Below are 115,343 nucleotides of genomic sequence, written 5' to 3' on the forward strand. Positions count from 1 at the left end.
CTCGAAACCTACTATGGAATTACGATAATAAGAGCCGTATGATGGGAGACCATCACGTACGGTTCTGTGAGAATCTCAGGTTGARATACCTGGGTTTACTTGATAAAAACAAATGAACAATAAAAATCAATTTAAGGTCAGGTATTTTTACCTGGCCTTAGCCATCGGCTTGCTCGGGGCAACTGTACAATCATGCAGTATTTTAAGAAAAAAGAAGACACCCGTTCCGGTTGTTATTGCAACAAAGCCAAAGGCAGATTCACTTAAAAATCCTATAAAACCATATAGCGAGGTTATAACCGCAAAGGCCGTAAGCCAGAAAGGTTTATTTACCGTTCATAAAATTGCTGATAAATATTTTTTTGAAATTCCGAACAAACTGCTTAAAAAAGAGATTTTAGCCGTAAACCGATTAAGTAAATCAACGCCGGGAGCAGGAAACTATGCTGGCGAGCAGGTAGGGGCACGTATTGTTTATTGGGAATTAGGCCCTGGTAATAAACTGTTTTTAAAAGTTTCTGCCACAGTGAGTATTGCCGATTCTACCGATATGATTTCTAAAGCTGTAGCGAGTTCTAACCTCAATCCCATTATGGCCGCTTTTCCTATTAAAGCAAAAGGTAAAGATTCATCATCTGTCGTAATTGATGTAACCGATTTTCTGATCAGCGAAACCCCTTTGCTCTCTTTTGATGGCGAAAACAAAAAAGCTTATAACCTGGGTGCCCAAATGGCCGATCGCTCTTATATAGAAAGCGTTAAGAGTTTTCCGATCAATACCGAGGTTAAAAGTATCCGCACTTATATGGCTGTTGGCGGAAGATTGCCTGCTGCCAGTGAGGCTGGTGCGGTAACACTCGGAATGAATACCTCTTTCGTGATGCTTCCTGAAAATCCGATGAGAAAAAGAATGTATGATGCCCGTGTTGGTTTCTTTGCCAGCGTAAACATGCGGTATAAAGATGATCAGCAAAAAGTAGAGCAGGAAGCCTTTATTCACCGCTGGAGATTAGAGCCGAAAGATGAAGACTTGGAGCGATTTAAAAGGGGCGAATTGGTTGAGCCTAAAAAACAAATTGTTTATTATATCGATCCGGCAACGCCAAAAAAATGGAGACCTTTTTTGATTGCAGGTGTTAACGACTGGCAGAAAGCTTTTGAGCAGGCAGGCTTTAAAAATGCGATTGTAGGTAAGGAATGGCCGGAAGCCGATACAACCATGAGTTTGGATGATGCCCGTTTCTCAGTAATCCGCTACTTCGCTTCTCCACAGCAAAATGCTTACGGGCCAAATATCGCCGACCCACGCACGGGTGAAATCCTTGAAAGCCATATTGGTTGGTACCACAACGTAATGAATTTAGTACACCGTTGGTATATGATCCAGGCAGGTGCGGTTGATCCCAGGGCACGCAAAAATAAATTTGATGATGAACTTATGGGGCAGCTTATACGTTTCGTTTCCTCTCATGAGATAGGCCACACACTCGGATTACGCCATAACATGGGTGCCAGCAGTACGGTTCCGGTTGAAAAACTCAGGGATAAAAAATGGGTAGAGGCTCATGGTCATACCCCTTCAATTATGGATTACGCCCGCTTTAACTACGTTGCTCAACCTGAAGATCATGTAAGTGAATCAGGAATTTTTCCACGGATTAACGAATACGATAAATGGGCAATTCAATGGGGTTATAAACCAATTTTTGGAACTGCAAATGCCGATGAGGATAAGAAAATTTTAAATAAAATAACCATTGACAGCCTTGCCTCGAACAAAAGACTTTGGTTTGGCGGGGAAGGCAGAGATTTTGATCCCCGGTCGCAGGCAGAAGATCTGGGAGATGATGCTATAAAAGCAAGTCAATACGGTATTAAAAATTTAAAACGCATTGTACCCCAGCTCATTTATTGGACCAGGGAAGATGGTCAGGATTATTCTGCACTCAAAGAAATGTACAAAGAATCAGTAGAGCAACTTTCACGTTATACTTACCACGTAGTTAAAAGCCTTGGAGGAGTAACCGTAACTGAAAAAACCTATGATCAGCCGGGTTCTGTGTTTGCGCCAGTAAGCCTGGCCAAGCAAAAAGAGGCGATAAAATTCATCAATGATGAAATTTTTACCACACCGAAATGGTTGCTCAATGAACAGATTTTAAACAAAATAGATCCAAAATATGCTTTTGGTGAAGTAGAATCTCTGCAGCAGGGAGTTATAGCATCGGTTACTTCACAAAGCCGTCTTTACAGGTTAATGATTGCGCAGCGTGATTATGGCAATGGTAGCTACTCTCCTCAGCAATGGTTAAACGACCTAAAAAATGGGATTTTTGCTGAGCTTAAAACAGGCAAACCGATTGATTCTTACAGAAGAACTTTACAAAAAATGTATGTTGGCAGTATCATTACCATGTTTAACAAAAGGTTTGCGTTACAGGGTTCTGTAGATAACATCCTTGCCGGAGTTACGCCTACCGAAATTCTGCTTTATTCGAATGTTAAGCCCCTGGCACTTGCCCACTTGAAAGATCTTAAAAAAGATATTGTAGCCGCAATTGGCAAAACCGGAGATGCTGACAGCAAAATCCACCTGCTTTATTTAAAGCATATGATTGATAAAATTCTTACCGAATCTCCGATTCCCGGTTTAAATTATTAAAGCTAATGTTAAAAAAAACCAATAAAATATTACTCCTGCTGACATTGATGTTAGGATGTTCCGGTGTTTATGCGCAAGAATTTGCGCATATCACAGGGAATGTTTCAGGCCTTGGCAATGGCAAAGTGCATCTATCTTATGAAATGGATGATGTGGTTTATAAAGATTCCGTTCAGGGGAAAGCTGGTGTATTCGAAATTAAAATGCCTTTAAAAGAGACGGCCATATGTACACTATCCACCTCAGTTAATCAGCAGATTAAAATAGTTATACTCGAAAAAAAGCCGGTTTCTGTTTCAGGAGATATTAATAAGTTTTACGACCTCAACATCTTTGGTGCGAGTGAAAACGATATTTTTAATCAATATAAAAACAGTCTTTCAGCAGCTGCTTTCAAAAGGCCTGAAAAAACCGGCAATCATGACGAAGATGTAGCAGAACTTAAAAAGTATGCAGCCAAGTATCAGCTGGTAAAAGATACTGTGCTCAATCATTTCATAGCGGCTCATCCTGAACGTGTAAGTGCGGCAATCGCTATTTTAGATATGTATGTTACTTATCCCAACCGTACTAAGGCTGCTGCGGCTTATCAGAAATTAGCTGATAAAACGCAGCAAGGCTTTTATGGGAGAAAGATAAAAGAATTTATGGATGCTGTAGAGATCACCAGCGTTGGCAAAATGGCTCCTGAATTTGCTTTAAAAAGCAATGAAGGAAAATTATTTTCAATTTCGGATTTTAAAGGGAAATATGTGCTCATCGATTTCTGGGCTAGCTGGTGCGGGCCTTGCAGATTGGAAAATCCAAACCTCGTAAAAGCATTCGAAAAATTTGGTCCACATGGATTTACAATAGTTGGCCTATCAATGGATAGTTCAAAGGAAAGTTGGTTAACTGCGGTAAAAACAGATAATCTCAGCTGGATACAGTTAAACGATCCAAAATCAACCTCGGGTAAAACTGCGGGAATTTATGGTGTGAAAAGCTTACCAGCAAATTTCCTGCTAAACCCTGCCGGAAAAATTATTGCCAGAAATTTAAGAGGTGAGGCACTGGAAAAAAAGCTCAGCAGCATATTTAAACTATAGATGCTGATTAGTAGCAAATAAAAGAAAAACAACTGAGTAGAAGCAGTTGATTAGTTTGTGATAATAGATGACGATGCAGGATGATGGATGTCTCCTGCATTTTTTTATCCAATCGTATACCTAATTTAATTAAACAAATGATTACCAAAAAAACACTGATCTGTTCCATTCGGATATTTCTCATCTGGATGGTTGGATTATTAAATGCTTCAGCTCAATCTAACCCTATAGCTGTTTACTTAACATTGAAAAATGTAAATGTAGTAGATGTAGAAAAGGGAAGAGTGGATACAGGAATGACAGTTATCATAAAAAATGACCGCATTGAATCTATTTTTCCTGCAAAACGGAACCACTTAAAAGGTAAAGTGATTGATCTAGGGCACAAATTCCTGGTTCCGGGATTGATAGATTCACATGCGCACTTAACCAACGTTAGTGGCTCTCCAGTAGAGCGGGCATACGCGTATTCGAATTATCTGCTAAAACACGGCATCACCACAATTAGAGATCCGGCAGCAAACGGTGCTGTTTTAAAAGAGGTGCAACTACAGGTAAACAGTGATTTACGTGTTGGAGCTGATGTTTATTATGCCGCTTTTATGGCCGGAGACTGGTATTACAACAGGGGTATTGGTTTGAGAAAAGAGCCATATCATCCTTGGGAACAATTGGTAATGCCCGGAACCAATCTAGACAGTGCAATGAAAGTAGCCAAAAGTTTTGGTGCTACAGGGGTAAAACTTTATCATTCTTTTGATGCTGTATTTTTAAAGAAAGTAGTTTTTGCCGCAAAGCGAAACAAGCTGCTGGTTTGGGGGCATGCCATGTTGTACCCTGCAAAACCGCTTGAAGTGGTTCGTTCAGGAGTTGAGGTAATTTCTCATGCCAGCATGCTCGCTTACTTAATAGATGACCCTAAACTGGGTTACAGAAAAGTACCCCAAGCCTATAAAGACAGTGTTGGTGCAGCAATTGATGTGCATGAATTGGCCAAAGCAATGAAAAAAGGAAACGTAATTTTAGATGCCACACTTTCTGTTTCAGAAGTTAAAGAGCAGTGGATTTTCGACCTTGTTAAAAAACTTCATTTATTGGGTGTTAAAATCTCAGCCGGAACCGATAAAATTACCGTTTTGGAAAACCCATATCCGCACCTGATTGATGAGTTAAATTATTTTGTAAATGATTGTGATTTTACGCCAGCAGAAGCACTGGCCGCAGCCACAATGATTTCAGCTGAAACTATCGGTCAACAGAAAAACATTGGAAGTATTAAAAAAGGTAAAAAGGCAGATTTGTTAGTGTTGACTGAAAATCCTTTAAAAAATATTAATGCATTAAAAAAGCAAGAGATGATAATTAAGCACGGTAAAATAATTTTAATGTAAAGGACTTACGGAATTTAAAGTTGCATAAGCTTACGTGTTGGTATGGAGAATATTACCGGTGGAAAATAAAGATCTTTACTTCAAGAAAGAAAATTGATGAGCATTCCCCGGTAATTATACTTTGAGATAATATTGCCAGTAATAAAGCAGGCACTTTGGTATTTTTTACTGTAGATGGAGAGAATCTTATGATTTGGTTATATTGATGATTTCTGCAACAACTGATTGATAAAATCAATTTAGCTAAATGGGTAAAGTTTAAACTCAAACTCACCTCATAATGGCTCAATTAATTATTCCTGATGAAGGGTTGCGTAGGTATTACACTTTGATTGATAATTCTGATTACGTGCCAATGCAACTTTCCCATTAAATCAGCTTTGCCGAAAACCCTCACCTGAACCTGTATGCCTTTAAAGGTGGTGGAAATTTCGAGAAAATCATTTTCTATTTCAAGATTGGCCAAAGCGGTTTTAAATCGCTTCAGTATGGCTTTGTTAAAAAGCTCGGTGTCATTTGGCAAGTAGAGAGTTTTCATATCCAAATATAAGTTAAATTGTAGTTTTACGAATACAATGTGCCGTATATTTGACATTAGTCAAATAAAATTTTTCCAACTGTTTATTTTATGTCATAAATACAGGTTAAATCAGAATATTTTAAATTTATAAATCCTCAAATGCCTGATTACCCGATAATTGCACAGCCGTATGTTTTTTACCTTTTTAAAAATCGTTGTAAATGAAAAGGTTGCCTCTGCTATACGTTAGGCAACCCATTTTGTTATCTGTTTAGCATACTGTTTATTGCCCTAAGAAATGCTCTGGTTTTTTGAATTTTTGTTATGATCAGCTTTGCCCGGTATAATTATTACAACATTCGATTCGTATTCCGTTGCTGTCTAAATTGTAAAAAGGAACCAACTAAAAAGAAAATAAAGAGCACCAAAAGTGTTTGACCGATAATTGCATCTGATGCAGCTTTTGCTAAAGGATGACCAACAGGTACACGCGTAAAAGTTTCGTTAACAGTTGGAACGAGCGACAAGAAAAAACTAAACGAAAACAGAAAGTTTTCAAAAAAACGTGCCCTGATATTTCCCTTCTTCTTATAATAAAGATAATAGGCGATTAAGATTAACACCACAATAAACAGCGAAAAAATATGACCTGGATTAAAACCACCATGTTTTGATAGGCCCAGGGCGGTTAAAGATGTGATAAGTGTTAAATAAAAATAAATTTTGCCGCTAAGCTTGTCCAGGTCAATTTTACCATTTTTAATAAAGCCTGTAACTGCAGATCCAATCGCGATAACACCGATTACTGTGTGAAAAATTCCTAAATTTGATAGTGCCATTTTTTTAATGTTAAATTAATTGATGGCACAAAGTTGCTGTACTTAACAGGAATGTGTTTTGTTGGTTAGCCCAATTTTTTGGTATTTTGGTTCAGAGCCGCAATTATAGAAGCTTAACAGTTGTATTTTTCAACCGAAAGCCTGTTGGCGAAATTCCATATTTATCATGAAAACTTTTGGTGAAGTTAGACAGCTCATTAAAACCGCAATTAAAAGCGATATCAGTAATTCGTTCTTCAGAAACCAGAAGCAGTTCGGCCGCCTTTTCCAATCGCTTGTTCTTTATATAATTAGCGGGAGAGTCATTATATAGTTTTTTAAATTCCCTTTTAAAGGAAGAAACACTCAAATTGGTTTGCTCTGCCAGTTCCACAACACCAACCTGCGAAAATAAGTTAGCTTCTATAATTTGCTTAAATGTATAAGTTATAGGCGAAAAAAGTTGAGATAAAATGACCTGTATGGTTTCGGCTTCACGAGTTTGCGCCAACAATAAAATAATTTCCTTCAGCTTTAAGATTAAAATTTCCTCATTCGCTAAAGCAGGGTTATCAAAATAAAACAAAAGACCCTCAATATATTTCTGAATCAAAAAATCATTATTGATTATTCTGCTGGTTTGATTGGTGATTTTTTGACTCTGCTGAAATATTAAAGGAAGTTCCCTTTGGTAAATTTTTTTTAATATCTCCGGATGGAAAGTTACAATTACAATTTCGCCGTCACTTTTATTGGCCTCGCTTATCTGTTTACCAGAATTTATACAGTTAAGCAGCAGCGCATGGTTTGTAGGAATATTGAGATGGCTTTCATCAAACTGAAATCTTGTAGTACCTTTTAGTATATATAAGAAGCAGGCCCGGTCTGCAACGGGAAAAGAAAATTCAAAAGGCGGTTTCAGGTCAACTTTTTGAATGAATGTCTGGCCAAATAAATCAATTTTTCTATAGTCTGTAACCATTAAATATTTTCGAAGTAAATAGCTTTTAAGTGTATAGTAATTGTTGCTTACCGTATAGTCAAATGTAGCAAATTTTTGAGCGTGTTAAAGTTGTTCTCTTTATTAGTTAAGTCCTGGTAACGGGCAAATTTAATTTAACCACAGATAAAAAGGATGCACACAGATATAAAAATCCGTGTTTATCTGTGTACATCTGTGATAAAACTGTTTATCTGGTCTTCGAATTTCCTATGTAATTGATTTAAGTCCTGTTAACGGGGAAATATAATTTAACCACAGATAAAAAGGATGGACACCGATATAAAGATCCGTGTTTATTTGTGTCCATCTGTGGTAAAACTGTTTATCTGGTCTTCTGATTGTCTATGTAATAGTTAAGTCCTGTTAACGGGGAAATATAATTTAACCATAGATGAAAAGGATGCACACCGATATAAAAATCCGTGTTTATCTGTGGTAAAACTCCTTATCTGGTCTTCGGATTGTCTATGTAATATTTAAGTCCTGGTAACGGGCAAATATAATTTAACCACAGATAAAAAGGATGCACACAGATATAAAAATCCGTGTTTATCTGTGTCCATCTGTGGTAAAAAACGCTAAACTTAATAACCTTGTTCGCATCTTGATAATACGCTGCATTCTCCAGAAAAAAATAAGCGTTGATTAGCTATATTTACATAAAACCAAACATTAACTAAATTAATCCACCCACGCCTTAAGTTATGTGGTATAATATATGTCAAAGCCACTACGCCCAGCCTTAATCTGCGACCAAAAAATCTTCAATATGGTTAAAATGTTATGCTTTGGTTTTCTATTAATCTGCTGTCATTTTAGCGGCTTTGCACAATCATCGGGTCAAAATAGGGTTGCCATAAATACAATAAATACCGCCTTACAGAATGTGCAAAGCGATACTGCAAGGCTCCGTCTTCTGCATGCCAAGGGAAATTTTTATATGATTGCCTTTGGCCAAAACCGCATGGCAGTTAAAAACCTCGATAGTGCCTACATGGCTTATAATAAGGCGAAAAATTTAGGTGCAAAATTACGCATTGATTCCACCTTCGGTAGATACCCCAGTGTTTTAAAACTTGGAGAGGTGATGATGCGAAAAGGCGATACCACGCAAGGCATGCGCATGATCCATGAAGTAATTTCTTTTTACCACCACAATGGCAATCAAAACAGGGAAGCAGAGGCACTTCATTTATTGTATAAGTGTTTGGCACAAATCGACCGGGCAAGGGCTATTAAAGGATTTGAACAGGTATTAAATTTACGTAGAAAGCTTGGACAAAATGATTTGGCCATAAATGCAGGTTACAACATTGTGGTGCTGGTTTTTGGTACGGGCGACATTGTTAAGGCCGATAATATCTGTTCTGCATTAATTACCGAATTTAAATCAAAAAAGAACACCAAACTGGATATGCTCTATATCCATTCCGCAATGATATGCCGCTACAGAGGTAACCTCGATAAAGCATTGGAGCGCACACTGGATGGAATGCACTGGATTAATAAAACACAGGGAAAAATTGCTCCGGCGAAAGCTTCTGAGCTGTATGGCGAATTGGGTCAGATTTATCAGGAATTGGGACAGGTAGAACCCAGCGTAGCATGGTACCGTAAAACGATTGAAGTTAGGGAAAAGCTTTCCCTTGATCGCCGTTTAATTTTGAGAACAGCAGGTTTTATGATCCAGGGGCTTATCAAACTTGGCCGAACCAAGGAAGGTTTGCATTATTTTCATGGATTGATTAAAAGAAATCCTCCTGCAAATTCAGAACAAGAGGCAATTATTGCACAAATTAAAGCTTATTGTTATGATGCCCTTAAGCGTTACGACCTTGCAGAATATTATTTCAAAGAGATGTTAAGGCTCGCCCCGGCCGATATGGACGAAGAATTGTTAACCCTTTCAAAGCTTGATGTAGCCCAGTTTTACATCCGTCAAAAGAAATTCGCCCAGGCCCGCCTTTTAATCGCCGGTGAGGTTAATGCGCAAAAGACTTTATCCATAAATAAGGATGTTTATCTGGCAATATTCAAAATAGATTCTGCCCAGGGGCATATGAAAGAGGCTATAACAAATTATCAAAGGTATAAATCCATAAATGATTCAATTTTTAATGAAACAAAAAGCAGGCAGATAGAAGAGCTACAAATAAAGTATGCAACCGAACAACGTGAGAGCGACATCAGTTCGCTGAAAAAAGATAGTTTGTTGCAGAATGAGAAAATTAAACAGGCCAACAGTACACGTAACCTCACCCTTATAGCCATTGGTTTACTGTTAATTATCATTGTACTTTTATACAATTCCTACCGGATTAACCAGAAAAAGACCAAGGAAATTGACCTTAAAAATGCCTCTTTAAATACGCTTTTGGAAGAGAAAGACACACTTTTAGCAGAGAAAGAATGGCTGATTAAAGAGGTGCACCACCGCGTTAAAAATAACCTGCAGATTGTGATGGGTTTACTCCAGCGTCAATCATCCTTTATCAATAACAAAGAAGCATTGGATGCAATTCAGAATAGTGAACAACGCATGCATTCCATTGCACTGATCCACCAGAAGCTCTATCAGAGCGAAGATTTTAAATCGGTAAACATGGTTGATTATATTGCCGAGATGATAGGTTACTTACAGGAAAGTTTCGGTTTGGATAGCCAGATTTCTTTTGATAAACAGGTTGATGATATCGATTTCGACATTGCAACCGCAGTTCCATTAGGTTTAATTCTTAACGAAGCCATTACTAATGCCATTAAATATGCTTTTAAGGCAAAGCCAGGTGGCCGTATTGATATCCAACTCAAACAAACCGGAGAAGAAACATTTTGCCTGCAAATTTCGGATGATGGCAGGGGTTTGCCCGATGATCTTGAACCGGCTAAAATACATTCGATGGGTTTTAACCTGATAAGGGGTTTGAGCAAACAGTTAAATGGCAAACTTGAGGTAGAAAATCAGGATGGATTAACCCTGATCATAAATTTTAAGTGCCAGGCCCGTTTACATTGAGCCAACGATATTTCGTTGCGGCACAACGTTAATTCGTTGTTTTAAAACTAAGAGATTGTTGCCATACCAACCACTAATTCAGAAATCAAATTAATGAAGCTTTAATTTTAACGGAATAATTCTTGTCATTGCCCTTACAACCATAATGTGTATCTTCATATCATCAATAACGTTTAGCTCATGAGTAAAAAAATACTTATCGTAGAGGATGAATTTGTAATTGCCGATGTTTTAAGCAATTTCCTGCAATCTGCAGGCTACCAGGTTTGCGGATTGGCAGATAGTGTTCCGGAAGCCCTTGATATGATTGAGCAGCACCAGCCGGATTTAATTTTACTCGATATTTATTTAAAAGGCAAATTAACAGGAATCGACCTCGCCCATCGTTTAAGTGAAGATAGCTTACCATTCGTTTACATCTCTGCAAATTCAAACCAAAAAGTATTACAAGATGCAAAAATTACCAATCCATATGGGTTTGTAGTTAAGCCCTTTCGCGAAAAAGACGTATTGATTGCTATTGATATTGCTTTTTATCGCCATCAGCAGCAGCTCCAACAATCTGCAACACAACATGCATCGCTACAGAAAAAAGCAGCACAGATTTTGGTTTCTGAAGAAAGCTGCGTAAATAAACTGCTTGCAATTGCGAAGTATTTGCAGCCCTATATCCCTTTCGAATTTTTATCGATAGGCCTTCGGCAGGAAGATGCAGATGATTTTTACGAACTGAGTTTTTCCAGGATCGGTTTTGATGATTATCAGGTCATCACTGTACACGAACTGATGGTAATTACCAATTGCAAGCTACACGAACTTGCACAATTAAAAGCAAAAGACAGGGCCGACGTACTTGCCACCTGGTATGATGAAGATGAATTGCAACAGCAACTTTCAGTGCCATCATTAAAAAAGGTTTTGGTAAAAAAATATCATTTAAAATCCCATCTGTCACTGCCGATCATCCTGGCGAACAAAAAAACATGTTATTTTAATTTTTACAGCAGGCGGGCAGATGCCTACCAGGGCGAACATTTATTGGTCTGTAATCAGATTATGCATATTCTGTCGGGTTTTTTAAATGGCATGTTTTACCAGTCTGGTAGCCCGATAGTAGATCATACAGCGGGGTTTACACCTTACCAACCTGTCGAAATTAAAGATAAGGATAATTTATTCCAGGGAATTATAGGGCGCAGCCATTTGCTTCTGAGCGTATTCGATCAGGTAACTCAAGTAGCAGGTGCAGATTCTGCTGTTCTTATCCTTGGAGAAAGTGGAACAGGAAAGGAAAAAATTGCTGAACGGATCCACGCATTATCGAGCCGGAAAGACAAGCCTTTTATTCGCATTAATTGTGCGGTGCTGCCTGCAACCCTTATAGATTCAGAACTTTTTGGTCATGAAAAAGGTGCTTTTACCGGAGCGCATGAGCGTAAAATCGGAAAGTTTGAGCAAGCCCATACCGGAACCATATTTTTGGATGAAATTGGCGAATTACCGCTTGAGTCGCAGTCGAAGCTTTTGCGTGTGCTACAGGAAAAAGAAATTGAGCGCATTGGTGGGCGTGGCCCGATTAAAATAAATGTTAGGGTAATAGCCGCCACTAACCGTAAATTAGATATTGAAGTTGCCGAAGGCCGTTTCAGGCTGGATCTTTATTACAGGATTAATGTATTTCCTATCCTTATGCCAGCACTTCGTGAGCGTAAAGAAGATATTGCAGCCCTTGCTACCCACTTTCTTAAAATATATGCCAGAAAAACCGGTAAAACAGTTACAGCAATTGCTCCGGCTGTGATTAGCCAAATGGAGCAATACCAATGGCCCGGAAACATTCGCGAACTGGAGAATTTAATCGAAAGAAATGTGCTCTTAACCAGGGAAGAAATTATCAGTACAATGGTATTGCCCACCTCAACAGGATCGGGGGAACGTTTTGTACCCGCTAGCCCAGGCATCGGCACCATGCAGGATGGAGAACGTACGCATATTCTTTCTGCGCTAAAAAAATGCAATGGAAAAATATGGGGAGAAGATGGTGCTGCCCGGTTGCTTGACCTTCCGCCCACCACGCTGAATTCGAAAATGAAAAAACTTGGTATCCGAAAAGATTATGGATTTTAAACACTTGCTAAAATTTTAACGTTGCCGTACTGCCCGTCATCAGGATATTTTTTCCAGGCCCGGCTTCTTTAAGAAAATCACCTGCCATAAACCAGGTCAGTTCTTGCCGTAAAGAAAAGTATTTACTAACCGTAAAACTAAATTCGGCTCCCAGCTGACCACCAATTTTTTTAGAAGTTCCGGCAGAAGATGGATAAATAAGCCGCCCGTTTACCGCATAAAGCCCGTCTTCTCTACTCATGCGGTAAAAAAGATCGTAATCGATTGCGAAGGCCATTTTTTTATTTAACGATAACTCTAAATAGGGGTGTGCATCAATAAGATTATAAGGACCAATTAATGCCGCCAGCCCAAAGTACGCACCTTTTGGAAACAAAGGGTTAAAAGTATTGAGTTTTCCGTCACCTTTTTTCCTGTCTCCGCTTATCATTTCAGTTTTCAATCCCAGCTTTGGCTTTGCATAGGTGTTGTTAAATGAATAGGAGAGGTTGGCCGATAATGTCCATGCAGCAATTTTATTGCCATTAAATTTTCCAAATTGATATAAGCTTTCAATATCATACTGAAAGGGGGAGGAACTGCGCCAAAGCCTGCCACCTAGCGAATGACGCTGCTCTTTTCCTTTGCCCTCATTAAAGGTTGCCGCATTTTTATCGATGCCAAGATAATATACATCCAGATTTCCAAGGAGAGGAAGTTTGTTTATAACGGCGTAAGCTCCCCAAAGTTTGGTGCCCCTGTTAAAAACATCATCAAAAATCTCTGGTTTGGCGTTTACATAATAACCGTAAAATACATCAAGTTTAACATTTTTGGCAGAAAACATTCCCTTTACTGCATCAAAAGATTGCCTGTTATTAGGAGCTTCACGAACGGCAATCAATCTTTGAGAACCGTAAGATAATTCCTGGCGGCCAAATCTAAAAACCAATGCATCCTTATTTATGGTAGATGAGAAATCGATAAAACCCTGGTGCATTTCCAACGGATTTTGGTCAATAGGTGAAGGTGTTTCAACCTCGCCGCTGGCCAAACTGCTTTGTAATTGCACAAATGCCCGCCAGTGTTTGCCTGCATGGAAATGCAAATGACCTAACAGCCTGCTTAAAATAAATCCGTCTTTATCTATCGGTGCTTCGCCCCAATCCTGGTTTTTGAACCTAAAATATTGGTACCTCACCTCACCACCAAAACTTATGTAGATGGATTTATCTTTATTTAACGGACTAAACTTTAGCTTATCGTACCAGTTTTTAGCAGAATCCGAAACTCCGGTTGCATAGTTCTCATCAAACCTTGATGATTTGAAAGCATTTTCTTGTGCTTTTGCTGAGCAGCAAACACAAATAATAAACAGGGAGAGTATATATTTCACGATCTTATTTTATTTTCCTACCCAATAACCAAACTCATGCCCGATAAGCATAATCGCCCTGGAACCATTATTTTCAATTTCCAAGGTTAATTGAACCGCTACATTTCGATGTTCAGGAAAATATTTTACGAAATAGCGCTGTTTTGTACGTGCTGTATTCTATCAGGAGCTTATGGCCCTGTAGCTCAATAAAATTTAATTGAGATGAGCTTTTTGTGTCATTTTATCAGGCATTCCTTCCCAATGTTTTTAACTACGCTAAATCATTCAGGTAACGCTATATCGTTGCAGCAAGCTTAAAGTACAACGAAATAGCGCTAATAAATAGATTCATTTATTTTTTAAATAACTGTTAATCAATGTTTTAATAATTAGGCCAGGCTTTTGCCTTTCATCGGGCTGTAACCAAAAACCGTAACAAGATGAAGAATGCTCCCTCGAACACAATTGTATTTATCACAGGTGCTTTTGTAACCAATGATTGCTGGAAAGAATGGACGGAATATTTTCAGCAAATGGAATTTAAGGTGTTTGCCCCTGCATGGCCCCATAAAGATGCACCTGCATGCACATTGCGCCAGCGACAGCCTGACGCTCAAATAGCTAGTCAGCGTTTGGCAAGCCTTATCGAATACTTTTCGCAAATAATTGCTCAATTGGATGAAATCCCAATCCTTATCGGCCATTCAATGGGTGGCCTGATTGCCCAGCTATTACTTCAAAAGGGGCAGGCCAGTGCCGCAATTGCCATCCATTCGCTGCAACCCCAGGGTGTTTTTACATTTAAATATAGTTTTTATAAGGCCGGGTGGAAAGCACTTGGCTTTTTTACCAATCCCAATAAAAGTTACCTGATGTCATTTTCAGCCTGGCAATATGCCTTCACCAATGGTATGGATTATGACGCCCAAAAAGAGGCCTATTACAGCTATCTCGCTCCAGAATCCAAGCTGCTGATCAGGGATGCAACCACCACAGCTGCCAAAATTGATTTCGCCAACCCGCACCAGCCTTTGCTTTTTATTTCGGGCAGTGAAGATCGGTTTATTCCAGCCTCGCTCAATTATACCAACTACCAAAAGTACACGCACCAAAGTTCTATCACAGCATACAAAGAATTTCCAGGCAGAAACCATTTTGTACTCGGCCAGCCAGGGTGGAAAGAAATTGCAGATTATATTTCCAGTTGGCTACTAAATCTTAAATCTTAAAACGATGAAAACAATTAGTAAAATAAACCGCATATTTTTCTTCCTGCTCCTGTTATCTTATAGCTTAAAGAGCTATGGCCAGGAAAAAGCAGATCTGATTATTTACAATGCAAAAATTGCCACCATGGCCAAAACTGGTGAATTTAAGCAGGCAATAGCGGTAAAAAAAGGAATTATCCTGGCTACAGGCACTAATGCCAATATCCTTAAAGCTTATAAAACCAGTGGTTCTAAACTTTACAATGCTGCGGGTAAAACAATCATTCCGGGAATAAACGATTCACATATCCATGCCATCAGGGAAGGACTAAATTTTAACATGGAACTTCGCTGGGATGGGGTAAAAACACTTAAAAGAGCAATGGAAATGCTTAAAGAGCAGGCCGCAAGAGCCCCTGAAGGCGCGTGGATTAAAGTTGTAGGCGGCTGGAATGAGTTTCAGTTTGAAGAAAAGCGTCAGCCCAGCATCGACGAAATTAATACTGCTGTGCCTGATAAGCCTGTATTGATTACTTACCTGTATGGGAAGGCTTTTGTGAACAAGAAAGGGATAGAAGTACTCGATTATGACAAGAAAACCAGCTACCCCGGAAGCCTGGTTGAACTAGACCAAAGCGGAATACCTACAGGCATGCTCTATGCCAAAGAAACCCCAATGGCAATTTACAAAACACTCGCCCTTACCGGGAAACTAAATGACCAGGAGCGGATTAATAGCTCGGCACACTTTTACAGAGAATTAAACCGGTTCGGAATTACCAGTGTAATAGATGCGGCTGGTGGTGCCCAAAACTATGATGCCGATTACCAGGCCTCTCTCGCGCTTGCAAAGGCTGGACAACTCACGGTACGCACCGCATATTATTTATTTGCCCAACAAAAAGGGCAGGAATTTTCTGACTATGAAAAATGGATAGGCCAGACACATCCAAACAAAAACGACCACCTATTAATGGCCAATGGTTATGCAATGGAAGGTGCCGGGGAGAACCTGATTGCTTCCGGAGCAGATTTCGAAAATTTTTTGGAACCCCGAATCGAGCTATCCCCTGAAATGGAAAAAGACCTGGAACCGATTATCAGATTGCTTGTTAAAAACCGATGGCCCTTTCGCCTCCATGCAACCTATGGCGAATCTATTGCACGCATGTTAACGGTTTTTGAAAAAGTTAACCGCGATACGCCTTTTAATGGTTTGCGGTGGTTTTTTGATCATGCAGAAACCATAAGTGACGATGAACTTCTAAGGGTTAAAGCATTGGGAGGAGGTGTAGCAGTTCAGTTTAGAATGTATTACCAGGGAGAGTTGTATCAAAAAATGTATGGGCAGCCCAAAACGCAGCTGCCACCAATTAAAAAGATGCTGGCACTGGGTATCCCGGTAGGGATGGGTACCGATGCACCAAGAATTTCTACCTACAATCCATGGATGGCACTGCATTGGTTAATTACCGGTAAAACTATCGGCGGTATGCAGTTTTGGCCTAAAAATCAGGTACTGGATAAATTTACCGCACTAAAATTATATACCTCAGGAAGTGCCTGGTTTTCGGGCGAACAACACTTAAAAGGTACACTTGTTAAAGGCATGTATGCTGATATGGTAATGCTCTCAGATGATTATTTCTCTGCAAATCCAGATCAAATTAAAAATATCACCGCTTTGTTAACTGTGGTTAATGGCAAGGTTGTATATGCTTCAGGGCCATTTAAAAAAGACTGCCCACCTATTGATCCGGTTATTCCTGCCTGGTCGCCTGTAAAATATTTCGGTGGTTATCAAAAATAAATTAATTAAAAAATTGTAAATCAATTCAAAATGAAAAATATTTTTTTAGTATCTGCATGTACCTTTCTGTGGTTACTTGCATTAAGCTTTAGCGTATTTGCACAAATGCCTCAGCCCCCAACAGTACCTATATGGGATGCCAACAAGGTAACCCTTGGCCTCGAAAAATTGGGTAATGATATTTATGCCATAATCCCCACAACAGCAAAAACTGAAACCAGTAGAGGGATTCCCCATGCAACCACCGGTGGTTTTGTAATAGGCGATAAGGGCGTATTGTTAATTGAAGTGATGATGACCAGGGGGCTTTTTGAGCAGCAACTCAAACTTATACGCTCGGTAACCGATAAACCCATCATTTATGCGGTGAATACGAGTGATCATGGCGACCATTGTTTTAGCAATTACCTGCTTGATAAAAAAACAGTTATCATCCAAAACGATTTTGCCAAAGAAAACTTATCTAAAAACTATCCGGGGATCAAATCTTTTATGGTTGGCTTGTTTGGCGCTGGCAGGGGCATTGAAGACAGCGAATACCGTCCGGCAGACATTACCATTCCGAAAGGAGGGAAGCTTGAGGTGGATATGGGTGAAGGAAAAATTGTGCAATTGCTTAATATTTCGCCTGCCCAATCGATGGCTGATCTATTTGTCTGGATGCCCAATCAAAAAATTTTCTGGGCTGGTAATCCATTTATTGCAGAAAGCCCGGCAATTCCCTGGTTGTTTGATGGCGTTTTTCTTGAGCCCAGCGTCAATTTAAATAAGGTTTACGATTTTTTACCTGATGATGCCATCATTATTCCCGGGCATGGCCGCATCACCAATAAGGCTGGCATTAAATTCACCATTGATTATGTAAACGAGCTTCAAAAGGAAGTAACAGCCGCCGTAAAAAAAGGGCTCACACTTGAGCAAACCAAAAAAGAAGTAACAATGAAAGCGTACGATAAAGGCTATGTACTTTTTAACTGGCTGCATTACAATTTTAATTTGCCCAATGCCTATAAAGACATCAGTAAAAAATAATCAACCATAAATTCTAAACAAACATGAAAACTATTTTTAATTTAAACAGCGCAGTGCTCATGCTGCTTTTTACAGCACTTTCACTAAACTTGTATGCCGCAGTTGTGCCGGCAAATCCTCCTGCTAATTTCAAGCATCAATATGCCAGCGTAAATGGCGTAAAACTCCATTATGTTATTGGTGGAAAAGGTGAACCATTGCTGCTTATCCATGGTTTCGGTCAAAACTGGTTTATGTGGAACAGACTCTTGCCCGAACTTTCCAAACACTTTACCGTAATTGCTCCAGATATGCGCGGTGTGGGCGAATCAGGAAAAACGGCTGCAGGTTACGATAAAAAGAATATGGCTAAAGATATGCATGAGCTAATGAATAAACTTGGCTATAAAAACGTAAATGTTGTTGGGCATGATATTGGCCTGATGGTTGGATATGCTTATGCTGCCCAGTTTCCGAAAGAAGTAAAAAAACTGGCTCTCCTTGATGCATTGTTGCCGGGTATAGAGCCTGTTTGGTCGCAAGTGAAATCGCAGGCATGGTGGTTCGGTTTTTTTGCACAACCAAATTCTGGTAAACTCGTTTCTGGTAAAGTAAGTTTGTTTTTTACAGATTTTTGGCCAACAGTTGGTTTTAAAAAGAATGCATTTAGTGCAGCTGAAACTGCCGAGTTTATTCGGGCCTATTCAGTTAATGGCGCAACAACAGGTGCTTTCCATTGGTTTGGAGCCTTTACTCAGGATGCAAAAGACAATTTGGAATTAGCTAAAACCAAACTCTCCATGCCGGTACTGGCCATGGGGTCCGATCATTTTGCTGCACCTTTCTTAGCTACCCATGTTCGGCTTGTGGCAAACCAGGTTACCGAATCCATCATTAAAGATTCAGGGCATTGGATAGTACAGGAAAATACACCTCAGGTAAAAAAGGATTTGCTTTCATTTTTGCTGCATTAATTAGTTTATAAAAAAAAGTGTCCCAAATCAATTTTTGGGGCACTTATTATTAAATTATAAAACCTTTAAACCCTTTAAATTAAGGTTTTACAACCAAATCATTACTTACATTGTTTATGGAATTACAATTAAAAAATAAAAAAGCGTTAATTACCGGGTCTACAGCCGGAATTGGTTTTGCAACGGCACTTCAGTTGGCAAAAGAAGGCGCTGAAGTAATTGTTAACGGACGCACCGAAGAGCGGGTTGCCCAGGCTGTAGCCAAAATTAAAAACGAAAGCGGAAATGAGCTTGTGAGTGGTATCGCTACTGATTTCGGCGACATTAACGCTGTTAATAGTTTAATTGCGCGGTTACAGCATATCGACATCCTCATCAATAATGTAGCTATTTTTGAACCCAAAGCTTTTGCAGATATTACCGATGAAGATTGGCTGCGTTTTTATGAAATTAACGTAATGACCGGAATTCGTTTATCACGCGCATACTTTGATAAAATGCTAAAAAAAGGCTGGGGGAGGATCATTTTTATTTCCAGCGAGTCTGCAATACAGATTCCTGAAGAAATGATTCATTATGGAATGACAAAAACCGCACAACTTGCAATTAGCAGAGGCCTCGCAGAATTAACCAAAGGCACGGCGGTTACCGTAAATGCGGTGTTGCCTGGTCCAACCCTTTCAGAAGGTGTTGGTGGTTTCATTGAAAACCTGGCCAAAGCGCAAAATAAAACAACAAAACAAGTAGAAGCAGATTTTTTTATAACCACCAGGCCAACCTCCATTATCCAGCGTTTTCTAAGTGTTGAGGAAATTGCAAACATGGTTACCTATCTGGCAAGCCCATTATCATCGGCCACAAATGGCGCAACCATCCGTGCAGAGGGAGGATTATTAAAAGGAATAATTTAGCTAATTAATGTTTATTTTAAGGTATTTGATAATTACCGTTTAATCACTTGATTTTGAAGTGATTTAATTTAGTGTCTTTAATGTTTTAATAAAAAAAAGGAATGGTTTTCTATCCATTCCTTTTTATGTAGATTCGAAAAGAGTAAAGTCTGTCGGTTTATGTCATTGTAAAACAGTTTTTTATGTTGTTTCCCTGTTTTCTAGTACCAAATACTCAATTTTATTTTTTTGAGAACAATTCTTATTTAAAAATAGAGAAAATGATTAAACATCATATGTGAGTTTGATACCAAATAAACATAGGTTAACTCCATCAAACTGTTTTAAAAATTTATTGTATCCGTGGCTGGTGGTCTGCCATCACCCATTCGTTGTGATTACAGTTTTTGCAATCGGTTTCTTGGCCTTTACTAATCGTTTCTACTTTTCCACAAAAGCTACAGGCATATTTCCCATCCTGAGTTATTATAGTTGATGCCGTGTCGAATGCCTTAGGCAAAATAGGTAACCCCGGCTTAACCTCATTGTCGGGAAAAAAGAATATGCTTACACAGCCCGAAGTTTCTAATATTGCGGTTTTCACCTGCCCCAAATGGGATACGCCCTGCTGTCGGAGCTCTGAGAAAAATTCGTCCTGAGCGAGGGTTTCTTTACGAAATTCGTTGACTGAAAACATACCTTCTTCTATAAAATATGTAGCTTTTCCTTCAACCAGATCATCAAAGCCCTTGCTTTTTGCCATTAAATAAGTGGTTAGCCTATAGGCGCTAACAATAATTGCAAAAATAGCTACAGGTACCATCAGCCCGATTTCTTTGTAAAACATTGGATCACCTGCTGCGGAGCCAAGGCTAATGATCACCACCATTTCAAATACCGACAATTGTCTAACCCCTCGCTTACCCAGAAGCCTTAGCCCGATAAGGATGATAAAATACATCAGTATGGTTCGGATGGCTATCTCAACAAGAAATCCCCATTTTTCCTCGCCAACCATAATCTTGGTCCAATCTATATCCTGCATGATTTGAGTTTTGACTATAAATGTGGCTAAAGTAAACTAAAATATTTAATATGATTATGCCTCTAATGTTGTAAGATAAAAGATATGTAGAAAAGTTTTACTCGCAGCATAAATACTATGGTAAAAAATATCCTGCATACAGTTTTCTTTAATCCGTTGTTCATTTAGGCTTCTTCAAGTTCAAAAATGAATGTTGATCCCTTTCCGGGTTCGCTTTCAAGGGTAATTGAAGAACCGTGGAGTTCAATAATAGTAGATACCAGGTATAAGCCTATGCCAAATCCAGGAATGAGCCTGGTGTGTTCGCTTTCAATCCGATGGAATTTTTTGAACAAATTCTTTTGATCAGCTGGCGAAATTCCTATCCCCTGATCGCAAACACTTACACGGATTTTCTTATTTGCCGTTAGGCATGATATGGTGATGTCTCCTCCACTTGGGCTATACTTCTGTGCATTGCTAACCAAATTGGTCAATATCATCGAAATCTTCTCACGGTCAGCAAATGCCGTAAGCGTTGTTTCACCATGGTAGAAAAAATGATGTTTAGGGCTTGCTATGGCTGCGTCTTCAATTATATCGGAGATTAGCGCCGGTAGGTCGAACGGTGATTTTTCAATATGGATATGCCCGCCCTCTAACCTCGAAATGTGAAGGAAACTACTAATCATGCTTTCCATTTTTTTGCTTGCTCTGCTGCTTTATTCAGGGCTTTTCTAAGGAAATCAGGATTTTCTATTTTTGCCTGTGCAATCTGTATGTAAGATTTTAATGAGGTCAAAGGTGTTTTAAGCTCATGACTAACAAAACCCACGAACTCTTCTTTTTTCTTTTCTGCCAGTTTTTTGTCTGTGATATCTCTTGCAATTTTAGATACCCCTATCACTTCCCCAGCACTGTTTTTGATTGGTGATATTGTAAGCGACACACTAACAAGGGCGCCGTCTTTTTTCAACCGTTGGGTTTCAAAATGATCTACACGGATCCCTTTACGCAACTGCGCCAATATTTTAGGCTCTTCTTCCAGGCGTTCTGGAGGAATGATCTTTAGAATAGATTCGCCGATCATCTCGCCGGCATTGTATCCGAAAATACGTTCTGCAGAAGCGTTCCAGCTTGTAACCACACCATTTAGGTCCTTGCTTACAATTGCATCATCTGAGGATTCAATGATTGCGATAAGCCTGCGGGCGTCTACTTCGGCTTTCCTGTTAAAGGTTAAATCCCGCGCAATTTTCGATATCCCGATAACGATACCAGAAGCATCATATATAGGAGAAATCGTAAGCGAAACATCAATCAGGGATCCATCTTTGCCGAGCCTTTGGGTCTCAAAATGGTCAATCCGGATTCCATTTTTTAACTGTGTAAGGATCATCTGTTCCTCGTCCTGCCTTTCAGGTGGGATCAGCCTTAAAATCGGTGTTCCGATTATTTCTTTTGGACTATAGCCGAAAATCCGCTGTGCAGAATTGTTCCAGCTGGTAACAATTCCGTTAAGGTCCTTACTGATAATCGCATCATCCGATGATGCCACAATTGAACTCAGGACTGCACTTTTTTCATCTGCACGCTGAAGTAAGCTGATCAGTTTGCGGAGTTCTGCATGATCTAGTTTTAGCTCAGTTTCATGTTCTTGGTAGGCCCTGAATTTATCTATTACCTGTTTAGTTTCGTTCATCTACAGATCAATTTTACACAAGATAGGAATATAATTACCATTGTGGAAAAGGGTACGCGGCAATGGATTTTAAACAAAGTAAAATATAACTGAGCTGAACACTAACGCAGGGAAATATGTTAACTACTGAATAAGAAATAAAAGGCAAACCACTTATTTGGCAGATCAAAACAAAATGGAGATAACAGTGGGTGTTTCCTAGCTTAAATAACAGATAATCATTTGTTTGTATGTTGTGGGATAATTGAGCACAAAAAAATACCGTCTCAAAAAGTGGCCGAAGCATTCCAAATGGGGAAGTTATGGCTGAACCATTCTTGCTGCCTTAACCATGTATTGTGTGTTTTTTCGGGTAAAAACACGGTAAATTCTAATTTTTCAATTTGCCATACATTTTAGAATTAGCAATCTGAAGCTGTTCAAGATTTTAGATGTTGATTTCCGTTTTCCTTTTGGACGATTCAACCAATAATAGAAACCACGGTTGCTTAGCCGAAACACCCAAGATCATTCAACTAAAAATATTTTAAGATGCTTTTTTAGCAATTCGAATAACTCCCATCTCCGTTGGAAAAACGACGAAAGCAATTTTTAATTTTGATGATTCTATATTTTCGGTAAAAATCCATAAAACTTTCCTAACCTTGGTATGGTTATAGGATTATGCAAATTTCATCCCTATCCACCACAGTACGGCCAGTCAAAAAACTATACCATTATCAGGAAAATGATATTGAAACCCTCTTCGAAAAACTAAGCGGTAGTAATAAAAGTCGTTTGCTATATCAATTGGCCACTGGCGGTGGTAAAACGGTTATTTTCTCGCAGATAGCAGACAGGTATATTCAAAAGTACGGCAGAAAAGTTATTGTACTTACCCATAGACGTGAATTGTGCTGGCAGACATCGCAGGCGTTAAAAACTTCTGGAGTGCAAAACAAGGTGGTAAATAGTGCTGTTAAGAGGGTGGCTAAAAAAGACAGTTATGCCTGCTATGTAGGTATGGTTGAAACGCTAAAGAACCGTATACACGATGGATTAATTGATACGGAAAATGTGGGCCTTGTTATTGTGGATGAAGCACATCATAATTCATTTCATAAACTGCTTGGAAAATTCCCCAACGCATCCATTATCGGGGTAACAGCTACGCCTTTTTCGGCGGATGCGAATCTCCCTATGCATAGGTATTATGATGAACTCATTGTAGGTGAACCTATTGGTGCGCTTATTGAACAGGGCTTTTTGGCAAAACCAAAAACCTATGGTTATGATGTAGAGCTCAATACGTTAACAAGGGGCTTGCACGGAGATTTTACAGTGGCCAGTTCTGATGAACTTTATGCTTCTCCAGCTATGCTAGAGCTTTTGCTCCATGCTTACAGGGAACATGCTATAGGTAAAAAAACATTGATTTTTAACAACGGAATCTTTACCTCCCGTAAAGTGTTAGAAGTTTTTACTAACGCAGGTTATGCCATTAGGCACCTCGACAATAAAACTGATGTTTCTGAACGTGAAAAAATTTTAAAGTGGTTTAAAAAAACGAAAGGAGCCATTCTCACCTCAGTATCGATTTTAACAACTGGTTTTGATGAGCCAACGGTTCAGTCGGTGATTTTAAACCGGGCAACAACCTCCATTACGCTTTACCACCAGATGATAGGCAGAGGGGCGAGGCGCTTGCCGGGAAAAAAAACATTCAATATTATCGATCTGGGTAACAATACCGAGCGGTTCGGAGATTGGGATGCTCCTTTAGACTGGAAACATATTTTTGAAAATCCAGAAATTTATCACCAGGTTTTGAACAAAGCGGCAGAAGACATTCATCAGATGCCCGCGGAAATGAGGAGCAAATTTCCTAATAGTGCCGGTATCGCATTTGATGTGCTCGCCGCCTACCAGGCTGCTCTTGAAAAGGGTGAAAAAGCAAAAACTGTTCTTAGGGATTCAATACGCCAACATGCGATGATGTGTGCAGATAATTCAGATACGGTGAGCCAGGCACTTGAACTATCTTTGGAGCTGGATAAAGAGATTAGTTGGAGAATAAAACAATATGCCAAATGCCTGGGCACAGTAACAAAAAATTATGTGAAATGGCTGGGTGAGGATTATAGGAACCGGCTTACGGTATTGATCGAAAAAATCATGTCCAGACGGGCAATGATGCTTACTGCAGTATGACCTTTCTGATGAAAGAAAAACCTGTTAAATTTTCATTACAGTTATATGCAGCAGCTCAAAGTCATATCAGAAACAATCTTATCAGTCGCTACCCAACGTGGCGTTGAAAAAAGTACCTGTCCATCCGAAATCGCACGGATGCTTTTTCCTGATGACTGGCGTAAACATATGAAAGAAGTACTCAATATCGCTATCAATCTCCAAAACCAGGGAAAAATAATAATTACACAAAAGGGCATCCCTATTGATGTGGGGCATATTAAAGGTCCTGTTCGCATTAAGATCGATAGCACTTAGTTAAGTTCTGCTATCAACTAAAAGGCGCATCGGTTGTACCATTTTTCTAATTTATGGAGTTTATATTGATTGCATCACTTGGGCCAGGCCGTTTTTCATTGATGGAATGCTTATCTTCACACATGATTTTGCTTACTTTAGTTTTTTGGAGATAATTTAGTAATTCTGCCCCCATTTTGCCAAACCCTAGTTACCAATAATAAATGATTTGCCTACAATTGCTTTTCTAATTTCAAAATCTTTTCTTTAATTTCATTTCCCGTTAATTCTGTTTTTATGTTGGATTTTAACAGATTTTCAAGTGCTACAATTTGCGCTTTTATTAATGCTTTTTCAGAATTTACTTTTTCATCAACATTAATACCTGTATGCTCCCAATTCGTTTTTGTGACCTCATTTTTTTCAACTGATATTGGGATGAACAACTGATATTTTTTGCCAATGAAAAATACTTTTGCAGGATTTGCTGCTCCATAGGTTTTATCTCCAATTACCTTTGCAATTTTATTTTGCTGTAAATTATAAGCTAATGCTTCAGCGGCAGAAATTGTATTACTGTTTACAATGAGGTATACAGGTTTATCTAAATACTTTTTGCCATTTACTTTTTTAAATGTGTACTTCTCTTCGGTTTTATTATTATATCTGGTGTAAATCTCACTCAATTTAATTCTTTCATTAAAAAAATAACTTAAAAATAGCCTTACCATTTTGCCATCACCGCCTCGATTGTTCCTTAAATCTATAATCAAAGCATTTGTATTTGAAACAAAATTCATTGTAGCATCTAAAATTTGTTGAGCAGATTTATTTCCTTCGGGAAATCCGGTATATTCAATATAACCGATGTTTCCATCTAATCTCATCACTTTATCAAAACCATAATTCCATTGTTTGTTAATAGCATCGTATTTTTTTAGCAATTCCTTTTCATTTACTGCTTTTTCTTCTTCTTTACCCGGACGGTATAATAGATTGAAATGCAAATCATTACCGTTTTTTGTTAAATATTTTGAAAGAGATTTTGCAAATTCTGCATCAGAAAGATTGTCAAAAGTTTTAAGATCTATCTCTGATTTTAATTTTTTAGAAAGTTGATTTGCAACATCTTCAAAAATGTAATATTCATTAATTTTATCTGCTATTTCCAATATTTGTTTATTACGTTCTGTAAAATCCTGGGCGTTCGCTTTTAAGTTGAAGCAGATTGCAACGTAGATTAACAATAGATTAAATACTTTTTTCATTTCTTAGACTTTACAATTAGTAATTATTTTATTTAATGTGTTTTCGAGTGAATTAATCTCTTCCAACGACAAACCATTTAGTGCCGTTGCTCTATTTAGTTTCGCAATTGGGTTTATTAATTCGAGCGTTTTTTTTCCTTTTTCGGTTATTTCAAGATTAAATTTCCTTCTATCTTCTTGATGAATGGTTCTATTTAGATAATCTTTTTTGACCATTAATTCTATCATTCTAGTGATGGATGCATTATCCTTAAATACAAGATTTGCCAATTCATTTTGAGAAATTTTGTCATCCTTGTTAAGTATTATTAAGACTAGACATTGATCTATTGTAATATCTTTTACAATTTTTGAGATATTCCTTTGTGATATTTTTCGATACTCCTTAATTGCTTGTTCAATCAAATAAAGTACGGTTGCTGTTGGGTTTTTGTTTATCATATCAATTATGTTGATACAAATATAATTGATATATCAATAAAAACAAATAAACTGATTTTTTTTAAGAGTTTTTTGATTATGCACTGATGCTCATCTCGTCTTAGCGTCTTACTAATACGAAGGCTAACAAATTATAAATGGATCTAACAAAAAAAAGCCCATCTTTCGATAAGCTTTTAATGAGTAAAGTCAATCCGCATAAATTCGAACCTTTTTGAGCATTGTGAAGCGATATTAATTTTTGTAAAAGTGGTAAAGAATAAGATTGTGGGATAGTAGGAGAAAGAAACTATCATAAGTATCAATTTTATTGTTTCTTAAAAATCTTCTCTCTATGGTTCAGTCCCCAATCTTTCATAGCGTAAATAATAGGTGTTAAGGTATCGGCATAAGGTTCGAGATGATAAGAAATTTTAACGGGGTAATCTTCAACAATTACCCTTTTAATTAGCTTGTGCTGTTCAAGATCTTTGAGCTCCTTAGCCAATACCTTTGGGGTTAATCCAGGAATACTTTCCTGGATGTCGGTAAATCGGTTGTTACCAACGCCCACCGAAATGATGATTGGTAATTTCCATTTTCCATTAATAACTTCAAGCGTATCCCTTACCGGTTTCACCGTATTGAGACATTCGCAGTAAACTTTTTTCTTTGCCATAAACAATTTAAAATTGCTTTCCTTAGGGAAAGTACTATACAAAGGAAAGTAATATTTCATTAATTTTGTTGCACAATTCTAAAAAAATGTAATTATGAACATAGGAATTATCGGTACCGGTGCAATAGGCGGTACAATTGCAAAAAAAATGGCAGCAGCTGGCCACCGTGTGAAGGTAAATAATTCGGGTGATGCGGATAAATTAAATGCCCGTGCAGAAGAATTAGGTGTCGCAAGTGCAGCTTTAAATGATGTAGTAAAAGACGTAGATGTGATTATCCTATCAGTGCCAACGGTTGCAATTCCAACTTTGCCCAAAGATTTATTAAAAAATATTCCAGAGCATGTAATTGTGGTTGACACATCAAATTACTATCCTTTCCGTGATTCAGATATTGAAGAGATTAAAAATGGAAAAGTGGAAAGTGTTTGGGTATCTGAACAGTTGGGGAAGCCCGTAATCAAGGCTTTCAATAATTTACTGGCAGAAACATTGGCAAACGGAGGAAAAAGACCCGGTGCAAAAGATAGAATAGCAATGGCTATTGCGGGTGATGATACAGCGGACAAAAAAATAATTTCAGGCTTAATTAATGATGCAGGTTATGATACAGTTGACTCAGGGGTGCTTTCTGAATCCTGGAGACATCAGCCAGGAACACCAGCTTACTGTACCGAACTCAATGCAGAAGAATTAAAACAGGCGCTTTCTGATGGTGAAAAAGAAAAAGCACCTTCCTTAAGGGATAAGGCTATCGCTGATCTTTCTTCTTTACCATCATACCCAAATCATCCAGATGTAGTAAAATATAACAGGGAATTGTTTCAAAAAAATCCTAAGTCTGTTTAAGGCAAATCCATTATAGAAAAGATCTTCCAATTACGACCGGGGAAAGATTTGTTTTAGAAAACCTTTGGCAACTCAATTTAAAAGCGGTCAAAAACGAAATATCTAGGAACGATTTTAATATGTGTTCAGGTATTGGATATAAGGAGAGGGTAAATCGTAAAATGTTTCATTACTGCCTACTTTTGTATCAATAGCTGCTTTCTATCCAATATTGAATTTTTCCCGCAGAATTTCCGCCACTTTGCCATCAGGATTTATAGGGTGCACCAGTTTGGGTTTTACCTTTCGGTAGGTGATGGATACCCTTCTTTCCCTATGTTTGATCGCGCCGTTTACCTGGTCTTTTTTTCGGGGTGGTATGCCATGGCTCCACTTTTTGCGCGCATCGTCCTGCATAAGGTAAAGGGAGCGTCTGGGTATCTCCACATCGATAACCTCAAGGTTGTTCCCTCTGATAAACCGCATAATACATCCGCTTCCAAGGTTTACCCCGCAGATCTGGTTTTCGTAATAAGCCCTGTCTTTGTGATCTTTTATGCCCTCTCCCGGAACATATTCGTTTATGATAACCTGGTCTGGCTCTTCGATCAGTATCTTTTGCTGCACAATTTCTTTCGATAACTGATAAATCTGTGGTGGGATTTCGATTGGGAAAGGGATCAGGTTGTAAGGTTTCTCCAGTTCGTTGCGGTAGCCGTAATATTGCAACCTTCTTGTATAATCGATAGTCCAGGTCTGGCTGTCAATTTCTGCCATTAATTGATTTTCTCTTGCTTCGTCAATAAAGTCGTGGTATAAAAATAGGCCAGGTACATTCGTTTCCATCTTAGAACAACAACATTAATCATGTTTGTGTTCTAAGCATTTGTAATTCCCTTTATTAGCATTACTGATGCAGTTTAGTCTGGTTCGCAATGCTGACGAAGCTGTTTTGGCCCTTGTGGCCAAATATAGGCTGTTGTTTGTTTTTTCCATCCAAGTGATTTATAGAACCGATCGGCCCCTGGGGCAGCACTGAGATTTACAAAATGATAGTTTTTTAGTTGATCATTCAACGCATTTACTAAGTATTTTCCCAATCCCTGGCCCTGATAGTCTGGATCTACAATGATATCTGCCAGCATTGCATAATATCTCCCATCTCCAACAACACGTCCAAAAGCGATGAGCCGCTCCCGGTCATAAATGAAAATAGTGGTTGTGCTGATTATAAATGCATTTCTAATTTCCTCTGCGATCCGGTGCTTCCAGTTTACCTTTTGGAACAAACCAAGTACTTCTTGCCAGTTAACAGTATCCAGATTGGGATCCAGGAGGTAGGTATATGCTATTTTCTGTGTTGTTTCACCCATTATAAATCTGTATTGATGTGATATGAAATAATGGAAACCAGAGTGAGTTCAAAAAGGTTTTGGCAGGTGGAAAATATTGGGTACCTAAAAATTCCTTGGGCAATGCAGACATCTGTTTTTTGAACTACCATTGGATCATACTTGCCGGAGATCTTTTCAATGTCCCACAGATAATAGTGATTGCAAAAATGCCGCTGCATCGACAACCGGGATCAAAAGAATAGGCCCTGGTAACAGCGCCTATTCTTAAGGTAAAAATGGAAATATATTGTTCTTCTATTTTGATTTATTTGGTTAACCAAGTGTCTTTTAAAGGATCATCAGACCCGCCAAGCTGAGTATCAATCGCCTTTTTAAAGTTCTGTGTATTATAGGCTGATTCTGTGGCCATGTACATCCATCTGCGTGGCAGTACACCATTGGCTGTTCCAATTCCGGCACCTCCGCTTAGCAACGCCGGTATTCCTGTACGGCGATAGTTATAAAAAGCTTCCCAACCAGAGTTGTTAAACATGGCCATGTATTTTTGAGTTAAAATCTGATTTAAACCTATGTTATTATCTCCTGCATAATTTATTTTAGCTAAAAATTCAGAAATATTTACAGTGGCGGTTCCCCAGGCGGAACCTTGCTTTAAACCAGTTGGATTAATTTTTACATCTGTAGATCCAATTGGGAAATTGATGGTGATAACCTGTCCTTCTGTTAAACCGTAGTTGGCCAGTGATGCATTGATTCCCTTTAAATACCAGCTGCTTGCAGTTTGTCCTGTTACCCATCCTCTATTAACGGCTTCAGCAATGTTGAAACACATTTCTGGATAGCCGATGAAGATAAATGGTTCGGCATTTGCTCCAGTTTGAGAAACATAATAACGGTTGTAATTTGCAAATGAATACATCCCGTTGTTAGAGTTGTTCAGCAGTACAGATTGGGCAAGGTTAATATCAGAACCTACGTAGGCAGAAAAATCACTCACGGCCTTACCGCCTGTTACCTGTGCAGGGGCAGGGGTGGAAGTAACCAGGATACGCGGATCCTTCGTTTGGGATCCTATTGATAGATAAGTGCTACCAATATTGGAAAAGTTATTGTAAGAATTATATAGCAAAGTATAAATTGGATATCTGTTTACCGCATTGTACACATAAACCATGTTGTCGCCATTACCCGTCATGATCGGATACTGCGTTGGGTTATTTACGATAGCCGCAAACTTCTGTAGCACTTGTAGATCTCCATTATCCTGCGCCCTTTTGCTTAAGCTGATCAGGGTGCGCAAAGTATAAGTATTGATCAGTTTTTGCCACTGTAAGTAGGTGAGATTAAAAATATCCCCACCCGCATCAACCTTTTGCGCAGCCAGAGTGGGTGTTGCTGCAATCAGGTTTTTCATTACCGTTGAGGCGTTATCCAGCATAGCCAGCGCACTTTTGTAAACATCGTGCTGACTGTCGTAACCTGGCGTTAAATTGTTCAGGTTTCCTGCCTGTGAAAAAGGAATGTCGCCAACTCTTTGTGTTAACCAAATGCCGGAATATGCTTTGAAAAACTGTGAAAGAGCAAAATAAACATTATTGCTACTGCCGCCAGCTTGTTTAACAGATTGTTGCTCTAAAGTTATAGCATATTTTAGGATATCGTAACTATCACTGGTGTTACCGTAATTGTAGTTGTTGTTAAACCGATAGTATTGATAGTTGGAAACACTGTACTGTGCCCCTACAGACGATAATGCCCAGGGCTGTTCATCGGTACGGATCAAAGTAGAGGTTAAGTTGTTAAGCAAAAGCGATCTTGGAATAATGCCGTCAACACCCGCCACATTAGGATTTGTATCTAATTCTCCTTTTTGACAACCTATTGCCATTAAGCAACTAATGCTTAATAAGACGTGTGCTATATTTTTGAATTTCATAAATGGAAAGATTAAAAAGTTAAATTAATATTGAAGCCATAACGGCGAACTGTTGGGCTTGAAAGGTCACTGCCTGCTTTAGTTCCAACAAGGGTTCTGTCAGAAGCATTGTAACCTGAAGCAAACTGATCCAGATCAATGTCTTTACGCCCCGCAAAGTAAAGCAGGTTGCGGCCTACCAATGAGAAAGTTGCTTTTTTGATAAACGTACGGGCTAAAACTTTTGCGGGTAAACTATATCCCAAAGAGGCTTCACGTAGTTTGGCATAAGAGCGGCTGATGGTATAATTCTCATCGAAATTACCGCCAATACCACTGGAAATATAACTTTGGACAGATACAGGGAAATCGTTTGGCGCAAAAGTCAGATCTTTTAAATTGTCGATCTGCCCATTGGTGAAATGCGGTGTTCCAGATACGATTTTAACTCCTGGGCCTACATAAGATGGCGTTAATGCTTTTGTCCCGTTTGCGGTACTGGTCCATTCTGCCAAACGGGCAGCACCTAAATCACCGGTTGCGGTTTCTATTCCAGTACCACCGTTTAAAATGTTATAGTATACAAAATCGTAAATTTTACCTCCGATACGGCCATCAAACTGCACGCTTAGCGAGAAATTCTTATACCTGAAACTGTTTGTGATGCCGAAAGAGAAATCCGGATTTGCATAACCTAAAAACCCATTGTTGGCTATGCCTCCAGGCGATTGCAACGGTAAACCACCAGCAGAATTTACAATGTTCCCCTTGTCGTCTCTTACAAATTTAGTCCCATAGATAGCATCCAGTCTATCGCCTACCACATAATTGTGGCCATTCTGCTGCAAAAACTGTTCGTTGCCATAGATTTCTTTTAAGGTTTCCTTATAAGTAGAATAGTTTAGGTTGATATCCCAGTTTAAACCGTCGACACTTTTTAGCGCTGTGCCCATCAATTCTATTTCGAACCCCTTTTTCAGTGTAGTTACCCCATTAATAATACGGTTGGTAGATGTTGTAGCTGTAGAAACTGGTAACTGAAAAATATTCGGTCCGTTGGTGGTCGTGAAATAAGTAGCATTTAAACCTAATCTATTTGCCAAAAATTTTACATCAATACCTGCCTCTATAGATTCTACGTTGAAAGGCTTTAAATTGGGATTTGCAATTGTATTTGATAGGGTAATAGAAGGCGTACCATTATAGAAAGTGCCTGATGCAACCGGCGAATCATTGACGTAAGTGGGTCCATTGTACGGGGTGTAATTTTCTGTACCATAACCTAACAAGCCACCTGCAGCCGGCAATCCGGTAACAGGCCTGCTGTTCCATCCTGTTCCCAATGCGGTTGATGTTAACGCATTATATGATGAGCCGATTGTAGTAGAAGTTAATCCCCCCTTAACATCGGCATAAGATCCTCTCACCTTCAGAAACGAGATGAATTTCGGAAGTTTAGTGTAGTCCGAAATCACCGAACTCAAGGCTACAGAAGGATAGAAATAGGTATTGCTACCTTTGGGTAAAGTAGACAGGTTATCTACCCGGTTGGTAGTATTGATGTTAAAATAGTTTTTGTAACCAATATCGAACGAGTAAAAGCCGCTATACACCTGCATTTTTGAAGAAAAACTGTAGATATATGGTTTGGCAGATGAATTGTTCAGATTATAAACCCCAGGCAAAGAAAGCCCTTGTGTAGTTCCCCAAGACGAATCATAAGTGAAAGAACGTTGGTTTGCACCCACCAGGGCATTGATATCCCAATCACCAAACTTGTGGCTATAATTTAAAATCAGATCAGTATTGTTTTCCAATAACTTACGGCGGTCTTCTCTGTAATCTCCATACCAGCCAAAGCTATACCACGGCAAATAAAGGTTTAAGTTTGCAGAGGCAGGTACATCTTCGGTATTTATTTGATCGTAGGTGTTTAGCGACTGTCTTAAAGATAAATCTATATCGCTATTAAATTTGTAGGTTGCTTTTAACGACCCATAGATATCAGTTTTTTGTCTGCCCTTTAACCATTCGTTGGCCATAAACCAGGCATTGTTTAAGCGGCCATATTCTGGCGCATACTGGGTTAATCCAGGTACACCCTGCGGGCCTTTATAGTAATCTTTTAAATCATCGATATCATAATCTGAAGATCCGTATACTTTAAACATATATACATAACTATTTGGGCTATATTGTACATCCGGTACATTTGGCGAATATTGCTGGCTTAAGTTAACATCAGCATCCACTCTTAATTTTTTGGTTACCTGATAACCGGCATTGATTTTAAAATTATCGATATTCAACTTAGTATTTGGAAAAATACCTTGTTGAAAAGTATGTCCATAAGAAACGCGGATGTCATATTTATCGCCGCTGGCAGCCAATCCAACACTGTTTGTGCTGACATAGCCATTTTGAACGAACTTATCAAAGTTATCGGCACCCCGGGAAAGCCAGGGTGTTTTTCCCCTTACTCCAGTTACGGGATCGTACGGGCTATCGTATTGTTGTGTCAAAAATCCTGAATCAAATCTTGGTCCCCATTCTGGTAAACGCTGGCCGTTATCGTATAGTTGATTGCCGTATGAGTATTGATAATTACTGCCGCGGCCATATTCTGTTTGGCTTTCTGGCAATACCACAAATCCTTTGTCCAATTCGGTAGTGCTATTAAAATCTATCTGCCAGCCTTCTTTTGCTTTTGTTCCTTTTTTTGTGGTGATAACAAGGGCTCCGTTTATTCCCCTAAATCCGTATAAAGCAGCTGCATTTGGTCCTTTTAGTACGGTGTAGCTTTCAACATCATCGGCATTGAAGTTATAGGTGTCCGAATTTACCGGCTGTCCATCCACTACGTATAACACATCTTTACTGCCACGCAGAACGACAGTTGGAGCGCCAAAAAACTCAGAGCTTGCACCTATCTGCAAACCTGCTACCTTGCCCGATAGTGAATTTAAAGGATTTGCATCCCGGGCAATCGTTAATTCTTCGCCCTTGATCTGCGTTTGCGAGTAGCCAAGTTTTTTAACCTCTTTCTTTATGCCAAACGCAGTTACTACAACTTCAGACAATAATGCTCCATCAGGGTTTAAAGTGATCAATAGCGGCGCTTGGTTATTGATCAATACCTGTTGAGTACTGTATCCAATATACCTGAAAAGAAGTGATTTGCCGATACTTGCATTGATAGTGAATCTACCATCCTTGTCGGTGGAAACACCGGTTTTGCTATCCGCAATCATAACGCTTACACCTTGCATGGGTTGTTTAGTCTCATCTAAAACCTGCCCCTTTAATATCACTTGTGCAAACACACTATTACATCCTAATAGGAAGAATAACAGCAACAATTTTCCTGATTTTTTTAAACTCATTTCTCATTTTTTTTTCAAAAATAGAATGCGCATGTTAAGTTATTTGTTTAACTATATTAAACTTTGTTTAATAATTTTGTCAAAAATGAAACTGGCAGTTATTATTTTAGATTGATTTTGAGATTGAAATTTCTGTGAGCAAAAGAGGTCCGTACTGTTTAAGGAGGTGAAAGTCCTTATCTACAATTCGGGTTGGACTATCGTTACTTTGCTGTTTTGAAGGGGTTATGGTGTTTTTTTTTAGCATTCCAGTACCCTGCGAATGGATTTTGCTCGTTAGGAAGTCTGAATTGAGGATAAATCCGGCAGTAAGATGGAATAAACCAAAAGTCCTGAGGAAAATGGATTTGGATCCGAAGTGTATATTTGTTCAGGGGAAAAGGAACTTAGATGTGCATTATCCGGTAATCAAATTGATGGCCAGTTTGGCCCGAAACAGAGGGGTCACTTCACTGAAATACACATTATGAACCAAGTTATGAATTAAAAGTACTTTTAAGACTATTCACCTTTATGTCAATTTACTGTATATAGTTCGCAAAAAATCTACCAAAGTCATTGGACTCCTGCCCAATAGCTTCCTAATATCACTTTTATTGGTATCGAATTCTCCCTTCGCAATTGCCCCACAAAACCTTGAAATATAGGCCGCATCATCTTCAGAAGCACCTGACTGTATTAGCCATGCTATATATAAACTTATTTCTGGTTGGATATAAGTTATTGTTTTTCCAGTAATGTCTGACAACAATTCAGCAATCTCTGAAAATGAGAATGCAGTTTCTGCAGCGATGACATATTCTTTGTTCTCATGACCAGGAGTGGTCAGTACAACAGCTGTTGCTTCAGCCATTTCAGCTATTGGCAAGAAAGGAGTTTTGCCATCTCCAGCAGGAATAGAAACACCATTATTTAGTATATCTTTTCCTGATAACAACGGAATCATATCCGCATACATAGTGTTGTCCATCAAAGTATATGGGATGTCTATTTGTTTCAGGTAATCAGCTGTAGATGCGTGATATTGAACATCAGCACCCATTATACTTTGCTTTAAATTTTTCATATCAAAGCTCGTATAAACAATATGGCCAATCCCCGTTTCCCTAGCTGCATTGATCACATTTTTGTGCTGCTCAAACCTGTAAACTATATCAGATGAAGAAGACACAAGCAGCAACTTGTCTACACCATGGAATGCACTCTTTAAAGAGTCGTAATTTTGATAGTCTCCAACCTTTATTTTAATGCCTTTTGATCTCAATTCTGCTGCCTTGGTTTCATCTCTTACCAATGCTGTAATATCACTTGGAGTTATCCCCCTTTTTAATAATGAATCTATGCTGGCTTTACCTAAATTCCCTGTTGCACCGGTTACTAAAATCATATATTTTGTTTTAAGTTTAATTACTTTTGTTACGCAAAGAAACAACAATTGATTTTAGAAAGTTAACATTGCTGTTGAAACAAGACGAAAAGTGGTAACCTAAAAGTGACTAATGGAAAATAAACTATACCATGCTGAATGTGGTGTTAATACAGCGATAGCACTGTTTTCAGGGCGATGGAAGGTGATGATTTTACACATGCTTTCCAAAAATACCAGACGTTTTGGTGAGATTCAGGCCAGGATACCTGCTGTTTCAAAAAAGGTGCTTACCGAACAATTGAAAGAACTTGAAGCTGATGGATTAATAAGCAGGAAGGAGTATAAGGAGCTTCCGCCCCGGGTTGAGTATGCACTTACTGATTTTGGAAAAAGTCTCTGCCCCTTGTTAGCTGATATAGCAGCTTGGAAAAGAAAAAGCATTTTATAAGCTAATTAGGGTATGACAGTACTCTAATATTGATCCTTAACAATAAGTTAATGATGTTGTAACCTGATTTATGGTTTAGTAGAATAAGTATTTAATATTTTTGTGGCGAATTTTTTCACCTTAAACGTAGTGGAACCTATCAATAACCTAAGTCAAAACAATGCGAAGAATTAATGTTTTTATTGCCATTCTAACTATCAGTTTCTTATTAAATGCAGATAAATCATTTTCACAAATTAAGGATAAACCATACGTTATTTTTATCAGTGCAGATGGCTTCCGTTATGATTATGCTACAAAATTCAATACAAGTAATTTACTTCGTTTATCTTCTGGAGGTGTAAAGGCAAAGCGTATGATTCCATCCTATCCTTCAGTAACCCGCCCGAACCACTATTCTCTCGTTACAGGCTTATATCCCGGCCATACAGGGATTGCAGGTAATACTTTCTACGACCCTAAAAGTAAAACGATGTTCAATAAAGCAGAAGGCAAATGGTTCACCAGTCAATCAATCTGGCAAACTGCCAGTAAAAGTGGTGTAATTACAGCAAATATCAATTACCCGGATGCCCGTACCATTACAAAAGGTATGAAAAACGTTTATCAAATACAAAAATCGAAAGAGATATCAATTGATGATCAACTCGATGCAATTCAGGAATGGTTAAAAATGCCAGAGGGGAAAAGGCCGCATTTAATTACCCTATATTTTAATGACACCGACCATCAAGGACATATTTACGGTCCTGAAGCAGTCGAGGTAGCGGAGGCAGCAAAAAAAATTGATGACAACATTGGCCGTATTGATGCTTTAGTAAAGTCAATAGGATTACCGGTTGATATCATTTTTGTATCAGATCATGGTATGATCGGCATTGATAAAAGTAATATAATACCAATTCCGGCTGCTGTTGATACAATGAAATTTGTAGTCAATAACCAAAATTCTCTTGTAAATATATTCGCTAAAGACCCATCTTCTGTCATGAACACGTATAGGGATTTATTAAGTAAAGAAAGAAACGAGTATAAAGTATATTTGAATTCCAACATTCCTCAAAATTGGTTTTATGGCGGTAATGATGATAAACATAGACGTGCGGGAGACATAATTTTAGTTGCGCAGTATCCTAAAACTTTTAATAATAAAGCCGGTAAAGGAATGCATGGCTTTGACCCTGAAAAAGTTGCAGAAATGGGCGCAACTTTTATGGCTTGGGGACCATCAATTAAAAAAGGGATTATAATTGAGCAATTTAAGAATGTGGAAGTATACCACTTGTTATCTACAATGTTAAGGCTTCAAATTAATATGAATGACGCAAAAGGTACGCTATCAAGAGAAATTTTAAACTAGTCTTTAGTGCTTTCCTCTCCGCTAATATTCAGGTTGTTTAAGATTTTAAGATTTTGACCTAGCAACAATGGCGTTATATACTTTGATTTTAAATTTTTGTTCTTCAATGAGATTAATTGTCTCAAGAAACGAAGCTAAAAATAAGAACACACTTTTTGCTCGACATTTTTTGTTATCGACTATTGAAAAAAGATAGTAAGATTGAAACAATGTTTTTAGAAGGCCGAGTCAGTTTGCCTTTTTTTAGTTTAGCTGGTCAATATAGATAGGCCAATGAGATCAGGTAATTAATTTTGGACCAGTGAGCTTTATCTTGTTTATTAGCATTTAATATTTTATGCGAACGGGAGAAACCGATAAATGTTGTTAAAAAATAAACAACCTTAAAGTTTAATTTATTCTTACTTGTTGTTACTAATCAGGCATTTATTAAAACCGTTCGCAGATAACATTCGTTTCTTAATTAACCTCGCACTTAAAGGCGATAAATTAAAGGAGTAGCCGAAAACCTCAAACAGAGTAGGCAAAATTAAAATTAAAACGTTATGAAACTTCAAGAGTTAAATTTAAACGAAATGAAAGAAATCAACGGTGGTGGTTTATTTGGTGGTAATGATTCATCGAATTCAGGTGGATTATTAGGATCAATTGGAATTGGTAATTTATTATCATTTTCGAATGAAACACAAGACGGAGATGAATCGAGTAAAACCTCGTTCTCTTTAGGGAATAACATTGGTGGAAGCTTACAAGGGTTATTCCAAAGCTTAACTAGCTAATTTTATTAAGCTCAATTAATTAAAAGGGATTCTTACCAGAATCCCTTTTTTACATTATTAAAAAATGGAACGTCATGGAAAATTTATCTAAAGAACAAATGATGGATATTAACGGGGGTGGAATTTTTGGGAATAATTACAATGCTACCGGAATTTCTATCAATGCATCATCAGACAGTTTATTAAGCATCACATTTGTTAGTAATTATGGGGATAGCCGTAATGAAACCAAAATCTCAATAGGAAACAATATCGATCTAGGCTTAGGGCTCGTCAATCTAAATCAATAAAAATATTAAGAAAGAGACCATGAATATTGGTCTTTTTTTATGTTCGCGAAAACCAAATTAATTAAAATGCGTATATAAAATTTAGATATGGACAGTGATAAATACATATTTCCTAAAGAGATTATTGAAAATACAGCAGAGTACCATTTTCATTCTCATAATTCTTACACCAAGGTAATTTATCAGGTTATTCTGGTTGTACTTGTTATTTCCTTCTTTGCTATCTTTTTAATTAAAGTTGATGTAAATGTTAAAAGCACGGGCCTGTTTCGGCCTACTGCAGAGCGAAATGAAATAAAGCCACTAATTGCTGGGAGGATTGATTCTCTATTTGTAAAAGAGAATATGCATGTTAAAGCTGGCCAGGTTTTGCTTACCATTAAAAAGGAAAACATAGAAAGTCAGGATGCTTTAAATCAGTTCCAGCAAACCGACGTAAAAGACCAACTACATGATTTGGGTTTGCTGATTAGCGCTTACAAACGAAGTGATTGGTCGAAAAAGTTACCCCTCAAATCTGGCGTTTATGGTCAGCAATATAGTTTTTTTATGCAGCGGGTTACCGAAGCTAAAGCCCGTTATCAACTGGCACTGAAAAATTTTGAGCGTTATGCTTATCTGTATAACCGCAAAGCTGTTTCAGGAGTTGAATATGACGAAATGAAACTCAAAAAAGAAAACGTTTTTAATGAGTTGGGTCTGATCGGTGAAGAACAGGGCAGCAAGTGGCAGATGGAACTAAATCAACTTTCTATCCAAAACCAACAGCTTGGCACAAGAGATAAACAATACGAAGAAGAGAAAGAATTTTATACCATCAAAGCTCCCTTAACAGGCACTGTACAACAGCTAAAAGGAATACAGCCTGGAAGTTCTGTTTCTGCAAATGAGATTCTAGGAGAAATTTCTCCCGATTCAGGGTTAATTGCGGAGACTTATGTGCAACCCAAAGATATTGGTTTATTAAAAGTGGGTACTAAGGCCAGGTTCCAGATTGACGCTTACAATTATAACGAATGGGGAATGGCGACCGGGGAAGTAATTTCTGTTTCCAGCGATGTTTTTATGCAAAATGGATCTCAGCCTTTTTTCAAAGTACGTTGCCTGCTCGATGAAAACAGCCTAAAACTTAAAAACGGCTATACGGGTAAAATAAAAAAGGGGATGACACTGCAGGCAAGGTTTTTTGTAACCAGAAGAACGCTGTTTCAATTGTTATATGATAAAGCTGACGACTGGTTGAACCCAAATGTAATTCCAGAAAGTAAAGAAAATCAAGTGTCTAGCCTATGAAATCATTAAGTCAAATTTTTAAGGCTTTTAGCTCAAAACTTGCTTCGAATAAGAAGGCTAAACGCACATTAATTAAACAGCATGATGTAACAGATTGTGGTGCCGCTTGCTTAGCATCAATTTCCATTCACTATGGGTTGGATTTGCCAATTGCCAGAATAAGGCAATATGCCGGCACTGATAAAAAAGGAACCAATGTTTTAGGGTTGATTGAGGCTTCATCCAGGCTAGGTTTTTCGGCAAAAGGTGTAAAGGCTAGTTATGACAACCTTTTTACTATTCCTACACCCGTTATTGCCCACGTTAACCACAATAATTTAGCCCATTACGTTGTACTTTATAAGGTAACTGAAAATTATGTGGAGGTAATGGACCCGGCTTATGGAGAAATGCAGCGATTAACGCCAAATGAATTTAAGCAGAAATGGACCGGCGTTTTAATTATGTTGCTTCCTGGTGATGATTTTACTGCTGGAACAGAAAGAATTTCACTCGAAAAACGGTTTTTATACCTTTTAATGCCACATAAATCAATATTGGTTCAGGTGTTAATCGGCGCCATTTTTTACACCATTTTAGGATTATCTACCTCCATATTTTTGCAGAAAATAGTTGATAATGTGCTGCCGGAAGGAAATACTAACCTGCTTAATTTGATGGGCACTGTGATGATCATCATTATTCTCCTGCAAATTTTTATCAACTACGCAAAAACACTCTTAACAATTAAAACTGGTCAGCAAATAGATGCAAGGTTGATTTTAGGTTATTACAAGCATCTGCTAAAATTACCACAGGCATTTTTTGATACGATGAGGGTTGGAGAAATCATTTCCCGGATGAATGATGCAGTAAAAATCAGGGCTTTTATTAATGATGTGCTGGTGGGTTTTGCAGTCAATATTTTTATCCTCATTTTTTCTTTTGCGCTAATGTTTACCTATTACTGGAAACTTGCGCTAATTATGCTTACCGTTGTTCCGTTGTATGCATTAGTTTATTACATTTCAAACCGTTTGAATAAGACTACACAACGGCAGCTGATGGAAAAGAGTGCCGAACTGGAAAATCAACTGGTGGAATCGGTTAATTCGGTAAGCACGATTAAACGTTTCGGGTTGGAAAATTTTTCTAATTTAAAAACAGAAATCAGATTTATAAACTTGCTGAAAACGGTTTACACTTCAGGTACTAACTCTCTTTTGGTGGGTAATGCGAGTGGTTTTATTTCGAGTACATTTTCAGTTATTTTGCTTTGGGCTGGAGCAAGTTTTGTACTTCAAAATCTAATTACACCAGGCGAACTGCTTTCTTTTTACGCTATTATTGGCTACTTCACAGGTCCGGTTATTAGTTTAATTGGAATGAACAAAGTGTTTCAGGATGCCCGGATTGCAGCAGACAGGCTTTTTGAAATTATGGATTTGGAACGGGAGAAGACCGAAAACCGGATGGATATCACCACTGATATGATTGGTGATATTGAATTTAAAAAAGTAAATTTTAGGTATGGTACAAGGGTTACTGTTTTTGAAGGGTTCGACCTCTACATCCCGAAAGGAAAAATAACAGCCGTAGTAGGCGAGAGTGGCTCAGGCAAAACCACTTTACTTTCTTTACTCCAAAATATTTATCCATTGCAATCTGGTAGTATTATGATTGGTGAGTTCGACCTCAATTACATCACCAACGAAAGTTTAAGAAAACTTGTTGCGGTAGTACCTCAAGATGTGCATCTTTTTGCTGGAAATGTGATTGAAAACATAGCCGTTGGTGAAATGGAGCCAGATATGAAAAAAATTATCCGCATTTGCGCGCAACTAAATATTATGGATTTTATTGAACGTTTGCCAAATGGATTTGATACTTACCTCGGTGAGAATGCTACAAATTTATCTGGTGGACAACGCCAGCGTCTGGCTATTGCCCGGGCCTTATATCGCGATCCCGAAATCCTTATTTTGGATGAAGCCACCTCATCATTGGATTCTTCATCAGAAGAGCATATTCACAATGCGATATCTTTACTTCGTGAGCAGGGTAAAACCATTATTTTAATTGCTCACCGCCTAAGCACCGTAGTTAATGCCGATAAAATTGTAGTGCTTAAAGAAGGGAAATTGATAGAAGAAGGAACGCATCAAGAATTGGTGAAATTGGATGGAATGTATACCAGCATGTGGCATAAACAATTTCCATCAATTAATGATGCCATAAAGAGAACGAAGACAAGAAAAGTGGAGCCTAAAAATTAAAATTTAATTCAGGCTCCTATATTCTTTTTCAGAATCTTGAATAACCTTCGTTTTATGATACGTCATTGGCAGTGTTGATTTTTGGATTATTTACCCTTTTTACTTCATGGGATAGAATTATGGATGAACGTCTACTTAGTCTAAAGATGACGTCGATCTATCTTGCGATCATAGTGAGCTACCTCTTCAAAATGATCAGTTCGGAATTGGTTAAACAGCAGATTTTTTCATACGGGTTGACCAATATAAATCACTTCATTATAATGGTCTTTGCAGTTGCTAATGTTACTTATCATTCAAGACTTTATTCTAGCACAAATAAAGGCGATGACTAACAACTTAAAAGTAGAACGAGCGAAAAGGAACTATACTCAGGCGAATTTGGCAGAAAGGGTAAGTGTCTCTCGACAAACTATGAACTCCATCGAAATCGGAAAATATGTGCCCTCAACTTTACTTGCACTAAAAATAGCAAAAGTCTTCAATACCTCTGTAGATGAAATTTTTTGCTTAGAAGACTCCGATTATTTATAACGATTTCTAATTCATAGCTGCCCCTCCTAAATAACAAAAAAAATCAAGATGTGTATAAGGTAAACTATTTGAAAATCAATTTGTTAACCTCTAAAAGGTGCCTTAGGTTTTATATTGTCACAAGGCACCTCTTGAGGCACCTCGCATCTGCGTTTTTTGGTCAAAAAAGCCACTAAATCCCAAAAAACAAAATCCTGCAAATCGTTGATTTGCAGGATTTTAGTGTTTTTTGGTGTGTTTTTTTACTGATTCCAGTGGAGCCGAAGGGAGTCGAACCCTTGTCCAGTTGTGAGATAAATTATACCTTCTACATGCTTATTTTTCAATTGATTTTCGGGAAATAAACGGGCTGAAAACCGACCTTATTTAAATCCTTAGATACTTTATCTCACTTTAAGTCGTATCTCCTTAAAGCCAGCTTTGTTGTTTCGATGCCCCGGATTCTAACCCAACAATGCAGCAGTTAGAGGGACAAAAGCTAGTTAGTTCTAAACTAAGCAGCTAAGGCGTAAGTATTTTCGCCAACTAAAATGTGATCGTTCACTTTAAGTGCTCTCCGAACAACGCACTGCATGCTAACATAACCTTCGCCACCCCGTCAAATCCAAGAACGGCCCCTTTTCAGTTTGCAGTTTGAGTAACCAGTTTACAAACCGAACTGCAAATATACAAATTAAATGCCAAATAATAGCTGTAAACTAATATTTGGCATCTGAAATTAAAAATTGAAAATTGAAAATTGCAAACTATACTTGTCTACCCGGATATTGCTGCAAAGCTACTTCCAAACAATCCATCGCAGCATTTAAATCATTAATATTTAATACGTATGCCATACGTACCTCGTTTTTGCCCGAGCCTGGTGTAGAGTAAAACCCTGTAGCAGGTGCCATCATTACCGTTTGGTTATCATGACTAAAATCTTCTAAAATCCACTGACAGAACTTATCCGCATCGTCAATCGGAAATTTAGCCACAACATAAAATGCACCACCCGGATTCGGACAAAATACTCCATCAATATTGTTTAATCTGCCAACCAAAGTATCGCGGCGTAAAGTATATTCAGTGTTTACCTTTTCAAAATAACTATCTGGTGTATCTACAGCAGCAGCTCCTGCAATCTGTTCTACCATACCCGGACTCAACCTCGCCTGTGCAAATTTTAAACCTGAGGCAATAACTTCTTTGTTTTTAGTAATTAAACAGCCTAAACGAGCACCACATGCACTATAACGTTTAGAAACCGTATCCATAATAACAACATTTTCATCCAAGCCATCCAAATGCATTGGAGAAATAAATGCTCTGCCATCGTAACAGAATTCACGATAAGCTTCATCTGAGAATAAAAACAGGTCGTATTTTATACAAAGCGTTTTTAAAGCCTCTAATTCTTCTCTTGAGTATAAATAACCAGTAGGGTTATTGGGGTTACAGATAATTATAGCTTTCGTTTTTTCAGTAATCAGTTTTTCAAACTCAGCAATAGGAGGCAAGGCAAAACCATTTTCGATATAAGATAGGATCGGTTTCACCACCACATTGCTCATACATGCAAAACCATTATAGTTGGCGTAAAAAGGTTCTGGAATAATAATTTCATCTCCCTCGTTTACACAGGTTTGCATGGCAATGGTTATCGCTTCAGAACCACCCACGGTTACCAATATATTTTCTGGCGTAATATTATAGCCTAATTTATTGTAGTATTCGGTAAGTTTTAAACGGTAAGCAAGAGTACCCTCTGATGGTGTATAGGCCCAAACATTAAAATCAATGTTTTTTATGGCATTTAACATTCCTTCAGGGGTTTCTATATCTGGTTGACCAATGTTTAAATGATAAACCTTTTTACCATCTTTTTTAGCTTGATCTGCAAAGGGAGTTAATTTTCTGATCGGCGATGCAGGCATCTGCACCCCTTTTTGTGAAATTTTTGGCATGGCACAAAAATAAAAAAGTCCCGATGAAAATCGGGACTTTTTAAATATTATCGATTAAAAAATTACTTTGATGCTGCGGCAACAGTTTCACCTTTAATGTAAAGCACTTTTATAGGTGTTTTAGCATTTGAAGTGATGGTTACAGCTTTTGAAAATGTAGATGGACCAGCAGCAGCATTAAATGTTACTGAAATTACACCTGTTTCACCTTTTTTTAGTGGTGTAGAAGTATATTTAGGTACAGTACATCCACAGCTTGCTTCAGCTTTGGTAATAATTAATGGCTCTTCGCCAACATTGGTGTATTTAAAATCGTAAGTAACTGGTTTGTTTAAAACAATTTTACCGAAATCGTGCGTTTCAGCTTCAAATTTAAATTCAGCAGGTTTAGCTTGTGCATTTGCAGCAATACCAAAACCTAAAACAAAAGCGAATAATACTAAGATCTTTTTCATGTTATGTGGTTGTAATTTATTTTTAAATTCCTTAAACAAATTTAATGTTTTCAGATTAAAACAAAAACTATTCCAATTATTATTTTGCAAATCGATATATAATTTTACAATCGAGGTTAAAGGCAAACTTTTAATTTTGTATATATTTGCCGCAACCAATCTTTGATTACTATGCCGAATGAAAAATTGATGACCAACCCTATTGATGCTTCTGAATTAAGTTTTGATGATTTTAAATCAATTGTTATAAACGACTATAAAACAGCTTATGAGAGTAGGCAGGCAAGTGTTTTAGGTCGTAGAGAAGTATTGACAGGCAAGGCTAAGTTTGGCATTTTTGGGGATGGTAAAGAGGTTCCGCAGGTTGCCATGGCCAAAGCTTTTAAAAACGGCGATTGGCGTTCGGGTTATTACCGAGATCAAACTTTTGCTTTCGCAACAGGCATTTCCACTATAAAAGAATTTTTTGCACAACTTTATGCAAATCCCACCAATGGGGCCGATCCTTTTTCTGGTGGCAGGCAGATGAACTGTCACTTTGCAACCAAATCAATTAATGAAGATGGGAGTTGGAACGATTTAACACAGATAAAAAACTGTTCATCAGATATTTCGCCAACCGGAGGGCAAATGGCGCGCCTGGTGGGTTTAGCTTATGCATCTAAACTGTTCAGGCAAAATCGAGAACTCGACTATCTAAAACATTTTTCTGTTAATGGTAATGAAGTTGCTTTTGGTACCATCGGCAATGCATCTACATCAGAAGGAGTATTTTTTGAAGCCATTAATGCAGCAGGGGTTTTGCAGATTCCGATGGCTATCTCCATTTGGGACGATGCTTATGGAATCTCCGTTCCGGCAAAATACCAAACCACTAAAGAAGATATTTCTGAGGTTTTAAAAGGTTTCCAACGGGAGCCAGAACAACCTGGATACGAAATCTATAAAGTAAAAGGCTGGGATTATCCCGCGTTATGCGAAGTGTATGAAAAAGCAATAAATGTTTGCAGAACCGAACACGTACCGGTTTTAATCCACGTAACCGAACTCACTCAACCTCAAGGGCATTCTACTTCCGGTTCTCATGAGCGTTATAAATCAAAAGATCGTTTAACCTGGGAAACTGAGCATGATTGTATTCTAAAAATGCGTGAATGGATGCTCGATTCTGCAATTGCTACAGAAGAAGAAATAGCAGAAATAGAAAAAGAAGCTAAAATATTTGTTCGTAATGCCCAAAAAGAAGCCTGGAATGAGTTTTTAGATAGCATTAAGCCAGAGCATAAGCAAGTTGTCGACCTGATCAGTGGGGTGGCTAAACATCAGCCCGAGCTGGCGAAAATCGCCGCCAATTTAGCTTCAATTGCTGATGCACAACGCAGAGAGGTTTTTGTTGCTGCACGTAAGGCGATCCGGTTATCAGTAAATAACAGCTCAGCAGAGCGCGATGAATTGTTAAACTGGTACAAAAACCAGGAAAAATTTAATTACGACAGGTACAACTCAAAACTACATACCGATGGTAAGGAAAGTCCTGCAAAAATTGCGGTTGTAGATCCAATTTATGATGACCTGTCTAAAATGGTTGATGGCAGGGAAGTACTTAACGCCTGTTTTAACGAAAATTTTGCCCGCGATCAGCGTTTGGTTGCTTTTGGTGAAGATTTAGGTAATATTGGTGATGTGAATCAAGGTTTTGCGGGTTTACAGGCCAAATATGGCGAATTAAGAATTACCGATACCGGAATTAGAGAAATGACCATTATGGGTCAGGGAATAGGCCTTGGAATGCGTGGTTTGAAACCCATTGCCGAAATACAGTACCTTGATTATTTAATATTTGCATTAAACGTGCTGAGTGATGATTTAGCCTCACTTTCATACCGTACAAAAGGCATTCAAAAAGCACCCGTTATTGTGCGTACTCGTGGCCACCGGTTAGAAGGTATCTGGCATTCTGGCTCGCCAATCAGTATGTTATTGGGTTCATTAAGAGGTTTACACCTTTGTGTACCCAGAAATATGACACAAGCTGCTGGAATTTACAATACCCTTTTTAGGGCTGATGAACCTGCTATAGTAATCGAATGTTTAAATGGTTACCGTTTAAAAGAAAAATTACCTACAAACGTGGGCGAATTTACTGTTCCTTTAGGTAAAGCCGAAGTTTTGGAAGAAGGAAGCGATATTACCGTAGTTTCTTATGGTTCTTCGTTAAGGATAGTTCAGGAGGCAGCAGAAGAATTAAGTCTTTTAGGTATTTCTGTAGAAATTATAGATCCGCAAACCCTTTTACCTTTCGATATAAACCATGTTTGTGTAAATTCACTTTCAAAAACCAATAAATTACTGATTGTAGATGAAGATGTTCCTGGAGGCGCATCGGCATATATCTTACAAAAGATTTTAGAGGAACAAAAAGGATATTTCCACCTGGATGGGCAGCCAAAAACATTATCGGCAAAAGCACACCGTCCACCGTTCGGTTCTGATGGTGATTATTTTAGTAAACCATCTGTAGATGACGTGATTGAAACCATTTATCAAATGATGCATGATGCGAATCCGGCAAAATACCCTGCAATATTTTAACTTTTGAACTAAATAGCGGTCAATATGATTCCCTCTGATTGCTATCTTCGGTTTATTAAAATCTTGTAGTCACATTAAGACGAAAATAATTGTTTTTTATAAATAAGGTAAAAATCCGGTTACTTAGTAATCGAATTTTTATATACTTTTATAAATCATAACATTTTTTTTATCTCAGTATGTTTTATATCATCCCAATTGTGAAACACTGTAATTATTTAGGCTTTTTACATGCATTTTCCAAGAGTAAAAATGATTAGTTTTTACTGGGAAATGAAGCAGTATTGTGTTAATAAACAGATTAATTACACACTCCGTATTTTTAAAACTGGTATTGTAATTTCGTCGTTTTTATTGCTTTGCAACGCTGGTTTTGCACAAATGAGCGCACCGCAGAAAAAACTAGACAGCCTTTTAAGTTTAAATCAAAAAAATACAAAATCTGATTCGACCAAGATCAAAATATTGACTGAGGTTTACCGTCAGTACATGAGGATGCGGAATATTGATAAATCTGAAGAATATTTAGATAAGACGATCCAGCTTGCCCATGAAAAGAACCTAAAGAAATTTTCTGCAATAGCCTTTTACCGTAGGGCACTGATGTACCATGGCCGTTCTGATTACCAGAAGGCAGAAGAAAACTACCTTAATGCAGTTGCTGAATTTGCTTCAATAGGTAATCAGGATATGGAAGCCGGAACCTATCTTAACCTTGGTGCGCTTTACGGTAGTATTCCGGATTATGTTAAATCGCTGGATGTAAATCAAAAAGCAATTGCGATTTATGAGAAAATGGGCAATGAAACCGACATGGCCAGTTGTTATACCAATATTTCTACCATATATCAAAATTTGGGCAATCAGAGTCAGGCTTTAGTGTATATGAAAATGGCATTAAAGGTTTTCCTCAAAGATGGTGAAAACACCAGGGGAGTGGCTGTGGTGTATGAATTAATAGGTTCCAACTATTTCGAAGCCTCAGATAAAGAGCTGATGGAAATGAATGTGTTGCCTAAACAGAAGGTTAAATTGGCTTTGGAGCATTATAATAAATCGCTTAAGGTAGCAGAGGCCATTAATGATATCGGGCTTGTGGCTACAGTGAAACGCGATCTTGCTGATATTTACAGTGCTATTGGCGATAATGATGCCGCATTACTTTCTTACCAAAAATCGGTTGAATTAAATAAAACCAGGGATGATAAGGAATCTTATGCTTCCAGTTTATATGCACTGGGTAATTTTTATCAAAAACAAAATGACCTCGATAACGCCTTGATCCTGCTTAAAAACAGTTTGAAAATAGCCGAAGACAATAGGTTTCTGGAAATTGAAAAGCAATCCAGTTTATGCTTAAGTGCCGTTTACGAAAAACAGAAAGATTACAATAAATCGTTGGCTTATTACAAACAGTATATTGTATTAAGGGATAAAATTTTTGACCAGGAAAAGGAAAAAGAAATCACCAGAAGGCAAATGCAGATTGATTTTGGCGTAAAAGAACGCGATTATTTAATGAAGCAAAAACTTACGGAAGGAGAGTTAAAAAGACAACAGCAAGAACTTATTCTGCGTAGGCAACAGTTGGCCTTAAGTGATAAAGAAAACGCCTTAGATTTATTAACGTTCCAAAAAGCAAAGGCCGATCTTGATATTCAGCGTTTGGCACAGGAAGGTAGATTTGCCAATGCTAAATTTCAGGCACAAATTGCGGCAAGTGTAAAAGATAAACAGATTAGCAAACAGGAGCAACAAATTAAATTTGATTGGCGCGTAAAAATATTTCTAACCATTGCCGCTACACTAATTTTAATAATAGCCGTGGTTATATTTTTTAACCAGAGAAAAACAACCAGGTTAAATAAAATTATCAATAACCAAAAACGCGAACTGGAGCAGTTAAGTAAGGTTAAAGACCGTATTTTTAGTGTGGTAAGTCATGATATGCGTACGCCGGTAAATTCACTGATCTCCTTTATGCAATTGTTGGAAGGTGGTAATATTGAGCAGGAAAAGTTAAACCGTTACGCCGCTTCCCTTAAAAATAACCTTACCTATACCTCTACAATGATGGAGAATCTGCTCAATTGGGCGGCAAGTCAGATGCAGGGTTTCAATCCATATTTAGAGTCGCTTGATATACATTATTTGGTAGCTGAGGTGATTAATTCCTTACAGGATGTGGCCGGTCAGAAGCATTTAAACATCAATAACCTGGTACCCGAGAAAAGCATTTGTAAAGCAGATGAAAATATGCTTAGCCTGGTGCTGCGCAATTTAATAAGCAATGCAATTAAATTTACGCCCAATGGTGGTTTGATTGAAATTACTGCAGCCGGATTGGAAAATTATATGGAGCTAAAAATCTCTGATAATGGCATTGGTTTAACACAGGTGCAGGTAAACCATTTTAATAAACCCGGTTACCTTGGTGCTGGAGTGAGTACTTTGGGTACCAATAAAGAAAAAGGCACAGGTTTAGGTTTACTGCTCTGCCGAACTTTTATCGGTTTAATGGATGGCAAAATCAGTGCTGATGTTAATCCTTCAGGTGGTAGCTACTTTAAAATTATATTGAAGAAATAATTATTTTAAAAACCTGGATAAGATTTTTTTATCGATAGATTTCTCCAGCAATTCCTGACGGTTGGATGCACTGATGGGTACAAGGAAATTGTGCTCTAAATGCACCTCGTGGTTAGTTAACGTAGTAATATGGTTGATGTTGATAATGTACTGCTTGTGTACCCTTGAAAATATTTTGGATGGCAATTGTTTTTCAAGGTTTTTCAAACTAACCAAAATAATATGCTTGTCGGAACTTGTAAATAGTTTAGAAAAATCGCCCATACTTTCAATGTAAATCACTTGATCGTACCTTAATTTGGTAATGCCTTTGGTTTCTCTGAAAAAGAAATGGTCGCCACCTTCCTCATTGGTAGAATTGTCATCATAGGTTTTTTCTTTTCCTACGAGTTTTTTCAATTCGAGGTATTCAATAGCTTTATTGGTTGCCTTTAATATGCGCTCAAAAGTTGCAGGTTTAACAATGAAATCTAATGCATCAAGATTGAAACTTTCTGCTGCATATTCGCTAAATGAGGTGATAAATATAAATAAAGGCTGTTGCTTAAGGCTTTTTAATAAATCCATACCAGATAGTTCGGGCATATCAATATCAGAGTAAACAATATCAACGGTATTGGTTGATAAAATTTGTGAAGCCTCGATACCATTATTACATACTGCTATAATGTTTAATGATGGGATTTTTTTAAGATGCATTTCAATTGCATCTCTTTCTATTTCGTTATCATCAACGATTAAGCAGCTATAGGTCATTTAGGGATAGGTTATTTTAATTTTAGTGAACAACAAAAAACTATACTTAATGTTTCTAATTTACACTAAAATGTAGATTATAATACATGTCAGGTATCAATTTTTTGATAAAGTTGGTATACACTATTATTAGCGGTGTTTCTTTTCGCCAGTGTATAATTTTTCGCCGGCTTTTATGGCCAATTGGAGGTCGTTCTCTTCTGGTGGCACGGGGCAGCGGTAGCCATCGCTGTAGGCGCAATAAGGATTATAGGCCTTGTTAAAGTCCAATTCAATCTGGTTATCTTTAATATTTTTGGCATCCAGATCAATATATCTGCCACCTCCATAAGTTTCTTTATTATTGGTTTCGTCGGTAAATGGAAGAAAAAGATGGTCTTTATAAATCGGATTGGTTGATAGCGAAACACTTCTATACAATGTCATTTGCATTTTAACACCGTTCAAACTGAAATTTACATGTGCAAACCTGAAATAATCGCTACTTGTTCCGTTAAAAGTTGGCATTTTAAACACTTTTTCATTTTTAAGTATTTCTACTTCAGCCAATACCTTATAGGCACTGTCTGCATCAAAAAAGTGCAGGTTTTGCAGGTCTTTCTTTTTAAGCGGAGAATTGTTATCCTTTAAAAAATCTGCCTTGTAAGCCTCACGGTGCTGTGCAATCTGCTCAGTATAGGTTTGGGCAAAAGTATTTATACTCACCAGCAGAAATAATATGGTAATGATTCTCATGCTTAAATTACACTTGCTTTATTTCTTAAAAACTGATCAGCTAAAACCAGGGCGGCCATCGCTTCTACAATTACCACAGCTCTGGGAACCACACATGGATCGTGCCTGCCTTTTCCTTTAATTTCTGAAGCTTCACCAGCGGCATTAATGGTTTGCTGGTTGTGCATTATGGTTGCAACAGGTTTAAAAGCTACTTTAAAAGTAATATCCATTCCGTTAGAAATGCCACCCAAAATACCACCGGCATAATTGGTAGTGGTTTTAAATACTTTAGCATCTGCATTCTTTGGTTGTGGAATATCATTGTGTTGCGATCCTCTTAATTCGCTTCCTGCAAAACCAGAGCCATATTCAAAGCCATGTACGGCATTAATACTCAGCATTGCCTTGCCCAAATCGGCATGTAATTTATCAAAAACAGGCTCTCCTAAACCAGCCGGACAACCCTTTATAACACAACCAATTTTTCCGCCAACGGTATCTCCGTCTTTACGAACTGAATCAATAAACTCAATCATTTCGTGTGCCGTTGCAGGATCAGCGCAGCGCACAATATTTTCTTCCCTGATTTGAAGTAGCGCAGCTAAATCATTGCTTTCTAAATTTGGTGCTTCGATAGTACCTACCGAAGTAACGTGAGCAAAAATTTCGATACCCTGCTGTTTTAAAAACAATTTGGCAATTGCACCTGCAGCTACACGGGCAGCTGTTTCACGGGCAGAAGAACGGCCTCCGCCACGGTGATCACGAATACCATATTTTGCATCATAAACATAATCGGCATGGCTCGGACGGTAAATATCAACATTGTGGCCATAATCTTTTGAGCGTTGATCTTCGTTCGGAATTAAAAGTGCAATCGGTGTACCTGTACTTTTTCCTTCAAAAATGCCCGACAAAATCTGAACGGTATCGCTTTCTTTCCTTTGTGTGGTTATTTTGGATTGACCCGGTTTACGTTTATCCAGTTCTGACTGGATAAAATCCATATCAATATCCAACTGCGCCGGACAGCCGTCAATAATTACCCCAATTGCTACGCCATGAGATTCGCCAAAGGTAGTGATGCGAAATAGTTGCCCGAATGAATTGCCTGCCATATTATTTAGATGTTAGATTTGAGATAATAGATTTGAGATTTACACCTCAAGCCCTACTCAAATCTAGTTAGCTTGTTGTTTATTTGTCTTAATTTAATCTAGTGTTCAACCCTGGTATAGATTCTCTCAAATCTCCTATCTCGTGTCTCAAATCTCTTTCACATCAAATCCTGCTTTTTTCAAATCTTCCCAATAATATGGATAAGATTTTTCTACTACCTGCATTTCTTCAATTTCAACTTCGTTAATTAATAGTGCAAGTGGTGCAAAAGCCATCGCCATACGGTGGTCTTCGTAGGTGGCAAACGTAACTTTATCAGGAAAATGAAGATTTTCGGTATTTAAAGTATATATCAGATTTTCTTCTGTAAAAGTAACCCCAATTTTAGCCAATTCGTTCTGAAGGGCAGCAACACGGTCTGTTTCTTTAATTTTTAAGGTTTCTAAGCCTGTAAAAGCCATATTTTTACCTAAAGCAGCCGCAATAACCACTATAGTTTGTGCTAAATCAGGGCAGGTTTTTAAGTCTAAAACTTCTTTTGTATCTAAAGTAAGGCCTAAATTGCTAATGGCTATTCCTTTATCGGTTTTGCTGGTAGCGATGCCAAAAATCTTCATAATATTTTTGATCTGGCTATCGCCCTGCAAACTTTTCTCTTTTAATGCAGGTAAACTAATTTCTGCCTCATCAGCCAGTGCTGCAATGCTATACCAATAAGATGCTGCACTCCAATCAGGTTCAACAACCAGGGTGCCAGGTTTAAAAGCCTGTGGTTTAATGGTAATCGAATTTCCGTTCCAGGCATGTTCAATCCCAACTTCGGCAAGCATATCCAAAGTCATATCTACATAAGGCTTTGAAGTAAGTTCGCCTTCAATCTCTAAAGTTAATCCCTGGGGCAGGATAGGGGCAATCATCAGCAAAGCTGAAATATATTGACTGCTGATATCGCCTTTGATTTTAACTTCGGCTGTTTTTTGGTTTAAAGGGCCAACAATGTTTAACGGTGGAAAACCATCTGCTTCCGCATAGGATATGTCAGCTCCGATTGTTCTCAATGCTTCAGCTAAAATCCCTATTGGGCGTTGTTTCATCCGTTCGGTTCCTGTTAAAAGGAAATTGCCATTTTTGGCGGAAAGATAAGCTGATAAGAAGCGCATGGCAGTACCGGCAGGGCCAACATCAACAAGTTCAGAGTTTGCAGTTTTCAGTTTAGCTTCTGCTCCTGTATCACTAGTTTCAACACCCAACTTGTTTAAGATACCGTTTAATGTTACCGTATCGGCAGCATTGGAAAGATTTTCTACTTTAACCAGTTTTTTGCTTAAAGCGCTAATAATCAAAGCCCTGTTGCACTCACTTTTAGAGCCTGTTAATTGGATTTCCGTATCAATATTCTTGGTTCCTTTAAAAGAAACTAAGGCGTTTTTCGACATTTTTATTCTGTTTTATTCTTAAATGTAGTGTCAGAGATATTCATCTGACACTACATTATATTGTTTAATATCCAATTGAGTTAATCGAAAACTACCGTAAGGTATTCAACATGCTCAAAATGACATCACTGTAAAACTTAGCTTTAAGCTTTAGTATTTCAGCTTTTAACCTCATCTACGCTTTAACCTCAGTATGTTGCTCAGCTGCAATGCCTTTTTCAGCTTTGCCTGCATTCATAATTTCAGTTTGTTTACGGATCGATTCACCGTGCATCAATTCTAAGAATTTCTCAGTAAAGTTTAAGTCTAATTTTAAAGCTTTTGCAAAAGCATGACCTTTTTTAATGATGGCATCCCAACGGTTAACCTGTAAAATAGTTACCTGGTTATCACGTTTAAATTCGCCGATTTTCTCAACGATAGCCATACGCTCACCTAATTTCTGTAATAAAATATCATCGATTTTATCGATTGATTTACGTAAGTCAGCTAATTTATCAGCAAAAGCTTCGTTTGGCGCTTCTGGTTCACGAACGGTTAAACGATCAACCAATTCAGCTAAAGCAGCAGGAGTAACTTGTTGTTTAGCATCTGTCCAGGCCACTGAAGGATCTACGTGAGATTCGATCATTAAACCTTGCATATCTAAATCCAATGCTTTTTGAGAAATGTAAGGGATTAACTCACGGTTACCGCAAATGTGGCTTGGATCGTTAATGATTGGTAACTCAGGGCAAAGTGTTTTTAATTGGATAGCCAGTTCCCACATTGGTTCGTTACGGAAAGAACTTTTCTCGAATGAAGAGAATCCGCGGTGAATAGCACCAATTTTAGTAATTCCAGCACCGTTAATACGTTCAATTGCACCAATCCATAATTGTAAATCAGGGTTAACTGGGTTTTTAATCAATACCGGAACATCATGTCCTTTTAAAGCATCAGCAATTTCCTGAACGGTAAAAGGGTTTACAGTAGAGCGTGCGCCAATCCATAAAATATCTACACCAGCTGCCAAAGCCTCTTCAACATGTTTTGCATTTGCAACCTCTACAGCTGTTGGTAAACCAGTTTCTGCTTTAGCACGTTTTAACCACTCTAAACCAATACTTCCAATACCTTCAAATTCTCCCGGACGGGTACGTGGTTTCCAGATGCCAGCTCTCAATACCGATACTTTACCAGTAGCAGCTAATAAATGTGCTGTAGTTAATAATTGTTCTTCAGTTTCTGCACTGCAAGGACCAGAAATGATTAATGGTTCGTTGTTTACGTTTAACCAGGTGTTTAATGGTTGGATGTTTAAATTAAGTTTCATGATGATGGGTTTGTTTAAATCCGTATTCCTTAAGCGGATGTCTGGAATTATATTTTAATTATTTTATATTATGAATTGGATGTTCTGCTATTTTATTCGGGCTCCCGAGTATTATACTTTATCATTCTTTTGGTATTCGCCAAGTATATTAAAGTTTGAAGTATATTTTAATGCTTTTCTAATTGCTTTATCATACTTCTCTGTGCTTGGCCACTCTAAATCAACATAAAAGTAATATTCGTTTCTTTTACCCAATACCGGCATAGATTGTATTTTTGTTAAGCTTACATCCTGTTCGGCAAAGATGTTTAAAACGGTAGCCAAGGAGCCTGCTTTGTGGCCAACCTGAAAACAGATTGATGCTTTGTTTATTCTCTTTCCTTCGTCTGTTTTATCTTTTTTAAGGATCAGAAAGCGCGTATAGTTTTTCTTATTGGATTCTACCCGGCGTTCCAGAATGTTTAATCCGTATAATTCTGATGCTAAGCTGTTAGCAATGGCCATTGTATCCGTTAATTTTTCATCCTGGATACGTTTTGCGCAGGCAGCAGTATCATTGCTCTCTACAATTTTAATATGCGGGTAATCGTAAAAGAAATCGATACATTGGCGGATGGCGATCGGGTGGGAGGTAACCACTTTAATGTCTTCAAATTTTACACCCGGTAGTGCCATTAAGTGCAATTGAATAGGAAGGTAAACTTCGCCTACAACTGAAAATCCATAATCGCGGATTAAAGTGTAATTGGGTAATAAACTGCCTGCTATGGAGTTTTCTATAGCCATTACCACAAAGTCGGCTTCATTTTTCTCAAGCTTGTCGCAGGTTTCTTTAAAAGAATTACACTCAACAGTTTCGATGTTTTTACCAAAGAATTTGTAAGCGGCTTCTTCGTGGAAAGATGCTTTAATACCCTGAATTGCTACTCGTTTTGTCGTTTCCATTTTTGCGTTAAAACAAAAAAGTCCCGGCTGTTTGCCGGGACTTTTTTATACATTTTAATATTTTTATATATCTTTTTGCATATTAGCCCCGGCTCTCACTAAAATAGTAAAAGTAACCAAAGTAATATGTGTTAAAATTTTTCATTCTTTTTTTTGTTGAGCCAAATGTAGGGAACAAAATTTAATTTGTCAATAGTAAAACGAAAATATTTTTAATAAAATTTAATTTTGTTAAAAATGATCTTAATGGGTTTTAGGTATAAATCGTGCTTTTTGATGTAATCAGGCAAAATTTAAAATGGTTTGAGGGGTGAATTTATTCTGTCATTTTTTTGGTAACAGCTAAGATGGCACTGGTCATATATTCGCCTAAATAGCTCACGTAATTGCCGTTTCTGTCAATCACCACAAAACTGCCGGAGGGATAATGATATTTGAAAAAATGTTTCTTGATGCTTTGTTCCGGATCTTTGATCCAGTTGATTGAAGAACCATATTGCCCGGTACCAGTTATTTCAGCGTAAATGTATATTGGCTTTATTTTATACTGCTTTAATAATGCTGTTTTCAATTCTTTGTGTTTGGCCTTAATGTAATCAGTATTTCCAGTGGAATTGGAACTGTCCTGTCCAGGATGATAAATTATTACAATTGGCTTTAGCGAATCAATTTCTTTATTTGATGCTGTTTCTAACAATAAAAGGAGTTTGGTTTTATCCTTTATTTTGCCTTGCTCTTCTCTGTTAATCAGTTTGCGATGATTGGATGAATCGCCTGGAATATCTAAAAAAACATTAGTAGATCTTTTCTCATCGAATACAGATTTATTGATTTCTTTATTATCTATATCAAAATACCTAATATTTTTAACTTCTTGGGCTTTGGTATTGAGTATTAGAATAAACAATGTTAAGGTGGAGAGCATTAAGTTTTTCATGGCAATATAATTTAACGCAATATGCTAAATACTGTGCTAAAAAGAATATGATAATGAAACTAATTCGTTAAATGATTTTTTGCTTCACGCAATTGCTTAAATAATTAGTTAAGGCTTTAAGATTGCTGCATGCGTGAGAATGAAGTTAATGTTGCGGACAAGTGTTATAAATTTAATATCGGTGTTTTCCGTGTATCCGTGGCTAAAAAATAGAAGAAATCGTTAACAAAAATTGAGTTAAAAATTCATATTGTAATCAATACTTACTGGATTCTTCAATTAGATAATGGCACTTAATAGCAAACCGCTATACCCAAACCTTTGCTTAATTTCAATTCTTCAGTTGATCAAAATTTGTTTATCTGGAATAGAACACAATTTATTTGATATTTAATACATTTATATTACATATTAGTTAGGAAAATTCTTATAATTGTGTATAATTTTTCATTACTCAATGTATAAATTATTCGTGTAATGTTTATAATTATAGTTATAAATTCGAGTGTCATTATTTTACTTTAAACAACCTTGGAAATTGAATATTCGAAAGCATGTAAATTATTTGCAAATATTCAATCGTCGCGTCGCTTTGGGTGAGTAAGTCGAAATATTAATTATTTAGAAAAATAAATAAACTCAAATACGTGATAATAAAATGTTTAAGTTTATTTATGTCGTCTTTCGTGATAAATTTTATAGCTACTATTTCAGTATTTGGACTAAAAAGCACAGCCTATAAACAACTGCCAAACCATTATAAATTTAAAACCTAATTTTCCTATGAAATCATTAATCAAAGCATGTGTATTGCTTCTTTTAGTTGCAACGCTCAACTCCTGTAAAAAAGAGATCAAAACAGACGACCTGGGCAACAAGGATACCATGTCATCTGTAAAACAAGGTGATTCTACCATTCACAAACTGTCTATCAATGGAAAACCGACTTATGTAGTTGAAGTAGACGGTATTTACAAATATGCTGGTGACATTACCATCAGCCAAGAACAGTTTAATATATTAAAAAAGCTTGCAAATAATATCTCTGCAAAAGAAAGAGCTACAATTATACAAGCTTTTTCAGCAACATGGCCGGGTTCAGTTGCTTATTACAACTATCCGGATCCTGCAAAAATGACGACAGCACAATACAATAGTTATGTGTCTACCATCGACGCAGGCTTAACAAATATTACCAATGCTACAGGCATTAAGTTTGTAAAAAGGACCAACCAGGCCGAATACATACAATTCGTATTGTCAGGTGGCAACAACTCTCCGTTAGGCTGGCGGAAAAACAGGGTTAATACCGTAAACCTGTACAACTATAATTACGTTGGGATTTTGATGCACGAAGTGATGCACTCTCTAGGTGTAATGCATGAACAATGCAGGCCAGATAGAGATCAATATGTTATTATAAATTATGGTAACATACAATCTGGATTGGAGTACAATTTTAATACCGACCCGAATTTTGGAGGCCATGGCCCGTTTGACTTTCAGTCAGTGATGTTATATGGGGCATACTCTTTTTCTTCAAACGGAAATCCAACAATAACCAGACTGGATGGTTCCACTTTTAATGGACAAAGAGATGCGTTATCAATTGGTGACATTGAAGGCCTAAAAGCATTATATTTTCCAACAGATTATAGTGGTGTGTATAAAATTACACCGTCTTATTTAGGAACAAAATCTTTTGATATTTTTGGAGGCAGTATCACTGATGGTACAAATATTATTATCTGGCCTTCCCATGGCAATGCAAACCAAAGATTCATATTTAGGAAAGTTGAACACGGATATTACCAGATTAAATCTAGTGCAGATACCAACAAGGTTTTAACAGTGCGCAACGCTGGTACTACAAATGGTACTCAGGTAGAGTTGAGAACGAATGCTAATTTAAATAACCAGCAATTTAGCCTGAAAAATGGTGGTAATGCTGGTTTTATTCTATCGCCTAAGCACGCTCTTGGGCTAAATGTTGAAGTAAGTGGTCAAAGTACTAACGATGCTGCCAACATTGTGGTAAATGCAGCTAACCAAACTTCTGCAGCCCAAAGATTCAACTTTACAAAATTGTAGATCACAAAAAATCCTACGCATTTGGCAATTGTTGCGTAGGATTTTTTAAAACCTGATTCATTTTGAACTCACAATATTTGTTTGATCAAAGTATTCAATTTAATGCCCCATCAGAATAGACAGTAAGGTAAAAAGTATAAAGAGATATTTAAAAACATGCTGTAATAAAGTAAAAACTCTGTAAGCCAGTTTTGGTTAAAAGGCTTTTATCCTGTAGAACTTAATTCTCCCCGATCGTTAAGTCCTTTTACTTTTTGTTGCTGCAGTTCTTCATAATTTTGCTTTTCTGTTTCCCGCAATTCCTGCTGCATTATTTTAGCAATTTTAGTACTTCCATCATGGCTCCATCCCGGTGGATTAACAATATACTTTATCTTATCAATAAAAGTGGGTGCCTTTTTAACATCAGCCTTTAAGGCAATAAATTCATGGAAAATAATATTTACAGCGCCAGTATCCTGAGGTTGTGTAGTTAAGCCATATTTAACCACATCTTCTGGCAATTCTTCCTGAAAAGTTCCGAACCACCTATCCCAAAGGATTAAAACCATACCCATATTTTTATCAAGGTAACGTACGTTGCTGGCATGGTGTACACGGTGATGAGATGGCGTTACAAAAATGTATTCGTACCATTTTGGAAGTTTGATATTGTATTGCGTGTGCACCAAATTACCATAAATTTGGGTAATGAGATAGGCAAAAAGTATATCAACAGCCGTAAAACCCATAAATGCCAATGGCAGGTAAAAGAAAACGCGGTACAAAGGTTCGAACACGGTTGAACGGAAGCCAGTGGTTAGGTTGAAATGTTCTGATGAGTGATGGGTAACATGCATTGCCCAGAAAAAACGCACATAATGCCCAACGGTATGCAAAAACCAATACAAAAAATCCTGTGCTAAAATTAAAACTATCCAGTAAACCCAAACATTAGAAATTTGGAATAAACGGAATTGATAACAATAAGCCAGCAAGAAAAACGTAAATGTTTTTGTGCCCAAATTAATTACAACCGCCGCTGTCATCAGGTAAATATTTGTCCAGGTATCGCGCTTGGTGTATAGTTTTTTATCGTGCTGGTAACTGAAATACATTTCAACTAGGGTTAAAACGATTACGAAACCAAAAAGCCCGACAACAGAAATATCACTTCCGGTAAAATTCATTTTATAAACTGTTATAATAATCCAAACTGCTTAAAATATCAGCAGTACTTACACGGCAGTTAAACGTGCATTTACCGGTGTTTTCCAAGAGCGAAAAAAGTATGTTTCCATCTTCATTTTTTTTATCGCTTTGCATCAATTCTAAAAGTGTATCAAAACTTTCTTTTTTGATGTGGTATTTTGGATAAAGTGATAAAATATATCCACTAATATCATTCAGTTCTTCTTTTGTTAGTGTACTGTTTTTGATTGATAATGCTGCTTCGCACACAAAACCAATGGCAATAGCTTCTCCATGTGTTAATGGATTTTCATCATTGGCCAATGAATAACCTTCTACGGCATGCCCTATGGTATGGCCGAAGTTTAAAATTTTCCGAAGGTTTTTCTCGTGCGGATCGATGGTTACCACTTCGTTTTTAATTTCTACCGAACGGTAAATATCTTCAGCAGACGGGCTAAGGTAATTGCTGGCTTTTAATTTTTCGTAATAAGGTTTGTCGTAAATCAAGCCATGTTTGATCATTTCGGCAAAACCTGATAAAAGCTCACGTTGGGGCAAAGTTTTTAGAAAGGCTGTTTCTATAAAAACCATTTGCGGCAAGGTAAAAGTACCTACCATGTTTTTAACATTATCAATATCAATGCCCGTTTTACCACCTACTGAGGCATCAACCTGTGATAAAAGGGTAGTGGGTACATTAATGAAATCGATACCTCTTTTGTAAGTAGATGCAATAAACCCACCCATATCGGTAATTACGCCACCACCTAAATTGATCATTAAACTTTTGCGGTCGGCTTCAAAATCCAATAAGGTTTTCCAGATTCCGATACAAAAATCAATATTTTTATTTTCTTCACCTGCCGATGTTTCAATGAGGTCAAATTCAGAAAAATCATCTAAAAGTGATTGAAAAAGTGGCAGGCAGATTTCGCTGGTATGCTCATCAGCCAAAACAAAAACTTTGCTGTATTTATTACTTTCTAAAAGCGTTTTAAGTGCTTCAAGGTTACTTTCGAAATATAGGGTGTGGCCTGCGCTGGTTAGTGGTTTCATTAAATAACTTCTATTTTATTTTCTCCAAAAGTAATAATATCACCAACCCTAACCTTATAACGTTTGCGGAATTCGACTTCTCCGTTCGTTTTTACTAAACCATCTTCTACAACGGTTTGGGCATCACCGCCACTGCCAACCAATCCGCTTGCTTTTAACAGTTGGATTAATGGAATAAATTCGCCTTCTAATTTGAATTGTATCATTTTATGCAAAAATACGATAATTTAAAGGTTTTTAGTTTTAACAACCAATGCTTTTTATAATTTTGCACCAATCTGACTTATTATACTGATAAAAATGGATTTATCCCCCAACAAACAACCAAATTTCGATAACACGGAGATTGCTTTCCGTCAAAAATCTAACAATGAACTAAAAAAAGCCTATTGGCTTTTTAAAATGATCGGCAGTAATTTTTTAACCAAAGTTGGACCGGCCATTACCAATTTCTTTTTAAATATTGGTTTGCCAATTCAGGGAGCAATTAAAGCCACCATTTTTCAGCAGTTTTGCGGTGGCGAAACCATTGCCGAATGTAATAAAGCCATTGAGCAGCTGGATAAAGGCGGTGTAGGAACTATTTTGGATTACTCGGTAGAGGGTGAAGATGAAGAACAGGTTTTTGATGAAACCTGTGCCGAAATTATCCGCACCATTGTACGTGCAGATGGTGATTCAAAAATTCCGATTACTGTTTTCAAAATTACCGGAATTGGCCGTTTTGCCCTATTACAGAAACTGGATGCCAAGCAAACTTTAAATGACGCAGAAAAAGCAGAATTTGAAAAAGTAAAGGTTCGTTGCGAAATGATCTGTAAAACTGCCTTTGATAAAGGTGTGCCGGTTATGATTGATGCAGAAGAAACCTGGATTCAAGATACGATTGATGAACTGGCTTTAGACATGATGCGAAAATTTAACCGTGAGCGTATTATTGTTTACAATACCTACCAAATGTACCGCCATGATAAATTAGCAGATATGAAAGCCGACCATCTGATTGCAAAAGCGGATGGTTTTATCCTGGGTGTTAAAATGGTACGTGGTGCTTACATGGAAAAAGAACGTAAACGCGCATTGGAAATGGGTTATCCTTCACCAATTCAACCAGATAAAGCAGCATCTGACCGCGATTATAACGAATCGTTACGTTATTGTGTAGATCATATTGATGAAATTGCCATTGTTGCCGGTACACACAATGAAGATAGCAGCCGTTTACTGACTTATCTTTTGGAAGAAAAAAATATCAGCCATAATCACCCTCACGTGTACTTCGCTCAATTGTTAGGTATGAGCGATAACCTAAGTTTTAACCTTGCTGATGCTAATTACAATGTAGCTAAATATGTTCCTTATGGGCCGATTAAAGCTGTAATGCCTTACTTATTTAGAAGGGCGCAAGAAAATACTTCAGTAGCCGGACAAACAGGTCGTGAGTTGGGTTTGATTGAAAGAGAATTAAAAAGAAGGAAACTATAATTCAGTTTCGGTAAACATTTAGTGGTTTGAAGTTAACCACGGAATCGTCATTTTGAGCGGAGTGTAGCGCAGTAGAGAATTCTAAATAGATAGATCTCTCCATTTCGCTGCGCTTCAATTGAAATGACGATTTTTTTTCATATCCTCATACTGAATTTATTTCAGTAATTATCTTGCTTTAAAAGACCCTGAAATGAATTCAGGGAGACGAATCTTGGCAATCCTCATGCTGAATTATTTCAGTAATTATCTTCCTTTAAAAGACCCTGAAATGAATTCAGAGTGACGAATCTTGGCAATCGCCGTGCTGGATTTATTTCAGTAATTACCTTGCTTTAAAAAGACCCTCAAATGAATGCAGGGAGACGAATCTTGGGAATCGCCATGCTGGATTTATTCCAGTAATTATGTTGCGTTAAAAGACCATGAAATGAATTCAGGGAGACGAATCTTGGTAATCGTTGTGCTGGATTTATTTCAGTAACTACCTTGCTTTAAAAAGACCCTGAAATGAATTCAGGGAGACGTATCTTGGCAATCGCCGTGCTGAAATTTATTTCAGTAATTATGTTGCATTAAAAGACCCTGAAATGAATTCAGGGAGACGAATCTTAGCAATCGCCGTGCTGAAATTATTTCTTAACTACAAAAGATTGTTTGCCGCTGAGCAAATCGTAAAAAAGGATAAAATCGCTTACCAAACTATAACCTGGATATTGAAAAGTTGCGGGTTTGTTCTTTTCGAAGAAAAAATGCCCAATCCATGCAAAGCCATACCCTAAAACAGGTATTGCCAGGAAAAAATGCCAGTTATGAAAAAGAAAACCGGTAAAAAAGGCCAAACAAACCAATCCCGTACCAATAAAATGTAAAATACGCGATGTGGTATTGGTATGTTCTGATAAGTAAAAAGGGTAGAACTCTTTAAGCGACTTAAACTTTTTTTCTGCCATGTAGTAATTTACAAAATTCCGTTTGCTTTTAAAAAAGCACCCAATTGAGCAGGTTTTTCAGTCATTAACAAGGTATTTAGCCCAACTTTTTTAGCACCCTCTATATGTTGCGGACTATCATCAATAAACAAAGTTTCGGCTGGATTTAAATTATTGTCTTTTAATACCTGTTCAAAAATGTTGGTGTTTGGCTTACGCAATTTCATGTGCTGCGAGAAATAAGCTTTCTCAAAATATGCGTCGTAATTATTGATCTGGAAACTTGTTTTCAGGTAGTTAATTATCCAATCGTAATGGATTTCATTGTTGTTGCTCAATAAAAAAGTGCGGTATTTTGCTTTAACTTCAAGCAGCAAGTCATGGTTTTCTTGTATTGTTCCAATTAATAAGCTGTTCCATGCATCATCAATCTGTCCGTCAGTAAGGTCTGGTTTGTTTGCTGCATTTCTAATTCCTGCCCTAAATTCAGCTGGTGAGATGGCACCGGTTTCGAAATCGTCAAATAATTTATTGTGTCCTTTATGTGCGAAGAAGTTTTCAATATCAGTAATGCCCAGTTTTTGAAAAGAGGCTTGTGCAATTCTGAAATCGATATCAAATATTACGTTTCCGTAATCGAAAATAATGTTTTTAATGTTTTGCATGGAAATCATCAGGATTTGCTGCAAAGATATTATTGTTGATTTAATGAAAGGCGTTAAACCGTATTTTTTTACAATAAAAAGCCCGAAACACATTAGTATTGGTTTCGGGCGTGATATTTTAGCATAAGCGTCGTTATCATTCAGATAGCTAGCGGGGCAAATCATTAGCCACGAAGATTTTGTTTATGATAATCTTCATGTATTTATTTTTAATTTCTATTTGCATTAAGATTCCCGCCTGCTATGGAATAACAATAATAAAAAATCGTGTAAATTACTTAGGTTCTACAGTAATCGATTGAATAATTGGTCGGTTCTTTTTGTCGCCAGTTTTTAGCTCTTTAAATACAAAATAGACACTATGAAATTTTCCATCCGATATCATATTTATAGGAATACTTTTTCTGAAGGTCGATTTTCCAATCATAATTCCTTTACTATCGTCCAATCTGATTTCGATTTCTCCATCAGCTCCCGGATCAAGGTTCAGAAATGAATAACTAAAGCCTGAAATACTGGTTAAATCGACATTTTTAATCGCTATCCATCCCATATCCTTAGTCAATACCAATTTTTCGCCACCAAAAACGTCTTTTCGCTGAAATCCTGAAAAATCTTTAAGGTCATCAGCATCAATTACACTGCTTTTAAGATTGATGGTATTGGTTGTGGTCAATGGTTTTAAACCTGCGGCACCTGCATCAGTATAAGTTGCCTTTAAGGTTAGTACCGATTTCTTTTTGTCAGTAGTTGCCGGTGGAACAATTTTACCCGAAGTTGGAAGTGAAGCTTTAACAGCCTCTTTATTACCCAATGTCATAATCCATTCTGTAATTTTTTTAACATCAGCCACTTTCATAGCCGTATGCGCAGGCATGGGTACTTCTCCCCAAACACCCTGACTACCGCCAATTACCTTCGAAGCCAGGTAATCGGAAGCTTTGCTATCGTTCTTGTACTTTGCTGCAATTTTTTCAAAAGCAGGCCCGATAGAAACAGCAGATTCTTTATGGCAGGTGCTACAATCGGCTTTAAGCATTAAAGCCCTGCCTACCATGGTTTGTGCAGCCTGCTGGTGACCAAGTTGTGCACCTGCTAAATCTGTGCCTTCGGTATAAGTATCGGAAATATAAATGCGGCTATTATTTACTTTGGCACCTTTATCACTCACTAATACCTTATAATCAACAGGTTTATTCGGGAAATAAAAAGTTTTGTTCCCCGCTAAATCTATACTTACATTAGGATGTTCATTGCCGGCAAAAACAGAAATTACCTGGCTTTTTGCTGAAGCTTTGCTTTTATCCATTACAGTTACACTTACCGGATATTCGCCTGCTTTTGTAAAAGTATATTGTAAATTTGGTGTAGTGGTGGTTTTAATAACTCCTTTTCCAAGGTTCCACACATAGGTTAAGGCATCACCATCAGGATCTTTAGCCGAAACATTTGCGTTTAATTTGTATGGAAGTAAGCCACTCGTTTTGGTAATATTAAGGCTTTCTACCTTTGGTGGCCTGTTTCCTTTAAGGTAATCGATTCTTGTTATTGCTGCATCCGGATTTTTCGTAAACCAGCCTTTACCATATTCTAGAACGTAAATTTTTCCGTCGGGCCCGAGTTCCATATCAATTGGTGCGGCCAAAGAAACATTCCCCATAAAAGGCTCCATGCTTACATAATCGCCCTGTGCGTTCATGGTTACTGCTTTAACCCATCCACGAACCCATTCATAAATAATCAGTTTTCCATTATAATAAGCCGGGTATGGAGAATTTGCCGTAGCATAATAAACCGGGCCAGCCATTGCTGTACGGCCGCCTGCACCAACCTGAGGAAACTCCTTCGATTCGCCATAAGGATACCATATATAAGCTGGTTGTGCTGGTGGAAGCTCTTCCAGCCCCGTATTATTTGGCGAGTTATTGATCGGCTTTGCAGGATCGAAAGCATTTCCGTTGGCTCCATTTGTATAATCGTACGCTTTATAAGGATAGTTATTGCCAATAAATAAGGGCCACCCAAAATTACCTGCTTTGCGCGCCTGGTTTACTTCATCATAACCTCTTGGTCCTCTTAAAGCATCATCATTACTTGCATCAGGGCCAACTTCACCCCAATATAAAAAATTGTTTTTTTGATCAACAGAAATGCGGTATGGGTTCCGATCGCCCATTACATAAATTTCAGGCCTTGTTTTTGGATTGTCTTTCGGGAAAAGATTTCCATCAGGAATGCTATAAGTGCCATCTTCATTTACTTTTATTCTTAATATTTTACCCCTTAAATCGTTGGTATTACCGGCCGATCTTCTGGCATCATACTGTTCGAGTCCTTTTCTATTGTCAAGCGGGGCATATCCTTTATTTACATATTGCTGTTTTGGCACATCAAAAGGAGTGGAGTTATCACCTGTGGAAACATAAAGTAAGTTATCCGATCCAAACGCAATTGAACCACCTGTATGGCAGCATATTTCGCGCTGAGAATAGAATTCGAGAACGATTTTTTCAGATTCTTTAACGAGCTGATCATTCACCAGTTTAAATCTCGATAATCTGTTTACCGACTTATCAAACGGACTGTAAAAAAGGTAAATGTATTTATTTACCGCAAATTTAGGGTCTGCAGCCATACCCAATAAGCCTTCTTCTGCATTAACATCAGGAGTGTTGGTTTTAAAGTAAACATCGAGTTTGCCTGCCTCTTTAATTTTTTTGGTTTGATTCTTATAAATTAATAACTCGCCCCTTCGCTGGGCAACCAAGATATCGAGGTTCGGAAGTACGGCCATTTCAGTGGGTTCAGTAAATTCGCCCTGTGCAAGGGTTACTTTAACAAAGCGGTCCTGATCTGGCGTATCAATTTTGTTTTTATTAAATAAATCGAAAGTTTTACGCTTGTAAATATTTTTGTTTAGAGTTGTTGCGGAAATAAATAAAACTGCAATTGCAGCTATCAATAGGGTAAATCTTGTTTTCATCTATTTGGCTGAGGGATTTTTATAAATATAGAATATAGTTTTTTATCGAGCGGTATTGTATCAAAATTTATGCGAAAGATTGATTTAAATTCGCTAATCACTAATCAGTTTTTGATGTTTTCAAAATAAAATCGGCCAGGGCATCTATGTCTTTTTTGCTAATGGCACCATTCCACGCTGGCATTCCTTTTTCTATAATTCCATTATTGATAGTGTTTATAATGGCTTGCTTATCGGCTCCATGTTTAAATTTTTGCCCGATCAGACTGTAAACAGTTGCTGTGCCCTGTAGCTTATCGCCATGGCATGAAGCACAAAGCTGTTTAAAAAGATTGGCCGTTGTAGCCGCGGGGCTAGTATTTTTATTATTTGAAGAAATATTCTGAGCCAACTGACCGTTTTTGGTACTCGAAGGCCTTAGTCTGAGGATCATATCATAAGGTCTTTCACCTTTGCTTTCGGGCAAATCAAAGTTTGATGTAGAAATGTATAGGTATCCATCGGGGCCAACCACCAAAGATCTGATTCTGCCATATTGTTTTTTCAATAATACTTCTTGTTTAACTATTTTGCCTTTATCCATTCCGATTCTTAAAATCGATTCACCTCTTAAACATGCAACCAAAAGGTTATTGCTCAATTGTGGAAAAGCCTTTCCGGTGTAAAAATTGGCTTCTGCCGGACCAATAGATGGTGTATATTCCAGAAATGGCGTAACCATACCCGATTTAATTTCTTGGTGGTGGATAACAGGCCAGCCATAATTACCGCCTTTTTCAATAATATTTACCTCATCGCCACCGGTTGGCCCATGTTCTGTTGCGAAAAATTGTTTGGTGTTGGGTTGGAAAGTAAGTCCTTGTGGATTTCGATGTCCATACGACCAGATTTCTTTCCGTGCGGTATCATTTTTAACAAAAGGATTGTCGGGAGGGATGCTCCCATCATCATTTATCCTTAAAATTTTACCATTATACGTTTTCATGTCTTGTACTAAAACTGGTTGGTCTGCATCGCCGGTAGAAATGTAGAGCTTTTGGTCTGGTCCGAAAACCAACCTGCAGCCTGTGTGGTTTCTTGCTGCGGGAATCTTTTCAATGAGTGTTTTTGGATGGATAAGTGTATCATTTCTAAACTCATAACGAACCACCCGGAGCCATAAACGATTGTTTTCTCCATAATTATGTGCAATGTAAATGAAATGATTTCTTGTAAAAGCAGGATGAATCACCATTCCGAGAAGACCGGTTTTGGTTTCTGCTTTGATATCATTAACCTGAAGGATTGGCTTATCGAGCAGTTTTCCATTGCGATAAAGACGAACTGCACCTGGCCTTTCGGTAAAAAGCATGGTCCGATCGGGTAAAAAAGTAATCTGCCAAGGAACGGTAAGGTTTTTGGCTAAAGTGTCTACTTTAAAAAACACATCATCCTCAATTAAGGTAGATTTATAAGTAAAGCTGCTCACGAAAGCAAAGGCCGTCATAAAAGACAGGAAAATAAAATGTTTTGTTCTCATTAGCTGAAATAGATCTTATAAATCGTTTTACTCACCTAAATATAGGATTTAATATTAATAAGAAATAGGTTGATGTGAGTTATCTAATTAAAAGAAAATCTATTTGATAACGAGGATGGTACCGTCGTTTTTAAGCTTGTAATAATATTGTTTTTCAGATTTTCGGTTCAAAATTTCTACCGCTGCAACTTCTCCTTGTTTTCCTGTATCATCTTTAATGGTATCTCCGGCTTTTACGTTTTCTAAATCTTCTTCCGAACTGTTTTTGGTTAGCTTTTTCATATTAAGATGGTTAGTGTACAATTAATAACATCATGTAGCAGTACTATGTTTTATTTTGTCGCCTAAAATATATATAGGTTGTATAGCAAATCGGTAATTTATCAACATAAAAGGACATGTAATCTATTTATTGAGCAGCAATGTCTACTGTGTTTTTGGGATCGCTTTGGTTGTGTTAGTTTTATGTTAGACTAACTTTCTAAAATAATTTTTATGATTGGCGTAATTACAGCTTACAACAAACAAAGAGGATTTGGTTTAATCTCACAATATTTGGTTCAGGAAAGCATATATTTTGATATTGTAGATTGTAAAGCAAAAGGTTTATATATTGGCAGCACTGTTGAATTTGATACCGTAATTAATAAAAACGGGGTAGTGGCTAAAAATATTTTTGGTGTATCTTCACTAAAACTTAAATCCAAAAAATTAGTATAACATTCGATTATAAAATTTGCTTATCTCCTAATCAGGAGAGTCCCGTTAAGCTATTTAATTCAGTTATTAAATAATTGCTTCATTATGGCAAAGGGAACAATAGTATCATTACATAAAGATCAGCCGATCTGTTTTGTAGAGGATGATGAGCTTAAAGAAAAAGTTTTAATCCGTAAAACGAAATCACTTAATATAAACGATAAGGTTGTTTATCAACGCATATCTTCTCAAACCGGACTTGTAGGAATTAAGGTGAAAAAGATTTAGAAATAGAAAAATTCACTTAAGCCTATCGAAATTTTTTTTAAATTATTTTATGTCAGTCTATTGTCATTACAAATTTTGTTTGTACATTACAGCATGGGCGATAAAATAAATATGATACTTGGAATAATTTTCCTTTTAGGTGGTTTTAGTGTTTTCTTTGTGATTTTCAGCGGTAAAAAGAGCTAGTTCATCTTCTGTAGACATTTTATTGCGTTATTTTTCGCTTTGAATTGTTTAATTTTGAACATGTATCAAAATTCAATATCCGACAAAAAAGCAAATTCATTTACAGGTATTCACATCGATCCTATACAATTTAGGGTTGCGGGAATGAATGATGATAAATGTAAGCTGAACGCTTATAATAGGAGGGATTTTTACAAAATCTCGCTAATTACAAAGGGGTGCAGTACTTTATTATATGCAAACCGCGATATTGAAATTAACAAGCCGGCACTTGTTTTCACCAACCCATTAATTCCATATTCATGGGATGCAAAGGATGAAGAAACGGTGTACGATGGATATTTTTGTGTGTTCAGCGAAGATTTTCTCCATTCGGGCAGCCGTATGGAAAGCTTACAGGATTCTACTTTGTTTAAAGCAGATGGAAACCCGGTTTATCTGTTAGAAGATGAACAGGTGACGTATTTGAAAAACATTTTTATCAGGATGCAAACAGAAATGGACAGTGATTATATTTATAAATATGATCTGATCCGTAATTTTGTGAATGTAATTATCCATGAAGCCGTAAAAATGCAGCCTGCCTTGGCTTATTTTAATCCTACCAATGCTGCATCAAGAATTACCAATCTTTTTCTTACTCTTTTAGAAAAACAATTTCCTGTTGATTCTCCTCAAGCACCACTGAAACTCAAAAAAGCAGGTGATTATGCCGATAGGTTAGCGGTACATGTAAATCACTTAAATGCAGCAATACAGGAAATAACGGGTAAAACCACAACTTCTATTATTAATGAAGCTATTGTTGCAGAAGCCAAATCGCTACTGGCACAAACCAATTGGAGTGTTGCTGAAATAGCATTTAGTCTGGGTTTCGAATACGCATCATACTTTAATAATTTTTTCAAAAAGCATACCGGCTATACACCGATGAAAATTAGAAACAGCATTTTGCCTGCTTAACAGTTCCAATTCCATTATTTTTTTCAGTTGATTTCTTTAATAAACACTTTGATTTGTTTAATCGGCAAAGCTTGCTGCAGCTATACCTTTGTTTATCAAAAATTAAGAATTTAAACGATGGAAATTAAAAAAATAAACTTAGGCAGCCAAGGGTTGCAGGTGCCCGATCAGGGTTTGGGCTGCATGGGCATGACTACAATTGCAGGTGGAGATATTTACGGCAAGGCAGATGAACAAGAATCGATCGCCACTGTACATAGAGCACTCGAACTTGGTATCAATTTTATAGATACTGCCGATCTTTACGGACCTTTGTTAAATGAGCGTTTGTTGGCTAAGGCAATTAAAGGTAACCGCGATAAATATACCATTGCCACTAAATTTGGATACGAAATTGATGATCAGGAGCAATTAACCTGGGGCTTTAACGGTACGCCAGCATATGTAAATAAAGCGGTGGAACGCTCGCTCAAAAATCTGGGTACCGATTATATCGATTTATATTATCTGCACCGGGTTGATCCTAATACGCCGATAGAAGAAACAGTGGGCGCAATGGCCGAACTTGTTAAAGCAGGCAAGGTAAAATACATTGGTTTATCTGAAGTTTCTGCTGATACCATTAAACGTGCGAATAAAATACACCCCATTACCGCTGTACAGAGTGAATATTCACTTTTTGAGCGGGAGGCAGAAACCAGTGGCGTATTGGATATCTTGAATGAGCTTGGAATTGGTTTTGTTGCTTATTCTCCACTGGGAAGGGGATTTATTTCTGGAGATATTAAAAGCCCGGATGATTTTGCTGCGGATGATTTCCGTAGGAGTATTCCACGTTTTCAGGGAGAAAATTTTTATAAGAACCTGGAATTACTGAAAGAAATTCAATCGATGGCTGCCGAAAAAGGGATTACGCCATCTCAACTCGCACTTGCATGGGTAATTAATCAGGGTATTATAGCTATTCCAGGTACAAAACGGATTAAATATATCGAAGAAAATGCTGCAGCATCTCAAATTAAATTGAGTACTTACGAAAAAGAAAGGCTGGCATCAATTGTTCCGGTGGGCATTACAGCTGGCGGGCGTTATGATGCTTCACAAATGCAATTCGTTAATGCTTAGTGTATCAGTTATTAAATAAGGAAGTCGGGGCCTAGCCCATGACTTCCTTGTTTATGGCGTTTTTTTTAACTGGTTTGTGTTTAAATCATAATTAATTATTCTTTAATCTATAGTTTTTACCCCGAAATCTATTTAATTGATAAACCTTTTTATGTTTTCGTATGTTTATGTTTTAAAATCTAAATCAAATGCAGGGAACAGTGAAATTTTATAATGAATCTAAGGGTTTTGGGTTCGTTATTACTGAAAACGGGGATGAAGTTTTTGTTCATATTACCGGTTTAATAGACAAAATAAGTCAGAACGATCGCGTAGAATTCGATATTGCTCAAGGCAAAAAAGGACCTAATGCTGTTAATGTAAAACTCATTTAATGGAAATATGAGGTTAGGTACAGTAAAATTTTATAATAACGAAGAAGGTTTTGGCGGCATTACCCCTTCAAACGGAGGTAAAGAGGTTGATGTTTTTGCACACGGTGTAATTGGTGAGATCAAACCGAATAACATTGTTCAGTTCGATATCGAATTTACCCAAAAAGGGGTTGAGGCTGTTAAAGTAATCGTTTTATCAGCTTAGTAAGCTTTTCTTATTTTTCTCAATCATAACATCTTATCTAAAAACTTTGATGTTAATTTAATTGGTACTGATTACATGATCTTAAAAAAGGATTAATGTAGATCGTGCTATTCTTGATTTTTTCCAAACATATTTAAAAGGCTCTCCGCCTCTTAAGAAATTGCACTATTTGTAAATCTGTTTTCTCCAAAAACTGTCTTAAAGATATTTTTTGAATGCATTTATATATTTAAATTTTGTCTAATAGCGGGTTTTTCCACCTACAAATATTTTAATTTTCGTCAAAAATGATTAATATTTGTCTAATAAATTAGGCTTTATGGTGTTTTAGAGCACTTTTTTGCGATATTTGTGCCCTGACAAAATAATGTAAACCTGTAATAAGATTAACAAGCTGTAACCTGGTTGAACTATTTCTGTCTTACTAATGTTTATCCTTTAAGTTTATTATGATACAGTTAGAGCCAATTAGCGGGGTTTTTAATAGAGAGCGTGCGTTACAAGCGATATATCCGATGCGTATGCTGATCGTTAAAGAGGCGAGTGGTTCTTTGTGTATGAATTCTGGCGATTATGATTTAATGCCGCAAAGAATTTTTTTTATTCCTGAAGAAGGACTTGTTAGGCTTGAAGGAAAAATTACCTCAGGTTATTGGCTAAACTTTAGTAGTTTGTTATATGCAGAGTTTTTACTGCAACATTTAGATCCACTTGCAAAAAACCTTTTTATCAATTTATCTTATCGTGATTTAACACATCCGGAGTCTTCAAAAACTTACTCCTTACTTGATCAGTTAAAAAGGGAAATCAATGCTAAAAAAGACATTCGTTTTATGGCGCAATATTTATCTTTATTTTTAGGATTTACTGCTGGTTTAGACGGATATCTTGCCGCGTTAACTTTAGATGAATTGCAACAGGTATTACGTTTCAGGGCTATTTTGGAACAATATTTCAGAACAGAAAGGTCTATTCTTTTTTATGCAGAAGGTATGGGTATGAGCACCGGAAAACTGAATAAATTTTTAGACCGGGTATTGGGAAAAAGCTTAACCGTACTAATTAAAGATAGAATTATGAGGGAGGCAGAGGAATTATTGATCCAAAGTGAATTTAGTGTTGATGAAATAGCTGATATGCTGGGCTTTGAACAAACCACTAAATTTATGACGAGCTTTAAACGCCACAAGGGAATTTCTGCACTGCAGTTTAGTAAATTGGTTTAGCGAAAATGAAAATTGGTGCGTCTGGCAAAGAAATGGCCATCAGTTTGATTTCATCTCTTCTAGAAAACAGGTTTCCGAACCTCACAACATCAATTGCTATTGCGCCTAACGCGTAAGGCCTTGTTTACTGTATCCAATGATCAGCCGCACCAATTTTACATCCGCTAAATTATAAAATCTTCGCTTAAAGAAGAAAATTATTCCTAATATTATTACGATGCTGTATTTTGCTATTTACAGTGCTGTATTTGAGGTGTTTCTATGCTTTTGTTTTTGGGGAAATTCAGTTTGGTAGATGCTGGGTAGATTGCATTGCTTACACATTGAAATTATTTTAACCACAGATAAAAAGGATCAACACAGATAAGGAATCCGTGCTCATCTGTGTGAATTTATGGTTAAAAATAGAGTCTGGTCTGTGAGGACACATACCAGGGAATAGGAAATGATTTGATATGTTAATCAAACTTCGGTTGGTGAGACACCAACCTATAATAGAGTCTGGTCTGTGAGGACACAGACCAGGGTATTGGAAATGATTTGATATGTTAATCAAACTTCGGTCGGTGAGACACTAACTAATAGTAAATTCTGGTCTGTGAGGACACAGACCAGGGAATAGGAAATAATTTATTTTATATGTTAATCAAATTTCGGTCGGTGAGACACCAACATATGGAGTCTGGTCTGTGAGGACACAGACCAGGGATAGGAAATAATTTCATTTGTACAACAACTAAGTTCCAGTAAGTCAGGTACCAACTGATAACTTAACACATAATTGTTTTAGAAATCCGTGTTTATCTGTGTCTATCTGTGGTTAAAAAAAACTTAGCCTGACAATGTTGATTGTTACCCTTTATTCTTCAAATAAATAGCCACTATATGCCAATCCTTTGGCTACACTTTTAAAGTTATCACCAGAATTTAACGGTATGTGTGGAAATTTGCGCTTAAACAGATTTTGTACTGCAGAAACCATCGATGTTCCTCCGGTTAAAAACAAACAGTCGATATCTTGTGGATTTATTTTATAGGTTTCCAAAAACTGATCGAGGTAAGCATCGATTTTGTTGATGTCTTTTTCGATAATTGAATTGTACTGATCGAGCGAAATATTTTCGTCAATCTCAATTTCCATATTGCTATAGGCAAATGTAGAAAGTTGTTGGTCGGAAAGTTCAATTTTTGTTCTCTCGATTGATCTGAATAAAGAATAACCGAGATTATTTTCAATCAGGGTGATTAGGTTTTTGAACTTCGGATCGTTTCCTGAGTAATAATAGTATTCTTCGATCTCTTTCTGGATTTTTAAACCATTAAAGAAGTTCATTTTATCCCAGGTACAGATATTGGCGAATAGTGATTTCGGTACGTTTAGAACTTTACCACGGGTGGCTTCATACATGGTGTTTTTGCCAAAATATGGCGTTCCTTTGTCCCACATAAAGGCAGAATCCAAACTATCGCCGCCAATATAAATGCCTCCTGAGGCAATCATATCGTTTTTTCTATCTTTGCTACCTACTTTATCCGGATCTAAAATCAGGTAAGTAAAATCTGTTGTACCACCACCTAAGTCGGCTACCAGTACACGTTCTTTCTTTTTAATTGTTTTCTCGTAGGCAAATGCGGCCCCAATGGGCTCAAACTGAAAGCGAACTTCTGTAAAACCAGCACTTTCTGCTGCTTTTTTTAAACGTGTTTGGGCAAGGGTATCTTTTTGGGTGCTGTCGTCATCAAAGAAAACCGGGCGACCAATAATGGCTTTTTGGCAATCTTCGCCGGTAATTAAGTCGGCTTTTTCTTTCAAATCTTTAAGGATCAGCGTAACCAGATCGGAGGCTGTGTACCTTTTGTTGTGAATACGGGTTTCGGTAAATGTTGTTCTAGAAAGAATCTGTTTAATGGATTTAATAAACCTGCCTTTCATGCCATCATTCAAATAAGCATCTATTGCTTTTTCGCCTACAATGTGGTTTTCGCCATCAATCATGCTTTTTACTTCCGTAAAATAGATTAAGGAAGGAATCGAAATCGTATCTATAATTTCCTTTTTTTCTTCGTCATAGATGGAAAGAGCCGAGTTGGTTGTTCCAAAATCGATTCCGTATAAAAACTTACTCATGGGCTTGATGTGTTTGGCTTGTGGCGAATAAAATGGGGTTGCGAAAGTATTAAAAAAAGCTTTATTGAACTAATTTTTCTAAAATAATTCACTTGTACCCAAATGGGCATTTACGATGCGGGTAATCTGTTGGCCAAGTTCTTTTGCGTTGCCAATGCCTACACTTTTAAGTGCGGCAAGCTGATCGGTTGTTCTGGGCATTCGTTCGGCGATAGATAGTAATGCCAAATCGGATAATACTGCATAATCTTGCGTTCCGCGCTCCGTGGCTATGGTTTTACGCCATTCGACCAGGTTTTTATAAACTTGTGGATTGGAAATTTCTTTGGGTTTAATGCTCGATTTGACAGGTTTTTTAACAGGTTGCTTATTGCTGGCGGCATGTAAGGTGCTGATGTAATCTTTAATGGAAAAAGGATTCCATGAAATTTTGAATAAAGCTAATTTAACCTGAAGGGCATCTTTACAGTCGTTTAAGGTGGTAAGCAGCTTATCGGAATGCGTATCATTGTAAAAATTAATGGCCACTATCCGTGCCATGAGCGTCATTACCTGTTCCAGTTTAGGTACGAAATAATCTGAGGCCTTCTGCAAACGTTCCATGAAAGCAGTTTCGGTTGCTGGATTTTCGTGTGTACTTATTTTTGAAAATTCTTTGGTTATAAAGTTTCTGGCCACTTTGAAAATTTCATGCTGAAGAATTTGATTTCCCTGCTCATAAATGGATAAAAAGGCATTTTTTTCATCTTTATCGATGAGTTTAGATCGCCCGAGTTTTTCCCAATCTTTGGCTATAAGTGAAAAATCGAGTAATTCGTGGATAAGGCCCCAGGCATATTGCTGGCTATAACGTTCCAATAGTTCGGGCGTAGGTTTAGCCTGGTGGCTAGCTTGGGTGAAACCGATTACCTTGGCATCAGTGATGATGTTTCCGGCAACTACCGGCGATTTTAAAATCAAGCCTTCTAAACTTCTGCAACGGCTGAGTGCCACATAGGCTTGCCCGTGGGTAAAAGCGGTGCTCACATCCACTATTGCCTGATCAAAAGTCAATCCCTGGCTTTTATGTACGGTAATGGCCCATGCCAATTTAAATGGGTATTGAGCAAATGAGCCGGTACTGGTTTCGTCGATTTTATTTTCTTCGTCGCTAAGGCTATATTTTACATTCTGCCAAATTTCTTTTTCTACTTCAATTTCCCTGCCATCGCTGGTAAAACTTACCTTGATCAAATCTTTATCAATTGCGGTAATTTTTGCAGCTTTACCGTTATAAAATTGCTTTTTACCCGAAGAATCATTTTTAATGAAGATTACCTGGGCACCAAGTTTTAACTGTAGTTTTTCATCGGTAGGATAGGCATCTTTCGGGAAATCGCCACTTACTGCTGCATTGAATTCGAAAATTTCTCCGGGTAATTTTTCTAAACAGCCCTGGTTAATTTCGTTAACCAATTGGTTGTGCGTTGTAAGCGTAATGTAATCGTCTTTCCATTCCTGATCCAATGACGGATCATAACGCTCATTCAGTTTTTCAAGCAGGCTGTTATCCAGGTTATTTTCTCTCATGCCGTTCAGGATATCCAGAAATACAGGATCCGATTGGCGGTAAACCTTATCCAATGCAAAAGTGAGCATTGGTGTGGAGCGAAAAATTAAACTGTCGAAAAAGTACGGACTGGCATAATATGCGCCTAAAATGTGCCATGCATCATGAAAGATAGGGGAGAGCTGATAAAGATCACCAATCATTAACACCTGAACACCACCAAATGGACGGTTAGAACCTTTTACGCGTTTTAAGGTACGATCAATAAAATCAATAATATCCACCCTCACCATACTGATTTCATCGATTATCAAAAGATCAAGGCAACGCAACAGCCTGGTTTTTTCGTCAGAATATTTAAAATTAGTTTCTGCGTTTTCATCAACAACGGGAACCAACGGACCAAAAGGAATCTGAAAAAAAGAATGCAGGGTAACTCCACCCGCATTAATTGCAGCAACGGCAGTGGGAGCCACAACAGCAAAATTCTTTTTGGTGGTATCTCTAATTTTCCGCAAAAGTGTGGTTTTACCTGTTCCCGCTTTACCAGTTAAAAAAACAGGTTGGTTGGTGGTGGCTAAAAAATCTAAAAGGAGTTGGTTGTCCGGATCGGGGAAATTCATATCTAGCACAAAAATAACCTATTCGAAATTTATTTGGATACAGATTATGTCCTGTTTTATCCACAATTGCAATTGAAATTAAGATCCATAACCTGCTGAACCTATAAAAACCGTTGATATTTTAATGTAAATATGGTTATGTTTGAAGGCATTCGACAAATGGAACTTATTGTACTGTTTGCTCTGGTGGAGATTGGATATTGAACTAACAATCAGCATAAGATGATTAAAGAGTTTTTAAAGTATGAATAATGGATTTGCTGATAACAAGCAGGTTAAAGTGGTTTCTACTTTTACTGAGCTTGTGGAAACAGACTTTTATGAAAACGTAAATGCAATTTGCTGGTTTAGAAACCTGGCAGGTGATTTTGGCGAAATTGTGTCTAAACTCGAACTGAAAGAGAACCTGACAGAAGTATCAATGGAAGCACTTAATGCGCTTGAACTCTCTAAAGAAGGCAGTATAGCAAGAGCAATTATTTTAAGTGACTATCAATTATTGGCCGGTTTCGGTGCATCGCCTTCACTCAATCTGCTTAAAAGTTATGAGCGTGATGATGAATTTGATTTTATATCAACAGATGTATATTCTTTCCATGTAGACCGTTCGCCAATCGGGACAGATACTTTTTTATGTACCTACCATGGTGCCCCGAGTGAGATTTTAGCTAATGATGAGGCTGAGCAAAAAATTATGATTCCAGAAATCAGGCAAAAGCTTAAAGCATTACATAGTGGTACGGACGCAGAATTTGAAAACTTTTTAAAGGAGTATTACTTCGATCTGCATTATGAGGTTAAAGCCGGTGCTATGCCCATAAATTTGGGATTAGGCCATTTGTGGAGATTAGCGGTAGATCATCCTGAAAAAAAGGTTTTACCATGCGTTCACCGTGCGCCCACTGAAGATGATGGGTTGCTTAGATTGCTTTTAATCTGTTAAAGCAACTGCTTATATTATTTTAAAAATGGGCTTTGCATGATGATATAGGCAGAAAATAATCCAACATTATAAGACAAATAAAGATTAACGGCTTGAAAATGAGTTTATATTTGTTTTTCTATTAAAAATTGCAAAAAACATTTTCATAAATTCAATTCAATTTTGTAACATTGCACTCGCAAAAAAGGAATTCCTTTTTTCCGGGCCTATAGCTCAGCTGGTTAGAGTAGAAGACTCATAATCTTTTGGTCCCTGGTTCGAGCCCAGGTGGGCCCACTTACAAAAAGTCGCCCTTCAGGATAGCCTGAAGGGCTTTTTTGTGCCTTTAAAGGCCGATTTTAGGCTAATCCGTATTGCCTTGTCTCATTTTGGAGGGTTAGGTTCAACAGCTTTTTTTGATTAATTTAGTTTAGAAAACTTAGGAAAAACTTAGGAATTTTGATGCAAATTCATCCAAAACTTAGGAAAAAATAGTTTGATTAAATTAGTGTTTTAATTATGGCAACAATCTCTGCAACCGTAATCAAGAAAGATCAAAAGGCTGACGGAACATGGAATGTGAAAATTAGGGTATGGCACAATAAAAAACCAGCCTACATCTTTAGCGGAACTTAAAATTTGATCCCAAAACATTAAGACCAGATTATCTGAAATTTATCTCATAGATTTATACCGGACGCAAAAAGATGCCTTGCAGGCTAAATCGTTAATATGGAGATAGAAAAGTATCAATCCGGCCAGGATTTTATTGGCTTTGTGAACAATCTCGGTGCATTGGAAGAAGATGTAGCCGCAATGCTTTCCCGGCAATTAGAAACCCTTTATTGTAAAAAAGGAGAAGCTATATTAGTTCAGGGAGCCACCTGTAGGTACCTATATTATATCAACAGCGGACTGGTTAAAACGGGCTTTGAAAGTAGTGACCGTACTTTTATTATGCGTTTCTTTGCCGAAGGGGAGATGTTTACCGTTCTGGATAGTTACCTCTCGCAGAAACCATCTACCTACGAAGTTGTGGCTTTGGAAGATACGGTGATTACGCGTATCTTACGAACAGAAATGGATAAGCTTTGCACGCGTTTTCACGCGATGGAAACTTTTTTTAGAAAACTGGTTTCCATGGCTTCTGTTAACATGATGTCGAGGATTGGTGAAATATTGGAAGAGCAGGCTTCTGCGCGTTACGAAAACTTTTTAAAGGAGAACCCGGAACTCCTACAACGGATCAGTCTCGGCGACCTGGCCAGTTATCTCGGTATTACTCAGGTTTCTTTAAGCAGGATCAGGGCTGGACTATAGTTTTTTATCTTTTGATAAATTTTCGATGACATAGATAGGCTAATTTTGATATACTAATTTAAAATGTTATGAAAACAAAATTCTCTATCCCGCAAAAGCTGAGCCTCGTCATTGCACTTGTATTTACCCTTGTTGTACCGGTAATGGGTTATTTAGCTATCGGATTGCCTCCCGTTATTATCGTGGGTGGATCTGCATTAATCGGTCTGATTTGCTGGTATATCACTTATCTTAAAAAACCGGTAGACCCAAAAATTATTTTACCGCTTTTTCTACTTACTGTTGCAGGTCTTCAGATCCATATTATAGAAGAATACCTTACGGGTTTTGCTCCTGCAATGAGCAGGCTCTTTGGCATTCCATGGAGTGAAAAAAGTTTCCTGATGGTATTTGCTCTGGTTGGCCCTACAATTTACACGCTTACGGCACTCGGTCTTTATTACAAAGTTCCCATTGCTGGTTTTGTTGCCTGGTTTATTTTTATAGGCCCAGGGGTAGCGGAGTTTTCACATTTTATCTTTCCGCTCATCAAGCCACAACTGGACGCAACAACATTGGATCCGCTTACTGCTCCTATCCATGGAAATCTAATTGTCAATATGCGTAATTATTACCTTGGCGCTACAGGAAATTACTATTTTCCAGGTATGTGGACAGCAATATTGCCTATGATACCTGGGATTTATGCCATTTATCGTTTGTTTAAACTAAACAGATTAGAAAAGGCGACGGCCTAGTGTTATATTATTAAACATATTTTCGCGGTATTGATTCTCCGGGTGATATCGTGAAAATTCCGTTACCATCAGATGCGATCCAGAGCATATTCTGACTGTCTAGACTAATGTGATTAATTTTCTTTTGTGCAAGCATAACGGGCAACATCAATTGCCTGGTTAGTGAATATTGATGCAGCCCCATGTCTGTCGCTATCCAAATATTGCCCAAGTGATCTGCCACAATTGTACTGGCTTCAGTTATCAGCGTATTGCTTACTTCCAGCCTGTTGTTTTTGCTGTTGTATTTACACAGGCCAACATTTTTAACCATGGTCCATAATTCATTTTGGTTGTTTAAGGTGATGGCTGATGCAGCGTAACTAAAACTAATTAAATTGTTATGCTTATAGAGTGGAATCTGTTCTGCTTTATTCGAAACAAAATTATAGGTCAATAATCCTTCTACTTCTGATGCGATGAACACATGGTGTAAAGCATCTTCTTTTATGGCGTTTATATTCCCTTTTAACTGGCGAATGCCCTTGCCGGAAACACTTTTGAAATTGACATTAGAAAATTGGTTAATGGAATAGTTAAATCGACTAATCCCATTGCGTGTTCCAATCCATATTTGGTTAAGGTGATCTTGTGTTATACAGTTAATGCGGTTATTTATCAATGAATTAGGATTCGAAAGGTTATTTCGATATACAATAAAATGATATCCATCATATCGGGTTAAACCATCATAAGTACCAATCCACATTAATCCACGATTATCCTGATAAATAGTCGTTACATCATTATTGGGTATGCCACTATTAACATCAATAAACTTAACGGCAGGAATTTGCGCATGTAGAAATAAATTTGGAATAACTATTAAGAAAAGTACAGCACTTAGGATGATATGCAGTTTCCGAAACATATTAGCGCGTAATTAAGCGTTATTAATAATAGAGTTAGGTATTAACGTTCTATATGGTTTGTTTAATAGAATTAAAAGGAAGGCAATAAATAGCATCATGTAATTTTAGTCATTATAAAAAGCCATGATGAAATTACAATATATTGTTTATTTAAGCTAAACATTTTAATTAAAAGTTTATTTATATTAAACATTTTAGCGTTTTGATTCTTTGACAAATAATATTATTCCACAAATTAATTTTGGCCATCATTAAAATGTTAGGCATTATTTTTATAAAATCTAATTGTCAATCATTATTTTAGTTTAGAAACTACACGAAATAAAATAAGCAATTATGAGAGCAATTAATCCCTGGATCAACTTTAATGGCAATACCGAAGAAGCATTTACTTTTTATAAATCAGTTTTTGGCGGTGAGTTTACCAAAGTGATCCGTTTTAAAGACTTATCAGGTCCCGATTTTCAGGTAGCGGAAGAAGAAGAAAATAAAATAATGTACATCGGCTTATCGCTTGGTAAAAATAATGTATTGATTGCGAACGATGTTCCCGGGTTTATGGGGCCGGTAAATGAAAATGAAAACCGTTCTAAAATATATGTGAGTGCCGAAAGTACGGAAGAAGCAGATAAGATATTTAATGGATTATCAGTTGGTGGGGAAGTGGAAGGGCCGATTGGCGATAGTCCATGGGGTACTTATGCGGGGATGTTTAGGGATAAATTTGGTATTGAATGGATTGTAGAGTTTGATCCGGAGGGTGTATAGTTTTGTCGTTTTTTCTACTATGCTCGTTATTCTCACGCATGCGGGAATCTTACTACAATTGCCAGGTTATAAGACTAATTTTTTTGACTCTTGCATTTTAAACGCTAAGGAATGCGTTTCTACCATTTTTGCAACTTACTTAGCAACCTTTATGCGTAACAGGCATTGCCTCGAATTTTAAATTCAGAGGCTATTAATCTTTTTCGGCTAATTACAGTCAAATTTGCTTTACCATAATTTTATAATGATGCAGGATCAGAATAATACTTTGATAACCTCAGCTAAAAAGGCAAGTGGAATGAGCGACGATAAATTTCCGAAAGGTATATTATTTTTTATTCTTGTGCTCAGTGTGATGCTTATGGCCTTACTTTTATGGAGGCATTAACAATTTCTGCATTTTGTTTTGATTGGCGAATCTGCGGAATTATATTCTTGCTGATGCTTTAACATTCCACCTCTTTAAAGGCTTCAAAAATCTACCTCCTAATAATTTAAAAACTAACTCCCAATTGCAAACCTGTAGAAAGTGATGCCGCCTGATCGTTACCAAACCGGACAGGAAAAGGTAGGGCTGCGTATAAATTAACATTCTTTCCTTTTTTTATTACCTGGTTAAAAACCGGAGTAAAGCCATAACGGCCATTGGTTTCGAATGCCACACGGCCAATAAATGTAAATCCATGTTTAAAGCGGAACATTGCACCCGGGTGAAACAAAACCGAACTTACTTTAGAAATATTATGCTCCGTACGGATATTGGGTGCAATTTCAAAGCTAACGCCAAATTTGTCGCTCTTTAAAATGTTTATTCCAAATGGGAATGCGAGTGTGTATACATTCGAAAAGTTATCGTGAAATCCATTTTTGTCTAATGATCCGATCGGGTGGAGCAAGCTGAAATAACCGGTTACTTTAGGGTAAATTGAAGTTTGAGCCGTCTGTTGTGCCTTAATTGATAAATTTAGTGTAATGGTGAAAAGCAAGATTAATGTATTGCTGATTAAAAATGATCGTGAGAAAATGTGGTGCATATATGATGATTTAAATGAATTTGATTAATAAGCCTAATATTGCGGCAACAGCAATAATATAGGGCTCTTGCAATTTCTTGATGTAAATAAGGGCGATTATTGCTGCTATGGCGATCAATGCAGTTGGAATATCTTTTATGGAGCGTGCAGCAATTACCACAACCGAACCCACCAGCGCACCAATTACCGCTGCGGTAATGCCTTCTACAAATGCTTTAATGCTGATATTTTTTGCAATCCTTTTAAAGGAAGGTGCTAATGCTATGGTAAAAAGATAGCAGGGTAGAAATGTTGCAAGGGCTGCCACACATGCTCCAGGGAAGCCAGCAACAAGATATCCGATAAAGCCAACAGTGATTACAACCGGGCCAGGAGTAATCATGGCAACAGCAACAGCATCTACAAACTGAGTTTCTGTTAACCAACCAAATTCCTTTACAACTCCACTGTGTAAAAAGGGAACAATAGCAAGGCCACTACCAAATACGAAAGCTCCTGCCTTGGCGAAAAACCAACCGATTTCTTGTAAAGTTTTGCTGTCGTAATGCCAAAAACTTGTACTTAACAGGATTCCAGAAGAAAGCGTTGAAGGCCTTTTGATCCATTTTGGCGGGGCTTTAACAACCATGTATATGATGCCGCAACCTATAAATAATAAAATTTCTTCTTTTTCGGTAATCACTGTAATTACCATCCCTAGAATGTAAAATACCCATAAAAGCCATTTGGATTTTATAGCGGTAACTTCGAATTTGCTTATGGATTTGACGGTTAGTTTATAGGCACTCATGCTGATGATGCCAATTACTGCTGCACCAACGCCATAAAATACAGCTTGCATCCATGCCAGGCCCCCATATAACTGGTAGGCCATGCCCAGCAAAACAACCATTATAAATGAGGGCAGTACAAAAGCCAATCCTGTTAAGGTGGCCCCCAATAAGCCATAATGTACAAAGCCAATATAAATACCCAGCTGAGCAGCGAGTGGCCCCGGTGCCAGTTGCGCTAATGCCAATCCTTCTTTGTATTCGTCTTCTGTTAGCCAGCCTTTTTGCGCCACTAAATCGCGCTGCATATAACCAACAAGTGCAACCGGACCGCCAAACCCCCAGGTACCCAATTTCAGGAAATAGGTCGTAATTTCGGCTAGCGAATACAGTGGTTTGGTTTTAGCTGTTTCTTGTCTCATCAAGCAAATTGTATTTCGTTACAATATTGCTTATTCGAAAAACCTTATAATTGTATGGATTTAACTATTTGTATCCATTTTACTTTTTTGGTGCTTTTTTCTGTAAATGGAGGGATTTTCTCCTGTCTGTTTTTTAAAAATCCGGTTAAAGTGGCTTTGGTCTGAAAATCCTGTTAAATAAGCAACCTCTGTTAATGAGTAAGATGTAGTTTCTATCAACAGCATGGCCTTTTCAATGCGCATTTTTCGGATATAGTCTCCAAAGGATAGGTTATCGAAGTATTTTGAAAACTCTCTTGATAAATAGGCAGGATTAATTTCCAGTTCATTTGATGCCTGTTGTAAGCTTAAGGTCATGTTGGTGTCCATCTGGTCTTGAATCATGTTTCTGAGTTCGTTGGCCCATGCAGGAGCTTTTTTTCCTTTGTTTTCCCTTAGGTATTTGGTATATATTTCCAGCAACATCTGTTCAACTGGTCCGGCTTGTGTGTGTTTTTTGTGGTAAAGGTGTTTAGCCCAGCTATACAAACCATCGTAAATCTGCATACCCAAAGTAAGCAGGTCGTGGTCGTTTGTACTGTGGTAGGCCAAGCCTGAAAATACAGCTTCGAGTCCTGCTGATTGTGGGGCAAAATCATGTCGATCGGTATCTGCACCACGAACAATTGCTGCAATGCGATCAAGCGCCACATCTTTTAACTGGTGCTTTTTAATAAAATAATCAAATGTACACTGATCATTGTAATGTGTGTATTCTACACCCGGCATATCGAAAGGCGTAGCCCCGAGTTCTTCTGCTTTAATCATCACCTGATCTGCCGGTACATAAACTATTTCTGCCTCCGGATCGATAAAACGCCTGATGAGCCAGGGACAGGCAATCCGGTCAATTTTCGGATGTTCGCGGGTAATCCATTTCATATTTATAATTGTGGGGGTAAGCAAAGTTAATGATCCAAGTTGAATTTATGGATAGGGCAGGTGCGTGAAGTTACTCATTGCATTCGAAATGCGAATTTCGTCAATCCTCGTTGTAAACGCGGACTATATAGGCTATTTAGGGAAAATTTATGGTCGGTGAGACACCAACCATTAGGTGGTTTATCTGATCGCATTAGAAATGCGAATCTCGACAATCCTCGTTACAAACGAGGACTATGTAGTAGGCTATGCAGGTGTTTATTTGATCGCATTCGAAATGCAAATCTCGTCAATCCTCGTTACAAACGAGGACTATGTAGGGGTAAGCAAAGTTAATGATTCAAGTATCGCATTTGAAATGCGAATCTCGACAATCCTCGTTACAAACGAGGACTATGTAGGCTATATAGCATTTATACGTATGTTGGTGAACTAATCGAAATTACATCATTTCACTTTTAAAATATAGCCTAATCCATAAACGTTTTCGATGCTTACCTGCTCCGAGGCCTTAAAAAGTCTGCGTAACCTCGAAATAAACACTTCCAGGCTTTTGCCATTAAAATAATCATCATTTCCCCACAGGGCCAATAAAATATCTTTCTTTTTAACCACCTGGTTAATATTACCCGCCAAACGGTCTAATACTTCCGATTCTCTTACCGTTAATGATACCTCCCTGCCATCCGGCATCATCACAAATAGCTGGTCTTTTTGATATCTGATATCGCCTATATTAATAAAACCTGGTTTAGCGGGAGCCGCTGGTTTTACATTACCCGAAAATTTCTTAATGATATTTCCGATCCGTAAAACCAATTCTTCAATTTCGAATGGCTTCGAGATATAATCAATCGCACCAATTTTTAATCCCCTTATCCGGTCTTGCTTTTCATTGTGTGCAGTAAGAAAGAAAAAGGGCTGGCTTGGGTTCATCTTTACCATATCTGTGGCCAGGTCGAAACCATTCATATCCGGTAGCTGTACATCAACAATCACCAGTTTATTATCAAGTTGGTTTGCACTATAATAATCCAATGCTGCTGTAGCAGTTTTAAACCAAAGTACACTAAAGCCCCTTAACTTCAGGTACTCGGAAATTACGTTGCCCAGGTCTATTTCATCTTCAATTATTACAATATCATACAGCATAATTTGTTGGATTATTGATTTGCATTATTTGTGGCTTKTTCAGCAGGGATATGCACCAAAAATTCGGTTCCTTTTCCTGGTGTTGATCGTATGCTGATTTGCCAGCCATGAATATCAAGGCATTGTTTAACATAGTATAAGCCAAGCCCAAGGCCCGAAACCGTATTATCTTTGCCTGCACGGTAAAACTTATCGAATATTTTTTCTTTGGTTGCCTCTTCAATTCCTTTCCCGTTATCTTTAATATGAAGGGTGTAACCATCTTTATTGGTGGTAATAAAAAGCACAGTCATTTTTACCTCACTGTGGTTGTGTTTAAAAGCGTTATCCAAAATATTGTGCAGCATGGTTGTAAACACAAAAGGATCCATCATAATCAGTATTTCCGAACCATGAGGATCAAAGGTAAGGCTATCTGGCGATTGCACTTTTATTTTATAATCGTTTACCAGTGTAAGTACAGCATAATTAAGGTCTGTTTCTTCGAGGTGGATGTTGTTGTTAATTTCCGAAATCTCCAACATTTGGTTAATGTGCGAATGGAGCCTCCGGGCCTGCCTTTCTACAATATTTACAAGTGTGTTAACGCGGTTACGGTCATTCAGTACCTCATCTTCGTGCAAACTTTTACTGGCCACCAAAATGGTGGTTATGGGCGTATTAAATTCGTGCTTAATGCTATTCAGGAAATCAGATTTAACATCGGTTTCTTTTTTCTGCCGCATCCAGCTGATGTAGGTATAATAATTTATGCCCACTATAATGATAATGCACAAGGCAACGAGCGAAAATGTAGGCAACATTTGATAGGCCACTTTTAAGGTACGGCCCGGAGGATCTACAAAAAGATTAAAGGTAATTCTGTAATCGTAAACCAGTTTGCCGCTAACCGAAAGATTGGTTACCCTGTTTTGGATATTTGGATCCGTTAATGTGCCGTCGATAATTACCCCATATGGCGTTTTTTCCCTGGCTTTAAAATCAGTTTGGCTATTGTTATCGAATATGGTAATGTTACCAATTTTATTGTCGAAGTTTATTTCAATTTGCTGAAAAGTGAGGAGGTATTGCAAGTTGCTATCCAAGCCGTTCCGTTTAACAATCGATTGGAAAACACTGTCCATGGTGCTTTGCTGCCGAAGATCTTTTAACAGTGTATTGCTTACCCGTTGCGATAGTTTAACAAATTCTTTTCGGTTATTTAGGTAGGCTTGTTTGAGCGCAGGCATATTTTTGGCGAGGATGGAGTCGATAATCTTTCCGCCGCCGGTATACACCTTATCTTCTGATATACTGCGTCCATATTCATCGTTAATCAGCGTTTTTTCCTTTAAACTATAATCCCTGTCTCTAAGTACATAAGAATTATAGGTTAATCTGAGCTGTACCAGCAGCAATATCAGAAAGCTGACCAAAACTACCGACTTATATATACGATCTTTCATTTTATCCATTAAAAATAGACGTATTATTTCATAAATACCATAACGTTAAGCTTTTGTTAGGTTTCTGTTACGGTTTCGTTCGACAAATTTCTTTGATGTGGGATGTAGCTTTGAATAATGAAAGTTGGATGATGTGTATCAACCACATTTTGATTAAGCGATTGAAATTGATAACCAGCTGTACACCAGTACATCTTTCTAAACAACTAACACAAATACAAGAACCAAAAAACAGAGAAATGACCTTTAAAAGGATTTTATCATTATTACTTATCGTTTCGGGTACGACAGCTATTTACCCGGCAATGGCCCAGCAAAAATCGGCCAATAAACTATTACCCGAGCTTCAGCAAGATTTTGTAGACCTTGGTTTGGGCATGTTTATCCATTATGGAATGCCAACTTTTATGGATCAGGATTGGTCGGACCCTGATGCAGATCTTTCCCTGTTTCAATCACCAAAACTCGACGCTGACCAATGGGCAAAAGCGGCAAAATCTGCAAACATGACTTATGGTTGCTTAACCACTAAACACCACAGCGGTTTCCCGATCTGGAATACCAAAACAACTGCGTATAATGTAATGAATACGCCGCTTAAACGCGATGTGGTAAAAGAATATACAGAGGCTTTCCGTAAAAATGGATTGAAGGTAATGTTATACTATTCTATTTTGGATACCCATCATGGCATCCGTCCCAACCAGATAACTCCTGCAAACGTTAAAATGATCAAAGATCAGCTTACCGAACTGCTTACCAATTATGGCGAAATTACAGCACTGATTATTGATGGATGGGACGCGCCATGGTCGCGTATTTCTTATGATCAGGTACCTTTTGAAGACATTTATTACTTAATCAAATCATTACAGCCAAACTGTTTGGTGATGGATTTGAATGCAGCAAAATATCCTACACAGGCATTGTTTTATACCGATATCAAATCGTATGAACAAGGTGCAGGTCAGTTTATTTCAAAGGAGAACAACAAACTTCCGGCACTTGCCTGTTTACCGCTTCAGGCCAATTGGTTCTGGAAAACATCTTTCCCTACTACACCTGTAAAAAATGTACCCGAGCTGGTAAACAAATTCATCATTCCTTACAACGGTGCCTATTGCAATTTTATTCTTAACGTAGCTCCGGGCAAAAACGGGCTGATTGATGATAATGCTTTGGCGGCACTTAAAGAAATGGGGCAGATTTATAAAAAACCTACCGATCTTCCGCGCATACCGGCTTATGCTGCGCCAATTATTTCGAGCAACATTGCCAAACATGTAAAAAGCAACAGCAGCTGGAGCGATGATATGAATATTATGGATTTTGCCAATGATGACGATTTCGGTTCGAGCTGGTCTTCAAATCCAACTGTAAAATCTCCCTGGTATGAGTTAAATTTCGAAAAAGCAGTTCCTTGCAATATGGTGGTATTAACCGCCGGTAATAACCGTAAAGCCACCTACACTTTGCAGTATTATGCAAATGGTAAATGGAATGCTTTAGCTGCGAAAAACGAAGGAGAAAAAAAGGTAAGTATTTTTAGGTTTGAACGCATTTGGTGCGAAAAAATAAAGGTAAGCATTACCAATTTCGACAGCCCGCCTGCTATTGCTGAAGTAGGGGTATTTAATGAAAGAAAATAAGATATAGGTTAGCCGGATCAGTTTTGGCCCGGCTAATTTATTAACTGCTCTTGTTTGCCAGGTACAGGTGGGAATTAACTACTCCAAAACATATCTACAAGCATTTTTTGAAACAATCCTAACATAAACCAACCAAACTTTATGAACCAAAATTTTACTGCCAGGGTAAGGCATTTGCCTTATCTGGGGAATCTCTGGGTACTGTTTTCAGTATTTAGTGTCTGTTTACTGCTCTTGGGCAGCCCCATACATGCGCAACAGGGCGCAACAACCAAAATTACCGGAACTGTTAAAGATTCACTCGGTTTAGGTATTCCCGGGGTGAGCCTTCAGGTTAAAAGCCAGGGAGGTGCCGGAACAATTACCGATGCCAATGGTAAATTTGCCCTGAACGTTACAGCCAAATCTACAGTAGTAGTATCATCGGTAGGTTTTAAGCAGATTACTTTTATTGCAGATGCCCAAAATTTAAAAGTAGATCTCGTTCTGCAATCTGATGATAACAACCTTACGGATGTGGTGGTTACAGCCTTTGGCAAAAAGGAGCGGAGAGAAGCCATGGTAGGATCTGTAACCAGCATTACACCCTCTAAGCTTAAAATCCCTTCCAGTAACCTCACCAATGCCATGGCCGGGCAAATTGCCGGGGTAGTGGCTTATCAACGCAGCGGCCAGCCAGGGCTTGATAATTCAACCTTTTTTATCCGTGGCGTAACCACATTCGGTTACAAACAAGATCCCTTGATTTTGGTAGATAACGTAGAACTTACCCCAACCGATCTGGCGAGGTTACAGGTTGATGATATTGCCAGTTTCTCCATCTTAAAAGATGCCAGTGCCACGGCTTTATATGGCGCAAGGGGGGCTAACGGCGTAATATTGGTAACCACAAAAGAAGGTGTAGAAGGCAATGCAAAAGTAAACGTACGTTTCGAAAACTCGATTTCGCAGGCTACGCAAAACCTAAAAATTGCCGATCCCATCACTTTTATGAAAATGTATAACGAGGCCATTACCACAAGGAACCCCTTAGGTGTACCCAGGTTTAGCCAAAACGATATTTACAACCGCGAGCAAACTTTAAGTGGTGCACCGGGAAGCAACAGATATGTTTATCCTGCTGTAAACTGGATTGATGAACTTTTTAAACAAAGTACCAACAACCAAAGGCTTAACGGTAGCGTAAGCGGCGGCGGCAAAATTGCCAGGTACTACATTGGTACATCTTACAACCGCGATAACGGGATACTAAAAGTTAGTCCGGTAAATAATTTTAACAATAATGTAAAGCTAGAAAACTATCAGCTCCGTTCTAACGTCAACATCAATGTTACGCCTACTACTGAGGTGGTTTTAAGGCTTTCGGGTACTTTTGATGAGTACAACGGCCCTATAACCGACGACGGCTCTTTCTCTGCCGATCTGTATAAAAAGGCACTTCATACCAGTCCGGTATTGTTTCCTGCATTTTTTCCTGCAGATCCATCATTGGGTATTGATACACACATTCTCTTCGGCAACAGTTCAACTGAGGGTACCGGAAACACAGTTGGTTTTTCCAATCCATATGCAGATATGATGAAAGGCTATAAATCTTTTTCCAGGTCAAGAATGTCGGCACAATTAGAACTTAATCAGGATCTTAACTTCCTTACAAAAGGTTTATCATTTAAAGGAATGTTTAATACCAACAGGTATTCTTACTTTGATTTAACGAGGCAATATTCGCCGTTTTTTTACAATATAGCTTCTTATGATCGGGTGAGCAATCAATATACGCTTAACTGGATTAATAACCAGCCGGGGCAGGCTTCAGAGTACCTGAGTTTTGATCCCGGTTTTAAGGATATCAATACTTTTGTGTACATGCAGGGCGTATTGGATTATTCGCGACAGATAGGCAGCAAACACAACATTAGCAGTACATTAATTGCAACCAGGCAGCAGCGTCTTTATGCCAATGCCATCGATCCTGCAACCAATTTATCCAGTTTGCAGTATTCACTTCCTTACCGGAATGTTGGTTTATCGGGTAGGTTAGGGTACGCTTATGATAACCGCTACTTTGCCGAATTTAATTTTGGCTACAACGGATCGGAACGCTTTGCAGATAAAAACAGATTTGGTTTTTTTCCAACAATTGGCGGTTCATGGGTAATCTCGAATGAGAAATTTTGGGATGGCGGTTTAAAAGGAGTGGTTAATAAACTTAAACTACGCGCGAGTTATGGTTTGGTAGGTAACGATGCCATTGGTGCACAACGTTTTTTCTACCTGTCTAATGTAAACCTTAACGGGGGCAATCCTGCCTTTTTTGGTCAAAACAATGGGGTAAGCAGGCCAGGTGTAAGCATTACCAATTACGCAAATGACGCGGTAACCTGGGAAACTTCGAGGCAAACGAATATCGGACTGGAGATTAGCCTGTTTAAAAGTTTAAACATTATTGCCGAAGTATACAAACAACACCGTTACAATATTTTAATGCAACGTGCATCTATCCCTACCAGTATGGGGTTAGAATCGGGTGTGAGTGCAAACCTTGGCACTGCTGATTCGCGCGGAATTGATTTTTCTGCTGATTATAGTAAAACCTTCAGAGGAGGCTTTTGGATGTCGGGCAGAACAAACTTTACCTTTTCGCAAAATAAATACGGTCAATACGAGCAACCAGCATATAAAGAACCATGGAGAATACTTTCTGGCCAGAAAATCGGTGTAAGGTGGGGTTACATTGCCGAGCGTTTATTTGTTGATGATCAGGAGGCGGCTGCTTCGCCAACACAACTTTTCGGAGCGGGTGCTTCTGCGCCAAAGGGAGGCGATATTAAATATACCGACGTAAATAATGATGGCAAGATAACCGAAGCCGATCAGGTTTTTTTAGGGTTGCCGGCTACACCCGAAATTGTGTATGGTGCAGGCCTTTCAATGGGATTTAAAAAGATCGATCTTTCTTTGTTCTTTCAAGGCGTAGGCCGTACAAGTTTCTTTATTGATCCATCTCAGGTAAGTCCCTTTCTCGAAAACAGACAGGTATTGCAACAATTTGCCGATAGCCATTGGACAGAGGAGAATCAGAATCTTTATGCCAAGTATCCCCGTTTGGGAACCACTTCTTCCGAGATCAGCAACAACCTGCAAACCAGTTCGTGGTGGATGCGTGATGGTGCATTTATCAGGTTAAAATCAATAGAGATAGGTTATACCTTGCCAGAAAAGTTGGCCAAAAAAGCATTCTTATCCAATTGCCGGATTTATTTTAATGCCTTAAATCCATTTACCTGGAGCAGGTTTAAAGATTGGGATCCGGAGTTGGCTTCAAACGGCTTTAGCTACCCGATCCAGAAAGTGTACAATATCGGAATCAACGTAAACTTATAAGCGCACCTGTAATGAAATTTAACATCAAACTTCTCCTACTCATTGCAGTGGTTACGGGAACAACCGTATCCTGCAAGAAATACCTGGATGTAACACCAGATAATGTGGCCACTATCGATTATGCTTTTAGAAACAGAAATGAGGCCGAAAATTACCTTTTTACCTGTTACTCTACCATACAGAACATGGGCCCTTCGAATACCGATGCGGCTTTTACCTCCTCAGGCGAAATTTATTTCCCCAACACATTAACCGAAGCCACGTTGGGTAGCAGAGATGCTGAGCAAGGTTTCCACCTGATTAGAGGGGTGCAAAGTACTGATAATCCATCTTTAAATTACTGGGATGGTGAGCAACTTGGGCAGCCGATTTTTAAAGCCATTAGGAGGTGTAATATATTTCTGGAGAATATTAACCGACCAAAAGACCTGTCTCAATTTGAACGCAACCGCTGGATTGCTGAGGTAAAGTTTTTAAAAGCTTATTATCACTTTTACCTGTTAAGGATGTATGGCCCGGTTCCTTTAATTAAAGAGAATTTGCCTATTGATGCCGGTACAGAAGATGTAAGAATAAAACGTGCACCTGTTGATGAAGCTTTTGCCTATATCGTATCATTATTGGATGAGGCCACACCCGATCTTCCGCGCACCATTCAGGATCCTGCAAGGAGTTTAGGCCGCATTACGCAAAACATTGCTTTATCAGTTAAGGCAGAAGTGCTTACCACGCAGGCAAGTCCGTTTTTTAACGGCAACCCCGATTATACTGGTTTTAAGGATAAAGATGGGGTTAACCTGTTTCCGGCTGCTTATAGTGCCGAAAAATGGAACAAAGCCATGCTGGCCTGCCAGGCGGCAGTAAAATCATGCGAAGAAAGCAATCTTTCACTTTACCGTTTTACTTCTCCAGGCAATCTTCCTACTATACCAGCGCCATTAAAAACGGTTATGGATATCAGGCAGAGCATTACCGAAAACTGGGAGAAAAATCCGGAAGTAATTTGGGCCCTTAACACCGAATTTGGACTCCAATCTATGGCTATGCCTAGGCTTACCAATGCCATGGTACAAAATATGGGTGGTGCACCAGGCAATTTTGCCGTACCTATCGGGATGGCCGAACTGTTTTATTCTAAAAATGGAGTGCCGATGGCAGAAGATGCAAGTTACGATTACCGGGGCCGTTATGCTATTGCTGCGGCACCTGCCGAAAGCAAATATTATTTAAAAAGTGGCTATCAAACCATTAAAATGCACATGGATAGGGAACCCCGTTTTTATGCGGATTTATCATTTGATGGAAGCTGTTTTTTTGGGAACGGACAAACAGATCCTGAAAATATGCTGTATGTGCAGGCCCGCGGTGGAACTTCATTGGCTGGGCCGAAAGATAATATCAGGGTAAACGTATCAGGCTATTGGCCAAGTAAACTCGTTAATTACCAGTCGGTTTTTGGTACTGAGGTAACCCAGGCAAGCTTTAGGGTGCCATTAATCAGGTTGGCCGGCCTTTACCTGCTTTACGCAGAAACACTTAACGAAGTAAATGGCCCTACGGCCGATGTGTATACATATATCGATAAAGTACGTACACGTGCAGGTTTAAAAGGTGTTAAAGAATCCTGGGCGCAGTATTCGGTTAATCCGGGCAAGGCATCAAGTAAAGATGGTTTGCGTTCAATTATCCAGCAGGAACGGCGCATTGAACTGTGTTTCGAAGGTAGAATTGGGTGGGATTTACGCCGTTGGAAAGTGATGCAGGAGGTATTAAGCAAACCGCTTCAGGGCTGGAATATTCAGGATACCACACCAGAAGGTTATTACCGCCAGCGCAATCTTGTAATCCCGGTATTTGGTTTAAAAGATTATTTATGGCCGCTTAAGTACAACGACCTGATTGCTAATCCGAACCTGGTTCAAAATCCTTATTGGTAAATTTTAAACATACGATGATGAAAATTAGCTCAAAAATATATAACCGGCTTAGCAGCTTGCAATTTCTTGCACTGTTACTGGTAGCCTTCTCGCTTAATTCCTGTAAGGAAAGTGAAGGTTTTAATGATGTAGTATCAAATGATATGACAAAACCCGGTGCACTTACCGGAGTAAAAGTAGATAACCTGGCCGGTGCCGCAGTAATTTCTTATAAACTACCAAATTCTGAAAACCTGCTTTATGTACAGGCAGAATACCGGATCAATGCGCGAACGGTGAGGCAAAGCAAATCTTCCTACTATAGCGACACAATTAAGGTAGAAGGTTTTGAAAAAAGCGGCGATTATGATGTTACACTTTACGCAGTATCGCGTGCAAATGTGAAAAGTGATCCAATTCAGGTGCGCGTACATCCTGCAACACCATCTTACCTATCGGTTTACCCAACGGTTCAGCTCCAGGCCGATTTTGGCGGTGTAAATGTAACAGCCAATAATCCTGCTAAAAAAGCAATTGGTGTTATTGTGATCTCTAACGATAAAACAACGGGAAAAATGCTGCCGATTGAGCAGTTTTATACCGAAGCCGAAAGCATTAATTTTAGTGTAAGGGGATTTGATACCTTAAAACGAGATTTTGGCGTATACGTAACCGATAGGTGGGGAAATATATCTGATACCTTATATAAATCCATCAGCCCAATATTTGAAATAATGGTGCCAAAAGCTCAATTTAGCGAATACAGGCTACCTTCAGATTCTCCACTTGGCGCAACTGGCCTGGGTTGGAATACAACGAGGCTGTGGGACAATAATACCACCGACCCGGGGTGGCATACTGAAGCTGGTTATGGAAAACCATTACAACTCTGTACTTTCGATATGGGCGTGCTCACCAAGCTTAGCCGCTATAAATTATGGGAAAGGGGTGAAGCCTATGGAAACGATTACTCCTATAACCATGGTAACCCTAAAGGGTGGACACTCTGGGGATCGGCCAAAACCGCACCGGCAGATATCGATCTACCTGTAACATCAGCAAAAGGTACTGTAGTTGGCGATTGGATTAATCTTGGCAATTTTACCTGTCCGCCTCCGCCATCAGGCAATGCGCCCGGGCAAACCACACCTCTTGATCTTGCAGCTGTAAAAGCTGGCTTTGAGTTTAATATCGCTTTGGATGTACCGAAAGTGAGGTTTATCAGGCTGGCTGTTAACACTACGTGGGGCAATGCAGATTTTGCACACGTAATGGAATTATCTTTTTGGGGAAACACCAATTAAAAATTAAAGAAGATGACAACTAAACATATAAATGGCATTTTAATGGTTTTTATGGCCATTGCAGTGCTTTGTGGCTGTAGTAAAGATGCGCTCGACTACAGAAAATACCTTGACGGAAAAGAAAGAATCTATCCGGGCTTTGCGGGTAAGGTTGGTGCAGCACCAGGAAATTACAGGGTTAAACTCAATTGGAAAGCAAGTCCTGATCCGAGTGTTACCCATTACAGAATTTTTTGGAATAATTTTGCTGATTCCTTGGAAATGAAAGCACCAGATCGGAACATTACTGATGTATCGGTAATTATTCCTAAACTGGTAGAGTATAACTATTCTTTCACCATTTACTCTTACGATAAAGCGGGCAATAAATCGGTGCCTGTTCAAATCAGTAACATAAAAATTTATGGCGATAGTTACAAAGCCAGTTTAACCAACAGGTTTCTGGTTTCAGCAGATCCTTATCAGTTGGATGATACTGGCATTACGCTTCACTTTGAAAAGCCCGATACCATTAACATTGCAACCGAAATAAAATACACTTACAAAGATGGAACAATCCATAAAAGCTCGTTAAGTCCGGATGAAAATTCGATCAGGCTGGCCGACTACAAAACCGGAACAAAAATTTATTTTAAATCAGCATATATCCCTGTTAAATCGGCAATTGATACCTTTTATACAGCAGATTATGATTCTTTGAGCAATATCTTAATACCTGTAGATAAATCGCTCTTCCGCCCGCTAAAACTCGCCAATGATGTTGGCATCTATTCGGATGAAACCACATTATCTCAACTGTGGAATGGAAATAAAACACCAACAGATTATCCGGATATTTTCCATAGCGACGATCAAACTCCGCTTCCACATCACTTTACTTTTGATATGGGTAAACCGATAAACAACCTCGCACAGTTCGAAATTATCGGGCGCAACGGCTACAATAACCCTACTAAATTTGAGATATGGGGAATTGCAAATCTTACAGGAGCAGAAACGCAGTCGCCAGGTAATTCGCCAGGCTGGACCGCAGAATCTAAAGGAAGAGGGTGGACTTTGCTTAAAACTGTAGAACGTTCAGATGATGGATCGGCACCATTTAAAGTAAGCCTCCCTGATGGATTACCTGCAATACGGTATATCCGGATCCGGGTGATTCAGGTAGCCAGTGGCGATGCCTATTACAGCAACATCAGTGAAGTTACTTTCTGGAACAAATAGGTTCGCTCTGGTAAAATGGAAGAATAATGTAAATGATGAATAAGAATAAAACAATAATTTATGTGCTGGTCCCAATTTTATTATTGGGACTGGTTTCAAGGTCTGAAGCGCAGATTAAGGATCAATTTAATAAAGTAACAAGTATTCCAGATTCTGTTTGGAAAGAACATTGGTTTGAACACCATGAAGAGCTTAAACTAGTAGCGAGCAATGCTGATGTGGCTGTTTTTTACGATAAAAATATGCCAGTAAACATTAAATGGCCTGTTTCGGTAATGGCCGATTGTTGGGCATACGTTAAACATAATTATGGAAATTTTGGACTTGATCCGAAACTGTATGTGATTTTGCACCGCGCAATGGGTAAAGATTATGGTGGTGGCCACCCATCACCATTTTTTGATGCAAGTCATGATTATCGTAACGTTATCGATTGTGGTTTGGGGCAATGGGATAATCCAGGTGGAGAGCAGATTGGCATGCCGATACATGAGATGGGTCATATTGTAACCAGTGCCAGTCATGGCACCAAAGGATCGCCTTCTGATGTACTCTGGGGAGATAGTAAGTTTATGGAGATTTTTAATTATGATGTACTTAAAAATATAGGAATGGCCGATGAAGCCAATAGGGTGTTTACGCAGATGCAAACCCAGTACGACGACTTTCCGAGGCCGGGTACGCAGTGGTTTAAAAACTGGTTCTTTCCTATTTATAGCAAGTATGGTGAAGGAAAAGTATTGAACAGGTATTTCGAAGTGCTGGCTTTAAATTTCCCTAAAAATAAAAACGGACGTTTTATCAGGGATTTAAACTTTGGGGAGTTTATTCATTTCTGGAGCGGTGCAGCTGGAGTTAACCTACAATTGGTTGCAGAAAAAGCTTTTGGCTGGCCGATTGAATACGATCTTCAGTTTAAACAGGCGCAAAAAGATTTTCCTAAAGTACATTATAAAACTGAAGGCAATACCAGGTAGGAAGGTGCTTAGCTAGGAAGAGTACATAAATTGGGGGGACTTGTATCGAATACCGTTATAAACCATTTATGCATAAGATACCCGGTGTGGACCGGTCATAATAAGCTTAGGTGAGGTTTATACTCATCAAAAGCTAATTTAAATTTGGTAAAAACATAGGTTGTGGTGGATACCCAACCTATGTTTTATTTTTAACACAATTTTCTATCAAATCTGTCATCCTGAGCCAGCCGAAGAACCTTTTTAAATATTTTAAAGGCATTTCTACAAACTTAATTTCACAAACTCCTAAAACGATCGTCTTTCCCGCGCAGGCGGGAATCTTAATACAACCTGCTAAAGCATTACGATTCCCAATCGAGTTGGGAATGACGCAAGATTTTTAGCAATTTTTCACCTTAATTAATGATAAATTGAGATGAGTCGTTATTTGGACTGAAGCGTTATCTGTCACCCTGAGCCTGCCGAAGAACCTTTTCAACTAATTTAATGGCATTTCGACAAGCTCAATATGACAGTTTTGTTTAAAAAAACTTACGATTTAATAAACGCTAAAAGATCTTTATTAATCGTTTCTGCTTCCGTAGTTGGCATACCGTGAGGGAAACCCGGATAAGAAATCAGTTTTCCGTCTGGTAAAAGCTTCGCTGCTCTTGGTGCCTGGTTAAAAGGAACAATCTGATCGTCTTCACCATGTAAAACCAATACAGGAATTTCTACACTTTTTAAATCTTCAGTAAAATCAGATTCTGAAAATGCTTTAATACCTTCATAATGTGCCAATACAGAACCCATCATGCCCTGGCGCCACCAGTTGTGTTTAATACCTTCCTGAACTGTTTTACCTTCGCGGTTCCAGCCATAAAATGCCACAGGAAAATCGTAGAAATATTGTGCTCTTGTAAAACCGGTACCTTGACGGATTTCATCAAATATCGACATTGGCACGCCTTCCGGATTGCTTTCGTTTTGAATCATTATTGGTGTTACTGCACTAATTAATACCGCTTTTGCAACGCGGCCTTTGCCATGTTTTGCCACATAACGGATTACCTCACCACCACCGGTTGAGTGACCAATGTGAATGGCATCTTTTAAATCGAGAGCTGCTGTAAGCTCTGCAATATCGGCAACATAAGTGTCCATATCGTTGCCATTTGCACTTTGTCCTGAACGGCCATGTCCACGGCGATCGTGTGCAATTACACGGTACCCTTGTTTAAGGAAAAACATCATTTGTGTATCCCAGTCATCTCCCGATAATGGCCATCCATGATGAAATACGATTGGCTGTCCTGTACCCCAATCTTTGTAATAAATTTCAGTTCCGTCTTTTACTTTAATAGTACTCATAGCTTTTTTATTAGATTAAATTTTAATTATTTAAAGCAGCTTCGCTAATCACCGCATTTGGATCACCGCTAAGCCTGGATATTTTACAAATCCATTTATTCAAATTATGGGCCATTGCTTTAAATGTTTGAAATATAGGGATTTACGATTGGGGTGTTGATTATTCTATTGGCTTTATTTCGTTAATTTACGGTAATGATTTAGTAAAATGAAATTACCTGCTTTTTGTATTTTTACGGAGGTGTTGCATTGTTTAATCTGCTTTCCATTATTTTGTAATAATTAATCTTTTACTCCATTAAAAATTGTGTTGATGGCTTGCTCATTTAGGATTAATATAATAGCTAAACGGTATATTTTTGTGTAAAATCACGATATATCGTCATTAATTTTTGTGTGTTTTAATAAATCCGGCAGTCAAATAACTGAGTGTTTGTTGATTATATTTGTGGTTTATTCTTTGAAGAGAAAAAGCCATGCATTACACCCTTTTACAGTTTCTTATTTTGCTTTCTGCTGCTTTCCTGTTGATTATGCTGGCACAAAAGGTGAAAATTTCATATCCTATCTTTTTGGTAATTGCGGGTCTGGGAATTAGCTATATTCCGGGTATCCCGCCAATGTCTATCGATCCGGAAATGATATTTCTGATTTTTCTTCCTCCATTGCTTTATGAGGCAGCCTGGTACACCTCATGGAATGATTTCTGGCGTTGGCGCCGGCCAATCAGTTTGCTTGCTTTCGGCCTGGTTATCATCACGTCAGTAGCAGTGGCATTTTTAACTTCATCCATGATTCCGGGTTTTACCCTTGCTATGGGCTTTTTACTTGGCGGCATAGTTTCTCCGCCTGATGCCATTGCAGCAACCTCTGTTTTAAAAAATATAAAAGTTCCAAAGCGAATTACCACCATTTTGGAGGGTGAAAGCCTAGTTAATGATGCATCCAGTTTAATTGTACTCCGTTTTGCACTGGCAGCCGTAATAACCGGGCAATTTTCTTTTTCAAATGCAGCAGGCGATTTTTTCTTAAGCACTGTGATGGGCATTGTAATCGGTTTGGCGGTAGCACATGTACTGTATCTGATTCATCGTTTTTTACCTACTACACCAAGTATAGATGCTGCAATTACGTTAATTTCTCCTTATTTCATGTATTTGGCTGCCGAGCAGTTTCATTTTTCGGGGGTAATGGCTGTAGTTAGTGGAGGTTTGTTTTTATCATACCGTTCGCATGAGATTTTTGTAGATGGCCAAAGCCGTTTACAGGCCATTAATGTATGGGCAACATTAACGGTAATCCTTAATGCGCTGGTGTTTATATTAATCGGGTTAGCTTTACCCATCATTATGGCTGGTTTAGAGGGGTATTCCCTTTGGGAAGCTTCTGCTTATGGTTTGGTTATCAGTGCCCTGGTAATTGTGCTGCGTATTGCGTGGATTTACCCTGTTGCGTTTATTCCAAGGTGGTTATCGGCAAAGGTAAGAAAGAGTGAAGCCCATCCGGGTTGGAAAGGACCGTTAATTATAGGCTGGGCTGGTATGCGGGGTGTAGTTTCTTTGGCTGCGGCACTCTCATTGCCCATTACCACTGCGGCAAACATTAATTTTCCGCATCGAAACTTAATTATCTTCATCACTTTTGTGGTTATTTTGGTAACCCTTGTTTTTCAGGGCCTTACGTTGCCTTATATCATTAAGGCGATTAATATTTATGAAATTGATCCGTTGGTGCCTGATGAACAGCAAGAAGCCAGCATCAAACAACGCTTGTTAAGCGTATCATTAAAAAGGCTGAAAGAAAATTACGCCGTTGAAATTGAAGGCAATGGCTTGGTAAATGGTTTAAAAAATGAGTTGGAAAACAGTTTAAACCACGCCGCCAGGCGGCTAGAATCGATGGAGTGCGAAGCCATAGAAAGTGCAGAGATGGAAATTTACAACCATATTTTAAAAGATATCTATCATATTCAAAGACAGGAACTGCATAAAATACGGAAAGAAAAACAGTTTAGTGATGAAGTAATCAGGAAGCAGGAAATGCAGATAGACTTATCGGATACGAAAATTCCACACCAAAAATTGGGTTAATTTAATTAAAGCTAAGTTTTTGTTTAATTGTTAATTAAAGCAGGAAAATTTAGACTGATTTTAACGCCAGCATCGGAGGTTATACTCACTTCACCGCCCAGCTGACCGCCTAAACCTTTAATCAGTGTAATGCCCAAACTCGAGGCATTTTCATCTTCATGGTAGTTTGCCAAACCAATTCCATTATCTTCTATGCTGAAATGGTAATGGCCGTTGTTTAAATCGGATAGTGAAATTAAAACCTTTCCTTCGGCATTATTTGGAAAGGCATATTTAATAATGTTTGTTATGGCCTCATTAATTATTAGCCCCAGTGGCATGGCCTGTACGATATCCAATTCAATTTCCGGAACGTCGAATTCGAATTTTATTCTTTGATTTACATGAAAGGTATCGCATAAAAACTTCATTAAATCCACAATGTAGCTGTGTATGTTGATTGAGGCCACATGATCAGACTGGAAAAGTTTTTGATGGATAAGTGAAATGGATTGAATCCTGTTATGGCTATCTTTAATTGCTGCCAAAGCCGCGTCGTTTTGCAGGTAGTTGCTTTGTGCGTTCAGTAAACTGGTAATTACCTGTAAGTTATTTTTTATCCGATGGTGAATTTCTTTAATCAACCATTCTTTCTCCAGTAATAATTTGGCTTGCTTATCAATCAGGTGTTGTAACGATTCATTTTTAAATTCAATTTCATGCTGATGCGATACCAGTAAACGGTTAGCTTTCTGCCGGTTACTAAAGCCGTACAACGAAAGCCCCACAATTACCAAAAGCGCAAAAAGGCCAATAACGGTTACCTTGGTTAACCATTCTGCCCTTTGTAATTTATTGTGCTGCAAAGTACTTTCTTTACGTAAAAGCTCATTGTCTTGCTCTTTTTGGTTGGCTTTGTATTGAATGAGCAACTCCTGCATATCGCGGCTGCTCCTTGCCTTAAGTAACGAATCATTTATTTGTTTATAACTTTTATAATGCTCAATGGCTGCTTTGAGGTTGTTTTGGGCAGAATCGGCCTGGTATAAATTATAATAAATATTTCTGATACTTGACAATGGGGTAACTCCCTTGGGCAATGCCAGTACCTTTTCGTAATAAAAATTTGATTTTGCAAAGTTGTTTCGCGAGGCGTAAAACTGGGCTATGGTATAAAAGCTTTCGGCTGAATGAAAAAGATTGGATTGCATTTTCGATTCCCAATCAATCATTTGCAGGTAGTATTTTTCGGCAATATCATACCGTTTTAAGCTTTGGTATACATTGCCTCTTACGGTAGCCAGTATTACTTTTGCAAGTGGTGTTTTGCTGTCGGCCTCGTAAATTTTAGTGAGCGATAACACTTCACGACAGTGCCCTTCTCTAATCAAGCCATCGGCCAGCATTTTTAAACTGGTAAGCCTGGCTTCGGCACTCTGAAACTGCATGGCCTCAAGCGATTGCTGGTAAGCTTTAACACTTTCTGGTGTATTGCCCAATTCGGCATAAGCACTGCCCAGGTTGTTTAAAAAATAACCTTTAGCTGCATCGCTTCCTGTAAGCTGCATGTACCTGATGGCCTGGAGCGAATTGGATAACGACTCTTTTAATTTACCCTGCAGCCTGTACACAACCGAAAGCAGATCGTAAGTAAACTGCAGGTTTTTGTACCGTAAATTTTTATATTGAGCAAGTACGGATAATAAGCCTTTTTCTGCACTCTGTAAATCGCCCATATTTAACTGTACATCTGCAATGGCTTTTTGCATACCTATATATTCCTGTACATTGCCACTCTGTTGGTACAAGGTAGCGGCAGCTTGGTAATAAGCTAATTTTTGCTGCGAAAAGGGAAGGTGATCTCCCCATCTGGAACTTGCGGCTGCTGCGGTTTCATCATCGCCCGCTTTTTTACATTTGTCGATTAATGTTGTAAAAGCAATCTGAGCACGTAAATTTTCGCCCCTTTCACGGTACACATCACAAATATACAATTCTGCTAAATGCTCAAGTTTAGGTAAGGAGAGGATTTTTGAGCGTTGTAATGCCTGGTTAAGGAAAAGCATAGCACTGTCCAGATCACTTTTTTCTTCTTTGGCTTTATAGAGGTAATAAGACCCTGTTTCAATTAAAAACTCAATTTTTGTGTCTTGCCGCTGCGGCTTTAGTTGAGTTAAAATAAAACCAACATCGTTAAGTTTTAACTTTGCTTTTGCCAGGCTTAACTGGCTTTGGCCGTATAATTTACCTGTAAGCTGAGCTGAACTTTCTTTTAGTGCAGTATTTGCGAAATAGATGGCACTGTCGATATTTTTTTTGCTGAAAATTTTATTGTTTGCGTAAAAATTGCTGATGCGGTTGTTGTAAGCAATCCGTTCTTCTGCTGTTTTGCTGTTTCTTAGCAATTGATGAAGTTCTGGTAAAGAATATTTCAGCTCAGTTTGCGCAATCAGCTTTTGGAGCGGCAAACTAAGTAAAAATAATATCGGAAATATTTTCAGATACTTCAACATAATTCTCTTTTATTCCACATCAATTACCTGTGTGGGTGTCTGAAATTAGAAAATATACATTCAGCCTTAAACTGTTATTTAACATATTCGAATTTTATTCCCAATTTTTTAATTTTTGAATTTAAGGTTGTTGAGGGAATGTTAAGAATTTCTGCAGCACCACTCGGACCAAATATTTTGCCTTTACACATTTTTAAAATGCTCATAATGTGTTCCCTTTCCATCTCTTCCATGGTTTTAACTTTAAAATGGTCTCCTTCGGCAAAGTTGGTTAGAGCAGTAACATTAGGAAGTTCAACTTTGGTTATTGTATCTCCTTCTGTGAGCAGCATGGTTCTTTCAATGAGGTGTTCCAATTCCCTGATATTTCCCGGCCAGTCGTAATCCTGCAGTTCATTCAGCGCATCAGCAGCTATCGCAGTAACCGATGAAGATCCTTTTTTGCCATATTTATCAATAAAATAAGCAACTAAAGCAGGTATATCCTCTTTTCTATCACGTAAAGAAGGTAATTCAATCGGAAAAACATTCAATCTATAATATAAATCCAAGCGGAAACGGCCTTCTGCAACTTCTTTCTCCAGGTTTCTGTTGGTGGCCGTAATAATTCTGACGTTTATTTTCTTGGTGTAATTTCCGCCCAAACGTTCAATTTCTTTTTCTTGCAGTACCCTTAAAAGTTTTACCTGTGCTTCTAAAGGAAGTTCGCCAATCTCATCAAGAAAAATCGAACCTCCGTCGGCTTGTTCAAATTTACCGATACGTTTATCGTTAGCACCTGTAAATGAACCTTTTTCATGTCCAAAAAGCTCCGATTCTATTAATGTTAAAGGCAATGCCGCACAGTTTACGGTAACCAGTGGTTTGTTTTTCCGCGGAGATAATTTATGAATGGTTTGTGCTATTTTTTCTTTTCCTGTACCACTTTCGCCCAAAATAAGCACCGAAGTGTCATCAGGTGCCACCAGCTCCAGCTTTTTAAAAGCGGCATGTAGTAAAGTGCTGTTCCCGATAATGCCATTAAAATCTTTAGGCTTTTCTATTGCCTGCTCTTTTTTAATAATGGTTTTTTCAACTGCCGGTGCGGTTATCGCAGGAGTTTCAGCAACACTATCCTTACTGAAAATGATTTTATCTAAAACGAGCTCAAGGCTTTTTTTGAACTGATTAATTATACCCGAATGCACTTTGGTATAAATATCTGAAAGGTTATTGAAGAAAACGAACTGAAACACTTCGCCATCCCTTTCAATTTCGGTAATTAAGGCCGATTCAAGATTGTAATGATTAGAAAGTGCCTGGATGTACAAACTTTCCATTCTCAATTTTCGAAAATCGTAACCGTTAAAAATCGATTTTCCATTATAAATAATCGCATTGCTGTTCCATGCCTTAAAATCCCGACCAGAAATACTGGTTTCTTTTAATAAGGCATCGGTATTCAGGATGTTGAATTTACCCTCCACGTTGCGGCTGATGTATACATCTTTCGTTGTGGTACGCGGTGTTGATCGGGTAATCCACAAAAAATTAAAAGGTACCACAGGGTGCAAAACGGTGCCGATTTGTTTCAGTCTTTCTGAGCCAGATTCTTGCTTTTCGGCAATATGTTCGATTTGGTTTTGTAGCGATGGCTCTGCATGGTGATTGTATTTTTGGTTTTGTTCATGCCTGTAGCGGGCGATGTCCAGCATCACCATCAAGTCTTTCTCGCGGAAAGGTTTAACCAGAAAACCATAGGGCAAGGTTGCTTTTGCGGCTTCCAAAATCCCCTGGTTGGTGTTTGCAGAGATATAAATAAAAGGAATGCCCATTTTGGTAAGTTCACCAGCTAAATCGATTCCTGTTTTATCACCCTGCAAAAAAATATCAAGCAAAATCCAGTCGGGTTCTTTTGTTGCGATTAATTCAAGAGCCTTTACTACCGATGGTGCAATCCCACACACTTTATAACCAGCTTTTTCGAGCATAATCCGCAGATCGTTGGCTACAATAAATTCATCTTCTACAATTAAGATCTTCTGTTTCATGTTCAATTTCAGCGAGCGTAATAATAAACCCACAATTAAGGTTTGTGGAGGTTAACATGGTCTCATCAAATCAAGAAAAATACCATAAACTAAGCTTTTGTTTATCAGCACTTTATTTGCTTTGCTATATTTTAGAATTGATGATATATCGTCGATTTACTAAATATCATGAGCGTTGAATATTGAGTTTTTTTATTTTTGAATTTAATGTGGTTGCCGGGATGCCCAATAGTTCGGCCGCGCCACCGCTGCCGGCAACCTTGCCTTTACAGAGTTCTAATACCCTGATAATGTGATCTCTTTCGTTTTCGCTGATTGATTTTATTCCACTTTGCAAAGTAGCATCATCATTTTTAATTCCGGGCTCGAGCACAGATGGATCGAGTTTGCCGTTTGAAGAGAGGAGGATGCTCCGAAGCATAACATGTTCCAGCTCCCTGATGTTACCCGGCCAATCATATAGCATAAGTTTATCCATAAAATCGAGCGGTATTTGCGGCACACTTTTTCCAATGGCTTTGGCGTGTTTCTGCGCAAAAAAATCGGCCAATACCGGAATGTCTGTTTTACGCTGCCGGAGTGGGGGAGCCTGTATCGGAAAAACATTGAGTCGGTAGAAAAGGTCAAGTCTGAACCTCCCTTTGGCAATCTCTTTTTCTAAATTGAGGTTGGTGGCTGCAATTATCCGTAAATCAACCGCAATGGGAGCTTTACCACCAATGCGCTCAATTTCCTTTTCTTGCAATGCCCTAAGCAGTTTTGCCTGAAGATCGAAAGGCATTTCACCAATTTCATCTAAAAAGATGGTGCCGCCGTTGGCCTCTTCAAATTTCCCTATTCTGGTATCAATTGCACCTGTAAAAGCTCCTTTTTCGTGCCCAAATAAAATAGATTCAATTAAATCGCCGGGTAATGCAGCACAATTTACCGCCACCATGGGTTTTGTATTTCTGTGTGATAAGCGGTGCAGGCTTTTTGCAATTTCTTCTTTTCCTGTTCCGCTTTCTCCGGTAATTAATACCGATGTATCCGTTGGAGCAACGATTTTTATCTTATCTAAAACGCTCAATAAGGCCGTGCTTTTGCCAATAATGTTTTCGAAATCTTTTTTTGCCAGTGGGTTATGATCGCTTTCTTTATGTGAAACAGGTTCTATTCCGGCTTTTTCGAGTTCGATGATGTGTACCAGTTTTTTCGCCAGTGTGCCCGATAAGAAATTAAGCATTTCCATATGTGCCTGATGGTAAATGTTTTCTGTTCTGCTGTAAAATGAGAAACTGATCTGATCGCCATTTTCGAGGTGAAATGTTTTTACCATATTGGAATGAAGGTGATAGGTGGTGGCAATTAAATTTTTCATCGCGGCAGCTTTTTTTACCGCCTCAAAATCATCGCCGATATAGATGGCATCGGCTGTGGTTTGTGGCACCAGCTGGTTTATTTCGTTGTATTCGGCCCTGCTTAAACCCGTGTAGGTTAAAAATTCGTTTACGGTAAATAAGTCATATAAATCGAAATTTTTTCTGGTAATTCCAATTTCGCTGTACCGCTTTTTATCTTTTCCAATGCCCGAAAGTGCGATAAAATCAAATGGAATATAGGGCTGAAAAGCGCGTGCAATCGACAAAATTTTCTTTTGCCAGGTTAACGATTTTAAGGAAATATCAACAATAAAATCGCGCATAAAAAGCTCGCTGCTCATTTTCATGTTGTTGTTGTTTTCCTTTCGGTACCTGGCAATATCTATGCTCATTAAAACGTCACGATCCCGATAGGGTTTAACAATAAACCCATAAGGTGCGGTAGATTTTGCCGCCTCCAATACTTTTTCGTTCGAGTTTGCCGAAATATAAATGAAAGGAATCTGGCTTTTCATCAGCTGCTGTGCCAAATCAATTCCGGTAAGCCTGCCTTTTAGGTAAATATCCAAAAGCACAAGATCTACCGATTGTTTTTCGAGTATGGCCTGTGCACTCTTTACTGAATCGGCAATGCCTGCAACGGTATACCCGGCACGTTGTAAAATCATTTGCAGATCGTGGGCTACAATAAACTCATCTTCAACAATTAGAATTTTTTCAGTCTTCATCTTCATTTAATCATTCGATAATAATAAGTCTTCCGGTGTGTTTGCAAAAATCAGGCTTACCAATACACCGTTATTATCTTCCATGTTAAAAATACCATCAATTTGCGCACTTAGCCCTTTCATTAAGGTAAGGCCCAGCGTACGGCTTTGTTCATAGTCAAAATCAGGTGCTAAACCAATTCCATTATCTTTTATTGATAATTTATATTGTGTTTCCTGGTACTTTTTTAAACTAACCGAAATCTGTCCGCCAGTTGTGTTTGGAAATGCGTATTTAAAAATATTGGTAATGGCCTCGTTAATAATCAAACCCATTGGTACTGCTTTTGTAATATCCAGTTCGAGGTTTAAAATATCCAATTCAAAATTTAACCTTTTATCATCCGAAAGGCTTTCTTTTAAATACTCAACCAGTTCCATAATATACGGCTGAATATTGATCGTGGAGACGTTATCTGTTTGATAAAGCTTTTGATGAATTAATGCAATGCTTTTAAGCCGGTGCTGGCTCTCTTTTATGGCTTCAATTGCCGAAACATCTTCAAGGTAATAGCTCTGGCTGTTTAACAAGCTCATGGTAAGCTGAAGGTTGTTTTTAACCCGGTGGTGCACTTCCTTAATTAAGCTTTCTTTTTCTTCGATCAGTTTGTTTTTTTGTTGCACATTAACTTCTAGTGCTGCATAGGCGAGGTCTATATCTGCTTTTTTCTTCACCAATGTATCATGAAGTTTCTTTTTCAACCTAAACCTGCCATAAATGAGGAGGATTAAAACGGTTAAAAAGGCGAGACCAACAACTGTAGCATTTTTTATCAGTTGAATGCGGTTAAGCTCCTGGCTCTGCAATTGTGATTTTTTCCGCAGAATTTCATTTTCATTTTCCTTTTGCGAGGCCTGAAACTCTACCTGTAAACGCTCAATAGTATTTAAATTTTCCTGACTAAGCATAGAATCCCTAAGCTTGTGAAAAGTTTGGAGGTGGGTAATTGCTTCTGCCGGATGCTTTGTAGATAAATCAATTTTGTAAAGAATTTCATTTAAACGGATCTGCCTCGGCAACGTCATGCTGATTTGGTTTTCGCGGGCCTTTTCGGCAAATTGTAAGGCAAGTTGGTATTTGTTCTGTGCAAAGTAAAATTCGCTTACGGAGAAGAATACAGAAGTTTGAAAAGTATTGGAGTAGCTTTTTAAGGTGCCGTCTACAAGCAGTTGATCGAAGTACTTTTTAGCGAGATCGTATTTTTTTAATGCCGAATAACATTCGCCAAATGCCAGATACATGAAATATTCGTGGCCGCTTGAAGGATTATTAACTTCCTTCCACGTTTTTTCCAGTATGGATAATGCTTTTTTGGCCTGCCCCAGTTTAATCATCTGGCTGGTAATAGAATAGGCGGTAACAAACCGGTAAGGATCATTTTTTTCCTGATTGTTAAGTGTTTTACTGTACCAGGCAATGCTTTCTTTCGTTTTGCCCATGGCCTCGTAAGCAGAACCAACGCGGTTTAAATACGTATCAAGAACATCTTCGTGATTGTTTTGGGCAATTTTTACGCTTAGCAAAGCGCAATTTAAAGCCTTACTTAATTCTCCCTTTCTTTCGTAAACTGCAGAAAGTAAATCATAAGCCATTGGCAAATCGGGCAGTTTAAACTTTCTATCCAGTGCAATAACCTCAAATAGCTCTTTTATCGACAGATCAAACTTTTCTTCCTCTAAATGAAAATCGGCCATAGCCTTTAAAACTGTTGCTTCTCTGTATTTCTCGTTAAAAGAAGTGCCTATTTCCTTATATAAAGCATGTGCATTGGCCGCACGGTTGTAAAATGATTTGTTTTTGTAATCCGAAACCGTATCCGGCACATTAATATAATACGTGTACCAGGCGTTCGCCTCAAATTGTTTGTTGTTGATTGCTTTTGCTATAGAAATTGCTTTTTCATAGGCCAAAGCTTGTTGCACCCTAAAATGTTTTTTATTGTAAAATCGGCCGTACATCATCCAACTGCGGTATTCCCAGTTAGCGGAAATAATTTTTTCGGATAGATTTAATGCGTTTCTCAGGTACAATGAAGCGCTGGCCAAATTTTTAGGATTATTGCCTTTTTGCCTGATATAATGGCTGGCAAGACTTAAAAAGTATTTTACCCTGTTCGTATCGGGATTAGACTCAGCAAGAAGTGTTTTTAATGTTTGTAAAGAATCTGTATTTGAACTGTTTAACTGGTTTCGGGCTGAGGTATTTTTGCTTTTAATGAGGATTAAACTAAAAATTCCGAACATAGCAAAAAGCAGCACAATTTTATTGATGCTTTTTCTTGCAATCGTATTTTTAAGCAGTTTTTTTAAATCAATCATCAATTTTACTTATTCAGGATATGTTCTCTTGTAATTTTAAATTTTTTAATTTTTGAGTTTAGGGTAGTAGCAGGAATATTTAAGATTTCTGCAGCACCACCAACACCGGAGATTTTACCTTTACAGCGTTTTAGTATCGATAAAATATGGTCGCGTTCGTTTTCGTGGATACTCTTGATCTTTTGCTCCTCAGTATTGTTTATGGCTTCATTCCGATCTATTTTGGGTAAATGTATTTCCTTTAACACGTTGCCCGATGTTAACAATATGCTCCGTTCTATCAGGTGCTCAAGCTCCCTCACATTGCCCGGCCAGGGGTAAAGCATTAGTTTGTTTAAGGCACTTTTTGAAATAGAATTTACCTGGCGACCTGTTTTTTTCGAAATGCGCTCAATAAAAAATCCTGCCAGGTTTGGGATATCCTCCAATCGCTCTCTCAGTGGCGGAATAGAAATGGGAAATACGTTTAATCTGTAATATAAGTCGCTTCTAAAATTCCCTTTTTCTACTTCTTTTAAAAGGTTTCTGTTGGTTGCAGCAATAATTCTAACATTTGTTTTAATTACGGTTTTACCGCCAATTCTTTCAATTTCCTTTTCCTGCAAGGCCCTTAGCAACTTCACCTGGAGATCAAGCGGAAGTTCGCCTATTTCATCCAGAAAAAGTGTTCCGTTATGGGCCAGCTCAAACTTACCGATCCGCCGCTCTGTTGCGCCTGTAAAACTGCCTTTTTCATGTCCAAAAAGTTCACTTTCAGCCAAACCTGAAGGAATTGCAGCACAATTAATTTTTACCATCAATTCCTTTTTTCGAAGTGAGGCATTGTGTAATGCCCTTGCAATCAGCTCCTTTCCAGTTCCTGTTTCTCCAATAACGAGCACTGTGCTATCAGTAGCCGCTACATGATCAATGAGGTGAAAAATTCCTTTTATTTGCTGGCTCTGACCAATAATTTCTGAATGGTTGTATTTGTGTTGAATTTCTTCCTTCAGGTAACTTTTTTCGCCTTCTAATTTCTCTTTGTATGCATTGATTTCTACTAATTGCCGCTCGATTTTTTCGTTTGCGATAATGTTCGATATTGCGATTGAAATTTGTAACGAAATACCGTGAAGCAAATCAAAATAGATGTTGGATAAAGAATTTATATTTTTAGTGTAGAGGTAAAAGAAACCAATGCATCCCGATCGATCGACCATTTTAAGTCCGATCATTTCTTTAATGCCTTTATTGTGCCAAAATTCCAGCCAGGCAGGTGCATCATCCCAGGTCAAAACATCTTTTACGTTAAAAACGATTGGCTTTTCTGATGAAATCATTGCCCTGCACATGCTATCATTAAGTGTATATTTCTTAGAAGCTTCTGGCGCTATACCTGCTGTTTTAAGGAAATCTTCTTTTTGGTTATAGATAAAAGCACTATGGGATTTCTGGTCTTCATTGATCAAACAGATTACAAAATCATTAAAATCGAAGAGTTTTTTAAGCTTTTGGTCAATTACTTCAAAAAGATCAAGCTTATTGCGAATGGAAGCTATTGAATTGCTTAACGATAACAGCACTGCATTTTCTCTTTCTTTTTGCTCGAGCTTTTTTTTCAGAAGTGTATTTTCATTTTCAAGAGAGAAAGCTTCATTAAAATTTAGACCGGCATGTTCTTGATTTTGAACTTCAGATAAATTGCCCTTGCTTTCCATGCTGCTAAAGTAAGGTTTATAATTTTAATTAATGATTACTGGTATGTTAAATGTGTAACGAAATTTCGTTAGTAAGTTTATTTTGTTGTTGACTTTTAGCAAGTTATGGTTGTTTATTATGATTTATTTTTTTTGTATTATTTCGTTATAAGTATTGTTTTCTCCCGCATATTTCAGAGATTTTATCACCCATATTTCGTCCTGCTCAACTCGTTTCTGTCATTCACAGCGAGTCGTCCTGCTGAACTCGTTTCAATTACGCCCGTGTATCGTCCTGCTGAACTTGTTTCAGCATCTATCAATAATACAAATGAACAGATCCTGAAATAAACTCAGGATGACGGTGTGACGGAAGAAGATTCTAATCACCCAGCTCCGTGTTTTCCTTAGTGTTCTTAGTGGTAAAAATCAACAAACCAAATTCGTCCTGCTGAACTTGTTTCAGTCATTCACACCAAGTCGTCCTGCTGAACTTGTTTCATCATCTTATCCACGCAAAAACAGATCCTGAAATAATTTTAGGAAGACGATGTGACGGAAGAGGATTCTAATAACCCAGCTCCTTGTTTTCCTTTGTGTTCTCTGTGGTAAAAACCAACAAACCAAGTCGTCCTGCTGAACTTGTTTCAGTCATTCACAGCGAGTCGTCCTGCTCAACTTATTTCAGTCATTCACACCAAGTCGTCCTGCTGAACTCGTTTCAGCATCTATCAGTACAAGTAAACAGATCCTGAAATAAATTCAGGNCCTGCTCAACTTATTTCAGTCATTCACACCAAGTCGTCCTGCTGAACTCGTTTCAGCATCTATCAGTACAAGTAAACAGATCCTGAAATAAATTCAGGATGACGGTGTGACCAAAGAAGATTCTAATTACCCAGCTCCGTGTTTTCCTTTGTGTTCTCTGTGGTAAAAACCAACTAACCAAATTCGCCCTGCTCAACTTATTTCAGTCATTCACACCAAGTCGTCCTGCTGAACTCGTTTCAGCATCTATCAGTACAAGTAAACAGATCCTGAAATAAATTCAGGATGACCTTATGCAGCATTAAAATGGTAT

At 38.1% G+C, this 115,343-nt stretch carries 88 protein-coding genes, 1 tRNA gene and 1 other RNA gene; 43 read left to right on the forward strand and 47 right to left on the reverse strand.

Annotation, left to right across the window (positions count from 1 at the left end):
* The first annotated feature begins 112 nt into the window (after positions 1 to 112).
* From ASE74_RS08145 to ASE74_RS08155, 3 genes are all read left to right on the forward strand, one after another.
* A complete protein-coding gene (locus ASE74_RS08145) occupies positions 113 to 2,662 on the forward strand; it encodes a zinc-dependent metalloprotease (RefSeq protein ID WP_082458697.1) in 2,550 nt (849 codons plus the stop codon).
* A 5-nt stretch (positions 2,663 to 2,667) separates the two neighbouring features.
* The gene (locus ASE74_RS08150; protein WP_055906942.1) at positions 2,668 to 3,750 is read left to right on the forward strand and encodes a TlpA disulfide reductase family protein; all 1,083 of its coding nucleotides are present in this window, start codon (positions 2,668 to 2,670) and stop codon (positions 3,748 to 3,750) included.
* Positions 3,751 to 3,887: 137 nt separating this feature from the next.
* Positions 3,888 to 5,141 (forward strand): amidohydrolase family protein, encoded by a 1,254-nt coding sequence (locus ASE74_RS08155; RefSeq protein WP_055906945.1) that lies wholly within the window; start codon positions 3,888 to 3,890, stop codon positions 5,139 to 5,141.
* 289 nt (positions 5,142 to 5,430) lie between these two features.
* On the opposite strand, the gene ASE74_RS08160 is transcribed toward ASE74_RS08155, so the two are convergent.
* The 3 genes from ASE74_RS08160 to ASE74_RS08170 all read right to left on the reverse strand — a co-directional run bounded on the left by ASE74_RS08160 (position 5,431) and on the right by ASE74_RS08170 (position 7,461).
* Positions 5,431 to 5,679 carry a hypothetical protein gene (locus ASE74_RS08160; RefSeq protein WP_055906948.1) on the reverse strand — a complete coding sequence of 83 codons (249 nt, stop codon included), beginning with the start codon at positions 5,677 to 5,679 and terminating at the stop codon, positions 5,431 to 5,433.
* Positions 5,680 to 6,011: 332 nt separating this feature from the next.
* Positions 6,012 to 6,500 carry a hypothetical protein gene (locus tag ASE74_RS08165; protein ID WP_055906952.1) on the reverse strand — a complete coding sequence of 163 codons (489 nt, stop codon included), beginning with the start codon at positions 6,498 to 6,500 and terminating at the stop codon, positions 6,012 to 6,014.
* A gap of 103 nt (positions 6,501 to 6,603) precedes the next feature.
* Complete coding sequence (locus tag ASE74_RS08170) at positions 6,604 to 7,461, reverse strand: AraC family transcriptional regulator (RefSeq protein ID WP_055906954.1); 858 nt, start codon at positions 7,459 to 7,461, stop codon at positions 6,604 to 6,606.
* 739 nt (positions 7,462 to 8,200) lie between these two features.
* Between ASE74_RS08170 and ASE74_RS08175 the strand changes: the two genes are divergently transcribed.
* Both ASE74_RS08175 and ASE74_RS08180 read left to right on the forward strand, forming a co-directional pair.
* Positions 8,201 to 10,498 carry a histidine kinase dimerization/phosphoacceptor domain -containing protein gene (locus ASE74_RS08175; protein ID WP_055906957.1) on the forward strand — a complete coding sequence of 766 codons (2,298 nt, stop codon included), beginning with the start codon at positions 8,201 to 8,203 and terminating at the stop codon, positions 10,496 to 10,498.
* Between the two features lie 180 nt (positions 10,499 to 10,678).
* Positions 10,679 to 12,625 carry a sigma 54-interacting response regulator gene (locus ASE74_RS08180; protein ID WP_055906960.1) on the forward strand — a complete coding sequence of 649 codons (1,947 nt, stop codon included), beginning with the start codon at positions 10,679 to 10,681 and terminating at the stop codon, positions 12,623 to 12,625.
* Positions 12,626 to 12,632: 7 nt separating this feature from the next.
* Here the strand turns inward: ASE74_RS08180 and ASE74_RS08185 are convergent, their stop codons facing one another.
* Entirely contained in the window at positions 12,633 to 14,000 is a 1,368-nt protein-coding gene (locus tag ASE74_RS08185) for an alginate export family protein (RefSeq protein WP_055906963.1), read from the reverse strand.
* A gap of 422 nt (positions 14,001 to 14,422) precedes the next feature.
* Between ASE74_RS08185 and ASE74_RS08190 the strand changes: the two genes are divergently transcribed.
* The 5 genes from ASE74_RS08190 (at position 14,423) to ASE74_RS08210 (ending at position 19,896) form a co-directional block, all read left to right on the forward strand.
* Complete coding sequence (locus tag ASE74_RS08190; RefSeq protein ID WP_055906966.1) at positions 14,423 to 15,211, forward strand: alpha/beta hydrolase; 789 nt, start codon at positions 14,423 to 14,425, stop codon at positions 15,209 to 15,211.
* A 4-nt stretch (positions 15,212 to 15,215) separates the two neighbouring features.
* A complete protein-coding gene (locus ASE74_RS08195; RefSeq protein WP_055906969.1) occupies positions 15,216 to 17,000 on the forward strand; it encodes an amidohydrolase in 1,785 nt (594 codons plus the stop codon).
* A gap of 30 nt (positions 17,001 to 17,030) precedes the next feature.
* Positions 17,031 to 18,032, forward strand: coding sequence for a hypothetical protein (locus tag ASE74_RS08200; protein WP_055906972.1), 1,002 nt, complete (start codon positions 17,031 to 17,033; stop codon positions 18,030 to 18,032).
* Positions 18,033 to 18,055: 23 nt separating this feature from the next.
* Complete coding sequence (locus ASE74_RS08205) at positions 18,056 to 18,985, forward strand: alpha/beta fold hydrolase (protein ID WP_055906976.1); 930 nt, start codon at positions 18,056 to 18,058, stop codon at positions 18,983 to 18,985.
* Between the two features lie 116 nt (positions 18,986 to 19,101).
* On the forward strand, positions 19,102 to 19,896 hold the full coding sequence (locus tag ASE74_RS08210; protein WP_055906980.1) for an SDR family NAD(P)-dependent oxidoreductase: 795 nt from the start codon (positions 19,102 to 19,104) through the stop codon (positions 19,894 to 19,896).
* Positions 19,897 to 20,227: 331 nt separating this feature from the next.
* Here the strand turns inward: ASE74_RS08210 and ASE74_RS08215 are convergent, their stop codons facing one another.
* The 3 genes from ASE74_RS08215 to ASE74_RS08225 form a co-directional block, all read right to left on the reverse strand.
* The gene (locus ASE74_RS08215; protein ID WP_055906983.1) at positions 20,228 to 20,920 is read right to left on the reverse strand and encodes a DUF421 domain-containing protein; all 693 of its coding nucleotides are present in this window, start codon (positions 20,918 to 20,920) and stop codon (positions 20,228 to 20,230) included.
* Positions 20,921 to 21,084: 164 nt separating this feature from the next.
* The gene (locus tag ASE74_RS08220) at positions 21,085 to 21,591 is read right to left on the reverse strand and encodes a cell wall metabolism sensor histidine kinase WalK (RefSeq protein ID WP_162235799.1); all 507 of its coding nucleotides are present in this window, start codon (positions 21,589 to 21,591) and stop codon (positions 21,085 to 21,087) included.
* Positions 21,588 to 22,601, reverse strand: a complete 1,014-nt coding sequence (locus ASE74_RS08225; RefSeq protein ID WP_055906989.1) for a PAS domain S-box protein — start codon at positions 22,599 to 22,601, stop codon at positions 21,588 to 21,590. Before ASE74_RS08225 ends, ASE74_RS08220 begins: the two co-directional genes overlap by 4 nt.
* Before the next feature lie 663 nt (positions 22,602 to 23,264).
* Here ASE74_RS08225 and ASE74_RS08230 point away from each other — a divergent pair.
* Together ASE74_RS08230 and ASE74_RS08235 are read left to right on the forward strand one after the other, a co-directional pair.
* Entirely contained in the window at positions 23,265 to 24,791 is a 1,527-nt protein-coding gene (locus tag ASE74_RS08230; protein WP_055906993.1) for a DEAD/DEAH box helicase, read from the forward strand.
* Positions 24,792 to 24,836: 45 nt separating this feature from the next.
* Positions 24,837 to 25,088, forward strand: coding sequence for a DUF3253 domain-containing protein (locus ASE74_RS08235; protein ID WP_055906996.1), 252 nt, complete (start codon positions 24,837 to 24,839; stop codon positions 25,086 to 25,088).
* A gap of 212 nt (positions 25,089 to 25,300) precedes the next feature.
* Here ASE74_RS08235 and ASE74_RS08240 read toward each other — a convergent pair whose 3' ends face one another.
* The 3 genes from ASE74_RS08240 to ASE74_RS08250 all read right to left on the reverse strand — a co-directional run bounded on the left by ASE74_RS08240 (position 25,301) and on the right by ASE74_RS08250 (position 27,434).
* Positions 25,301 to 26,335, reverse strand: coding sequence for a S41 family peptidase (locus tag ASE74_RS08240; protein ID WP_055907000.1), 1,035 nt, complete (start codon positions 26,333 to 26,335; stop codon positions 25,301 to 25,303).
* A gap of 3 nt (positions 26,336 to 26,338) precedes the next feature.
* Positions 26,339 to 26,776 carry a MarR family winged helix-turn-helix transcriptional regulator gene (locus tag ASE74_RS08245; protein ID WP_055907003.1) on the reverse strand — a complete coding sequence of 146 codons (438 nt, stop codon included), beginning with the start codon at positions 26,774 to 26,776 and terminating at the stop codon, positions 26,339 to 26,341.
* 307 nt (positions 26,777 to 27,083) lie between these two features.
* Positions 27,084 to 27,434 (reverse strand): helix-turn-helix domain-containing protein, encoded by a 351-nt coding sequence (locus ASE74_RS08250; protein WP_055907323.1) that lies wholly within the window; start codon positions 27,432 to 27,434, stop codon positions 27,084 to 27,086.
* 94 nt (positions 27,435 to 27,528) lie between these two features.
* Between ASE74_RS08250 and ASE74_RS08255 the strand changes: the two genes are divergently transcribed.
* Complete coding sequence (locus ASE74_RS08255; RefSeq protein ID WP_055907007.1) at positions 27,529 to 28,284, forward strand: NADPH-dependent F420 reductase; 756 nt, start codon at positions 27,529 to 27,531, stop codon at positions 28,282 to 28,284.
* A gap of 201 nt (positions 28,285 to 28,485) precedes the next feature.
* Here the strand turns inward: ASE74_RS08255 and ASE74_RS08260 are convergent, their stop codons facing one another.
* The 5 genes from ASE74_RS08260 to ASE74_RS08285 all read right to left on the reverse strand — a co-directional run bounded on the left by ASE74_RS08260 (position 28,486) and on the right by ASE74_RS08285 (position 36,303).
* Positions 28,486 to 29,109, reverse strand: coding sequence for an alpha-ketoglutarate-dependent dioxygenase AlkB (locus ASE74_RS08260; protein ID WP_055907010.1), 624 nt, complete (start codon positions 29,107 to 29,109; stop codon positions 28,486 to 28,488).
* A gap of 74 nt (positions 29,110 to 29,183) precedes the next feature.
* Positions 29,184 to 29,636: a GNAT family N-acetyltransferase gene (locus ASE74_RS08265; RefSeq protein WP_055907012.1), complete on the reverse strand. Its 453-nt coding sequence runs from the start codon at positions 29,634 to 29,636 to the stop codon at positions 29,184 to 29,186.
* Between the two features lie 286 nt (positions 29,637 to 29,922).
* A complete protein-coding gene (locus tag ASE74_RS08270) occupies positions 29,923 to 31,554 on the reverse strand; it encodes a SusD/RagB family nutrient-binding outer membrane lipoprotein (protein ID WP_082458700.1) in 1,632 nt (543 codons plus the stop codon).
* An 11-nt stretch (positions 31,555 to 31,565) separates the two neighbouring features.
* On the reverse strand, positions 31,566 to 34,916 hold the full coding sequence (locus tag ASE74_RS08275; RefSeq protein WP_055907018.1) for a SusC/RagA family TonB-linked outer membrane protein: 3,351 nt from the start codon (positions 34,914 to 34,916) through the stop codon (positions 31,566 to 31,568).
* 511 nt (positions 34,917 to 35,427) lie between these two features.
* Positions 35,428 to 36,303 carry an SDR family oxidoreductase gene (locus tag ASE74_RS08285; protein WP_055907024.1) on the reverse strand — a complete coding sequence of 292 codons (876 nt, stop codon included), beginning with the start codon at positions 36,301 to 36,303 and terminating at the stop codon, positions 35,428 to 35,430.
* A gap of 112 nt (positions 36,304 to 36,415) precedes the next feature.
* Here ASE74_RS08285 and ASE74_RS08290 point away from each other — a divergent pair, with 112 nt between their 5' ends.
* From ASE74_RS08290 to ASE74_RS08320, 7 genes are all read left to right on the forward strand, one after another.
* Positions 36,416 to 36,733, forward strand: a complete 318-nt coding sequence (locus tag ASE74_RS08290) for a helix-turn-helix domain-containing protein (protein ID WP_055907026.1) — start codon at positions 36,416 to 36,418, stop codon at positions 36,731 to 36,733.
* A gap of 160 nt (positions 36,734 to 36,893) precedes the next feature.
* Complete coding sequence (locus tag ASE74_RS08295) at positions 36,894 to 38,093, forward strand: alkaline phosphatase family protein (RefSeq protein ID WP_055907028.1); 1,200 nt, start codon at positions 36,894 to 36,896, stop codon at positions 38,091 to 38,093.
* Between the two features lie 545 nt (positions 38,094 to 38,638).
* Positions 38,639 to 38,872 (forward strand): hypothetical protein, encoded by a 234-nt coding sequence (locus ASE74_RS08300; protein WP_055907032.1) that lies wholly within the window; start codon positions 38,639 to 38,641, stop codon positions 38,870 to 38,872.
* 74 nt (positions 38,873 to 38,946) lie between these two features.
* A complete protein-coding gene (locus ASE74_RS08305) occupies positions 38,947 to 39,162 on the forward strand; it encodes a hypothetical protein (RefSeq protein WP_055907035.1) in 216 nt (71 codons plus the stop codon).
* Between the two features lie 87 nt (positions 39,163 to 39,249).
* A complete protein-coding gene (locus tag ASE74_RS08310) occupies positions 39,250 to 40,455 on the forward strand; it encodes an HlyD family secretion protein (RefSeq protein ID WP_055907040.1) in 1,206 nt (401 codons plus the stop codon).
* Complete coding sequence (locus ASE74_RS08315) at positions 40,452 to 42,710, forward strand: peptidase domain-containing ABC transporter (protein ID WP_055907043.1); 2,259 nt, start codon at positions 40,452 to 40,454, stop codon at positions 42,708 to 42,710. Before ASE74_RS08310 ends, ASE74_RS08315 begins: the two co-directional genes overlap by 4 nt.
* A 327-nt stretch (positions 42,711 to 43,037) precedes the next feature.
* Positions 43,038 to 43,244, forward strand: coding sequence for a helix-turn-helix transcriptional regulator (locus ASE74_RS08320; protein WP_055907326.1), 207 nt, complete (start codon positions 43,038 to 43,040; stop codon positions 43,242 to 43,244).
* A gap of 252 nt (positions 43,245 to 43,496) precedes the next feature.
* Here ASE74_RS08320 and ssrA read toward each other — a convergent pair.
* From ssrA to ASE74_RS08330, 3 genes are all read right to left on the reverse strand, one after another.
* Positions 43,497 to 43,862, reverse strand: a transfer-messenger RNA (tmRNA) gene (gene ssrA, locus ASE74_RS24365).
* Positions 43,863 to 43,990: 128 nt separating this feature from the next.
* Positions 43,991 to 45,190 carry a pyridoxal phosphate-dependent aminotransferase gene (locus tag ASE74_RS08325; protein WP_055907046.1) on the reverse strand — a complete coding sequence of 400 codons (1,200 nt, stop codon included), beginning with the start codon at positions 45,188 to 45,190 and terminating at the stop codon, positions 43,991 to 43,993.
* A 62-nt stretch (positions 45,191 to 45,252) separates the two neighbouring features.
* On the reverse strand, positions 45,253 to 45,645 hold the full coding sequence (locus ASE74_RS08330) for a DUF1573 domain-containing protein (protein ID WP_055907329.1): 393 nt from the start codon (positions 45,643 to 45,645) through the stop codon (positions 45,253 to 45,255).
* A 171-nt stretch (positions 45,646 to 45,816) separates the two neighbouring features.
* Here ASE74_RS08330 and ASE74_RS08335 point away from each other — a divergent pair, with 171 nt between their 5' ends.
* On the forward strand, positions 45,817 to 48,237 hold the full coding sequence (locus ASE74_RS08335; protein WP_055907049.1) for a thiamine pyrophosphate-dependent enzyme: 2,421 nt from the start codon (positions 45,817 to 45,819) through the stop codon (positions 48,235 to 48,237).
* A 273-nt stretch (positions 48,238 to 48,510) separates the two neighbouring features.
* Positions 48,511 to 50,826, forward strand: a complete 2,316-nt coding sequence (locus tag ASE74_RS08340) for a tetratricopeptide repeat protein (RefSeq protein WP_235526037.1) — start codon at positions 48,511 to 48,513, stop codon at positions 50,824 to 50,826.
* Here the strand turns inward: ASE74_RS08340 and ASE74_RS08345 are convergent, their stop codons facing one another.
* The 7 genes from ASE74_RS08345 to ASE74_RS08375 form a co-directional block, all read right to left on the reverse strand.
* Positions 50,827 to 51,582 carry a LytTR family DNA-binding domain-containing protein gene (locus ASE74_RS08345; RefSeq protein WP_055907055.1) on the reverse strand — a complete coding sequence of 252 codons (756 nt, stop codon included), beginning with the start codon at positions 51,580 to 51,582 and terminating at the stop codon, positions 50,827 to 50,829.
* 129 nt (positions 51,583 to 51,711) lie between these two features.
* Entirely contained in the window at positions 51,712 to 52,317 is a 606-nt protein-coding gene (locus ASE74_RS08350; RefSeq protein ID WP_055907058.1) for a DUF1684 domain-containing protein, read from the reverse strand.
* A gap of 2 nt (positions 52,318 to 52,319) precedes the next feature.
* Positions 52,320 to 53,417 carry a chorismate synthase gene (gene aroC, locus ASE74_RS08355; RefSeq protein ID WP_055907061.1) on the reverse strand — a complete coding sequence of 366 codons (1,098 nt, stop codon included), beginning with the start codon at positions 53,415 to 53,417 and terminating at the stop codon, positions 52,320 to 52,322.
* A 147-nt stretch (positions 53,418 to 53,564) separates the two neighbouring features.
* Complete coding sequence (gene aroA / locus ASE74_RS08360; protein ID WP_055907064.1) at positions 53,565 to 54,854, reverse strand: 3-phosphoshikimate 1-carboxyvinyltransferase; 1,290 nt, start codon at positions 54,852 to 54,854, stop codon at positions 53,565 to 53,567.
* Positions 54,855 to 55,029: 175 nt separating this feature from the next.
* Positions 55,030 to 56,169 carry a chorismate mutase gene (locus ASE74_RS08365; RefSeq protein WP_055907066.1) on the reverse strand — a complete coding sequence of 380 codons (1,140 nt, stop codon included), beginning with the start codon at positions 56,167 to 56,169 and terminating at the stop codon, positions 55,030 to 55,032.
* A gap of 111 nt (positions 56,170 to 56,280) precedes the next feature.
* Positions 56,281 to 57,114 (reverse strand): prephenate dehydratase, encoded by an 834-nt coding sequence (locus ASE74_RS08370; RefSeq protein ID WP_055907068.1) that lies wholly within the window; start codon positions 57,112 to 57,114, stop codon positions 56,281 to 56,283.
* 316 nt (positions 57,115 to 57,430) lie between these two features.
* Positions 57,431 to 58,051 carry a hypothetical protein gene (locus tag ASE74_RS08375; RefSeq protein ID WP_055907070.1) on the reverse strand — a complete coding sequence of 207 codons (621 nt, stop codon included), beginning with the start codon at positions 58,049 to 58,051 and terminating at the stop codon, positions 57,431 to 57,433.
* A gap of 783 nt (positions 58,052 to 58,834) precedes the next feature.
* Between ASE74_RS08375 and ASE74_RS08380 the strand changes: the two genes are divergently transcribed.
* Positions 58,835 to 60,142 (forward strand): M12 family metallopeptidase, encoded by a 1,308-nt coding sequence (locus tag ASE74_RS08380; protein WP_055907073.1) that lies wholly within the window; start codon positions 58,835 to 58,837, stop codon positions 60,140 to 60,142.
* Between the two features lie 206 nt (positions 60,143 to 60,348).
* Here ASE74_RS08380 and ASE74_RS08385 read toward each other — a convergent pair whose 3' ends face one another.
* From ASE74_RS08385 to ASE74_RS08395, 3 genes are read right to left on the reverse strand one after another with little or no spacing between them, the layout of a single operon-like run.
* A complete protein-coding gene (locus ASE74_RS08385; RefSeq protein ID WP_055907076.1) occupies positions 60,349 to 61,311 on the reverse strand; it encodes a sterol desaturase family protein in 963 nt (320 codons plus the stop codon).
* Between the two features lies 1 nt (position 61,312).
* Positions 61,313 to 62,371 (reverse strand): 3-dehydroquinate synthase, encoded by a 1,059-nt coding sequence (gene aroB, locus ASE74_RS08390; protein ID WP_055907079.1) that lies wholly within the window; start codon positions 62,369 to 62,371, stop codon positions 61,313 to 61,315.
* Positions 62,371 to 62,577 carry an RNA-binding S4 domain-containing protein gene (locus ASE74_RS08395; RefSeq protein ID WP_029275915.1) on the reverse strand — a complete coding sequence of 69 codons (207 nt, stop codon included), beginning with the start codon at positions 62,575 to 62,577 and terminating at the stop codon, positions 62,371 to 62,373. The genes aroB and ASE74_RS08395 overlap by 1 nt, the downstream gene beginning before the upstream one ends.
* A 94-nt stretch (positions 62,578 to 62,671) precedes the next feature.
* Here ASE74_RS08395 and ASE74_RS08400 point away from each other — a divergent pair, with 94 nt between their 5' ends.
* The gene (locus ASE74_RS08400) at positions 62,672 to 63,856 is read left to right on the forward strand and encodes a proline dehydrogenase family protein (RefSeq protein WP_055907082.1); all 1,185 of its coding nucleotides are present in this window, start codon (positions 62,672 to 62,674) and stop codon (positions 63,854 to 63,856) included.
* Positions 63,857 to 64,488: 632 nt separating this feature from the next.
* On the opposite strand, the gene ASE74_RS08405 is transcribed toward ASE74_RS08400, so the two are convergent.
* From ASE74_RS08405 to ASE74_RS08425, 5 genes are all read right to left on the reverse strand, one after another.
* Positions 64,489 to 64,809 (reverse strand): DUF962 domain-containing protein, encoded by a 321-nt coding sequence (locus ASE74_RS08405; RefSeq protein WP_055907084.1) that lies wholly within the window; start codon positions 64,807 to 64,809, stop codon positions 64,489 to 64,491.
* 8 nt (positions 64,810 to 64,817) lie between these two features.
* A complete protein-coding gene (locus ASE74_RS08410; RefSeq protein ID WP_055907087.1) occupies positions 64,818 to 65,453 on the reverse strand; it encodes an HAD family phosphatase in 636 nt (211 codons plus the stop codon).
* Between the two features lie 274 nt (positions 65,454 to 65,727).
* Entirely contained in the window at positions 65,728 to 68,436 is a 2,709-nt protein-coding gene (locus ASE74_RS08415) for a PQQ-dependent sugar dehydrogenase (RefSeq protein ID WP_055907090.1), read from the reverse strand.
* 100 nt (positions 68,437 to 68,536) lie between these two features.
* The gene (locus ASE74_RS08420) at positions 68,537 to 69,955 is read right to left on the reverse strand and encodes a PQQ-dependent sugar dehydrogenase (protein WP_082458702.1); all 1,419 of its coding nucleotides are present in this window, start codon (positions 69,953 to 69,955) and stop codon (positions 68,537 to 68,539) included.
* Positions 69,956 to 70,054: 99 nt separating this feature from the next.
* Complete coding sequence (locus ASE74_RS08425) at positions 70,055 to 70,237, reverse strand: hypothetical protein (RefSeq protein WP_055907095.1); 183 nt, start codon at positions 70,235 to 70,237, stop codon at positions 70,055 to 70,057.
* A 213-nt stretch (positions 70,238 to 70,450) separates the two neighbouring features.
* Between ASE74_RS08425 and ASE74_RS08430 the strand changes: the two genes are divergently transcribed.
* The 7 genes from ASE74_RS08430 (at position 70,451) to ASE74_RS08460 (ending at position 75,021) form a co-directional block, all read left to right on the forward strand.
* A complete protein-coding gene (locus ASE74_RS08430) occupies positions 70,451 to 70,675 on the forward strand; it encodes a cold shock domain-containing protein (RefSeq protein ID WP_055907098.1) in 225 nt (74 codons plus the stop codon).
* 84 nt (positions 70,676 to 70,759) lie between these two features.
* Positions 70,760 to 70,942: a hypothetical protein gene (locus ASE74_RS08435; RefSeq protein ID WP_055907101.1), complete on the forward strand. Its 183-nt coding sequence runs from the start codon at positions 70,760 to 70,762 to the stop codon at positions 70,940 to 70,942.
* A gap of 246 nt (positions 70,943 to 71,188) precedes the next feature.
* Complete coding sequence (locus tag ASE74_RS08440) at positions 71,189 to 72,091, forward strand: AraC family transcriptional regulator (RefSeq protein ID WP_200912282.1); 903 nt, start codon at positions 71,189 to 71,191, stop codon at positions 72,089 to 72,091.
* Between the two features lie 117 nt (positions 72,092 to 72,208).
* On the forward strand, positions 72,209 to 73,216 hold the full coding sequence (locus ASE74_RS08445; RefSeq protein WP_055907104.1) for an aldo/keto reductase: 1,008 nt from the start codon (positions 72,209 to 72,211) through the stop codon (positions 73,214 to 73,216).
* Positions 73,217 to 73,404: 188 nt separating this feature from the next.
* Positions 73,405 to 73,590 carry a cold-shock protein gene (locus ASE74_RS08450; protein ID WP_055907107.1) on the forward strand — a complete coding sequence of 62 codons (186 nt, stop codon included), beginning with the start codon at positions 73,405 to 73,407 and terminating at the stop codon, positions 73,588 to 73,590.
* A gap of 7 nt (positions 73,591 to 73,597) precedes the next feature.
* A complete protein-coding gene (locus ASE74_RS08455) occupies positions 73,598 to 73,795 on the forward strand; it encodes a cold-shock protein (RefSeq protein WP_055907110.1) in 198 nt (65 codons plus the stop codon).
* 449 nt (positions 73,796 to 74,244) lie between these two features.
* Entirely contained in the window at positions 74,245 to 75,021 is a 777-nt protein-coding gene (locus ASE74_RS08460; RefSeq protein WP_082458703.1) for a helix-turn-helix domain-containing protein, read from the forward strand.
* An 859-nt stretch (positions 75,022 to 75,880) separates the two neighbouring features.
* Here the strand turns inward: ASE74_RS08460 and ASE74_RS08465 are convergent.
* Complete coding sequence (locus ASE74_RS08465) at positions 75,881 to 77,149, reverse strand: Hsp70 family protein (RefSeq protein ID WP_055907121.1); 1,269 nt, start codon at positions 77,147 to 77,149, stop codon at positions 75,881 to 75,883.
* Between the two features lie 78 nt (positions 77,150 to 77,227).
* Positions 77,228 to 79,321 (reverse strand): HRDC domain-containing protein, encoded by a 2,094-nt coding sequence (locus tag ASE74_RS08470; protein ID WP_055907125.1) that lies wholly within the window; start codon positions 79,319 to 79,321, stop codon positions 77,228 to 77,230.
* A gap of 244 nt (positions 79,322 to 79,565) precedes the next feature.
* On the opposite strand from ASE74_RS08470, the gene ASE74_RS08475 reads away from it, so the two are divergent.
* From ASE74_RS08475 to ASE74_RS08490, 4 genes are all read left to right on the forward strand, one after another.
* The gene (locus ASE74_RS08475; RefSeq protein ID WP_055907127.1) at positions 79,566 to 80,264 is read left to right on the forward strand and encodes a hypothetical protein; all 699 of its coding nucleotides are present in this window, start codon (positions 79,566 to 79,568) and stop codon (positions 80,262 to 80,264) included.
* Between the two features lie 202 nt (positions 80,265 to 80,466).
* A tRNA-Ile gene (locus tag ASE74_RS08480) sits at positions 80,467 to 80,540 on the forward strand.
* A 435-nt stretch (positions 80,541 to 80,975) separates the two neighbouring features.
* Positions 80,976 to 81,563, forward strand: coding sequence for a Crp/Fnr family transcriptional regulator (locus ASE74_RS08485; RefSeq protein WP_055907129.1), 588 nt, complete (start codon positions 80,976 to 80,978; stop codon positions 81,561 to 81,563).
* 68 nt (positions 81,564 to 81,631) lie between these two features.
* Positions 81,632 to 82,300 (forward strand): hypothetical protein, encoded by a 669-nt coding sequence (locus ASE74_RS08490; protein WP_055907132.1) that lies wholly within the window; start codon positions 81,632 to 81,634, stop codon positions 82,298 to 82,300.
* Positions 82,301 to 82,310: 10 nt separating this feature from the next.
* On the opposite strand, the gene ASE74_RS08495 is transcribed toward ASE74_RS08490, so the two are convergent.
* Positions 82,311 to 83,210, reverse strand: coding sequence for a two-component regulator propeller domain-containing protein (locus tag ASE74_RS08495; protein ID WP_055907135.1), 900 nt, complete (start codon positions 83,208 to 83,210; stop codon positions 82,311 to 82,313).
* A gap of 337 nt (positions 83,211 to 83,547) precedes the next feature.
* Here ASE74_RS08495 and ASE74_RS08500 point away from each other — a divergent pair, with 337 nt between their 5' ends.
* Positions 83,548 to 83,979 carry a VOC family protein gene (locus tag ASE74_RS08500; RefSeq protein ID WP_055907137.1) on the forward strand — a complete coding sequence of 144 codons (432 nt, stop codon included), beginning with the start codon at positions 83,548 to 83,550 and terminating at the stop codon, positions 83,977 to 83,979.
* A gap of 494 nt (positions 83,980 to 84,473) precedes the next feature.
* Here ASE74_RS08500 and ASE74_RS08505 read toward each other — a convergent pair whose 3' ends face one another.
* The 5 genes from ASE74_RS08505 to ASE74_RS08530 all read right to left on the reverse strand — a co-directional run bounded on the left by ASE74_RS08505 (position 84,474) and on the right by ASE74_RS08530 (position 89,723).
* Positions 84,474 to 85,013 carry a hypothetical protein gene (locus ASE74_RS08505; RefSeq protein WP_055907141.1) on the reverse strand — a complete coding sequence of 180 codons (540 nt, stop codon included), beginning with the start codon at positions 85,011 to 85,013 and terminating at the stop codon, positions 84,474 to 84,476.
* Positions 85,014 to 85,023: 10 nt separating this feature from the next.
* Complete coding sequence (locus ASE74_RS08510; RefSeq protein WP_055907143.1) at positions 85,024 to 86,205, reverse strand: chromate transporter; 1,182 nt, start codon at positions 86,203 to 86,205, stop codon at positions 85,024 to 85,026.
* Between the two features lie 60 nt (positions 86,206 to 86,265).
* Complete coding sequence (locus tag ASE74_RS08515; protein ID WP_055907147.1) at positions 86,266 to 87,126, reverse strand: chromate resistance protein ChrB domain-containing protein; 861 nt, start codon at positions 87,124 to 87,126, stop codon at positions 86,266 to 86,268.
* A 447-nt stretch (positions 87,127 to 87,573) separates the two neighbouring features.
* Complete coding sequence (locus tag ASE74_RS08525; protein WP_055907154.1) at positions 87,574 to 88,278, reverse strand: response regulator transcription factor; 705 nt, start codon at positions 88,276 to 88,278, stop codon at positions 87,574 to 87,576.
* An 11-nt stretch (positions 88,279 to 88,289) separates the two neighbouring features.
* Positions 88,290 to 89,723, reverse strand: coding sequence for a sensor histidine kinase KdpD (locus ASE74_RS08530; RefSeq protein ID WP_162235800.1), 1,434 nt, complete (start codon positions 89,721 to 89,723; stop codon positions 88,290 to 88,292).
* 239 nt (positions 89,724 to 89,962) lie between these two features.
* Between ASE74_RS08530 and ASE74_RS08535 the strand changes: the two genes are divergently transcribed.
* From ASE74_RS08535 to ASE74_RS08560, 6 genes are all read left to right on the forward strand, one after another.
* Positions 89,963 to 91,372, forward strand: a complete 1,410-nt coding sequence (locus tag ASE74_RS08535; RefSeq protein WP_055907337.1) for an alpha-L-fucosidase — start codon at positions 89,963 to 89,965, stop codon at positions 91,370 to 91,372.
* 141 nt (positions 91,373 to 91,513) lie between these two features.
* Positions 91,514 to 94,756 (forward strand): TonB-dependent receptor, encoded by a 3,243-nt coding sequence (locus ASE74_RS08540; protein ID WP_055907160.1) that lies wholly within the window; start codon positions 91,514 to 91,516, stop codon positions 94,754 to 94,756.
* 11 nt (positions 94,757 to 94,767) lie between these two features.
* Complete coding sequence (locus ASE74_RS08545) at positions 94,768 to 96,693, forward strand: RagB/SusD family nutrient uptake outer membrane protein (protein WP_055907163.1); 1,926 nt, start codon at positions 94,768 to 94,770, stop codon at positions 96,691 to 96,693.
* Positions 96,694 to 96,707: 14 nt separating this feature from the next.
* The gene (locus ASE74_RS08550; RefSeq protein ID WP_082458704.1) at positions 96,708 to 97,976 is read left to right on the forward strand and encodes a DUF5000 domain-containing lipoprotein; all 1,269 of its coding nucleotides are present in this window, start codon (positions 96,708 to 96,710) and stop codon (positions 97,974 to 97,976) included.
* Between the two features lie 12 nt (positions 97,977 to 97,988).
* Entirely contained in the window at positions 97,989 to 99,197 is a 1,209-nt protein-coding gene (locus tag ASE74_RS08555; RefSeq protein WP_055907169.1) for a DUF4998 domain-containing protein, read from the forward strand.
* Positions 99,198 to 99,229: 32 nt separating this feature from the next.
* Positions 99,230 to 100,174: a hypothetical protein gene (locus tag ASE74_RS08560; protein WP_157255379.1), complete on the forward strand. Its 945-nt coding sequence runs from the start codon at positions 99,230 to 99,232 to the stop codon at positions 100,172 to 100,174.
* Between the two features lie 534 nt (positions 100,175 to 100,708).
* Here ASE74_RS08560 and ASE74_RS08565 read toward each other — a convergent pair.
* Positions 100,709 to 101,527, reverse strand: coding sequence for an alpha/beta fold hydrolase (locus ASE74_RS08565; protein ID WP_055907175.1), 819 nt, complete (start codon positions 101,525 to 101,527; stop codon positions 100,709 to 100,711).
* A 476-nt stretch (positions 101,528 to 102,003) separates the two neighbouring features.
* Between ASE74_RS08565 and ASE74_RS08570 the strand changes: the two genes are divergently transcribed.
* Complete coding sequence (locus ASE74_RS08570; protein ID WP_055907176.1) at positions 102,004 to 103,617, forward strand: Na+/H+ antiporter; 1,614 nt, start codon at positions 102,004 to 102,006, stop codon at positions 103,615 to 103,617.
* Positions 103,618 to 103,640: 23 nt separating this feature from the next.
* Here the strand turns inward: ASE74_RS08570 and ASE74_RS08575 are convergent, their stop codons facing one another.
* From ASE74_RS08575 to ASE74_RS08595, 5 genes are all read right to left on the reverse strand, one after another.
* On the reverse strand, positions 103,641 to 106,109 hold the full coding sequence (locus ASE74_RS08575) for a histidine kinase dimerization/phosphoacceptor domain -containing protein (RefSeq protein ID WP_055907179.1): 2,469 nt from the start codon (positions 106,107 to 106,109) through the stop codon (positions 103,641 to 103,643).
* 74 nt (positions 106,110 to 106,183) lie between these two features.
* Positions 106,184 to 108,139 carry a sigma 54-interacting transcriptional regulator gene (locus tag ASE74_RS08580; protein ID WP_055907181.1) on the reverse strand — a complete coding sequence of 652 codons (1,956 nt, stop codon included), beginning with the start codon at positions 108,137 to 108,139 and terminating at the stop codon, positions 106,184 to 106,186.
* Between the two features lie 166 nt (positions 108,140 to 108,305).
* Entirely contained in the window at positions 108,306 to 110,228 is a 1,923-nt protein-coding gene (locus ASE74_RS25085; protein ID WP_055907341.1) for a sigma 54-interacting transcriptional regulator, read from the reverse strand.
* A gap of 6 nt (positions 110,229 to 110,234) precedes the next feature.
* Positions 110,235 to 112,586, reverse strand: coding sequence for a tetratricopeptide repeat protein (locus tag ASE74_RS08590; RefSeq protein WP_055907184.1), 2,352 nt, complete (start codon positions 112,584 to 112,586; stop codon positions 110,235 to 110,237).
* 5 nt (positions 112,587 to 112,591) lie between these two features.
* Positions 112,592 to 114,283 (reverse strand): sigma-54-dependent Fis family transcriptional regulator, encoded by a 1,692-nt coding sequence (locus ASE74_RS08595; RefSeq protein ID WP_082458706.1) that lies wholly within the window; start codon positions 114,281 to 114,283, stop codon positions 112,592 to 112,594.
* Between the last annotated feature and the right edge of the window lie 1,060 nt (positions 114,284 to 115,343).

Source organism: Pedobacter sp. Leaf216 (assembly GCF_001421515.1).
Taxonomy (GTDB): domain Bacteria; phylum Bacteroidota; class Bacteroidia; order Sphingobacteriales; family Sphingobacteriaceae; genus Pedobacter.

Coding starts and splice junctions, on each gene's coding strand:
- ASE74_RS08145 (WP_082458697.1), top strand. CDS start 113: ATGAACAATAAAAATCAATTTAAGGTCAGGTATTTTTACCTGGCCTTA.
- ASE74_RS08150 (WP_055906942.1), top strand. CDS start 2,668: ATGTTAAAAAAAACCAATAAAATATTACTCCTGCTGACATTGATGTTA.
- ASE74_RS08155 (WP_055906945.1), top strand. CDS start 3,888: ATGATTACCAAAAAAACACTGATCTGTTCCATTCGGATATTTCTCATC.
- ASE74_RS08160 (WP_055906948.1), bottom strand. CDS start 5,679: ATGAAAACTCTCTACTTGCCAAATGACACCGAGCTTTTTAACAAAGCC.
- ASE74_RS08165 (WP_055906952.1), bottom strand. CDS start 6,500: ATGGCACTATCAAATTTAGGAATTTTTCACACAGTAATCGGTGTTATC.
- ASE74_RS08170 (WP_055906954.1), bottom strand. CDS start 7,461: ATGGTTACAGACTATAGAAAAATTGATTTATTTGGCCAGACATTCATT.
- ASE74_RS08175 (WP_055906957.1), top strand. CDS start 8,201: ATGTCAAAGCCACTACGCCCAGCCTTAATCTGCGACCAAAAAATCTTC.
- ASE74_RS08180 (WP_055906960.1), top strand. CDS start 10,679: ATGAGTAAAAAAATACTTATCGTAGAGGATGAATTTGTAATTGCCGAT.
- ASE74_RS08190 (WP_055906966.1), top strand. CDS start 14,423: ATGAAGAATGCTCCCTCGAACACAATTGTATTTATCACAGGTGCTTTT.
- ASE74_RS08195 (WP_055906969.1), top strand. CDS start 15,216: ATGAAAACAATTAGTAAAATAAACCGCATATTTTTCTTCCTGCTCCTG.
- ASE74_RS08200 (WP_055906972.1), top strand. CDS start 17,031: ATGAAAAATATTTTTTTAGTATCTGCATGTACCTTTCTGTGGTTACTT.
- ASE74_RS08205 (WP_055906976.1), top strand. CDS start 18,056: ATGAAAACTATTTTTAATTTAAACAGCGCAGTGCTCATGCTGCTTTTT.
- ASE74_RS08210 (WP_055906980.1), top strand. CDS start 19,102: ATGGAATTACAATTAAAAAATAAAAAAGCGTTAATTACCGGGTCTACA.
- ASE74_RS08215 (WP_055906983.1), bottom strand. CDS start 20,920: ATGCAGGATATAGATTGGACCAAGATTATGGTTGGCGAGGAAAAATGG.
- ASE74_RS08220 (WP_162235799.1), bottom strand. CDS start 21,591: ATGATTAGTAGTTTCCTTCACATTTCGAGGTTAGAGGGCGGGCATATC.
- ASE74_RS08225 (WP_055906989.1), bottom strand. CDS start 22,601: ATGAACGAAACTAAACAGGTAATAGATAAATTCAGGGCCTACCAAGAA.
- ASE74_RS08230 (WP_055906993.1), top strand. CDS start 23,265: ATGCAAATTTCATCCCTATCCACCACAGTACGGCCAGTCAAAAAACTA.
- ASE74_RS08235 (WP_055906996.1), top strand. CDS start 24,837: ATGCAGCAGCTCAAAGTCATATCAGAAACAATCTTATCAGTCGCTACC.
- ASE74_RS08240 (WP_055907000.1), bottom strand. CDS start 26,335: ATGAAAAAAGTATTTAATCTATTGTTAATCTACGTTGCAATCTGCTTC.
- ASE74_RS08245 (WP_055907003.1), bottom strand. CDS start 26,776: ATGATAAACAAAAACCCAACAGCAACCGTACTTTATTTGATTGAACAA.
- ASE74_RS08250 (WP_055907323.1), bottom strand. CDS start 27,434: ATGGCAAAGAAAAAAGTTTACTGCGAATGTCTCAATACGGTGAAACCG.
- ASE74_RS08255 (WP_055907007.1), top strand. CDS start 27,529: ATGAACATAGGAATTATCGGTACCGGTGCAATAGGCGGTACAATTGCA.
- ASE74_RS08260 (WP_055907010.1), bottom strand. CDS start 29,109: ATGGAAACGAATGTACCTGGCCTATTTTTATACCACGACTTTATTGAC.
- ASE74_RS08265 (WP_055907012.1), bottom strand. CDS start 29,636: ATGGGTGAAACAACACAGAAAATAGCATATACCTACCTCCTGGATCCC.
- ASE74_RS08270 (WP_082458700.1), bottom strand. CDS start 31,554: ATGAAATTCAAAAATATAGCACACGTCTTATTAAGCATTAGTTGCTTA.
- ASE74_RS08275 (WP_055907018.1), bottom strand. CDS start 34,916: ATGAGTTTAAAAAAATCAGGAAAATTGTTGCTGTTATTCTTCCTATTA.
- ASE74_RS08285 (WP_055907024.1), bottom strand. CDS start 36,303: ATGATTTTAGTAACCGGTGCAACAGGGAATTTAGGTAAAGCCAGCATA.
- ASE74_RS08290 (WP_055907026.1), top strand. CDS start 36,416: ATGGAAAATAAACTATACCATGCTGAATGTGGTGTTAATACAGCGATA.
- ASE74_RS08295 (WP_055907028.1), top strand. CDS start 36,894: ATGCGAAGAATTAATGTTTTTATTGCCATTCTAACTATCAGTTTCTTA.
- ASE74_RS08300 (WP_055907032.1), top strand. CDS start 38,639: ATGAAACTTCAAGAGTTAAATTTAAACGAAATGAAAGAAATCAACGGT.
- ASE74_RS08305 (WP_055907035.1), top strand. CDS start 38,947: ATGGAAAATTTATCTAAAGAACAAATGATGGATATTAACGGGGGTGGA.
- ASE74_RS08310 (WP_055907040.1), top strand. CDS start 39,250: ATGGACAGTGATAAATACATATTTCCTAAAGAGATTATTGAAAATACA.
- ASE74_RS08315 (WP_055907043.1), top strand. CDS start 40,452: ATGAAATCATTAAGTCAAATTTTTAAGGCTTTTAGCTCAAAACTTGCT.
- ASE74_RS08320 (WP_055907326.1), top strand. CDS start 43,038: ATGACTAACAACTTAAAAGTAGAACGAGCGAAAAGGAACTATACTCAG.
- ASE74_RS08325 (WP_055907046.1), bottom strand. CDS start 45,190: ATGCCAAAAATTTCACAAAAAGGGGTGCAGATGCCTGCATCGCCGATC.
- ASE74_RS08330 (WP_055907329.1), bottom strand. CDS start 45,645: ATGAAAAAGATCTTAGTATTATTCGCTTTTGTTTTAGGTTTTGGTATT.
- ASE74_RS08335 (WP_055907049.1), top strand. CDS start 45,817: ATGCCGAATGAAAAATTGATGACCAACCCTATTGATGCTTCTGAATTA.
- ASE74_RS08340 (WP_235526037.1), top strand. CDS start 48,511: ATGAAGCAGTATTGTGTTAATAAACAGATTAATTACACACTCCGTATT.
- ASE74_RS08345 (WP_055907055.1), bottom strand. CDS start 51,582: ATGACCTATAGCTGCTTAATCGTTGATGATAACGAAATAGAAAGAGAT.
- ASE74_RS08350 (WP_055907058.1), bottom strand. CDS start 52,317: ATGAGAATCATTACCATATTATTTCTGCTGGTGAGTATAAATACTTTT.
- aroC (WP_055907061.1), bottom strand. CDS start 53,417: ATGGCAGGCAATTCATTCGGGCAACTATTTCGCATCACTACCTTTGGC.
- aroA (WP_055907064.1), bottom strand. CDS start 54,854: ATGTCGAAAAACGCCTTAGTTTCTTTTAAAGGAACCAAGAATATTGAT.
- ASE74_RS08365 (WP_055907066.1), bottom strand. CDS start 56,169: ATGAAACTTAATTTAAACATCCAACCATTAAACACCTGGTTAAACGTA.
- ASE74_RS08370 (WP_055907068.1), bottom strand. CDS start 57,114: ATGGAAACGACAAAACGAGTAGCAATTCAGGGTATTAAAGCATCTTTC.
- ASE74_RS08375 (WP_055907070.1), bottom strand. CDS start 58,051: ATGAAAAACTTAATGCTCTCCACCTTAACATTGTTTATTCTAATACTC.
- ASE74_RS08380 (WP_055907073.1), top strand. CDS start 58,835: ATGAAATCATTAATCAAAGCATGTGTATTGCTTCTTTTAGTTGCAACG.
- ASE74_RS08385 (WP_055907076.1), bottom strand. CDS start 61,311: ATGAATTTTACCGGAAGTGATATTTCTGTTGTCGGGCTTTTTGGTTTC.
- aroB (WP_055907079.1), bottom strand. CDS start 62,371: ATGAAACCACTAACCAGCGCAGGCCACACCCTATATTTCGAAAGTAAC.
- ASE74_RS08395 (WP_029275915.1), bottom strand. CDS start 62,577: ATGATACAATTCAAATTAGAAGGCGAATTTATTCCATTAATCCAACTG.
- ASE74_RS08400 (WP_055907082.1), top strand. CDS start 62,672: ATGGATTTATCCCCCAACAAACAACCAAATTTCGATAACACGGAGATT.
- ASE74_RS08405 (WP_055907084.1), bottom strand. CDS start 64,809: ATGGCAGAAAAAAAGTTTAAGTCGCTTAAAGAGTTCTACCCTTTTTAC.
- ASE74_RS08410 (WP_055907087.1), bottom strand. CDS start 65,453: ATGCAAAACATTAAAAACATTATTTTCGATTACGGAAACGTAATATTT.
- ASE74_RS08415 (WP_055907090.1), bottom strand. CDS start 68,436: ATGAAAACAAGATTTACCCTATTGATAGCTGCAATTGCAGTTTTATTT.
- ASE74_RS08420 (WP_082458702.1), bottom strand. CDS start 69,955: ATGAGAACAAAACATTTTATTTTCCTGTCTTTTATGACGGCCTTTGCT.
- ASE74_RS08425 (WP_055907095.1), bottom strand. CDS start 70,237: ATGAAAAAGCTAACCAAAAACAGTTCGGAAGAAGATTTAGAAAACGTA.
- ASE74_RS08430 (WP_055907098.1), top strand. CDS start 70,451: ATGATTGGCGTAATTACAGCTTACAACAAACAAAGAGGATTTGGTTTA.
- ASE74_RS08435 (WP_055907101.1), top strand. CDS start 70,760: ATGGCAAAGGGAACAATAGTATCATTACATAAAGATCAGCCGATCTGT.
- ASE74_RS08440 (WP_200912282.1), top strand. CDS start 71,189: ATGTATCAAAATTCAATATCCGACAAAAAAGCAAATTCATTTACAGGT.
- ASE74_RS08445 (WP_055907104.1), top strand. CDS start 72,209: ATGGAAATTAAAAAAATAAACTTAGGCAGCCAAGGGTTGCAGGTGCCC.
- ASE74_RS08450 (WP_055907107.1), top strand. CDS start 73,405: ATGCAGGGAACAGTGAAATTTTATAATGAATCTAAGGGTTTTGGGTTC.
- ASE74_RS08455 (WP_055907110.1), top strand. CDS start 73,598: ATGAGGTTAGGTACAGTAAAATTTTATAATAACGAAGAAGGTTTTGGC.
- ASE74_RS08460 (WP_082458703.1), top strand. CDS start 74,245: ATGATACAGTTAGAGCCAATTAGCGGGGTTTTTAATAGAGAGCGTGCG.
- ASE74_RS08465 (WP_055907121.1), bottom strand. CDS start 77,149: ATGAGTAAGTTTTTATACGGAATCGATTTTGGAACAACCAACTCGGCT.
- ASE74_RS08470 (WP_055907125.1), bottom strand. CDS start 79,321: ATGAATTTCCCCGATCCGGACAACCAACTCCTTTTAGATTTTTTAGCC.
- ASE74_RS08475 (WP_055907127.1), top strand. CDS start 79,566: ATGAATAATGGATTTGCTGATAACAAGCAGGTTAAAGTGGTTTCTACT.
- ASE74_RS08485 (WP_055907129.1), top strand. CDS start 80,976: ATGGAGATAGAAAAGTATCAATCCGGCCAGGATTTTATTGGCTTTGTG.
- ASE74_RS08490 (WP_055907132.1), top strand. CDS start 81,632: ATGAAAACAAAATTCTCTATCCCGCAAAAGCTGAGCCTCGTCATTGCA.
- ASE74_RS08495 (WP_055907135.1), bottom strand. CDS start 83,210: ATGTTTCGGAAACTGCATATCATCCTAAGTGCTGTACTTTTCTTAATA.
- ASE74_RS08500 (WP_055907137.1), top strand. CDS start 83,548: ATGAGAGCAATTAATCCCTGGATCAACTTTAATGGCAATACCGAAGAA.
- ASE74_RS08505 (WP_055907141.1), bottom strand. CDS start 85,013: ATGCACCACATTTTCTCACGATCATTTTTAATCAGCAATACATTAATC.
- ASE74_RS08510 (WP_055907143.1), bottom strand. CDS start 86,205: ATGAGACAAGAAACAGCTAAAACCAAACCACTGTATTCGCTAGCCGAA.
- ASE74_RS08515 (WP_055907147.1), bottom strand. CDS start 87,126: ATGAAATGGATTACCCGCGAACATCCGAAAATTGACCGGATTGCCTGT.
- ASE74_RS08525 (WP_055907154.1), bottom strand. CDS start 88,278: ATGCTGTATGATATTGTAATAATTGAAGATGAAATAGACCTGGGCAAC.
- ASE74_RS08535 (WP_055907337.1), top strand. CDS start 89,963: ATGACCTTTAAAAGGATTTTATCATTATTACTTATCGTTTCGGGTACG.
- ASE74_RS08540 (WP_055907160.1), top strand. CDS start 91,514: ATGAACCAAAATTTTACTGCCAGGGTAAGGCATTTGCCTTATCTGGGG.
- ASE74_RS08545 (WP_055907163.1), top strand. CDS start 94,768: ATGAAATTTAACATCAAACTTCTCCTACTCATTGCAGTGGTTACGGGA.
- ASE74_RS08550 (WP_082458704.1), top strand. CDS start 96,708: ATGATGAAAATTAGCTCAAAAATATATAACCGGCTTAGCAGCTTGCAA.
- ASE74_RS08555 (WP_055907169.1), top strand. CDS start 97,989: ATGACAACTAAACATATAAATGGCATTTTAATGGTTTTTATGGCCATT.
- ASE74_RS08560 (WP_157255379.1), top strand. CDS start 99,230: ATGATGAATAAGAATAAAACAATAATTTATGTGCTGGTCCCAATTTTA.
- ASE74_RS08565 (WP_055907175.1), bottom strand. CDS start 101,527: ATGAGTACTATTAAAGTAAAAGACGGAACTGAAATTTATTACAAAGAT.
- ASE74_RS08570 (WP_055907176.1), top strand. CDS start 102,004: ATGCATTACACCCTTTTACAGTTTCTTATTTTGCTTTCTGCTGCTTTC.
- ASE74_RS08575 (WP_055907179.1), bottom strand. CDS start 106,109: ATGTTGAAGTATCTGAAAATATTTCCGATATTATTTTTACTTAGTTTG.
- ASE74_RS08580 (WP_055907181.1), bottom strand. CDS start 108,139: ATGAAACAGAAGATCTTAATTGTAGAAGATGAATTTATTGTAGCCAAC.
- ASE74_RS25085 (WP_055907341.1), bottom strand. CDS start 110,228: ATGAAGACTGAAAAAATTCTAATTGTTGAAGATGAGTTTATTGTAGCC.
- ASE74_RS08590 (WP_055907184.1), bottom strand. CDS start 112,586: ATGATTGATTTAAAAAAACTGCTTAAAAATACGATTGCAAGAAAAAGC.
- ASE74_RS08595 (WP_082458706.1), bottom strand. CDS start 114,283: ATGGAAAGCAAGGGCAATTTATCTGAAGTTCAAAATCAAGAACATGCC.